Genomic DNA, 114,506 nt, shown 5'->3' with positions numbered 1-114,506 from the left:
CTCGCCGCGGTACGTCCGCACGCCGACACCGAGTGGCCGCCCGTTGGCGGCCCGCAGCGCCCAGCCGAGGCAGCGGTCCCCCGCCGGTACCACCAGCAGCCGGGGCCCGCGCCGCTCAGCGGCCATCGGCACGTCTCAACCGCACGGTGGACTCCGGGAGTTCGCGTGGGGGCTGCTTGGAGAGCAGCACCACGAACCGCCGGAAGGCGTTCTGGCAGGTCGCGTACCGCTCGTACGCACGGCTCGAACGCACCTCGGGCAGGGCGCGCGAGCCCGGGACGACCCAGATCCAGCCGATGCCCTCCCGTACGTGGGTGATCCGTGCGGTGAGCTCGGCCGCCGCGATGCGCAGCCCGTCGAAGCCCCGCTCGGCCTCGCCCGCCGTCTCGAACGCGGCCGGGGTGATCGCGACCACCCGTCCGTTGGGCGCCTTCAGTTGCCAGCGGTAGCGCCCGTCCGCCGCCCGTTCGGCGCGGAACCCCCCTCGACTTGCCCCTGCTGCGGTGTGACCGCGGCCGGCAGCGTTCACTGCCCCCTCCGTCCGGTTGCCCTCCGGATTCCCCTCCGAGCGGAGCAAAGCTATGTGTGCACACGGAGGCCCCGAAAGCCCAGAACGTTCACAACTTGCTGTGTTGGTCGGGAAGTTCTCTCTCGTTTAACTTTCACCGGATCGGGCCGGAGGAAGGCCGGTGGCAGGCCGGAGCGCTCAGAGGCGGGCCGTCCAGCGCACCATCGTCCCCTTGCGGTACGGCCCGCTCTCGTGCCAGGCGTCGCCCCCGAGCGCCTCGGCCCGCCGGGTGAGGTTGAGCAGGCCGCTGCGCCGTCCGCCCTCCGGGATGCCCACGCCGTCGTCCGTCACGGTGAGCAGCACGCCGGGCCGCCCGCCCTGGTCCAGCGACTCCGGGTCGCCGCCCACCGGCCGGCCGTCCTCGTCCAAGTGGGCGGTCGCGTCGATCTCCACACCGACCCGGGAGGCGCGCGCGTGCCGGGCCGTGTTGGAGAGCATCTCGCGCAGCGCAGCCAGTAGTTGACGGCCGGTCTTCTCGCCGACCAGGCTCTCCACCGGCCCGACGAAGCTCACCGAGGGCTTGAAGCCGAGCGCGGCCGCGGCCTGGCTGGCCTCCCGCAGCACCCGGGTGCGCAGGGTGTCCGGCGCGTCGCCGTGGTTGTCGTGCTGGAGCGCGTAGATCGTGGTGCGGACCTCCTGGATGGTGGCGTCCAGCTCGTCCACGGCCTTGCCGATGCCGACCTTCACCTCCGGGACGACGGCCCGCCGGGCGGCGCTCTCCAGCATCATCCCGGTGGCGAACAGCCGCTGGATCACCAGGTCGTGCAGGTCGCGGGCGATCCGGTCGCGGTCCTGGAAGACGGCCAGCCGCTGCTGGTCGCGCTGGCCCTCGGCGAGCCGCAGGGCGAGCGCGGCCTGCGAGGCGAAGGTCTCGGCGAGCTGCTTCTCGGTGTCGGTGAACGGCACCGCGCCGGTGGGGCGCCAGACGCAGAGCCCGCCGAGCACCCGCCCCGCGGCGACCATCGGCACGGCCATGGACGGGCCGAAGCGGCGGGCCAGCCGGATCACCACGGTCGGATCGCTGGACATGTCGTCCAGGTAGACGCTCTCCCCCGCGAGCAGCCGCGCCGCGAAGCTCTCCCTGGGCAGCAGCTCGCCGCGGACGAACTCGGCCAGCTCACCGGAGGCGTGCGCGACCCTCATCTGCCCGTCGCCCTCCGGGCCGGTCGGCAGCAGGATCATGCCGAGGGCGGCGTCCGCCAGCTCCCGGACCTGCTCGGCCGCGACGGTCAGCGCCGTCTCGGCCTGCTCGGCGGAGAGCAGGGCGGTGGTGACGGCGGCGGCGCCGGCGATCCAGCGTTCGCGGCGGCGGCCCTCCTCGTACAGCCGGGAGTTCTCGATGGCCACGCCGGCCGCCGCGGCGAGGGCGTGCACCACCTGCTCGTCCTCGGGGGTGAAGGCGCCGCCGCCCTTCTTCTCGGTGAGGTAGAGGTTGCCGAACACCTCGGCGCGGACCCGGATCGGCACGCCCAGGAAGGTCTTCATGCACGGGTGGTGCGGGGGGAAGCCGGTGGAGCGCGGGTCGGCGCCCAGGTCGGTCAGCCGCAGCGGCTCGGGGCGGTCGATGAGCGCGCCGAGGATGCCCCGGCCGGCCGGCAGCTCGCCGATCTCGGCGGCGGTGTCGTCGTCGACCCCGACGTGGATGAAGTCGGCCAGGCCGGTGCCGCCGGGGGCGATCACGCCGAGCGCCGCGTACCGGGCGTCGACCAGTTCAGCCGCGCCCAGGGCGATCCGGTGCAGGGTGGCGTGCAGGTCCAGCCCGGCCCCGATCGAGACCACCGCCTCCAGCAGCCGCTGCATCCGGTCGGTGACGGCGGCGGCCGACTGCAGGCGCTCGGCGACCTCGGTGACCAGCGTGTCCAGCCCGAGCGAGGCGATCTCGGGCACCCGATGGGGTGTCGGCTCGGCAGTGGCCTCGGGAAGGTCCGGCGTGGGGTCCATGGAGAAAGCCTAGTTTGTACGCTTTTCAGTCGAAGGGGGGCGCGACCGGGGCCGCCCTCAGCGCCCCACCGGCTCCAGCAGCCCGTCCGCCTCCCGCTCCCGCCGCCACATCGCGTGCAGCCGCCCGTCCGGGTCCGCGACCAGCTCCGACCAGCGGCCCCGCTCGGCCACCCGCCCGCCGTCCAGCACCAGCACCTCGTCCACCGTGGTGTCGTCCAGCCCGGCCAGCCGGTGGGTGATCAGCACGGTGCTGCGGCCCGCGGTGGCGGCCAGCAGGTCGGCGGTCAGCGCGTCCGCGGTGGGCAGGTCGAGGTGCTCGGCCGGCTCGTCCAGGACCAGCACCGGGAAGTCCGCGAGCAGCGCCCGGGCGAGCGCCAGCCGCTGGCGCTGGCCGCCGGAGAGCCGGGCGCCGTGCTCGCCGACCATGGTGTCCAGGCCGTCCGGCAGCCCCTCGGTCCACTCCAGCAGCCGGGCGGCGGCCAGCGCGGCGCGCAGCTCCTCCTCCCCGGCGTCCGGCCGGGCCAGCCGCAGGTTCTCCCGCAGCGAGCTGTCGAAGACGTGGGCGTCCTGGGCGCAGAGCCCGATCACCCGGCGGACGGACTCCCCCGCCAGCGCCCGGCCGTCCACCGCCCCCGGGCCGTCGGCGGCGAACCGCACCGTCCCGGCGCTCGGCTCCAGGAAGCGCAGCAGCGCCTGGGCGAGGGTGGTCTTGCCGGAGCCGGACGGGCCGACCACGGCGATCCGGCGGCCCGCCGCGAGGTCGAGGTCCACCCCGACCAGGGCGTCCGCCGACTGCCCGGGGTGCCGTACGGTCAGGCCGCGCACCGCGACGGGCAGCGGCCGCCCGGGCAGCGCCACCGGTTCGGCGGGCTCGGCGACGGGCTCCGGAGCGTCCAGCACCTCGTCCAGCCGGGCCCGCGCGGCGCGGCTGCGCTGGCGCGCCTGGACGGCGAGCGGCATCCCGGTGACGGCCTCGAAGGCGGCCAGCGGGGTCAGCACCACCACGGCCAGGCAGACCGGCGCCAGCTGTCCGTCGCGCACCCCCTGGACGCCGACGGCGGCCGCGGCGGCCACGGTCAGCCCGGTGAGCAGGGTGATCAGCCCGGTGCCGAGCGCCGTGGTGGCGGCCGAGCGGGCGGCCAGCCCGGTCAGCGCGGCGTCGGCGGTGCGGACGGCGGCCAGCCGGGCGGGCAGCGCGCCGGCCACGGTGAGCTCGGCGGTGCCGGTGAAGGCGTCCACCACGGCGGTGGCCAGCCGTCCGCGCGCCGGGGCCTGGCGCCGCTCGGCGCCGGCCGACCAGCGGGCGGCCAGCGCGGGCACCAGCACACCCGCGAGCAGCAGCCCGAGCCCGAGCACCAGCCCGGCGGCGGGCAGGAAGGCGGCCGTCGCCGCCGTCGCCGCCAGCGCGACCAGGCCGGCCACCGCGGCCGGCAGCCGCCAGCGCAGGTAGTGGTCCTGGATCGCGTCCACGTCGGCGACCAGCCGGGAGAGCAGGTCCCCGCGCCGGAAGGCGGGCAGCCCGGCCGGGGCCAGCGCACTCAGCCGCCGGTAGACGGCGGCCCGCAGGGTGCCGAGGGTGCGCAGCACCGCGTCGTGCGAGACCAGCCGCTCGGCGTAGCGGAAGACGCTGCGGCCGATGCCGAAGGCCCGCACGGACGTGACGGCCATCATCAGGTACAGCACCGGCGGCATCTCGGAGGCCCGGGAGATCAGGTAGCCGGAGGTGGCCATCAGGGCGACGGCACAGCCGAGGGCGAGCGCGCCGAGCAGGATCGACAGCGCCAGCCGGGGGGTGCTGCCGCCCTCGGCGGCGGGCTCGTCGGCGGGAGCGGGGGCCTCCGGGGCGGGGGTGGGCCCGCCGCTGTGGGCGAGCGGGGCGACCGGCGCGGCGGCCGGGAGGGCGGGCGGTCCCGCCAGCCGGACCCGCCGGTCCGCGACGGCCAGCAGGGCCGGCCGGTGGGCGACCACCAGCACGGTGCGCGAGGGGTCGGCGGCCAGCGCCCGGACGGCGTCCACCACGGCCGCCTCCGAGGCGCCGTCCAGGTTGGCGGTCGGCTCGTCCAGCAGCACCAGCGGCCGGTCGTCGGCGAGCAGCACCCGGGCGAGCGCGAGGCGCTGGCGCTGCCCGGCGGAGAGCCCGGCGCCGTCCTCCCCCAGGCAGGCCGCCAGGTCGGTCACGAAGTCGAGCGCGTGCGCGGCCCGCAGCGCCGCCCAGAGCTGCCCGTCGGTGGCCTCCGGCCGGTAGAGCCGCAGGTTCTCGGCGACCGTCCCGGCGAACAGGTGGGGGTGCTGCGGCACCCAGGCGATCTGCCGCCGCCAGCTCGCCGGCTCCAGGTCGGCCAGGTCGTGGGTGCGGCCGTCGGCACCGGTGATCCGGACGGTGCCCGCCGAGGGGGCGGTGAGGCCGAGCAGCACGGCCAGCAGGGTCGACTTGCCGGCGCCGCTGGGGCCGGTGAGCGCGGTGCTGGAGCCCGGCGGGAGGGTCAGTGCGGCGTCGTCCAGGGCGGGCTCGGTGCGCCCGGGGTGCCGGACGGTCAGGCCCTCGGCGGCGATCACGGCACCCGCGAGGTCCGGTGCCGGGCGGGTGCCGGCGGCCGGCAGCGGGGTCTCCAGCACCCGGAACAGCTCGTCGGCGGCGGTCAGCCCCTCGACGCTGGAGTGGTAGAGCGCGCCGACCTGGCGGATCGGGAAGTAGACCTCGGGGGCGAGCACCAGGATCAGCAGCCCGGTCTCCAGGTCGAGCGTGCCGTCGACCAGCCGGAAGCCGACGGTGACGGCGACCAGCGCGACGGACAGGGTGGAGAGCAGCTCCAGGGTGAAGGAGGAGACGAAGGCGATCCGCAGGGTGCGCAGGGTGGCCCGGCGGTAGTCGGCGGTGATCCGGGCGATGGTGGCCGCCTGGGCGCGCGCCCGGTTGAACACCTTGAGGGTGGGCAGCCCGGCGACCACGTCCAGGAAGTGGTGGGAGAGCCGGGAGAGGGTGTTCCACTGCCGGTCCATCCGGGACTGGGTGGCCATCCCGATCAGCACCATGAACAGCGGGATCAGCGGCAGCGTCCCGGCGATGACCGCGGCCGAGGTGAAGTCGGCGCCGACGATCCGCAGCAGCACGATCACCGGGACGACCACGGCCAGCGCCAGCTGCGGCAGGTAGCGGGCGAAGTAGTCGTCCAGGGCGTCGATGCCGCGGGTGGCGAGGGTGGTGAGTTCGCCGGTGCGCCGGCCCGCCAGGTAGGACGGGCCCAGCGCGGTGGCGTGGTCGAGCAGCCGGCGCCGCAGGGTGGACTTCACCCGGGCGACGGACCGGTGGGCGGTGAGTTCGGTGAGCCAGCCGACCAGCCCGCGCCCGACCGCCGTCAGGGCGAGCAGCAGCAGCGGTGTGGTCAGCTCGCCGAGCGTCGCCCCGCGCTGGAAGGCGCGGACGACGATCTCGGCGACCAGACTCGCCTGGGCGACCACCAGGGCCGCGCCGACCGCGCCGAGCAGCACGGATCCGGCGAGGAAGGCCCGGGTGGTGCGGGCGTACCCGAGGAGTCGGGGGTCGACCGGCTTCATCGCGTCAGCCCTGGTCGAGCCGGGTGGCCGGGTCGTGCCCGGGGATGTGCTGGACGCCGATCCGCTTGCGGAACACCCAGTACGTCCAGCCCTGGTAGAGCAGCACCAGCGGGGTGAAGACCGCCGCCACCACGGTCATCACCTTCAGCGTGTACGGCGAGGACGCCGCGTTGCTGACGGTCAGGCTCCACTCGGGGTTGAGGGTGGAGGGCATGACGTCCGGGAAGAGCGCCAGGAAGAGCATCGCGACCGCGGCCACGATGGTCAGCCCGGAGAACGTGAACGCCCAGCCGTCGCGCCGCAGTCGGTTGGCCGCGAGGGCGCCGAGCAGGGCCAGCACCGCGACGGCCGCCGCGGCCAGGCTGCGGCCGTTGCCGTGGTCGAGCTGGGTCCAGCCCAGGAAGGCCAGGGCCAGCACGGCGGTGGCGAGGCCGGACCACAGCGCGGCCGTCCGCGCCCGGTCGCTGATCCCGCCGACGGTCTTGAGCGCGGCGAACACCGAGCCGTGGAAGGTGAACAGGGCGAGCGTCACCAGGCCGCCGAGCAGCGCGTACGGGTTCAGCAGGTCCCAGAGGGTGCCCGTGTAGTTCTTCCGGGCGTCGATGTCCACGCCGCGCACGATGTTGGCGAAGGCCACGCCCCAGAGGAAGGCCGGGAGCAGGGAGGTCCAGAAGATGGCCTCCTCCCAGTTCCGCTGCCAGCGCTCGCCGTCGCGCTTGTGCCGGTACTCGAAGGCCACGCCGCGGATGATCAGGCAGACCAGGATGGCCAGCAGCGGGATGTAGAAGCCGCTGAAGAGCGTCGCGTACCAGTCCGGGAAGGCCGCGAAGGTGGCGCCGCCGGCGGTCAGCAGCCAGACCTCGTTGCCGTCCCAGACCGGGCCGATGGTGTTGATCAGCACCCGCCGCTCGGTGGTGTTGCGGGCCAGTGCCTTGGTCAGCACGCCGATCCCGAAGTCGAAGCCCTCCAGGAAGAAGTAGCCGATCCACAGGACCGCGATCAGCACGAACCAGACGTCGTGGAGTTGCATGTCAGATCCTCAGTTCCCCGGTGGTCCCGGCGCCTCAGTAGGCGAAGGCGAGCGGCTTGTCGGCGTCCTCGTCCGAGGACGGTCCGCGCAACGACGGGTCCGTGGCGGGCGGCTGCTCGGTCACCACCGGGCCGGCCTTGGCGTACTTGACCAGCAGCCGGACCTCGATGACCGCCAGGACCGCGTACAGCGCGGTGAAGGTGCACAGCGCCCCGATCTGGGTGCCGACGCCGACGTTGGGGGAGACGGCGCTGGCCGTGGTCATCAGCCCGAAGACGGCCCAGGGCTGGCGGCCCATCTCGGTGAAGATCCAGCCGAAGCTGTTGGCGATCAGCGGGAAGCCCATGGTCAGGATGCCGATCCGCCAGCTCCACTTGGTCAGCAGCGGCCCCAGTTCGCGCGTGGGGGTGAGCATCAGCCGGGGCACCTCGGTCTCGCCGGTGCGGAACTCCGGGCGCAGGAAGAGCTTCTTCCGGGTGGTCCACAGGCCGATCAGGCCGGCCACGAAGGAGGTCATCCCGAAGCCGATCATGAGGCGGAAGCCCCAGTAGGTGACGAAGATGCTCGGGATGTAGTCCCGGGGGTTGCCGCCGTGCTGGGCGGCCTCGGCGGCGGCGGTGTCGTTGATGCCGGGGACGGACGAGCTGAAGTCGTTGTGGGCGAGGAAGGAGAGCACCCCGGGTATCTCCAGGGCGACCGAGTTGTGGCCCTTGCCGACGTCGCCGACCGCGAAGACCGAGAACGGCGCCGGCGACTGGGTCTCCCAGAGCGCCTCGGCGGCGGCCATCTTCATCGGCTGCTGCTCGAACATGACCTTGCCCAGGGTGTCGCCGCTGAGCGCGGTGCCAGCGCCGAAGACCACCGCGAGCACCAGGCCGAGCCGCAGCGAGGTGCGCATCGCGGCGGTCTTCTTCGGGTCGGCGGTCTCCGGCTTGCGCTTGGCCTTCCAGAGGTGGAAGGAGGCGATGCCGACGACGAAGGCCGCACCGGTGAGGAAGGCGGCGGTCAGGGTGTGGAAGACGACCACGAGGGTGGTGTTCTGGAACAGCACCCGGACGACGTCGGTCAGCTGGGCCTTGCCGGTGGCCGGTTCGATCGCGTAGCCGACGGGGTGCTGCATCCAGGAGTTGGCGGCCAGGATGAAGTAGGCCGAGAGCACGGTGCCCAGCGCGACCATCCACATGCAGGCACAGTGGATCTTCCGGGGCAGCTTGTCCCAGCCGAAGATCCACAGGCCGATGAAGGTGGACTCGAAGAAGAAGGCGATCAGCGCCTCCATCGCGAGCGGGGCGCCGAAGACGTCACCGACGAAGCGGGAGTAGTCGGACCAGTTCATGCCGAACTGGAACTCCTGGACGATCCCGGTGACGACGCCCATCGCGATGTTGATCAGGAAGAGCTTCCCCCAGAACTTGGTGGCGTGGAAGTACTTCTCCTTGTTCGTCCGCACCCAGGCGGTCTCCAGGCCGGCCACGATCGCGGCCAGGCTGATCGTGAGCGGGACGAAGAGGAAGTGGTAGACGGTGGTGACGCCGAATTGCCAGCGCGCGATGGTCTCGTGAGCGATTGCCAGTTCCACGTCGCCCTCTCTCCCAACCTGCCCGCGTGAGGACGGGCATCTTCCGGACAAACTTCACCTGTAGCCGTAGACCGTTGCGTACCCACGCAAGCTTGTCCGCTTGTGAACGTGAACACGTTCACAAGGAGCAGTATCCCCCATCCTTACGGAGGAATCGCAGGTGGGGTGGGGTTCGGAGTGCTGTGTGATGCGTCACGGTCCGCGGAGCGGTGCGGACAGTCTGCGGATCCGCCCCGGTCGGGGGCAACGAACGACCGGGCGCACGGCCGGGCGTTGTTGGCCGAACCGGCGCTTGACAGCCGCGCGGGCCGGTCGCCCCGGACCGGCCCGCGTGCTAACGGCCCGTCCTCAGGCCCGTCCTCAGGCGCGGCCGAGCAGCTCGGTGCCCGGGGCGGAGCCGGCGCGGGCCGTGAAGAACCCGGTGAACCCCGCGAGGAACTCCTCCCGGGTGATCCGGCCGTCCCCGTCGGCGTCCAGCCGGCGGAAACCGTGCGACAGCTCCGCCGGGTGCACCCGGGCCCCGCCGAACAGCGCCCGGTACTCGTCGAACTCCAGGAAGCCGCTGCCGTCGGCGTCGGCCGCGGCGAACAGCGCCCGCAGCGCCGGGAGCAGCCCCCGCTCCAGGTAGGCCTCGTCCCGGTCGCAGCCGGCCAGGGTGGCCGCCACGAACTCCTCCTGGCTCACCCTGCCGTCCCCGTCGGCGTCCATCACCGCGCGCAGCTGCTCCCACCAGCTGTCGAAGGCCTCGTACACCCGGGCCTCGCCGGCCTCGTCCAGCTCCAGCTGCCAGCAGACGTTGTGCGCCATCGCGCGCAGGTCGTGCACCGTGACGAAGCCGTCGCCGGTCTGGTCCAGCACCTCGCGGAAGAACCGGTCCAGCCGGGGGCCGCGGCCGTCCCGCTCCGGCCGGCGGAACCTCGGCCGGGACGGCTCCGGGGAGCGGTAGCGCAGCCGCTCCGGCAGCCGGGGCACGACGGCGCCGGCGCCGCGGTGCAGCACGGCGGACAGCAGCGCGGCCCGCCGGGTGCGGACCAGCCCGAACCGCTCCCGCACCACCGGGGGCAGGTCCGCCACCGTCAGCGCGCGGATCGTCCGGGCGACCACCAGCCGCACCACCCGCCAGCCCGCGTCGCCGAGGAAGCGGAGCCGGCGCGGCCGGGGCGCCTCGCGCAGCAGGTCGTCCAGCAGGTAGCGGGCCGCCTCGGTGAACTCCAGCCGCTCCCGCGCGTACCGGGCGAAGTAGGCCGGCAACTCCCCCGCCGTGCCCGGGAGTGCGCCCTCGGGAAGCCCGAAGGCGGCGACCACCCCGCGGAACTCCGCGTACGCCGCCTCCAGTTGCCCGGCGTCGTACGGGTCCCCGCCCAGCCTGCGCATGGCGACCACGCACTCGAAGAGCGTCAGCAGCACCCACGCCCTGGTGCCCGCGTCCCGGGCGTCGTACGGCCGCCCGTCCGGCCCCGTCCCCCGGATCCGCTTGTGCGCCCGCTCCAGCCGGGCGACCTCCCGGCGCAGCGTCTCCGCGTCCTGGTAGAACAGCCGCCGCCCGCTGCCCAGCGTGTGCTCCACCCGCCGCCACGGGTGCGCCCGGTACGTCGAGTGCTCGACCATCCCGGCCGACACCACCGGATCGGCCGCCTGCAGCACCAACAGCCGCCAGGCGACCAGCAGGATCCGCCACTGGGACAGGTCCCGCCTGAACGACGCCGGGCGCTCAGCCACGGCGCCCGCCGGTGGCGCGCGGACCGGTCACGATCCCCTCGGCGGGCCCCTCGGGGACCACGGCCTCGCTCATGCGGACACCCCACTTCCCGTTCGGTGTCGTCGGCTCGCGCGATTCCGCACGAGCGACGACCGAACGGTCGCACACGACCGGGGCGACGGGCGGGCGAACGGCTTCCGGTTCACCCGATCGGGGAGGGCGGCCCCGGGAGCGGCCGGTCAGCGCTGGCGGGGGAGCTCGACGCGGAAGGTGGCGCCCTCGCCGGGGGCGGTGCGCAGGGTGAGGGTGCCGCCGTGGGCCCGGGTGAGGGCGGTGGCGATGGCGAGCCCGAGGCCGGCCCCGCCGCCGTTGTCGCGGCTGCGGGAGGCGTCGGCCCGGAAGAAGCGGTCGAAGACCCGCTGGGCCTGCTCCTCGGTGAGGCCGGGGCCGGAGTCGGCGACCTCCAGCAGGCAGATGCCGCCGGGGCCGGCCCCCACGCCGATCCGGACGGGGGTGCCGGCCGGGGTGTGCTTGACGGCGTTGCCGACCAGGTTGGTGACCACCTGCCGCAGCCGCGCCTCGTCGCCGACGACGGGTGCGGCGCCGGGCGCGCCGGTGCCGCCCGGGCCGGTGAGCGCGACGGGGCGGCTCGGGTCGAGGGCGGTGAGGTCGTGCAGCGCGTCGGCGGCGAGGGTGCGCAGGTCCATCGGGGCGAGGTCGAGCGGGCGCTCCTCGTCCAGCCGGGCGAGCACCAGCAGGTCCTCGACCAGGGCGCCCATCCGGTCGGCCTCGCTCTCGATCCGGGTCATGGTCCGCTTGACGTCGGCCTCGGTGGGCAGCGCGCCCATCCGGTACAGCTCGGCGAAGCCGCGGATGCCGGCCAACGGGGTGCGCAGCTCGTGCGAGGCGTCCGCGACGAAGCGCCGCATCCGGGCCTCGGACTCGGCGCGGGCCGCGAAGGCCGCCTCGATCTGGGTGAGCATCCCGTTGAGCGCGGTCGACAGCCGGCCGACCTCGGTGCCCGGGGAGAGCTCCGGCATCCGGTGGGACAGCTCGCCGGCCGCGATCCGTTCGGCGCCCGCCTCGATCCGGCGCAGCGGCCGCAGCCCGGCCCGTACCGCGAAGAAGCCGAGGGCGGCGATCAGCACCAGGACGCCGCCGCCGATGGCCAGGAAGGAGGTGCTCAGCTTGCCGATGGTGGCGTCGATGTCCTCGCGGGAGACGGCCACCATGACGTGGCTCGGGGTGACCTCCGGCGAGGCGTACGCGCTGGGGCCGGGGGCCTGTCCGCGGGGCGGCTGGAGCGGCAGCACCAGGACCCGCCAGCTGTGCCGGCCGCGCTGGTCGGGCAGGTCGAAGGGGACGTCGGGGGCGGTCCGGGCCGGGTCCAGCCCGGCCAGCTGGGGCGCCGGGTCGCTGTCCGAGACGGGCTGGCGCATCACGGCCTGGACCTTGCCGTCCGAGGAGAGGTACTGCACCAGGTACTGGCTGGGCAGGCTGACCTTCCGGGCGGTGACGGCGGGCCGCCCGGCGGCCTGCGCGGTCAGCTGGCTCGGGGGCTTGCGGGAGAGCGGCAGCCCGTACCGCTGGAGCTGCTCGTCCAGCTGCTGCACCAGCTGGCTCCGCACGGTGCCGAGCACGAAGGTGTCGCTGACCGCGAGCCCGGTGGCGACCAGCGCGAGGACGAGCACCAGCAGCCGGACGCGCAGCGACAGCCGGGAGGAGAACCGGGCGGACACGGGCGGGCCGGTCAGCCCTGCGGGGGGCGGCGCAGGACGTAGCCGATGCCGCGCACGGTGTGGATCAGCTTGGGGCCGTGCGTCGGGCCGGAGTCGAGCTTGCGGCGCAGGTAGGAGATGTACGACTCGACGATGGAGAGGTCCCCGCCGAAGTCGTAGGCCCAGACGTGGTCGAGGATCTGCGACTTGGAGACCACCCGGCCGACGTTGGCCATCAGGTAGTGCAGCAGCTTGAACTCGGTCGGGGAGAGCGAGACCGGGGCGCCGCCCCGGGTGACCTCGTGGGCGACCGGGTCGAGGCTGAGGTCGGCGACGACCAGCCGGCCGTCCTCGGCGGGCCCGCCGGCCCGGCGCAGGATGGCGCGGATCCGGGCGATCAGCTCCTCCAGGCTGAACGGCTTGGTGACGTAGTCGTCGGCGCCGGCGGCCAGGCCCTGCACCTTGTCGCCGACGCCGTCCTTGGCGGTGAGGAAGAGCACCGGCAGGTGGTCGCCGGGGTGGCCGTGGGCCGGCCCGGCTATCTGTCCGCGGCTGGTGCGCTCGCGCAGCCTCTCCACGACGGTGAAGCCGTCGAGGTCGGGGAGCATCACGTCGAGCACGACCAGGTCCGGGCGCTCGGCGGCGACGAGTTCGAGCGCCTCGGTGCCGGTGGCGGCGGAGGCGACGCGGAAGCCGGAGAAGCGCAGCGAGGCGGAGAGCAGTTCGCGGATGTTGGGCTCGTCGTCCACGACGAGCAGGAACGCTTCGCCCTGGCCCCCGGCCGCCGTGGGGCCGCCTGGTGTGGTGACAGTGCCTTGCACGGGGCTTTCGCCTCCCGGTCGGACGATGACGTTCAGCATGAGGCTAGCCCCCGGAGGCTATGCGGCATGGATGAATGTTGGATTAACACCTTATCGGTCGGTTTCTGGGCGCCCGGCGCCCAGCGGCGGGGTGGGTGGTGTGCGCACGGGCGTGAACACGACGGCCGGGGAGCGCGCGCTGCGCCATGCGCCGTGCCGGCTGCGCCGCACTCCTCCATGGCACTCCGGACCCGACCGGCCGGCCGCACCGCCGGGCGCCCCGGCACCGCGGACCGGCCCCGGCTCTTCCGGTTTTCCGCCTGCTATGATTTACCCCGAGGCGAAGGCAGTGCTTTCGAGCAATTGCCCGGCCCGATCATTTCGGTGGTCATAGCGAGAGGGAAACGCCCGGCTCCATTCCGAACCCGGAAGCTAAGCCTTTCAGCGCCGATGGTACTGCAGGGGGGACCCTGTGGGAGAGTAGGACGCCGCCGAATTCTTCTTACGGCCCCTGCCGTGTCCGACAGTGACACGGCAGGGGCTTTTTCCGTTTTTCCGCCGCCGCCCCCCTCCGTCCGTCATATGAGACGCCGAGTCCCGGAAGAGGCACTTTGCGGGCATCCGAGAGGATGACGGACGCCGAAACGGACTTGCGTCTCGCTACCTGAGACTGCAATATCATGCTATGGACAACACTAGCGGCGTCGGCGTTCTCGACAAGGCCGCTCTGGTGCTCAGCGCACTGGAGTCGGGCCCCGCCACGCTGGCGGGGCTGGTCGCCGCCACCGGTCTGGCGCGCCCCACCGCCCACAGACTCGCCGTCGCACTCGAACACCACCGCCTGGTCACCCGTGACATGCAGGGCCGCTTCATCCTCGGCCCCCGCCTGTCCGAGCTCTCCGCCGCCGCCGGCGAGGACCGACTGCTCGCCACCGCGGGCCCCGTCCTCACCCACCTGCGCGACGTCACCGGAGAGAGCGCGCAGCTCTACCGCCGTCAGGGCGAGATGCGCATCTGCGTCGCCGCCGCCGAACGACTCTCCGGCCTGCGCGACACCGTCCCGGTCGGCAGCACCCTGCCGATGAAGGCCGGCTCCGCCGCCCAGGTCCTGCTGGCCTGGGAGGAGCCCGAGCGCCTCCACCGAGGCCTCCAGGGCGCCCGCTTCACCGCCACCGCGCTCAGCGGCGTCCGCCGTCGCGGCTGGGCCCAGTCCATCGGCGAGCGGGAGCCGGGCGTCGCGTCCGTCTCCGCTCCCGTCCGCGGGCCCTCCAACCGCGTGGTGGCCGCCGTCTCCGTCTCCGGCCCCATCGAGCGGCTGACCCGTCACCCGGGCCGCCTGCACGCCCAGGCCATCATCGAAGCCGCCAACCGGCTCACCGAAGCCCTCCGCCGCAGCTGACGGGGGTACGGCCGGAAGGGCCGCGACCGGGGACGACCTCCTCCGGCGCGGCCCTTCGGCGTTCGGGCCTCCCGCGCGTTCCGGGGCTGCCCGCACTTCCGCGCTTTCCGTCCGGCGGTTCCGGGACGCGGATTTCCCGGGCCCTTCCCCGGGACGGAAAACCCCGGGCCGGAATGCGCCGCACCGGAATGCGCCCGCCCGGAATGCGCCGGATGGGAATGCGCCGGATGGGAATGCAGCGGGCCGCCGGGCATGCCCCCGGCCGGAATGCCCCCGGCCGGCATTTCCCGGGCGGAGCGCCACCCGCCCGGATTCACCTCCGCCCGCGAAGGCGCCGGCCTACGGTTCCAGCCGGTGCGGGCCCCGGAAGAGGAACGTGGCCTCACGGATCGACGGCAGGCCCAGGGCGAGCATCAGCAGCCGGCCGAGCCCCAGGCCGAACCCGCCGTGCGGCGGGGTGCCGTAGCGGAAGCAGTCGAGGTACCCGGAGAGCGGGCCGGTGTCCATGCCCTTCTCCCGGGCCTGGGCGACGAGGCGGTCGTACCGGTGTTCGCGCTGGGCGCCGGTGGTGATCTCCACGCCCTTCCACAGCAGGTCGAAGGACTCGGTGACGCTCGGGTCGTCCTCCGGCCGCAGGTGGTAGAACGGCCGCACCGAGGCCGGGAACCGGGTGACGAAGACGAACTCGTGCCCGGTCTCCTCGGCGACCAGGGCGGACAGCGCCCGCTCGCCCTCGGGGTCGAGGTCCTCCCTGACGCCCTGCGGGTCCCAGCCGGTGGCCCGGAGCGCGGCCAGTGCCCCGGCCATGGTGATCCGGGGGAAGGGCAGCGCCGGGACGACCACCTCCGTACCGAAGTGCTCGGCGACCGCCGCTCCGTGGCGCTCGGCGACGGCGGCCAGGACGCGGTGCAGCATCCGCTCCTCGAAGGCCATCACGTCCTCGACCCCGTCGACCCAGGCGATCTCGGCGTCCACCCCGGTGAACTCGGTGGCGTGCCGGGAGGTGAAGGACGGCTCGGCCCGGAACACCGGCCCGATCTCGAAGACCCGGTCGATGCCCCCGGCGATGGCCATCTGCTTGTAGAACTGCGGGGACTGGGCGAGGTAGGCGGTGCGGCCGAAGTAGCCGACCTCGAACACCTCGGCGCCCGACTCGGAGGCCGTCCCCATCAGCTTGGGCGTGTGCAGCTCGGTGAAGCCCTCCTCGGCCGTCACCTCGCGCATCGCCCGCTCGACGGTCGTCTGGACGTCGAAGACCAGGTGCCGGGAGGGGCGCCGGATGTCGAGGAACCGCCAGTCCAGCCGTTGGTCGATCCCCGTGCGCTCGTCGATCGGCAGCTTCGGCTCGGCCGGCGAGACGACCTCCACCCGGGTCGGGACGATCTCCAGACCGCCGAGCCTGACCTGCGGGGCGGCCACCACCCGGCCGGTGATCCTGACGGCGGACTCGACCGTCACGCCGTCGAAGGCGGCCTCGATGGCGTCGCCCTGCCCACCGCGCGGGTGGGTGACCTGCACGAGGCCGGTGTGGTCGCGGACCAGGACGAACTGGATGCGCCGCTGGAGCCGGAGCGTGTCGACCCACCCGTGGACGGTGACCGTCTCTCCGAGGCGTGCGGGCAGCTCTGCGACAAGGGTGCGCGTCATGACAGGGAACTCCCCGGCTGTGCGGGCGCGTTGGTCGCGCCACGTCGACGGGCGGTAGACGGCCGCCCTGGGCTCGTTCACCGTAGTCGATCAAGCCCGGGGGAGTCGCCCGGTTTTCCGCCCGCCGACGGGGCCCCGGGGAGCGGGCCCCGGCGGCCGCCGGGGCGGGCCCGTCAGTGCAGCCGGTCCTGCCAGTCGGCGGGGACCTTCCCGGCGGGGCCCGGGGTCGGCTGGTCGACCGGGTGGGCCGTGGGCGGTGCCAGCGGCGGGCCCTCGTAGTACGCGCCGGTCTCCAGGTTCCAGAACCAGTCCTCGCCGGGCTCGAAGCTGACCAGGAACGGGTGGCCGGCCTCGCGGGCGTGCCGGGTGGCGTGCCGGCCGGGCGAGGAGTCGCAGCAGCCGATGTGGCCGCAGGCCGCGCAGCGCCGCAGGTGGAACCACCAGCCGCCGCCGGCCAGGCACTCCGCGCAGCCGTCGCCGCTGGGCACCGCGGTGGGGTCGATTCCCGGGATCGGCTCGCCGGTCATACCTGCCTCCTCGGCTGGGCGGTCCGTCCCCACCAGCCTGGCCCGGCGGCGCGGGTGCTGCCAGTCCGGGGGCGTGGAGGGACCGCGGGGCGGGTTCGTCCTACCCTGGACCGCAGGGGGCTCGGGGCACCACCGGCACCAGCCCACGGAGTCGCCATGGCCACCACGAAATGGTTCTTCGAGCCCAGCCACACCGGGGCGGAGTTCCGGGCCCGGCACATGATGGTCACCTACGTGCGCGGCCAGCTCAAGAACGTGCACGGCTCCCTGGAGGTCGACCCGGACGCCCCGGAGCGGGCCAGGGTCGAGGCGGCCGTCGACGCGACCCAGGTGTACACCGGCTCGCCCGAGCGGGACGCGCACCTGCGCAGCGCCGACTTCTTCGACGTCGAGCACCACCCGACCTGGCACTTCGTCGGATCACGGGTCCACCGGGTGAGCGCGAGCGGCTTCGAGGTCACGGGGCGGCTCACCATCCGCGGCGTGACCCGCCCGGTCACCTTCGACGTGAGCTACCTGGGCCAGTGGGACACCCCGTGGTGGGAGGACGGACGCGACCTGGGCCCCCGGCGGCGGGCCGGGTTCACCGCTCGCACCCGGATCAACCGCCAGGACTTCGGCGTGAGTTGGAACGACGTGGTGGACCGCGGCGGCACGGTGGTCGGCGACCTGGTGGACGTCACGGTGGATGTCGAGGCCGTCCTGGAGAGCGCCCCGGAGCAGGGCGGCACAGGCTGACCACCGACCCCCGGACGCCGCGGCCGGCGGACCCCACGAATGGCCCGATCGCCCCACCCGTGTCGTTCGACTGCCGTATGATATGCCAACCTTGTTGATCCGAGGGGGAGTTGACGATGGACGACACGATCGCCGCCGGAATGAACGCGCTGGTCACCCTCATGGTGAACGCCGGCTGGAGCACGATCCGGGACCGGGTCCAGGCGATCCTGTCGAGGCACCGGGCGGTGGACCGGGTCGAGGAGGACACCGAACTGGAGCAGCTCCGCGCGGCCCTGCCGCTGCCGGACGGCGGGGAGGGCTTCTCGGAGGAGGACCAGCGGCGGATCCTCGGGCTCTGGCGGATCGGCGACGCCGCCCCGGACCTCCAGCGGCTGGCCGAGGCGCTGACGGAGAAGGACACCAACACCACCACCATCGTCAACAACGGGAAGATGGTCAACCACAGCGGCAGCGGCGACCAGCACATCACCTTCTGACCCTCCGCCCATGGCCGCGAACCCCCCGCCGGGGCCCGGGGGCCTCCCCTCCGAACCGCCCCGGCCCTCCCACGACACCACCATCCACACCGCCGGCCAGACGGCCAGCCACAGCGGCAGCGGGAACCAGAACATCTGGGTGGTGCCCCCGCGCCCGAAACCGGGGCCGAAGGCGGTGCCGGTGCTGCTGGTGCTCCTGCTGGCGGTGGGGGCGGCGCTCACGGCGGCGGCCGTCCTGCGGCCCCGGCCGCCGGGCCCCGTCCTGATCCGGGACGTCCAGCAGAACCAGTCCATGACCACCGGCACCGGTCCGGCCCTGATCACCCTGGAGGTCCCGGCCCGGCACCCGCCGGCGGCCCTCCTGATCGGCCTGCGCGACACCAGCCCGGCCACCAACTGCGTGCCGGGCAGCCGGCTCAGTGCCCACGACTCGGCCGGGGGGTCCCTGGACGTCCGGAAGGAGGCCGAGGAGTTCCGGGTCACGCTCCCCCGCGGCTCGGGGAGGGTCACCGTCCTGGCGACCGTCGAGAACGACGACCCCGGGTGCCGGCTGAACCTCTCCGCCACGGTGGCGTGAGACTCCGGCGACCCATCCGATCCCATCCACCTGGGGGACGCGTGCACACACTCGTCAACGGCACGGGCCGGCGCCTCGTCCTGTGCGCCCTGGCCGCGACGGCCCTGCTGGCCGGCTGCGACGGCGGGGGCCGCACCGCCCCGCCGCAGCCCGCCGCCACGACGTCGGCGACGCAGCAGGCGTGGCTCGGCAGCCACGTGAACATCGGGGTGAAGAACGACCAGCCCGGCCTCAACCAGAAGGACAACTACCACAACAGCGGGTTCGACTACGACCTGGCGATGTACCTGGGCAAGAAGATGGGCTTCACCCCGAACCTCGTCGACGTCCCCTCGGACCAGCGTGAGGAGAAGCTGAAGAACGGGGACGTGCAGTTCGTCATCGCCTCCTACTCGATCACGCCGGAGCGCAAGGCCCAGGTGGACTTCGCCGGCCCCTACCTGAAGACCTCGCAGGCGCTGCTCGTCCGCGCGGGGGAGACGAGGTTCACCAAGCCCGGGGACGTCGCGAAGAAGCACATCTGCACCGCGACGGGCTCCACCTCCGCGGCCGGCATGGCCTCCACCGCCCTCCCGACCCCGGACACCCTGCTGGCCGGCTCCCTCTACTCCCGCGCGGACTTCTCCACCTGCGTGGACGACCTGCGCAAGGGCGACCAGCAGGCGGACGCCGTCTACACCGACGCCGCGGTCCTCTACGGGTTCACCCAGCTCTTCCCCGGCCAGCTGAAGGTCCTGCCCCTCACCTTCGGGTCGATCAACTACTACGGAATCGGCATCCAGAAAGGCCACCGGGACGTCTGTCGGCAAGTGGTGCAACACCTGAAGGCGTTCCTCCGGGAGGAATGGATGCAGCGGTTCCACGACAATCTCCCCAGCATCGAGGACGCCCTCCCCGGCCGCTTCGCCAACGAGTACCGGCCCGACGGGAACACCGAGGTGGACCAGTACTCCAGCTGCAGCTGAGCACCCGCCCGTCCGCAGGCCCCGGCCCGCGCCCGGCCGGTGGGAACCGGTCGCCCCGGCCGTGCAACGTTTCGCCCCCCGCGCGGCATCCAACGGGTGGGACCCGGCGCAGGGAGGGGAGGCACCGGCGGGGCGGACCGGACCGGAGGGGATTTCCGATTCGGGCCCGCGCTCTCAGTTCGTATGCGACTTGACTTGTCAGGGGCGACTTCCGAAAGCTGTTGCACAGCCGTGACAGCCGCGCCGGAAAAGCCGTTCGACCAGGGACTTCCAAGGGTTAGCATTCCGGAATGGAATCGAACGTCCCCTCGATATGGAGTTCCTCGGAGGAAGCGGGCCCCCGGCCGTCCCGCAGGGCCCCGCTCCGGCTGGCCCGCCTCGGTGCGACCTTCCTGGGGGTGAGCGTCGTGTCCGGTGTGCTGCTGGCCGGGCTCGCGCTACCCGTCGCTGGCGGCATCGGACTGACGGCCAAGAACACGGCGGAGGGGTTCGAGGACGTCCCCTCCGACTTCAAGACCCCACCGCTCACCCAGGCCACCCAGATCTTCGACGCCAAGGGCGGCCTGATCGCCAAGGTCTACGAGCGCGACCGCACCGTCATCCCCGCCGACCAGATGTCGCCGTTCATGCGGCACGCCCAGGTGGACATCGAGGACGCCCGCTTCTACGAGCACGGCGCCGTCGACCTCAAGGGCGTGCTGCGGGCCATCAGCAAGAACGCCGAGAGCGGCACCACCGCGCAGGGCGCCTCCACGCTGACCCAGCAGTACGTGAAGAACGTCAACGTGGAGAAGGCCGGGGACGACCGGGACGCCGTCCTGGAGGCCCAGCGCAAGACCCTGGGCCGCAAGATCCAGGAGCTGAAGGTCGCCGTCAAGCTGGAGGAGGAGGTGCCCAAGGAGCAGATCCTCACCAACTACCTCAACATCACGTACTACGGGAACGGCGCCTACGGCGTGGAGGCCGCCTCCCAGCGCTACTTCGGCAAGAGCAACAAGGACCTGACCGTCGCCGAGGCGGCGATGCTCGCCGGGCTGGTCCAGAACCCGTCCCAGTACGACCCGGTGCGCTACCCCGACGCCACGGTCAAGCGGCGCAACGTCGTGGTCGACAAGATGCTCGAGAACAAGCACATCACCCCCGAGCAGGCCCAGGAGGCCAAGGCCGCCCCGCTCGGCCTCAACTTCAGGGCCCCGCAGAACGGCTGCATCACCGCCCAGGCCGGCATGGGCTTCTTCTGCGACTACGTCCGCCACGTGGTCAAGCAGGACCCGGTGTTCGGCCAGAGCGCCGAGGAGCGCAAGAAGGTCTGGAACACCGGCGGCCTGAACATCTACACCACGCTGGACCCGGACAAGCAGGCCGCCGCCCAGAACGCGGTGAGCAGCAACGTGCGCGTCACCGACAGCGTCTCCGCCGCCGTCTCGATGGTCGAGCCCGGCACCGGCAAGATCCTCGCCATGGCCCAGACCCGCCCCTACGGCCTCCAGGAGGAGAAGAACCAGACCGTCGTCAACCTCAACGTCGACGCGGCGATGGGCGGCGGCAACGGCTTCCAGCCCGGCTCCACCTTCAAGCCGGTCGTCGCGGCCGCGGCGCTGGAGGCCGGTGTCCCGGCGACCCAGGAGTACTCGTCCCCGAACAAGCTCGAGTACCCGACGATGAAGACCTGCGAGGGGACCTGGAAGAACGAGGCCCGGCCGAAGACGGTCGTGCCCAACGAGTCCGCGAGCGAGAAGGGCCCGTACCAGCTGAAGCAGGCGATGGCGCTCTCGGTCAACACCTACTTCGTCCAGATGGAGCAGGAGATCGGCCTCTGCGCGGTCAAGCAGATGGCCAACAAGCTGGGCATCAGCACCAAGGCCAGCGGCAAGCCCCTGGAGGAGGTCCCCGCGATGGCCCTGGGCGTCGAGGAGATGAGCCCGCTGACCATGGCGAACGTCTACGCGACCTTCGCCGCCCAGGGCACCCACTGTGCGCCGGTCGCCATCGACCGGATCACCACCGTGGAGGGCAAGGACGTCCCCGTCCCGGCCGGCCACTGCGAGAAGGTGTTCTCCGACTCGACGGCGCGGGCGCTGAACACCGTCCTCAACGGCGTCACCGAGAACAACGGCACCGGCGCGGCGCTCAGCCTGGAGGACAACCGGCAGATCGCCGGGAAGACGGGCACCTCGGACCGCAAGCGGGCCGCCTGGTTCAACGGCTACACCCCGCAGCTCGCCACCGCCGTCTGGCTCGGCGGCCCCAAGGGCGGCGTCGAGATGCGCAACATCACCATCAACGGCAAGTACCGCACCGAGGTGTTCGGCGCCGACGGCCCCGGCCCGATCTGGCGCGACGCCATGAACCAGGCCCTGCGCGGCACCCCCAAGCAGTCCCTGCCGATGGCCGACATCCCCGACCCGGCCCCCCGGACCACCCCGGGCAGCACCGGCGCCGCCACCGCCCCGCCCGCCACCCCGGGCGGCCCGGCCACCGCCGGCGCACCCGACCCCGCGCAGCCCTGACGGCGCTTTCCCCGCACGCCGCCCCGCCGGGCTCCCGCTCGGCGGGGCGGCGCCGTCTCCCGGGCCGGTCAACCCGCCTCGGCGAAGGCGGACTTCAGGGCCGCGGTACGGGTGAGGACGGCGACGGCGACGAGGGGGAGCGCGGAGAGGCCCTGGAGCACCGCGTACCAGAGCGGGCAGAGGCCGGGGATCGCGTCGACCGCGATGACGGCCACCGGCAGCACGGTGGCCAGGGTGCGCAAGCGGTCGAAGGGCCGGTACGAGCCGGCGGCGGCGCGGGTGGCCAGGTGGTGGAGGAAGCAGGCGAGCGCGGGGAGGAGCACGCCGCGGATCCACATGAACGGCGTCGCGGTGTGCCCGGCGGCCGCCGTCGCCGCGACGGTGCCGAGGACGACGGCGCCGCCCGCGCCGAAGAGCAGGACGCACCGCTTCACCGTGGTGAAGTCGGCCCGGCCGGTCGTGGTCGCCATGGTTCTTCCCCCTCCGAGTCGTTGTGGGAACGACGCTACGCAGCGGACGGGCGGCCGGGTATGGGCCCGGCCCCACGATCGGGTGGGGCTGGACCCACCCCCCGCCGACCTGCGGGTCCACGGGGGAAATCGAGCGGCGCGGGCTCCTCGTGATGGCTAGGGTGGCCCGATGACACCGGTCAAGAAGTTCCAGGTCACCTTCGACTGCGCCTCGCCCGAGCGCGTCGGCCGCTTCTGGTGCGCGGCCCTGGGGTACGTCCCGCCGTCCGTGCCCGAGGGGTTCGACACCTGGGAGGACTACCAGCGCTCGCTGCCGGCCGAGAAGCGCGACTCGTGGTTCGCCGCCAGCGACCCGACGGGGGCCGGCCCGCGCATGTACTTCCAGCGCGTTCCCGAGGGCAAGGTGGTCAAGAACCGGCTGCACCTCGACGTGCGGGCGGGCACCGGCCTGGTGGGCGCGGAGCGCGTGGCGGCCCTGGAGGCCGAGTGCGCCCGGCTGGTCGCGCTGGGCGCGACCCGGGGGGAGCTGCTGGTCGCCGACGAGGAGAACGAGTCGTGCCTCGGGATGCAGGACGTCGAGGGCAACGAGTTCTGCCTCGACTGACGGCCCCCGCCCGGAGGCGCCCGGCGAGCGTGCGGAGGCCCTCGCCCGGTAGCCGGGCGAGGGCCTCGCGGTCGTCCGGCGGTTCCGGGTCAGCCGCCGGACGGGTTCCTGGGGGCGCCGCCACCGGCGCCGCCGAAGCCGCCCGCCGCCGCGCCGCCCTCGACGAGCTGGCCCGCGGTGTAGCCGCCGTCGGCGTCGGGGGTGCCGACGACGGTCACGCTCTGGCCGGGCTGGAGGTCCCCGACCTTGCCCTCCCTGTTGAGCTGGACCTTCGTCGCGTCGCCGGTGGTGACCTTGACGGTGTTGCCGTTGCTGTCCGTCAGGTACACCGTGGTGCCGTCGACGGCTTTGACGGTGCCCCGGGCGAAGCCGGCCTGGCCCTGGCCGCCCTGGCCCGGCTGGCCCTGGCCCCCTCGGCGGGAGCCGCCCTGCCCGTAGCCGCCGGTCGGCGCGGCCACGGCCGGCCGGGCGGAGGACTTCCCGCTCCCCGTGGACCCGTGGTCCTGCTGGTACCAGACCCCTCCCGAGAACGCCCCCGTGGCGATCACGCCGCCCGCCAGCACCAGGCTGAGCCAGGGCAGCTTCCGCCGGGGCGGCGCGGCCAGTTCGGCGCGCACGTCCCGGGCGTCCGGCGCGGTGGCGAGGAGGGCGAGCTGCTCGGCCGGGGTAGCGGCCTCGGTCGTGGCGACCGTCGCGATCTCTTTGCTCATGACAGTGGAGTCCTACTCGTGCCGGAGGGCGTCGATCGGCCGCAGCGAGGCGGCCCGGTTGGCGGGGTAGCTGCCGAAGAACAGCCCGATGGCGACGGCGATGGCGAAGGCGCCGAGCACCGACGCGGGGATCACCACCGGGCGGATGCCGACGATGCTGACGTGTGAGCCGGCGATCCCGGCCGCCACGCCCAGCCCGGCGCCGATCACCGACAGCAGGGTCGACTCGGTGAGGAACTGCCCGAGGATCACCGCGCGCGGTGCGCCGAGCGCCTTGCGGATGCCGATCTCGCGGGTCCGCTCGGTGACCGTCACCAGCATGATGTTGGTGATCCCGATCCCCCCGACCAGCAACGAGATCGCCGCCACCGCGCCGAGCAGCACGGTGAAGGTCTTCGTGGTGCTCTCCCTCGCCGTGAGCAGCGAGGACTGGCTGGTGATCCGGAAGTCCGCCTTCGCCGGGTCGGCGATCGCGTGCGTCCCGAGCAGGACGCGGGTGATCTCGGACTGGGCCTGGGCGGTGGTGTCCGCGGACGAGGCCTGCACCAGGATCTGGTTGACGGAACCGAAGCCGGTGAAGGCGTTCTGCACCGTCGGCAGCGGGGCGATCACCACGTCGTCCGGGTCGGTGAAGCCGCTGCCGCCCTTCGCCCGGAGCACCCCGACCACGGTGAACGGCGTGCCGCCGAGGACGACCGACCGGCCGACCGGGTCCTCGGTGTCGAAGAGCTGCCTGGCCGTCGTCGCGCCGAGCACCGCGACCTTGCGCGAGGCGAGCACGTCGTCGTCGGTGAAGTACTCGCCGCGGGCGACCTTCTGGTTGGCGGTCTCGAAGTACGACGGGTAGGTGCCGACGATCGAGCCCGGGCTGTACGAGACGTTCCCGTACAGGGCCGTCCCGCTGGTGGTGACCACCGGGGCGACGGACCGGATCGCCCCGGCGTCCGGGTCGCTCGCCAGCGCCTTGGCGTCGGCGACCGTGAGCTTCTTGACGGCGGAGGTGGCTCGGGTGCCGCCGTTCGCCGAACCGGCGCTGACGGTGAGGGAGTTGGTGCCGAGCGAGGTGATCGACTCCTTGACCGCCACCGAGGAGCCGTTGCCGACCGCCAGCAGCAGGATCACCGAGGCCACACCGATCAGCACCCCGAGCATGGTGAGCGCCGAGCGCACCTTGTTGGCGGCCAGGCCGCCGACCGCGAAGCGGAGCGTCTGCCAGAGGATCACGCCGGCACCTCCGCGACCGCTGTCCCCGCGTCCGCCGCCTCCAGGAAGGGCGGCGGGCCCTCCACCGGGGCCTGCCGCAGGTCGCTCACGATCTGCCCGTCAACCAGCCGCAGCACCCGCTTGGCGTGCCGCGCGACCTCGTCCTCGTGGGTGATCAGCACGACCGTGCGGCCGGTGGCGTTGAGCCCGTCGATCAGGGCCAGCACCTCCTGCGTCGAGCGGCTGTCGAGGTTGCCGGTCGGCTCGTCGGCGAGCAGCATCGCGGGCGCCGTCACCAGCGCCCGGGCCACCGCGACGCGCTGCTGCTGGCCGCCGGAGAGCTCGTTGGGCTTGTGGCCGGAGCGCTCGGCGAGCCCGACGAGCGACAGCGCGGCCAGCGCCCGGCGGCGCCGCTCGGCGGTGCGCACGCCCGCGTAGGCGAGCGGCAGCTCGACCTGGGCCAGGGCGGTGGTGCGGGGCACCAGGTTGAAGGACTGGAAGACGAAACCGATCTTGCGGTTGCGGACCAGGGCGAGCTGCTGCTCGTCGAGGTGGCCGACGTCGGTGCCGTCCAGCAGGTAGCGGCCGGAGGTCGGGACGTCCAGGCAGCCGAGGATGTTCATCAGGGTGGACTTGCCGGAGCCGGAGCTGCCCATCACGGCGACGTAGTCGCCCTGTTCGATGTCCAGGCTGACGCCCTGCGGCCCGCCGGTCTCCGGGTCGCAGGGGCCGCGCAGTGCGTGCACGGTGGCGTCGCCGTGCCCGTACGCCTTGGTGAGCCGGCGGATCCGGATCACCGGGACGGGGTGCGCGGGGACGCGCTTGTCGATGACGTGGCGCATGAGCCGTCTCAGCCCCTGCCGCCGCGCCCGGCGCCGCCGCCGGTGCCGGTGCCCGGGAAGACCCCGCCGCCGGCGCCGCCGCCGTTCCGGTTGCCACCGAGGCCCGGGAAGGAGGCGTTCGGGAAACCGTTGCCGCCGCTGGTGGTGGGGATCTCGACCGTGTCGCCCTCCTTCAGTCCGGAGACCACCTGCACGGTGCTGTCGCCCTCGACCCCGACCCCGACGGTGACCCGCTCGGTGGCGCCGTCCGACCGCAGCAGGGTCGCGGTGCGCGAGGTGCCGGTGCCGGACAGGGCGGAGGTGGGCAGCGAGAGCGCGTGGTCGGCCTCGCCGGTGATCACCTGGACGGTGGCGCTGAGGCCGGTGCGCAGCGCGCTGGTGTCCCCGGAGAGCTGGAGGGTGGCCGCGTACTGGACGGCGGCGGAGCCGGCCGCGCCGCCGGAGCCGCTGCCACCGCCGCTGGGCAGCGAACTGACCGACAGCACGGTCGCGTTGAGCTTGGTGTCGGACTGGGCGTTCAGGGTGACGGTGGCCGCCTCGCCCTTCTTCAGCTTGAGCGAGTCGAGCTCGGAGAAGTTGGCGGTGACCTGCATCCCGGTCGGGTTGGTGAGCACGATGAAGCCGCTCGGGGCGGCCGTCGGACTCGCGGACGTGCCGGTGGACTTGCCGCTGGCGGAGGCGCCGGATCCGGTGGCCCCGACGGTGTCGCCGACCTTGCCGGAGACGGAGGCGACGGTGCCGTCCACCGAGGCGGTCAGGGTGGTCCCGGCCAGCGCCGCCTGGGCGTTGGCGAGGGTGGTCTGCGCGGTGGTGACCTGCTGCTGGGCCTGGGCCACCGCCGCCTCGTCGACCTTGGTGGTGGTGACGGTGGTGGTCTGCGGGGCGGGCGTACTGCTCCCGCCCGCCCCGCGGCCGCCGGCTCCGCCGCCCGCCCCGGCGCCGGAGGTGGCGGAGGTGGCGGGGGTGCCGGCGGAGGCGGCGCCCGGCAGCGGCTCGGTGGTCGTGGTGGTGACCCCGGCCTGGGCCTTGGCCAGGTTGGCCTGGGCCGTGGTGAGGGCCGCCTGGGCCGCGTCCACCTGCTGCTGGGCGGCCGTGGTGTCGACGGTGGCGAGCACCTGGCCCTTCTTCACCACGTCCCCGACCGCGACCTTGACCTCGGTGAGCCGGCCGCCGGTGGCGAAGTCCTGGGCGGCGTCGGTCGGTGAGACCAGGGTGCCGGTTCCGGACACGGTGGCCAGGACGGTCCCCTTGGACACCGTCGCGGTACGGGCCGCGGGCCTGGCGGCGGCCGGGCCGGAGCTGCCGTTGACCGTGGCGTACACCAGGGCCGCGCCGCCCAGCAGGGCCGCGCCGAGCGCGGAGTTGACGAGGACGGCGCCTCGCCGCCGTGGGAGCACCTTCATGCCGGACAGCTTCCCGGGGAGCTCTTGCGTCGCCCTGGGCGCGGACTGGGAGAAGACTGACCGGCCGGATCCGGGCATTGCGGGCAGAACACCCCTCCCGCGCGGGCGCCTTGGCCGCCCCGTGGGCGGCCGTTGGCCGAACTCCCAGCGGGCTCCCAGCGATCTCCAGGCATCCGGCAGGACGTTCCGAGGGCGTTCTCAGACGGCGGCGCGGGAAGTGCGGCGCGGGAAGTGCGGCGCGGGGGCGCCGCGCCGAAGGAGCGGCGCGGGTGCGCGGACTCCGGCCGACACAGGTGCGCGGAACGCCGCAGGGGCGCACCGGAGGACCGGCACGCCCCTGCGATCACCCGCGGAGCAGGACGTCAGAGCGACTTGCGGAAGGCCTCCGCCACCGACAGGAAGATCGAGTTGCCCTCGGCCTCGCCGATCGACACCCGCACGCCCTCCGGGAACGGCCGCACGACCACGCCGGCCTCGGCGCACGCGGCGGCGAACTCCGCCGAGCGCTCACCGAGCCACAGCCAGACGAAGTTGGCCTGCGAGTCCGGGATCTCCCAGCCCTGGGCGCGCAGCCCGGCCACCACCCGGGTGCGCTCCGCGACCAGCGCCTCCACCCGCTCCAGCAGCGCCTCCTCGGAGCGCAGCGAGGCGACGGCCGCGTCCTGGGCGAGCCGGCTCACGCCGAACGGGGTGGCGACCTTGCGCAGCGCGGCCGCGACCGGCTCGTGCGCGATCGCGAAGCCGACCCGCAGGCCCGCCAGGCCGTACGCCTTGGAGAAGGTGCGCAGCACGCAGACGTTCGGGCGGTCCCGGTAGAGGTCGATGCCGTTGGGCACCTCGGGGTCGCGGATGAACTCGATGTAGGCCTCGTCCACCACGACCAGGACGTCGCTCGGGACGGCGTCCAGGAAGCGCTCCAGCTCGGCGCGGTGGATCACGTTGCCGGTGGGGTTGTTGGGGTTGCAGACGAAGACCAGCCGGGTGTTCGGGGTGACGGCGGCGAGCATCGCGTCCAGGTCGTGGTCGCCGTTCGGCTTGAGCGGCACCGGGACGGGCGTGGCCCCGGCGACCGTGGCGACGATCGGGTACGCCTCGAAGGAGCGCCAGGCGAAGACCACCTCGTCGCCCGGGCCGGCCGTGACGAGCACCAGCGACTGGGCGATGCCGACCGAGCCGGTGCCGGTGGCGATGTGCTCGACGGGCACCCCGAAGCGCTCGGCGAGCACCGAGGTCAGCTCGGTGACGCCCATGTCCGGGTAGCGGTTGAACGAGCCGGCCGCCTTGACCGCGGTCTCCAGCACGCCGGGCAGCGGCTCGTAGGGGTTCTCGTTCGAGGACAGCTTGTAGGCGTCGGCGCCGGCCGGCTTGCCGGGCTTGTACGCGGGGATGCCGTCGAGGGTCGGCCGCAGCCGCGGGCCCTGCGCTGACGTACCACTGCTCACGGTCGTACTCCGTTTCCAGTTGCGGAACTCTCCGGTGCGCTCGCCCGCCACGGACGGGTTCGCCTCCGTGCCCGGACCTCGTGACGCGCCCGGACCAACCCGGTCGGGTGCCTTGCACGATACCGACCGCCCTCACCCGTAGGAGTGAGATGCCCGGTCGGGCTACAGGCGCAGATCAGCCATTCTGCCCCGTTCCTTTGGCACATGTCAGAGGTAAGAGGCCTGCTTTCAGGCGGGTATCGAAGGGGCGCACCCCGGCTCACTCATGGAGAAACGTATCTCCGCAGGCTCCCGATGCGCCGGTCACAGACCCTTGTCAGGAGCCATACGATCGGTCCGCCATGACAGCAGCAGCCAACCAGAGCGGTCGGCGTCCCACCACCTCACGGCGTCTGGAGCGGGCCGGCATCCGGGATGTGGCAGCAGCCGCCGGAGTGTCGATCACCACTGTCTCCGATGCGCTGAACGGGAAGGGCCGCCTGCCCGACGAGACCCGCAGCCGGGTGCGCGAGGTCGCCGAGCGCCTCGGCTACCGCCCCTCCGCGGCCGCCCGCACCCTGCGCACCGGACGGTCCGGCCTGATCGGGCTGACCGTCACGACCTACGGTGAAGAGCCGTTCACCTTCACCGAGTTCGCGTACTTCGCCGAGATGGCCCGGGCCGCCACCAGCGCCGCCCTGGGCCGCGGCTACGCGCTGGTGGTGCTGCCCGCCTCCTCCCGCCACGACGTCTGGGGCAACATCGCCCTGGACGGCACCGTGGTGATCGACCCGCCCGACCAGGACCCCCTGGTGAGCGAGCTGTACCGGTCCGGCGTGCCGGTGGTCAGCGACGGCAAGCCCGGCAACTGCCCGGTCACCGCCTGGGTCGACAACGACCACGAGGCCGCCGTGCTCGGCATCCTCGACCACCTCTCCGAGGCCGGCGCCCGCCGGATCGGCCTGCTCACCGGCACCAGCACCGACACCTACACCCGGCTCTCCACCGAGGCCTACCTCGGCTGGTGCGCCAAGGTCGGGCAGGAGCCGGTGTACGAGACCTACCCGGCGCACGACCCGGCCGCCGGCGCCGTCGCCGCCGACCGGCTGCTCGCCCGCCCCGACCGGCCGGACGCCGTCTACGGGCTCTTCGACCCCAACGGCACCGACCTGCTGGCCGCCGCCCGCCGCTACGGCCTGCGGGTGCCGGACGACCTGCTGCTGGTCTGCTGCAGCGAGAGCGACGTGTACGCCGCCACCGAGCCGCCGATCACCACGCTCTCGCTCAAGCCGCGCAAGATCGGCACCACCGTGGTCAACCTGCTCATCGACGCGATCGAGGGAGTGGACTCCGGGACGGGCGTGGACATCGCCCGGCTGTTCCCGCCCCGCTTCCGCACCGCCGGCACCGGGCCGCCCCCGGGCACCCTGATGCCGACCGAGCTGATCGTCCGCGCCTCCTCGCAGCGCCGGAGCCCGCGCACCACCGTGAGCCCGCCCCGGCCCCCGGGCGAGGTGTAGACCACCTCGCCGCAGCAGCCCCGAGGCCGGGAAGCGGTGCCCGGCCGGAGCTGACGAGACCGTACCGAGCCGGGACAAAACGGACCTTGTGGGACCGCCCGGCTGACGCTCCGGAGGATTGGATACCCACCAGGTGACGACGCCGGGAGAGTGGTCTTCCTATGATGGGCGAATGACTCCCGAGGACCGCTTCCCCGGGCCTGAGCACCCCCACTCAGGCCTCCGCCACCAGCCGGACCTCGATGTGCTGCCGTACGGCACCTATTACGAACCCGACCCCGCCACCGGCTACCCCGCCGCCCCCTACGACGGCGGCGAGGCCTACGACGGGGAGACCTACAGCGGCTACGGCGGAGCCCGCTACCTGGAACAGCACTGGCCCGCCGACGGCCAGGGCCACACCGTGCACGCCCAGGGCATCGGCCTGGACCACGGCCCCGCCTTCTCGGAGCAGGGGCACCAGGGACACCAGGGGCACCAGGCGCAGGGCGGCTACGAGGAGGGCACCGGGTACGAGGACGGTGCCGGGTACGAGGACGCGGGCGGGTACGAGGACGCGGGCGGGTACGACGAAGCCTCCGGGTACGAGGACGCCGCCGGCTACGCCGGGAGTCAGGAGCAGGGCGGCTACGACGGCCAGGAGCAGGGCGGCTACGAGCCAACCCTGCCCGACCAGCCCTCCCCGGCGCTGCGGCTCGACGGCCGCGACGACCCGCCGACCATCGAGCTCGGCCCGCCGCTGCCCGACCCCGCCGCGCCGACCTACCCGTACCCGGCCCCCGGCCCCGGCGAGCCCCCCGGCCCGGTCTACGTGGTCGGCGACGTGCACGGCTACCTGGAGGAGCTGCGCGCCGCGCTGCACGGCCAGGGCCTGATCGACGCCGAGGGCCACTGGTCGGCCGGCCGCGCCCGCATCTGGTTCCTCGGCGACTTCACCGACCGCGGCCCCGACGGCATCGGCGTCATCGACCTGGTCATGCAGCTGGCCGCCGAGGCCGCCGCGGCCGGCGGCTACTGCCGCGCCCTCATGGGCAACCACGAACTGCTCTTCCTCGGCGCCGCCAAGTACGGCGACGAGCCCGTCCAGTCCACCGCCGGCACCGCCTCCTTCCTCGCCGCCTGGCGGCTCAACGGCGGCCAGCAGAGCGACCTGGACCGGCTGGAGGCGCACCACATCAGCTGGCTCTCCCGGCTGCCCGCGATCGCGCTGGAGGACGGCCACCTGCTGCTGCACTCCGACACCACCGCGTACCTGGAGTACGGCGAGTCCATCCCCGACGTCAACGACGCCGTGCACGGCCTGCTCGCCGACGGCAGCGTGGACGACTGGTGGGACTGCTTCCGCCGCTTCACCAAGCGGTTCGCCTTCCGCGGCGACGCCGGCCCGATGGCCGTGCACGAGCTGCTGGACACCTACGGCGGCAGCCGGATCGTGCACGGACACAGCCCCATCCCGTACCTCACCGGCGCAGTGCACAACGACGACGGCCAGCCGCCGCACATCCCCGGGCCGTACGTGTACGCGGACGACCTCGCGGTGGCGATGGACGGCGGCGTCACCATGGAGGGGCGGCTGCTGGTCGCCCGGCTGCCCATCGACTGACCGGCCGTCGGCTTCCAACCACCCGCGCACGGGGAACAGTTGTTCCCGGCGCCCGGGCCGTCGCACGCGCGCGTCCGGGGGCGCGAAATTCCGGAAACCGACTGTCAGCCCGGGCGCGGCCGCCCCTACCATGAGGCACACCACACCCGGCCGCCCGTCCGGCGGCCCGCCTCCGCGCCCGTTTCGGCGCCCTGAGGGCCGCGCGCCCCCGGGGCGCAGCGATCGGGGTCCGCACGAACGGGGTCCCCATGTCCAACCCCCCGCCCCTGCTCGCCGAGGACCGCCCCGAGTACGAGCGGCTCCTCGCGGAAGCCCTGCGCGACCGCACCGTCCTCGCCGCCCTGCGCGCACCCGGCGCGCTCACCACCGCCGAGCTGCGCCTGCGCGCCCTGCGCGACGCCGACCGGGTCAACGCCGCGGCCGCCACCGAGTACACCCACTACACCCGGCTGCGCGACAGCCTGCACAGCACGCCCCCGCCGCCGCCCGGCGGCGAGCCCGCGAACCCCGGGCTGCTCGCCCAGCTGCGCACCGGGGGCGGCAGCGGCGCCGGGCTGTTCCCCGTCCTCACCGTGCTCACCCCGATCCTGGCCTGGGCCGCCGCGCTGTTCCTGCTGCTGGTCGGCTACCTGCTGCGCGCCGTCGGCCCGGACGTCGCGCTGGCCCGCTCCCTCGTCACGGCCGGCTGGGTGGCGCTCGCCGCCGGGGTCGCCGCGATGGCCATCGGCCTCGTCGGCCTGCTGCTCACCGCCCTGCGCGACGGCGCCGCCGCGACGCCGGCCGGCACCGACCCGGAGCTCGCCGCCGAACTGGGCGACGCCCACGGCGAGTGGCGCGCCGCACTGCGCGAGCACGGCCTCGTCCCGTACCTGCTCGCGGCACTGCCGCCGGTGCCGGGTACGGCCGCCGCCCGGGCCGAGCACGACGGCCCCGACGCCACCAGCCCGGACTTCACCCCGCCCGACTTCACCGGCCCCGGCTACAGCCCGCCCGCCTTCACCAGCCCGGGGGCCGACGGACCGACCGGCCCCGGGGGCCGGGCTCCGCACTCCTCCGCCCCCACCCCGCCCGGCTTCACCGGCCCCGGGTACACCTCACCCGACTTCACCGGCCCCGACGACGTCGACCACACCGAACTCCACCCCCACCTCCCCCACCCCGCCACCCCCACCCGACCCGGATACACCTCACCCGACTTCACCGGCCCCGACGACGTCGGCTGAGCCGGCCGTCCCCGCGCCGGCCGTCCCCGCGCCGGATGTCCCACCCCGGCCGTCCCCGCACCGGCCGCGCGGCTCAGAAGCCGGTGGGCAGGCGCGGCGTGTACGGGGCCTCCAGGGCCGCCGCCTCGGCGTCGGTGAGCCGCAGGCCCAGGGCGGCCGCCGCGTCGTCCAGGTGGCCCGGGCGGGCGGCGCCCACGACCGGGCCGGCCACCACCGGATTGCGCAGCACCCAGGCCGGCGCGACCTGCGTCATCGGCACGCCCCGGGCCTCGGCGACGCGCTGGACGGCTTCCACGATCGGGCGGTCGACGTCCGCTAAGAACCGTCCGGCCACCGGGTCCCCGGCCGAGCGGACGGTCTGCCGCCCGTACGGCCGGGCCAGCCGGCCCGAGGCCGGCGGGCACCAGACCAGGCCGGCCACCCCCTGGTCGGCCAGGAACGGGAACATCTCCCGCTCCTCCTGCCGCTGCACCAGGCTGTACTGGTGCCGCATCGACACGAACCGCGGGCCGCCCGCCACGGCCGCGGCGTGCCGCAGCCGGGCGAACAGCCAGGCCACATCGAGGAGACGCCGACGTACCGACGTCGCCCCGCTCGCCGGCCCCGAGTTCACCCGCCGGCTCGGCAACCACCTCGTCCCCCGCCGCGGCCCGCTGCGCCTGCGCCACCCGGACGGGCCCGAACTCCGCTTCCACCGCGCGACCCTGGAGTTCCCCGAGGACTCCCAGCAGCTCCTCGTCCTGCTCCCGGCCGACGCCGCGACCGCCTCCCACCTCGACCGCCTGCTCAGCGCCCCGGCACCCCGCCTGCGCGCGACCTCCTGACGGCACCCGGCCCGCCGGCGTGCCCCGGGGCGGACCCGGGCGACCGTAGGGCTGCCGGGTATTGATCACGCCCGCGGCCTGGAGCATTGTGGAGACCGTCCGCAGCAGTCGCCCCGCGGCCGTCGTCCCGGCCGTCGTCCCAGCAGTCGTCCCCAGCCCCGGAACGGAGCCGGTCCCCATGCGCGTCAAGGCCTTCGACCACCTCGTCCTCAACGTCGCCGACGTCGAGCGCTCGCTCGCCTTCTACTCGGGCCTGCTGGGCCTGACCCCCGTACGGGTCGAGGAGTGGCGGGCCGGCCGGGTGTCGTTCCCGTCCGTGCGGATCACCCCCGAGACCATCATCGACCTGGTCCACGGCCCCCGGCACGAGTCCAACGTCGACCACATCTGCCTCACCGTCGAGCCCCTCGACTGGCAGGAGGTCATCGACGCCGGCACCTTCACCGTCCTCGAAGGCCCCGTCCCCCGCTTCGGCGCCCGCGGCACCGCGACCTCCGTCTACGTCCGGGACCCGGACGGCAACACGGTCGAGCTCCGCTGGTACCCCGAGGACGCCGAGGCCCCCGAGGACTGAGCGGCTGCCGGGCCCGGGCCCGGGCCCGGCAGCCCCCTTACGCCCCCCGCACCGGTCAGGCCCGCCCGGCGAGGTGCTCGACCAGCCGGTCGAAGCTGGAGTTCAGCCCCGCCTCGGCCTCCGGCCCACGGAACATCTCCGGCACGTCGACCTGGTGCAGCACCACCTGGGTGCGCCCCTCGCCGAGCTCGGTGAAGGTGAGGCTGGACCGCATCCCGGTGCCCTCCTCCAGCAGCGCGAAGGACTCCCCCGCCCGGAACTCGGTGATCTCCGCCTTCAGCGGGTACCGCTCACCGGTCGCGTCGATCACCATGGTGCTGTCGTAGCGCCCGCCCTGCTTCGCCTCGATCGTCACCGTCTCCACCGGCACGTGGGTGCCGACCGGCCCCCAGAAGCGCACGAACTGCTCCGGCTCGAAGTACGCCTCGAACGCCGCGGCGGGCGTCCCCGGCAGCTCGCGGGTGATGGTCAGCTCGCCCAGGTTCTCGGTCATCTCGGTCTCTCCTGCGTGGTCGCGTGATCGCTTGCACAGGGGTAGACCGGAGCCGCCCCGAGAACTCATCGCTCCCCGGAAGGTTTTCCGACGAACTCGCCGCCGACCCCGCCGGACCCCTCGCCGGCTCAGCTCGCGCCTCGCCTGGGTACCGCTGTCGGCTGCGCCGGAACGTCGCGGACGTAGCCGCCACCCAGCGGTGGAGTCGAGCTCGGAAACACGGCAGGGCGCCGCTCCCGGAGGCCGTCGGCCTCGGAGAGCGGCGCCCGTCGTCAGACCGCGTCGGCCCGTCAGTCGGCCAGCGGCAGGTACACCCGGTTGCCCCGGGCGGCGAACTCGGCGGACTTCTCCGCCATGCCCGCCAGGGCCTCGGCGTCGAACTCCGTCGCCACCGCCGTCGACCCGTCGCCGTGCTCGTCCCTGATCTTCTGGGAGATCTTCATCGAGCAGAACTTCGGGCCGCACATGGAGCAGAAGTGCGCGGTCTTGGCGGGCTCGGCGGGGAGGGTCTCGTCGTGGAAGGCGCGGGCCGTCTCCGGGTCGAGGGCCAGGTTGAACTGGTCCTCCCAGCGGAACTCGAAGCGGGCGTCCGAGAGGGCGTCGTCCCAGGCCTGGGCGCCGGGGTGGCCCTTGGCCAGGTCGGCGGCGTGGGCGGCGATCTTGTAGGTGATCACGCCGGTCTTGACGTCGTCCCGGTTGGGCAGGCCCAGGTGCTCCTTGGGGGTCACGTAGCAGAGCATCGCGGTGCCCCACCAGGCGATCATCGCGGCGCCGATGCCCGAGGTGATGTGGTCGTAGCCGGGGGCGACGTCGGTGGTGAGGGGGCCGAGGGTGTAGAACGGCGCCTCGTCGCAGATCTCCTTCTGGAGATCCATGTTCTCCTTGATCTTGTTCATCGGGACGTGGCCCGGGCCCTCGATCATCACCTGGACGTCCCGCTCGCGGGCGATCCGGCCGAGCTCGCCGAGGGTCTTCAGCTCGGCGAACTGCGCCTCGTCGTTGGCGTCCGCGATCGAGCCCGGGCGCAGGCCGTCGCCGAGCGAGAAGGTGACGTCGTAGGCGGCGAGGATGGAACAGAGCTCCTCGAAGTTGGTGTAGAGGAAGTTCTCCCGGTGGTGGGCCAGGCACCAGGCCGCCATGATCGAGCCGCCGCGCGAGACGATGCCGGTCTTGCGGCGCGCGGTGAGCGGGACGTAGGGCAGCAGCACACCGGCGTGGACGGTCATGTAGTCGACGCCCTGCTCGCACTGCTCGACGACGGTGTCCCGGTAGACCTCCCAGCTCAGCTCCTCCGCCTTGCCGTCCACCTTCTCCAGCGCCTGGTAGAGCGGCACGGTGCCGATCGGCACCGGGGAGTTGCGCAGGATCCACTCGCGGGTGGTGTGGATGTTGCGGCCGGTGGAGAGGTCCATGACGGTGTCGGCGCCCCAGCGGGTCGCCCAGGTCATCTTCTCCACCTCTTCCTCGATCGAGGAGGTGACGGCCGAGTTGCCGATGTTGGCGTTGATCTTCACCAGGAAGTTGGTGCCGATGATCGCCGGCTCCACCTCCGGGTGGTTCACGTTGACCGGGATGACGGCCCGGCCGCGGGCCACCTCGGCCCGCACGTACTCCGGCGCGAGGCCCTCGCGCAGCGCCACGAACTCCATCTCCGGCGTCACCACGCCCCGCTTGGCGTAGGCGAGTTGGGTGACGGCCACCCCGCCGCGGCCGCGCAGCGGGCGGCGCGGACGGCCGGGGAAGACGGCGTCCAGGTTGCGCAGGTTCCCGCCGCGCGGCGAGGTGTGCTTGATCCCGTCGTCCTCGGGGCGCGGCTCACGGCCGTCGTACTCCTCGACGTCGCCGCGCTGGCGGATCCAGGCGTCGCGCAGCGGCGGCAGGCCGCGCCGCACGTCGGGCTCGTAGGACGGGTCGGTGTACGGACCGGAGGTGTCGTACAGCGGGACGGTCCGGCCGTTGGTGAGCTGCACCTCGCGGTACGGGACGCGCAGGTCGGGACGCGATCCCTCGCGGTGGGCCTTGCGCCAGGCCGGGGCCGGGTAGCCGGTGCGCTCGCTGCTGGGGGCGCCCTGGGCAGACTGCGGCTGTGCTTCGAACGTGGTCATCTGACCTCTACTCCCTACGCCGGCATTACCCGGTCAGGTTCCTGCGGTCGACGCAGCTGTCGGTCCGTCCGTCGACGTCCCGGTCAGCGTCCTCTCAGCCCGGTGCTCCGAGCTCCCGCGTCGCAGGCGGTGTTGCCTGCACACGACGTCCAACACCGTAGCGAGCGGATCGCCGCTGGTCCAGAGCGCACCACCGCCCGGTGAGGGGCGTTCCGACGGGGCCCCGGTGGCCGGAAGCGTCCGCAGGCGCCCCCATCATGCTCACGAATGCTCCGCAGGCACTCCACCAGGGCACGCACGGCCCGTCCGTGCCGGCGGCCGGGCCGGGATGTCGGGGCTCTGACGATCTTTGGGGGAATCACTCCGTGCGCGTCCGTCACGCGGCCGGCCTCAGCGCCGCCGTAGTCTCCGCCGTGGTCGGCCTGCCGCTGCCCGCGGTGGCGGCCGAACCGGCCGCCGTCCTGTACGTCGAGGGCTCCAACAGCGCCTGTGCGAACGGCGGTCCGGGCACCACCGTCCCGGTCAGCGCGGACGGCTACTTCGACATCGCCAACCACGCCGGTACCACCGACGTCATCGCCGACCTCTTCGGCTACTACCGCAACCAGTAGCGGAGCCCGTCGCAGAACGCCCGAGGCCCGGCTCCCCCTCGCGGGGGCCCTCAGGGCGGCGTTACGGGGCGGTCGGTCAGCTCCTGGCGGCCTTCTTCACCAGGACCACCACGGCGGCCGCGATGCCGACCACCACCAGCAGCTTGATCACGATCGAGAGCAGTGCGCCGACGACGCCGAACACGAACGCGACGATGTTCCAGGCCAGCACCAGGACCAGCACCGGGATGACGATGTTGCGCACCCAGGAGGGCAGCGACTTCCAGAGCTCAGCCATGTCGGTTCCTCTTCTCCCCTCGGGTCGGCCGCCGTCCGGTGCCGCATCCCGCTTGCTTTCGGTGCTTCGATCGTACGGTGGCGCGAGTGCCGGAACGAGGCCCGACGGCCCGGAGAGAACCCCGAGATCCCCCCGACCCGCACCCCCCGGGTGGCCCCCGAGAATTCCTCCGCCGGCAGCGCAACCCCCGGCCCCGCGAAGCGTCCAACTAGTGCCGGGACCACGCCCTCCCGGCACCGTCGAACAGGGGGGAACCTGACCATGCGGGCCAGAACAGCCATGTCCACAGCCGCTCTCGCGGTGGTCCACCTCGCCGTCGCGGCCCTGGCCGCCGTCCCCGCCTCCGCCGCTCCGGCCGCGGCTCCAGGCACCGCTCCACTCACCGCCCCGACCACCGCCCCAACCGCCGCCGCCGCTGCCGGCGCCCTCACCGCACCGGCGGGATTCGTCGGGATGGCCCCGAAGCGGATCCTGGACACCCGCGACGGCTACCAGGTCCCGGTGGACCGCACCGCCCGGCCGCTGCAGGCGGGCCGCTACTTCTCGACCCCGATCGCCACCGGCTGCCACAGCCACCCCCCGCAGGAGTGCTACGGCGTCGTCCCGGCCGATGCCACCGCCGTGGTGGTGAACGTGACCGTGACCGACCCGACCGCCGACAGCTACGTGACGCTCAGCGCCACCCCCGGCGCGTCGGGCACCAAGCCGGCCACCTCCAGCGTCAACTTCAGGCCCGGCCAGACCGTCTCGAACCTGGTCACGGTCGCCACCGGGCCGATCGAACGCTTCGTCCCGTGGCTCACCCTCTACAACAACGCGGGCACCGCCCACGTGGTGCTCGACGTGGTCGGCTACTACCGGACGGCGGCGACCGACCGGTACGCCCCGGTGGCCCCCACCCGGATCGCCGACAGCCGCAGCGACGGCACCGGCCGGCTCGGCGGCGACGCGGTGCGCAGCTACCAGGTCACCAGCCCCGAGCTGGGGACCGCGGACGCCACCGCGGTGGTCCTCAACGTGACCACGACGGACGGCTCGTGGGACAGCTTCGTGACCGCGTACCCGACCGGCACGACGCGGCCCGCCAACGGCTCGAACGTCAACTTCCCGGCGGGCTCGACGGTCGCCAACCGCGTCGTGGTGCCGGTCGGCGCGGACGGGCGGATCGACCTCTACAACCACGCCGGCTGGGTGCACGTCATCATCGACGTGGTCGGCTACTACGGGCCCTCCGGCACCGGCCTGTTCAGCGCGCTGAAGACGCCGGTGCGGGCCTTCGACTCCCGGACCGGCTTCGGGGACGGGGTGCCGGCCTGGGCGACCGGGCAGATCCAGGCCGTCCCCGCGGACGGCTCGGTGCCGAACGCCGTGGGCGTCGAGACGAACGTGACGGCCACCGACGTCCACGCGGACGGCCACCTCACCGTCTTCCCCGGGCCGGGCAAGGCGCCGAACACCTCCACCGTCAACGTCGCACCGGGACGCACCACCGCCAACTCGGCGACCACGGCCGTGACTTCGGGTGGAACGTACTCGGTCTACAACCACGGGTACTGGCTGCACCTCATCGCCGACGTGAACGGCTACTACGTCACCGGCTGACCGGGCACCCGTCCGTCGTCCGGGGCGGCCCGGACGACGGACGGACCCGCCGGACGACGGACGGGCCCGCCGGCGCGGCTCAGACCGGCCAGCGCTCGCCGCGCCAGGCGGCGTCCCAGAACATCCACTCGTAGCGCGAGGTGGTCACGAAGTGCCCGACCACCTTGCGGCGTTCGGCCGCGGACAGCTCCGCACCCAGCCGGTCGGTGAGCGCCAGCACCCGGCGGACCACCGACTGGAACGACTCGTCGCCGTAGGTGGAGATCCACTTGGCGTACAGCGGGTCGGGCGAGCCCTGGGCGAGCAGCGCCTCGCCGACCCGGGCGTAGATCCAGTAGCAGGGCAGCACCGCGCCGACCGCCTCGGCGAAGGAGCCGCCGTAGACGGTGGCCAGCAGGTAGCTGGTGTACGCCCGGGTGGTGGGCAGCACCGGCTCCGCGGCGGCCTCCTCGGCGCTGCCGCCGAAGGCGGTCAGGAACTCGGCGTGCATGCCCTGCTCGGCGGCCAGCGCACCGACCGCGTCGTCGGCGAAGGCCCGGACGTCCTCCTCCCCGGGCGCCTTCGCGGCGCAGACGGCGAGCGCGCGGGCGTAGTCGCGCAGGTAGTGCGAGTCCTGGACGACGAAGTGCCGGAAGGCCTCGCGCGGCAGGGTGCCGTCGGTGAGCCCGGCCAGGAAGGGGTGGGCGAGGATCTCGGCGTACACCGGCTCGATGGCCGCCCAGAGTTCTTCGGTCAGCGTCTTGGTGCTCATGGCCCGACCCTAACCGCCGGCCCCCTCGGCCTTGGCCCCGCTCGGCCTTGGCCTCCTCGGTCCCTTGGCCCCGCCCGGCCCGCCGGCCCGCTCAGTCCTCCGGCGGGGAGAACACCACCAGCACCCGCAGCTCCTCGGTGACGTGGTGGAAGCGGTGCGGGGTGCCCGCCGGGACGTACACCACGGTGCCGCGCCCCACCGTCGCGGTCTCGGCGCCGACCGTCAGCTCGGCCCGGCCGCTGATCACCTGGTAGATCTCGTCCTGGCCGTGCGCGGTCTGGGTGTCGGTGTCGCCGGGGGCGAGCGCGTACAGCCCCGCGGACATCCGCGGTTCGCGCAGGAACCGCAGGTACGCGCCGTCGTTGGCCGCCCGTTCGGCGTCCAGTTCGTCCAGCCGGAAGAGCTTCACCGCCGCCGTCCTCCCTCGTGCTCGTGCCCGGTCCGCGGCCCGGCCGTCCACCTCCCGGACCAGGGGCATTCAACACCACCCCGCCGTGTGGTGGTTCCGCCGGGACGGGGGTTCCTGCCAGGCTTGGGCGGCATGAAGGGTTTCGTCATCAAGACACTGATCAACGCGGCGGCCATCTGGGTCGCCGCCTGGATCGTCAGCGGCATCCAACTCGCCCAGGGCAAGGCCGACTGGCAGCACAAGGCGCTGACGGTGCTCGGCGTCGCCGTCGTCTTCGGCGTGGTGAACTGGCTGATCAAGCCGGTGGTCAAGCTGTTCTCGTTCCCCCTGTTCATCCTCACGCTGGGACTGATCACCTTCGTGATCAACGCCCTGATGCTCCTGCTCACCTCCTGGGCCTCCGGGAAGCTGAGCCTGGACTTCCACGTGACCAACTTCGGTTCCGCGCTGCTCGGTTCACTGATCATCAGCCTGGTCGCATGGGGCCTGCACCTGGCCCTGGACGACGACTGACCGGTGCGGGGCGGACGGCCGGAAGGGGCCCGCACCCGGGTGGTTCCACCGGGTACGGGCCCCTTCGCGGTTGCGGTGCGGCCGGGTCCGCCGGCCGCTCACCCGGCGTTCTCACGCCCCTTGAGCAGGTCGGCGAGCTGGGCGTCGATGTCCCAGCCGGTGAGCTCCTGGCCCATCGGCACCAGCCGGTCGGTGCGCGCCAGGAAGGCGATCAGCGGCGCGGACGAGGCGCACAGCAGGGCGTCCCCGTCCGGGGAGTGCAGCACGATGCGGACCTCCGAGAGCTCCTCGCCGACCGGGCGGATGTGCACGTCGCCCTCGCCCGCCGGTCCGCTGATCCCGTCGAGCAGCAGTTCCCGCGCGAAGTACCAGGTGACCGGCGCGTCGCCGGGCAGGTGGAAGGTGAACCGGACGGCGTACGGATCGGTCGCCTCGTACGCCAGGTCCACCGGGATGCGGAAGGAGAGCTCGTGCGAGACCACGAGGTTCATCACCAGGTGTCCCTGGACTGTGCTGTGCTGCATGGCGCCAGTACCTCTCGTTCTGCCCGCGCCGGCGGTTTCGCTCGGTCCGATGGCGCCGGACATGTTTTCGACGGTTTTTGTGACGGTTTATGCAACCAATCCACGTTCGATCATCATCGTCCACGTTTGGGGATGTAGTGGACAAGGCGTGCTTTTTCAAATGGTGAACGAGCCGGAGCAGGTCCAGACCAAGTCGTGTCAGAGCATGAACGACGGCCCCATCGCCCCGACCCCGCGCAGCAGTTGGCCCGCCGCCGAGGCCAGCCGGTCGGCGTGCTCGACCGGCAGCGACAGCGCCATGGTGGCGACCACCGGGCCGATGGTGATCGGGACGGCGGCGCAGACCGTGCCGAGCGCGTACTCCTGCCGCTCCAGCACGGGCATGGTCGGCCGCAGCGAGGCGAGCCGGCGCAGCACGGCGGCCTCGCCGGTGACGGTGGAGGGGGTGAGCCCGGTCGGCGGGTGGCGGGCGAGGTGGTCCCGGCGCTCCTCCTCGGGCAGCTGGCCGAGCAGGCACTGGCCGATGGCGTGCGCGTGGGCGGTGGCCCGGAAGTCCGCCCAGGGCTCGACGGCGGGCCGGGCCGGGTCCTCGACCACGTCCACCACGTGGACCTCGCCGTCCCGGTAGAGCGCGAAGTAGACGGCCGCGCCGAGCTCGTCCCGTAAGCACTGCATCCGCGCCCGCAGGTCCGGGCCGCCGGGCCGGGCCCGCGAGCGGGCCAGCGCGTCGAGCGCCTCGCCGTGGAAGAAGCGCCCCTCGGAGCGGCGCAGGTAGCCTTCGTGGGCCAGGGTGCGCAGCAGGTGGTAGGCGGTGCCGAGGGGCAGGTCGGCGGCCCGGGCCAGCTGCTTGGCGCTCGCCCCGTGGCGGAAGCCCCCGACGGCCTCCAGCAGCCGCAGCGCCCGCTGGACGGAGCCGATCAGGGTGGGCCCGCGGTCCGCCGGGCCCCGCCGCGGCGCGGGGCCTGCGGGCTCCGGCCGAAGGGGGAACGGCCGTGCCTGCCGGTAGGACGCCTCCTGGTACCGCGTCTCCTCGTACGACTGCACCGTCTCGAACGGTTGTGCGATCCGATCCATGCCACCCAACCCCCAGACCGAGTCCCTGGTACAGGTCCGTGCCCAGTACGGGCATGCGGAACGAAGCCTCCCGTTTGCCCGATGGCTGCTCATTGCAGCACAGCGGAGCCCCGAACGGACGCACCCGCCCGGGTCGGCGTTTCGACCCGGTCCCGGTGCGTTTCGCCCCGTTCCCCGGGTTTCGCCCCCCGCCCGGCGCGGGAGACTCCCGCACAACGCGCCAGCCCCGGAGGTGGCCATGGACCCCGAGAACCCCACTCCGCCACCGCGCCCGGTCGTCAAGCGCACCGCGCGGGCGATCCTGCTGGAACTGGACCCGGACGACCCGTCCGGCCCGGCCTGCCTCGTCCTGATCCGGCGGGTCCGGCCGGGCTCGCCGCACCCGTACTGGATCACCCCCGGCGGCGGGGTCGAGCCCGAGGACCGCACGGTGGTCGAGGCGCTGCACCGCGAGGTGGACGAGGAGCTCGGCGGCAAGGTCGTGGACGTGGTGCCGGCCTTCGTCGACACCGTCAGCCACACCCACCACGACGACGGCACCCCGCTCCACCCGCACGGGGTCAAGGTGCAGCACTTCTTCGTCTGCCGGCTCGCCTCGATGGACCTCAGCCGGCGGCACGGGCCCGAGGTGACGGACCCCAACGGCGAGTACGAGGTGGTCCGGCTGCCGTTCACCCGCGAGGGCGTCACCTCGGTCAACGTCGTGCCGCCCCGGCTGCGGGCGTACCTGGCGGCCAACATCGAGGGCATCCGCGCCCTCCTCGCCCCCGACCTCGGCTGATCACGCGGCGGCCGGGTCGCCGACCGGGTCGTGCCGGATCCGCTCGGCCGGGACGCCGGCGCGCAGCAGCACCCCGACGGCCCGCCGCACCATCGCGGGCGGCCCGCTGAGCACCGCCTCGCGGCCGGCCCACGGGCCGAACCGTCCCATTACCTCCGGCAGTTCACCGGTCAGCGGGACGCCGTCCGACAGGCCCGCGGCCGGACGGGCCGACCCCCCGGACAGCACGGGCCGGACCGTCAGCCACGGGTGCCGCCCGGCGAGCTCGCGCAGGCCCGCCAGCTCGTACAGCTCCTCGGCGCGGCGGGCCCCGTAGAACACCTCGATCCTGCGGCCGGGCGCGCCGTACGCGGCGGCCTCCTCGACCAGGGCGCGGACCGGTGCGATGCCGGTGCCGCCGCCGACGCAGAGCAGGTCCGGTCCGGCGGCGTGGTCGACGGTCATCGAGCCGGCCGCCGGGCCCAGCCGCAGCACGTCGCCGGGCGCGGCCCGGTGGACCAGCGCGTTGCTCACCCAGCCCGCCTGGACGGCCTTGACGTGGAAGACCAGCAGCCCGTCCGGCCGCGGCGCACCCGCGAAGGAGTAGTGCCGCCAGACCCGCGGCCACCAGGGCGTCTCCAGCGCGGCGTACTGCCCGGCCCGGAACGGGTACGCCTGGTCCGGCCGGACGGTGACCACCGCGACGTCCCGGGTGCGGCGCTCGTGCCGGACGATCTCGCCCTGCCACCAGGCCGGCGAGGTGCGGGCGTCCTCCGCGGCGGCCTCGATCACGGCCGAGGAGATCATCCGGTAGGCGCGGCGCCAGGCCGCCTCGGCCTCGGCGCCCCAGCTCCCGCCCGCGTACCGGGCCAGCGTCCCCACCAGGCACTCCTCCACCGAGGCGGCGTGCCCGGCCGACGCCCCGTACCGGCGGTGGCTCCGGCCGAGCCCGGCCAGGGTGGCGCGCAGGGCGGCCGGCCGGTCGAGCTCGTCCACCACGGCCAGCAGGGTGCGGAACAGCCGGTCGCGGTCGCCGTCCATGGCGGCGGGGAAGCAGGGGCGCAGCTCGGGGTGGCGCAGGAAGAGCAGCGCGAAGAAGTGCGCGGTGGCCCGGTCGGCGACCGGCCGGAGGACGGCGAGGCCGGCCCGGACCAGCGCGACCTCCCGGGCGGTGAGCGGCCGCCGGTCGGCGGGCCGGTCCGGCCCGGCGCCGGGGAGCGCGGCGGGCGGCTGCCCGGCGGGCGCCCGCACGCCCCAGGCCTCGCTCCACCGGTCGCCCGGGCCGGCCCGGTGGGGGCCGGGCCCGTCGGCGGGCAGCGGCCGGAAGGCGCTGCCCGGCCCCGGCGCGGCGACGGACGGCGGGTACCCCGGCACGGCGGGCGGGTACCCCGGAGCGGCCGGCACCCCCGGCCGGACCGGCTCCAGCAGCGGCACCGGCGGCAACACCGCCGTCGGCGCCTCCGCCTCGGCCCGCGGCGGCAGGTCGTACGGCAGCTCGGGCTGCCCCGGAGGCGTCGGCGGCAGGTCGTACGGCAGCTCGGGCTGCCCCGGAGGCGCCGGCGGCAGGACGGCCACCTGCCGCGAGGGGCCCGCCTCGGACGGGCGCTGCGACAGGCCCGGGACGGAGGCGACCCCCGCCGAGCCGTGCCCGGTGCGGACCAGGACGGTTCCGCGGGACTTCACCGCTACGTTTCGAGTACCCAAGAGAATCGTTTCGCCTCCGGCCGGCCTGCACCACCCGCGCCGGACCCGGCTTGTCCCTGCCGGCGCCAAGGCAGCGTGGCACGACCGGAGGCCCCGCCCGACGAATCACGCGAAGCCCGGACATCCGGGCCCGGAACGCGCTACTCTCCCCCACCCGTCGTCGCCCTGGGTACCCGGAGGAACACCCAGGGCGACGCGTACCCGGCGCCCGACGGCCGCGCTCAGAGCTGCCGCAGCAGCATCCCCGGCTGCTCGACGCAGTCCGCGACGAACCGCAGGAAGCCGCCCGCCGTCCCGCCGTCGCAGACCCGGTGGTCGAAGGTGAACGACAGCTGGGTCACCTCGCGGACCGCCAACTCCCCGTCGTGCACCCAGGGTTTGGCGACGATCCGGCCGACACCGAGCATCGCCGCCTCCGGGTGGTTGAGGATCGGGGTGGAGCCGTCCACCCCGAACACCCCGTAGTTGTTCAAGGTGAAGGTACCGCCGGTCAGTTCGGCCGGGGTGAGCGCGCCGCTGCGTGCCGCCTGCGTCAACCGGCCCAGTTCCTCGCCGAGTTGCTCCGTGCTGCGGCTCTGCGCGTCCCGCACCACCGGGACGACCAGTCCGCGCTCGCCCTGGGCGGCGAAGCCCAGGTGCACCGCCGGGTGCCGGAGGATGCCCGAACCGTCCTCGGTGACCGAGGAGTTGAGCTCCGGGAAGCGGGCCAGCGCGACCGTGCAGATCCGTGCCAGCAGCGCCAGGACGCTCACCTTCGGCCCCGGGGCGGCGTTCAGCTGCCGGCGCAGTGCCATGAGTCCGGTGGCGTCCGCATCCACCCAGCAGGTCGCCGCCGGGATCTCCCGGTGGCTGCGGCCCAGCTTCTCGGCCACCGCCTTGCGCAGCCCGCGCAACGGGACCACGCCGTCCGCCGCGACGGGCCCGGCGGGCGCCGGAGCGGTGGCCGCCCTGGCCGCGACCGCCCGTTCGACGTCCGCCCGCATGATCAGCCCGTCCGGGCCGCTGCCGACGAGCGCGGCCAGGTCGACCCCCTGCTCCCGGGCCAGCCGCCGCACCAGCGGCGAGATCACCGGCACCACCGCGGGCCCGGCCGGCACCGCCGGAGCCTGCGCGACGGCCACCGCAGCCGCCCCCGAACCCGAACCGGCGCCGCCGCCCGCGCCGGCACCGACCCGGCGCCGCCGCCCGCCCCGACCCGGCTCGACGACCCCGAACCCGACCAGCGGCCGCTCCGCCCCGGCCGCCGCGGGGGCCGCGGCCACACCCGGCTCGACCGGCCCCTGCGGGCCGCTCCCCGCCTCCGGCGCCGCGACCGCGACCGTCACCAGCGGCGCGCCCACGGCGATCTCCTCGCCCACCTCGCCGTACCGCGCGGTGACCACCCCGCCGTACGGGCAGGGCACCTCCACCACGGCCTTGGCCGTCTCCACCTCCACCACCGGCTGGTCGACCGCGATCACCTCGCCGACCTCGACCATCCAGCGCACCACCTCCGCCCCGGTGAGCCCCTCACCGAGGTCGGGCAGCCGGAACTCCCGCACGACGGGCATCATCCTCGGTCCTCCCACTGGAGCCGCGCGACCGCGTCCAGGATCCGGTCCACCCCGGGCAGGTGGTGGTGCTCCAGCATCGGCGGCGGGTACGGGACGTCGAAGCCGGTCACCCGCAGCACGGGCGCGGCCAGGTGGTGGAAGCAGCGCTCGGTGACCCGGGCGGCGATCTCCGCGCCGGTGCCGCCGAAGCCGGTCGACTCGTGCACCACCACGGCCCGGCCGAGCGAGCGCACCACCCGGCAGACCGTCTCGTCGTCGAACGGCACCAGGGTGCGCAGGTCCAGCACCGCGAGGTCCCAGCCCTCGGCCTGCGCCGCCTCCGCCGCCGCCAGGCAGACCGGCAGCGAGGGGCCGTAGGTGACCAGCACCGCGGAGGTGCCGGAGCGCCGCAGCACCGCCCGGCCGATCGGCTCGACCGGCACCTGCGGGTCGAACTCGGCCTTGCCCCAGTAGAGCCGCTTGGGCTCCAGGAAGACCACCGGGTCGTCGGAGGCGATCGAGGCGCGCAGCAGCCCGTACGCGTCGGCCACCGTCCCCGGGGTGACCACGTGCAGGCCCGGCGTCCCGGCGTAGTACGCCTCCGAGGCGTCGCTGTGGTGCTCGACCCCGCCGATGCCGCCGCCGTACGGGATGCGGACGGTGATCGGCAGCGGGAGCCGGCCCGCCGTGCGGTTGCGCATCTTGGCGACGTGCGAGAACAGCTGCTCCAGCGCCGGGTAGGCGAAGGCGTCGAACTGCATCTCGACCACCGGGCGCAGCCCGTACATCGCCATGCCGATCGCGGTGCCGAGGATGCCCGCCTCGGCCAGCGGGGTGTCCAGGCAGCGGTCGGGGCCGAACTCCGCGGTGAGCCCGTCGGTGATCCGGAAGACGCCGCCGAGCGCGCCGACGTCCTCGCCCAGCACGTGCACCGCCGGGTCCTCGCGCATGGCGTCCCGCAGCGCGGAGTTGAGCGCCTGGGCCATGCTCGACGCACGGGGTGCGGTCGCCGTCGTCACTGCTCCGCCACCTCCGCCTCGGCGGCCAGCTCTGCGGCCAACTGTGCTGCCTGCTCGCGCAGTTGGGGCGTCGGTTCGGCGTAGACGTGGGCGAACAGCGACATCGGGTCCAGCTCCGGGTCGGCGTGGAACTCCGCCCGCATCCGGGCCGCCAGCGCCTCCGCCTCGTCGGCCGCCTCCCGCACCGACCGTTCGTCCAGCAGGCCGAGCCCGCGCAGCGCCCGCTCCATCAGCAGGACCGGGTCGTGCTCGCGCCAGGCGGCCACCTCGGGCTCGGTGCGGTAGCGGGTGGCGTCGTCGGCGTTGGTGTGGGCGTCGATCCGGTAGGTCAGCGCCTCGACCAGGGTCGGGCCGCCGCCGCTGCGGGCCCGCTCCACCGCCTCGGTCAGCACCGCGTGCACGGCGGGCGCGTCGTTGCCGTCCACCAGCCGGCCCGGCATGCCGTAGCCGACGGCCTTGTGGGCCAGGCTCGGCGCGGCGGACTGCGCGCTCAGCGGCACGGAGATCGCGTAGCCGTTGTTCTGCACCAGGAAGACCACCGGGGCGCCGAGGACGGCCGCGAAGTTCAGCGCCTCGTGGAAGTCGCCCTCGCTGGTGCCGCCGTCGCCGAGCATCGCCAGCGCGACCACCGGCTCGCCGCGCAGCCGGGCGGCGTGCGCCAGCCCGACGGCGTGCGGGGCCTGAGTGGCGAGCGGGGTGCAGAGCGGGGCGGTGCGGGTGGCCCGCGGGTCGTAGCCGGTGTGGGCGCTGCCGCGCAGCAGGGTCAGCGCCTCCAGCGGGTCGACGCCCCGGGAGACCACGGCGAGGGTGTCGCGGTAGCTGGGGAACAGCCAGTCCTGCCCGCCCAGCACCAGCGCGGCGGCCACCTGGCAGGCCTCCTGGCCGGTGGAGGCCGGGTAGACGGCGAGCCGGCCCTGCTTGGTCAGGGTGGTGGCCTGCTGGTTGTACCGGCGGCCGACGACCAGGCGGCGGTACAGCTCGCGCAGCAGGGCGGGGTCGTACTTCTCCAGCGCGGGGGTGCCGAGCAGCCGGACGGGGGAGAGGTCCGGGAGGAGGGGTGCCGGGTCGGTGCGCGGGGCGGTGGCGCCGGGCAGCCAGCCGGGCACGCCCGTGTGGTGTCTGTGGTCGAGAACGGTCATCTCGGGGCACCTCCAGGGGTGGCGGGGGCTCCCTACCGATTGTTCGGTCGTCTGTTCATCTTGACCAGAAGCGTGACAAGGTGGTGGACATTCGGCCTGTTCGGCGGTCGACTGGTGGCAGTGCGTCCAATCGGTGGGGGTGGGGGGTCATGTCGGCTGAACAGATGTCCAGACTCGACCGGGTCGACCGGTCGATCCTGCGGCTGCTGCAGCAGGACGGTCGCGCCTCCATCCGCTCGGTGGCCGAGCGGGTGCACGTGTCCCGGGCCAACGCGTACGCCCGGATCTCCAGGATGGTCGAGGACGGCATCATCCGCGGCTTCACCGCCAGGGTTGACCACGAACGGGCCGGTCAGGCCGCGTCCGCGTACATCACCCTGAAGATCGTCCAGAACTCCTGGCGGACGGTGCGCGAGCAGCTGCTGGAGCTGCCCGGGGTGGCGCACATCGCGCTGGTCGGCGGGGACTTCGACGTGCTGCTGCTGGTGCACACCGCCGACAACCAGGCCCTGCGCGAGCTGGTGCTGGGCAGCATCCAGTCCATCCCCCAGGTGCTCGGCACCCGCACCATGCTGGTCTTCGAGGAGACCGACCAGGTCCCGCCGCTCTGACGGCCGGCCGCGAACGAGCCCCGAGCCGACGGGCGGCCGCCGGGCGGCCGCCGGGCGGGCGGCTCAGCGCGCCCGCAGCCCGTCGAAGGCCAGGTGGACCACCGCGTCCGCGACCCCGTCGGCGGCCTTGAGCCCCGGCCGGTACCACTCCACGATCGAGTTGATCATCCCGAACAGCAGCCGGGTCGCCAGCCGCGGCTCCACGTCCGCGCGCAGCGCGCCGTCCGCGACCGCCGCCCGCAGCAGCTCCGCGACCTGGTGGTCGAAGTCCCGCCGGCGCTCCAGCGCCCACTGCTCGGTGGCCGTGTTGCCGCGCACCCGCAGCAGCAGCGTCACGTACGGCAGCTCCTCCAGCAGCACCTCGGCGGTGCGCCGCACCACGTGCTCCAGCCGCTCCACCGCCGGGCCCTCGACCGCACCGGGCTCGGCCAGGATGCCGAACAGCCCGTCCAGCGCCCGCCCGACCGCCAGCCGCAGCAGCTCCTCCTTGCCGCGCACGTGGTGGTAGATGGAGGACTTGGAGATCCCGGCCGCCCGGGACAGGTCCTCCATCGAGGTCCCGTCGTAGCCGCGCTCGTTGAACACGTCGACGGTCACCGCGAGCAGTGACTCCACGGTGTAGGCGGTGCGCGTGGTGTGATCGGCCATCCTCCGAGTATCCCCGGCCGCCCCCGCGGGCACGCGATCGGGTCGGATTGGTCCACACCAACACCGGGACGGGGGAGGGGGCAGGCCCTAGACTCTCCGGACGATCCGTCCACGTCCAGAGCACTGGGGCCCACGGCTGATGAACGCAATACCGGCAGTCGCCTCCGACACGCCCGAGCAGCGCAGCGACGGACCGGAGCGCTCCGCGCCGACCTGGCAGGAGCGCGGCCGCGCCCTGGTGGTCCGCTTCGGGCCGGCCGTGTGGTGCTACGCGGTGCTGAAGCTGGTCGGCTTCACCGTCTTCATGAAGCTGCTCTCCTTCGCCGGCGACTACGCGAAGAAGCCCGCCCGGTTCGGCGGCGGCGCCAACCCCTGGGACGTGCTGGCCACCTGGGACGGCTGGTGGTACCAGCAGGTGGCGCAGTTCGGCTACCACCCGGCGCTCGTCCCGATCCCCAACGGCCCGATCGGCTACACCCTCGAACAGAACTCGGCCGCCTTCTTCCCGCTCTACCCGGGTCTGATGCGGCTGGTCTCGGAGGGCACCGGCCTCGGCCTGTACGGCGCCGGGATGCTGGTCTCCGTGGTCTCCTCGCTGGTCGCCGCGGCCGGCATCCACGCCGTGGTGGAGCGGCTGACCGGGGACGCGCGCACGGGCGTGATCGCGGCCGGGCTGTGGGCGGTCGTCCCGGGTTCGGGTGCCGAGTGGGCCGTCTACTCGGACTCGCTGTTCGTCGCGCTGGCCGCCTGGGCCTGCTACTGCGTGATGGCCAAGCAGTGGATCGCGGCCGGGGTGATCACCCTGGTCGCCGGGCTCAACCGGCCCACCTCCGCGGCCCTGATCGGAGCCGTCGGCCTGGCCGCGATCGTCGAGCTGTACCGCCGGGAGAGCGGCGTCCTGCGCCCGCTGGTCGCGATGGTGCTGGCCCCGGTCGGCCTGCTCGGCTACGTCGGCTGGGTGGGCTGGCGGACCGGCGAGTGGGGCGGCTACTTCCGGATCCAGCAGGACGCCTGGATGCACTACTTCGACTGGGGCCAGGGCACCTGGCACGCGATCCGCGGGGTGATGCTGGGCCGCCAGGACTACCCCTACGGCTTCCCGGTGCCGGACCTCCTCGCCACCCTGATCGTGTTCAGCCTGCCGGTGCTGATCGTGCTGCTGTTCCGGCTGCGCCCGCCGCTGGTGCTGACCGCCTACACGCTGGCGACGATCGTCTCGGTGCTCGGCAGCCTCGGGATCTTCGGCAACGTCTCGCGCTACCTGATGCCCGTATTCCCGCTGTTCATCGCCCTGGCGGTGGCGATGCGCAAGCTCAGCCTGCCGGTGCTGGCCACCGTCCTGGGCACCGGGGCGATCGCCTCCGGCTGGTACGCCGGGTACGTCCTCTTCGAGCTCGGCGTGCCGTAGACCCGGACCGTCCGAGCCCACGGGGGCGCGTCCGCTGCGGACGCGCCCCCTGCGCGTTCCCGGGGGATTGCCCCGCTGCACCCTCTTGAGCCGACCGATCGTTCGGTTACTCTGTGACGTGTCCCGTCCTGCTTTCCGAGGCCCTCCGAGGAGCGCACAGATGTCCGCAGCGGTCACCCACCCCGTCGTCAGCGAGCTGGTCGAGCGCCACCAGGCCACCCTCGACGCCGCGCTCGCCGCCGCCGCGAAGCGCGACTACTGGTCGCCCTACCCCGAGTTCCCGAAGGCGTACGGCGAGAGCGCCCCGGCGGACGGCAAGGCCGCCTTCGACGCCCTGCTCGGCAAGCCCTTCGCCCTGCCGGGCCACCCCACCGACGGCGACCAGGTCGGCGGCGAGGCCTCCCCGTACGGCCTGGAGCTGGGCATCACCTACCCGCACGCCGGCCCGGACGCGCTGATCGCCGCGCTCACCGCCGCCCGGCCCGGCTGGGCCGCCGCGAGCCCGCTGGAGCGCGCCGCCGTCTGCCTGGAGGTCCTGCACCGGATCAACGCCCGCTCCCACGAGTTCGCCCACGCCGTCATGCACACCACCGGCCAGGCCTACGGCATGGCCTTCCAGGCCGGCGGCCCGCACGCCCAGGACCGCGGCCTGGAGGCCGTCGCCTACGCGTACGCCGAGCAGACCCGGCTGCCCCGGCAGGCCGGCTGGACCAAGCCCCAGGGCAAGCGCGACCCGCTGGTGATGACCAAGGAGTTCACCGTCGTCCCGCGCGGCCTCGCCCTGCTGATCGGCTGCAACACCTTCCCGACCTGGAACGGCTACCCGGGCCTGTTCGCGTCGCTGGCCACCGGCAACCCGGTGCTGGTCAAGCCGCACCCGCGGGCGGTGCTGCCGCTCGCGCTGACCGTGCGGACCGCCCGCGAGGTGCTCGCCGAGGCCGGCTTCGACCCCGACGTGGTCGTCCTGGCCGCCGAGCACGAGGGCGGCACCGTCGCCGCGACCCTCGCCGTCCGCCCCGAGGTCAAGCTGATCGACTACACCGGCTCCACCGCCTTCGGCGACTGGCTGGAGGAGCACGCCAAGCAGGCGCAGGTGTACACCGAGAAGGCCGGCGTCAACGCGGTGGTGATCGACTCCACCGACGACTACAAGGGCATGCTGGGCAACCTCGCCTTCGCGCTCTCGCTCTACAGCGGCCAGATGTGCACCACCCCGCAGAACGTGCTGATCCCGCGCGGCGGCATCGCCACCGACCAGGGCGACAAGTCCTACGACGAGGTGGTCGGCGACCTCGCCGCCGCCATCGAGGGCCTGCTCGCCGACGACGCCCGCGCCGCCGCGATCCTCGGCGCCGTGGTCAACCCCGGCGTGCTCCAGCGCTCGGCCGCCGCGGCCGGCGGCGAGTACGGCGAACTCGCCCTCGCCCCGCGGGCGGTGGCCTCGCCGGACTTCCCCGGCGCGACGCTGCGCACCCCGGCACTGGTCAGGCTGGACGCCGACAAGCCGGACGACCGCGCGGTCCTCCGCAGCGAGTGCTTCGGCCCGGTCTCCTTCGCCGTCGCCGTCGAATCCACCGCCGACGCGGTCGAGTTGCTGCGCACCACGGTCCGGGACAAGGGCGCCATGACCGCCTCCGGCTACACCACCTCGCCCGAGGTGGAGGCGCTGCTGGTCGAGGCCGCGCTGGACGCCGGCGTCTCGCTCTCGCTCAACCTGACCGGCGGGGTCTACCCCAACCAGACCGCCGCCTTCTCCGACCTGCACGGCACCGGGGCCAACCCGGCCGCCAACGCGGCCTACTGCGACGGCGCGTTCGTCGCCAACCGGTTCCGGACGGTGGAGATCCGCCGGCACGCCTGAGCCGCTCCGGCCCCCGCCCGAGCCGCTCCGGGATCCCCGCGGGGCCCGGTGGCGGGAACCGCCGGGGCCGGCGGCCAGCGCCGCCCGGTCCCGGCGGCCGTCGGCCCCAGCCGGGACCCGGCGGTTCACAGCTCCGACGGCGCCCGCGATGATGGAGGCTGGGAGAACGCCGGGAACGGCGTCCGACCGCCCTCCGAGGAACGGGAGCTGAACACATGGCCGTGAAGCCGACGACCGAAACCGACGTCCTGATCGTCGGCGCCGGACCGACCGGACTGCTGCTGGCGGGCGACCTCGCCGCCGCCGGCGTCGGCGTCACCGTGCTGGAGAAGCGGGCCGCCCAGTCCGACCTCACCCGGGCCTTCGCGGTGCACGCCCGCAGCCTGGAGCTGCTCGACGCCCGGGGCCTGGCCGAGGAGCTGATCGCCACCGGCCGCCCGCTCTCCGAGCTGCGGATGTTCGACCGCTTCGGCGTCGACCTCGCCGCGCTGCCCACCCGCTTCCCGTTCGTCCTCGTCACCCCGCAGTACAACGTCGAACGGCTGCTGCTGGAGCGCGCCGAGAAGGCCGGGGCCACCGTGCTGCGCGGCGCCGAGGTCACCGGGCTGCGCCAGGACGCCGAGGGCGTGACGCTGGAGACCGGGGACGGCACCGCCCACCGCGCCGCGTACGCGGTCGGCACCGACGGCGTCCACTCCACCGTCCGCGACCTGCTCGGCATCCCCTTCCCCGGGGAGTCGGTGGTCGACTCGGTGCTGCTGGCCGACGTCCGGCTGGAGCGCGAGCCCGCCCGGGCGATCACCGTCGGCGCCAACCAGGCCGGCTTCGCCTTCCTCGCCCCGTTCGGCGACGGCTGGTTCCGGATCATCGCCTGGGACCGCGAGGAGCGCCACCCGGACGGCACCGCCCCCTCCGCCGAGCAGCTCACCGCCCTCAGCCGGGCCATCCTCGGCGAGGACTTCGGCGTGCAGGAGGTCCGCTGGAGCTCCACCTTCCACAGCGACGAGCGGCAGGCCCCCAACTACCGATCCGGCCGGGTCTTCCTGGCCGGCGACGCCGCCCACTGCCACTCCCCGGCGGGCGGCCAGGGCATGAACACCGGCCTCCAGGACGCCGCCAACCTCTCCTGGAAGCTCGCCGCGGCGCTCCGGGGCCACGCCACCGGCGCCCTGCTGGACACCTACCAGACCGAGCGGCACCCGGTCGGCAGGACGGTGCTGCGCACCTCCGGCGCGCTGATCCGGCTGGCGCTCGCCGAGTCCGCCCCCACCCGGGCCCTGCGCGGGGCGCTCACCGCGCTGGGGAGCCACCTCGACCCGGTCACCGAGCGCGGGGCCCGGCTGGTCTCCGGCATCGGCATCTCCTACCCCGCGCCCAAGGACGCCCACCCGCAGGTCGGCAAGCGCGTCCCGGACCTCCGGCTGACCGCCCTGAGCCGGCCCGTGGAGGGCGCCCCGGCCGCCCCCGAGCGGCTCTACGAGGCGCTGCGCGCCGGGAAGTTCGTGCTGGTCAGCAATGACGAGCTGGCCGCCGCCGAGCCCTGGGCCGACCGCATGGTCTCCGCCGCCCCGGCCGACCCGCACGGCAAGCTGCGCGACACCGTCCTGCTGATCCGCCCGGACGGCTACGTCGCCTGGGGCGCCGTCGACCCCGGCCAGGGCGAACTGCGCGCCGCGCTCACCGACTGGCTCGGCGCCCCGGCCTGACCGCCCCCGGGCGGGTGCGCGGCCCCGCGCGCCCGCCCGTCGGTCCGTCCGCCCGTCAGCCCCGGGCCTTCACGTAGTGCCGCGCCGCCTTCGCCCGGTTCCCGCACACCGCCATCCGGCACCAGCGCCGCCGCCCGTTCTGCGAGGCGTCGAAGAAGTGCAGGATGCACGCCTCGTGCGCGCACTGCCGGATCCGGTGGGCCCCCTGTCCGAGCAGCGCGAGGAGTCCGTCCGCCACCAGCCAGGGCGCCAGCCACTCCGGCCGGTCGGTCTCGACCCGGTCCTCGGCCCCGCCCTCCGCCGCCGTCCGCCGGATCCGCCCGTGCGCCAGCACCTCGTCCAGCCCGTTCCGCGCCGCGGTGCCCAACCCGCCCCGCTCGCGGGCGTCCCGGGCGGCCAGCAGGACCGCCTCACGGGTGCGCAGGATCGCCGCCAGGCCGGCCTCGTCGGCCGTGCAGCGTGCGCCGAGCCCGGCGGAGGAGAGCCAGATCCCGTACCCCTCGACGCCGGTGAGCAGGTCGTTGACGGGCGTTCCGGACCAGCGCGTGTTGAGCAGGTCCAGCGCGAGCGGCTCGCCGATCAGCGGTCGCGGGTCCCTCGGGTCCGGCTGTGCGTCAGTCATCGCCCTCCCTCGGCTCGGCCCGATTCTACGTCCGCCTCCGCGGCCCCGCAGTGGTCTGGACCGACACCGGACCGACCGTCATTCACTGTATGAAACCGCCGAGTTTCCATCCCTCCACAGTTGACTGTTTTTTAGCAACGAATTGCCCGGCCATGAGCCACTTCGCACACGGGTTCTGTCATGTTCGAGCCAGCGTTCTGGACCCCCCGGAACGCCTGGCCCCTTGCCGGCCCCCACAGCCGGCCGGAGGAGGATCCGTTGCGCCCCCGCTCCCTTGCCCTCGCCGCGGCGATAGCCGTGCTGCCGCTGACCGCCGTCTCGCTCGGTGTCTCCACCGCGCAGGCCGCCACGCCCAACGCCGCCCCGCGCGTCGCCCTGCCGAACACCGTGAACCCGGCGGTGGCCCACTCGGAGAAGAAGGGCGACGTCCCGGCCGAGCAGCAGATCTCGGTGTCCGTCAGCCTGAAGCTGCGCAACACCGACGCGCTGGACCGCTTCCTCACCGCCGTGACCACCCCGGGCACCCCGGAGTACGGCCACTACCTGACGCCGGAGCAGTTCACCGCGCAGTTCGGCCCGACCCAGGCCGCCGTCGACCAGGTCCGGACGTACCTGGCCCAGCAGGGGCTGACCGTCGGCGAGGTGAGCGCCAACCGCCAGGCGGTCGCCGCCCACGGCACCGCCGCGCAGGTCTCCCGGGCCTTCGGCACGCACGAGAGCTCGTACCTCGACCCGCAGCTCCAGCGCGCCTTCTTCGCCAACGACGCCGCCGCCTCGATCCCGTCCGACCTCGCCGCCGTCGTCCAGGGCGTCAGCGGCCTGGACAACCACGCGGTGCGCAGGAACCGCCTGGTCACGCCCGGCGCCGTCACCCCGAACACCGCGAGCGCCTCCCCGAGCGGCATGGCCCCGGCCCAGTACACCGGCGCGTACAACCTCAACAAGACCGGCGCGGACGGCACCGGCACCACGGTCGCGCTGTGGGAGTTCGACGGCTACCAGTCCTCGAACCTGACCACCTACGACGCGCAGTACGGCCTGTCCGGCCCGGCCGTCTCCACCGTCTCGGTGGACGGCGCCAACTACGACTCCGCCCCCGGCCAGGGCCAGGGCGAGGTCGAGCTGGACAGCGAGATCGTCCGCGGCGTGGCGCCGAAGGCCACCCAGCTGGTCTACGAGGCGCCCAACAGCGACCAGGGCGAGATCGACATGGCCAACAAGATCGTGACGGACAACCGGGTCTCGGTGGTCTCGATCTCCTGGGGCTCCTGCGAGCCGGACACCACCGCCGCCTCGATGACCGCGGTCGACAACGCCTTCAAGCAGGCCGCCGCCCAGGGCATCTCGATCTTCTCCGCCTCCGGCGACGACGGCTCCCGCGACTGCACCCGCTCCACCAGCGGCTCGACCGTCAAGGCCGTCGACTTCCCGGCCTCCAGCCCGCACCAGACCGGCGTCGGCGGCACCAACCTCAAGGTCACCAGCGGCAACGCCTACTCCTCGGAGAGCGCCTGGAGCACCGCCGGCGGCGGCGTCTCCACCGTGTTCGCCAAGCCGAGCTGGCAGACCGGCACCGGCGTCAGCGGCACCATGCGCACCGTCCCGGACGTCTCCTCCAACGCCGACCCGGCCAGCGGCTTCGCGATCTACACCGCGGGCGCCTGGCAGGTCTACGGCGGCACCAGCGCGGCCGCGCCGCTCTGGGCCGGCTACGCGGCCCAGTTCAACCAGAAGGCCAAGGCGGCCGGCCAGGCCGCCCTGGGCGAGGCGAACCCGCGGCTGTACCCGGTGGCCACCGGCAGCGGCTACGGCAGCACCTTCCACGACGTGACCACCGGCGCCAACCAGGACTTCTCCGCCAAGACCGGCTACGACCAGGTCACCGGCTGGGGCTCCCCGGTCGCCGACGCGCTGACCACCGCCCTGCTCGGCGGCTCCACCACCCCGCCGTCCGGCGGCTGCACCGCCGCCCAGCTGGTGGCCAACGGCGGCTTCGAGACCGGCACCGCCTCGCCGTGGACCGCCTCCAGCGGCGTGGTCGACAACAGCTCCTCCCAGCCGGCCCACTCGGGCAGCTGGAAGGCCTGGCTGAACGGCTACGGCTCCGCCCACACCGACACCATGGCGCAGACCGTCTCGATCCCGGCCGGCTGCACCTCCGCCAAGCTGACCTTCTGGCTGCACGTCGACACCGCGGAGACCGGCACCACCGCGTACGACAAGCTGACCGTCCAGGCCAACAGCACCACGCTGGCGACCTACTCCAACGTCGACGCCGCCGCGGGCTACGTCCAGCGCACCCTGGACCTGACCTCCTTCGCCGGCCAGACCGTGACCGTCAAGTTCACCGGCACCGAGGACTCCTCGCTGCAGACCAGCTTCGTGATCGACGACGTCGCGCTGAACGTCGGCTGACCACCGGCCTCGGCCACCACCGCACCACCGGACCCCCGCCGGGGCGGAGCCGTCAGGGCCCGCCCCGGCGGTGTCCGTCCCGGGCCCCGACGGGCGGCGCGCCGGGCCCGCCGGGGCGCGGGCCGACGCCCCGTGTTTCCGGACTGTTTCACGATCGACAACCCTTCGGTCCACCCGCCGTGACCACTGTCATACGCACGACTGATGACGTAGCCTCTCGACCGTGCATAGGGTTCCCCAAAGCTCGGTGAAGCAGCTGGCGGCGCGCCCCGGCGCCGATCCGGCCCCACCGAACTCACCTGGTGGGGAGGGTCACCGCATGGCCGCACAGCAACCTCAGGACGCCGCGCGGCTGCGGCTGGTCGGGTCGCACACGGAGCGCCCCGGGCCGCCTCCCGCCGTCCCCGCACCAGCCCCGGGCCGGCTCGCCCCGGTCGGCGGCTTCGCCGACACCCTGCACCTGGCCATCGAGGCCAGCGGCCTCAGCCTGGACCGCATCCGCGCCGCGCTCGCCGGACGCGGCGTCAGGGTCAGCGTCACCACCCTGAGCTACTGGCGGCGCGGCCGCAGCCAGCCCGAGCGGGCCAGCTCGCTGCGCGCCGTCCACCTGCTGGAGGAACTGCTCGGCCTGCCGCACAGCGCGCTGTCCTCGCTGCTCGGCCCGCCGCGCCCGCGCGGCCGCTGGGCCGCCGCCGCCAACACCTGCCACCTCGGGCTGGAGGACGTCTGGCCGGGCGAGCAGGAGATCGCCAACATCTTCGCCGAGCTGGACGCCCCGCCGGCCGGCGAGCTGGAGCGGCTGAGCATCCACGACTCCTACTACGTGGACGCCGAGCGGCGCGGCAACCTGCTGCGGATGCGCCAGGTGGTGCGCGCCACCGTCGGCGGCGTCGGCCGCTGCCTGGTGGTGCACATGGCCGACGAGGAGGCGGCCGGCTGCCCGGAGATCACCTCGGTGCGGCACGGCCGGCTGGGCCGGGTGCGCCGCCGCCCGGAGGCCGGGCTGACCGTCGCCGAGCTGATGCTGGACCGCCCGCTCGGGCTCGGCGACAGCACGGTCTTCGAGTACGAGGTGGAGATCCCGCCCGGCGGCCCGACCATGGAGTACAGCCGCCGCTTCGCCACCCCGGTGCGCGAGTACGTGCTCCAGGTGCACTTCGACCCGGCGGCCGTCCCGGCGCACTGCGAGCGCTACGACCGCGAGCCGGGGGCCGACGTCGACCACCGCCGCGAGCAGCTCTGGATCGGCGCCTCGGCCAGCGCCCACGTCCTGGCCCCGGACCAGCAGCCCGGCCACATCGGCATCCGCTGGGAGTGGGCGTAGGCCCCCTCCGCCCCGAAAGCCCCGTCCGCTCCGTACACCCCGAAGGCCCCGCCCGACCCGAACCGGTCCGGCGGGGCCTTCGCGCTGCCACCGGAAGTCCTGACCCCTTGGGCTCCTCGTACTGGTTGACGCTGCATCATCTAACTCCTACTCTCGTGAGTACCGGTTAGGAAGTAGCTCCGCCGGACACCGAAGCCCCGGGAGTGACCAGGCATGTCCAGCACCACCCAGCTCCGCACCCTGCAGACCGGCCACGTGGGCCTGAACGTCACCGACCTGGCCCGCTCGATCGACTTCTACCGCGCCGTGTTCGGACTCGACGTCACCGCCGAGGGCACCGACCCGGAGCGCCGCTACGCCCTGCTCGGCCGCGACGGCCGCCTGGTGGTGACGCTCTGGGAGCAGAGCACCGGCAGCTTCGCCACCACCGGGCCCGGGCTGCACCACCTCTCCTTCGAGGTCGAGAGCCTCGACGAGGTCCGCGCCACCGAGCAGCTGCTGCGCGGACTCGGCGCCGGCTTCGCCTACGACGGCGTCGTCCCGCACAGCGAGGGCTCGGCCTCCGGCGGCATCTTCTTCACCGACCCGGACGGCATCCGGCTGGAGGTCTACACCCGCACCGGCGTCGACGGGACGGGCGCCGCCGCCCCCACCGCCGCCGCCCCGACCTGCGGCTTCTTCTAGGCCGCGCCGTGGAGGAGCCGACGGTGCCCGCCACCGGCACCCCCTACCACTCCGGCGAGCGGGCCGCCCAGGCCAGGGCCGGCCGCACCGAGCGGGCCGACCACGCCGGCCGGGCGATCCGCAGCACCGTCCCGGAGGTCGCCGCCCGCTTCCTGGCCGAGCGCCGGATGCTGGTCGTCGGCGCCGCCGACCGGGACGGCCGGGTCTGGGCCACCCAGCTGGCCGGCCCGGCCGGCTTCCTCTCGGCCCCGGACGAACGCACCATGGCCGTCGCCGCCCTCCCGGCCGCCGCCGACCCACTGGCCGGGGCGCTGGCCCGCCCGGCCCGGGTCGGCACCATCGCGCTGGACCCGGCCGGCCGGCGCCGGATGCGGCTCAACGGCCGCTCCGTCCCGGACGGCCGGGGCGGGCTGCTGGTGCACGCCGAGCAGGTGGTCGCCAACTGCCCCCGGTACATCCGGCGCCGCACCCCGACGGACCGCCCCGCCGCCGGCCCGCCCCGTGCGGTCGCCGCCGGCCGGGCGCTGACCACCGCCCAGCGCCTCACGGCCGCCACCGCGGACACCTTCTTCATCGCCAGCACCGGCCCGGACGGCAGCGTGGACGCCTCCCACCGCGGCGGCCCGCCCGGCTTCCTGGAAGCGGTGGCGCCGGACCGGCTGCGCTGGCCGGAGTACCCGGGCAACAGCATGTTCCTGACGCTCGGGAACCTGGAGCTGGACCCGCGGGCCGGCCTGCTGCTGCCGGACTGGGAGACCGGTGGGGCGCTGCTCGTCACCGGTGAGGCCCGTATCGACTGGACCGAGGAGGCCCGGCGGGGCGTCCCGGACGCCGAGCGGATGGTCGAACTGGTTGTCACCGGCGTGCTGGAGCTGGCCGACGCCACCCCGCTGACCTGGACCGGCCAGGAGTCCGCTTGCACGGACCCGTACTGACCCCGCCTCACCTCAAACGACGCGCGTCTCACCCGTTCGGCCTAACCCACCGTGACGCATCCCGTCCCTTTTGGGACTTTGGTCCGGATAACACGCGGATCAGGCCAGGGAAGGCCACTCCTGCCCCGTCGTCAGACGGGTGCCGGAAGACCGCAGGAAAGAGGCGGAGCATGACCCTGACCGACCCCCTGTCCCCGCTCATGGAGTTCGACGAGGTCGAGCCGGCGGAGGACTGCATATGCGGGGGCTGCAACTCCCGCCGCCGTGCGCGACTGCACGCCGCGCCGGTCCACGAGGGGGGACACGCCGCCGCCCGCAGCGTCCGCCGCCGGGCCGCCGTGCTGGTGGCCGCCGTGGGCACCGCGATCGGTGGCGGGGCGGCCGCCGCCGGCTCCGCCTCCGCGGCCCCCGCGCCCGGCCCCACCCCGGGCGGCAGCAGCACCGGGGCGCAGTCGCCGACCCCGCAGGGCGAGGTCAGCGGCCTCTACGGACAGGCGCCGGGGGCCCGTGCCTTCGCCGCCCCGCGCCTCGCCACGGCGCCGCCCACCCGGGCCCAGATCATCCAGCGCGCCCAGAGCTGGGTCGACCAGGGCGTGCCGTACAGCATGAGCCGCTACTGGTCGGACGGCTACCGGCAGGACTGCTCCGGCTTCGTCTCGATGGCCTGGGGCCTGGGCAGCAGCCAGACCACCTGGACGCTGCCCGACTTCGCCGAGCGGATCACCAAGAGCGACCTCCAGCCCGGCGACATCCTCATCTACAACAACCCGGCCAGCCCGCAGTCCGGCTCGCACGTGACGATCTTCGGCGGCTGGGCCGACTCCTCCCGCACCAAGTACGTCGCCTACGAGCAGACCGGGCCCTCCGCCAAGAAGCGCTCCACCCCGTACGCGTACTGGAACAACTCCGGCTCCTACGTCCCGTACCGCTACACCGGCCTGTCCTCCGGCAGCAACGACGGCGGCGGCAGCAGCTCCTCGACGGCCTTCCCCGGCGCCGACAAGTTCGGCCCCGGCGCCAACAACGCGTACGTCACCAGGCTCGGCCAGATGCTGGTGCAGCGCGGCGGCTCCGCGTACTACTCCGAGGGCCCGGGCCCGCGCTGGACGGAGAGCGACCGCAAGGCCACCCAGGCCTTCCAGCAGGCCCAGGGCTGGCGCGGCAGCGAGGCCGACGGCATCCCCGGCAAGGCCACCTGGGACTACCTGGTCAACAACAGGGGCCGCAGCATCGGCGGGGGCGGCGCCCCGCTGCCGCCTCCGCCGCCGCCCGCCACCGCGGGCTTCCCCGGCGCCGGGTACTTCGGCCCTGGGCAGAACAACGACCACGTCCGCAGGCTCGGCGAGCAGCTGGTGCGCAAGGGCTTCGGCCGCTTCTACGGCGTCGGTCCCGGCCCGCGCTGGACGGAGAGCGACCGCAGGGCCGTCCAGGCCTTCCAGCAGGCCCAGGGCTGGCGCGGCAGCGAGGCCGACGGCTACCCGGGCCCCGACACCTGGCGCCGGCTGTTCTCCTGACGCCCCGGCCCGACGTCCGCGCCTGACGTCCCCGCCCGACACCCGCCGAGGCGCGGCACCCGCCCGGGTACCGCGCCTCAGCGCCGGCCCGACATCCAGTGGAACAGCCCCATCGCGACGCTGGTCGCCAGGTTGAAGCTGGAGACCCCGGGCCGCATCGGCACCGCCACCAACCGGTCGGCGCGCGCCCTGAGCTCCGCCGACACCCCGTGCCGCTCCGTCCCGAAGGCGAGCAGCGCGTCGTCCGGGAAGGGCACGTCCCGGATGTCCGCGCCCTCCGGGTCCAGCACGTACAGCGGCCCCTCCGGCAGCCGGTCCGGGGCCAGCCGCTCGACGGCCGTGGCGAAGTGCAGCCCGGCGCTCCCGCGCAGCACGTTCGGGTGCCACGGGTCCAGGTCCCCGGTGGTCACCACCCCGGTGGCGCCGAACCCCGCCGCCAGCCGGACCACCGCCCCGACGTTCCCCAGGTTGCGCGGATTCTCCAGCACCACCACCGGCGCCCGCCGCGGCCGCCGCCCCAGCACCGCCCGGTTCGCCCCTGCTCCGGGCCGCACCGCCAGCGCGGCCACCCCGGTCGGGTGCACCCGCGGCACCAGCCCGCGCAGCACCGCCTCCGGCACCTCCACCACGAGCCCCTCCAGCGCCGGCACCACGTCCGGCGCCAGCTCCTGCGCCAGGGCCAGCACCGCCGCCCGGTCGGTGGTCCGCACGGCCCGCACCTCGCCCCCGAACCGCAACGCGTGCTTCACCGCGTGGAACCCGTCCAGCAGCACCGCGCCCGGCTCCCGCCCGGCCGCCCGCCACTCCCGCACCAGCTCGTCCTCGTCCATGGCCGCCACTCTGCCACCCGCTGCGGCCCGGCTCCCCCGGCCGCTCCCCGCCGGGGGAGCACCGCCCGCCTCAGCGCGGGGGCAGGAAGGGGGCCGGCGGCGGGCCGGGGTGCAGCGGGGCCGGCGGCCCGCCGGCCTCCCGGGGGCCGCCCTCCCCGGAGGACCCCCGCAGGGCCCGCTCCAGGTCCCGCAGCGCCTGCCCCACCAGCCGCGTCCCCGACCGCACCACGTCCCGCTGCACCCCCGCCGGCGCCGCCGCCAGCTCCTCCTCCAACCGCGTCTGCGCCGCCCGCACCGCCTCGAACTCCACCGGCTGCCCGGTCAGCAGCGCGGCCGCCGCGAGCGCCGTGGCCAGCCGCAGCTCCTCCGCGTACTCCGCCGTCCCCGGCACCGGCTCGGCGTCCGCCCCCGGCAGGTGGGCCTCCAGCAGCACGGCCGCCCGCCCGAGCGCCCCGACCGCCGCCCGGGCCCGGTCGATCTGGCGCCGGCTCACCCCGGCCAACCCGGACGCGTGCCGCCCCGGCTCGGCGTCGGCCCGCTGCATCGCCTGGAGCAGCTCGGAGCGCGCCTCCCGCGAGTCCAGCAGCGCGCTGCGCACCACCCGCCCGCGCGGCTCCGCCGGCTCCTCGTAGCAGGCCACCACCGCCGCCGCGTACCGCCCGGCCGCCGCCAGCCACTCGGCGAGCCGCTCGCCGAGCCTGGCCGTCTGCCAGGTCGGGAACAGCGCGTACGTGACGAGCGCGATCGACCCGCCGAGCAGCGTGAGCCCCACCCGCTCGACGGCCGTCACCAGCGGATCGCCCTCCTGGAGCCCGAGCAGGAACACCACGTAGGTGGAGATCCCGACCGTGGTGAGCGCGTACCCCGTCCGGAACGCCAGGTACGACCCGCCGATGCAGACCACCGCCAGCGCGGCCAGCACCCACTGCCCGGGGTGGGCGAGCTGCACCACCAGCGTCGAGACGGCGACCCCGACCACCGTCCCGGCCAGCCGGGCGACGCCCCGGCTGTAGGTTTGCGCGAAGTCCGGCCGCATCACCATCGCGGCGGTCATCGGCGCCCAGTACCCGTGGTGGAACCCGGCGAGCCGGGCCAGCAGGTAGGCGACGGTGACCACCCCGGCGAGCCGGACGGCGTGCTGGAAGATCGCCGAGCGCGGCTGGAGCTGGCGCCGGACGGCCCGCGCCGCGACCGGCAGCATCCGGGCGATGGTGGGCTTGTGCAGCGCCCCGCCGGCCCCGACCACCGGCGTGGTGATGGTGTCCTCGTCGTTGCGGTCCAGGGTGTCCGCGGCCTTGCGCAGCAGTCCGCCGAGCCGCCGGGCCGAGCGCCGGGCGGCGCCCTGCAGCCGCGGGCCGTCGTCCGAGCCGACCAGGGTGAGCGAGGGCGCGGAGCGCGGCAGCCGGACCGGGTCACCGGTGCGGACCGCCCGGGCCAGGGCGTCCATGACCTCGGCGGAGGCCGCCAGCACCTCCCGGGCGCGGTCCCGCCCAGGCCCCTCCTCGGGGGCGCCCACCCGGGGGTCGGCGAGGGCCGCGAGGGTGGGCCGGATGCGCTCGGCGACGCCGCGCAGGCCGCGCAGCTCGGGCGGCCGGTGGCGGTCCTGCCAGGGCGTGAGGGCGGCCGCGTGGCGGGCCGTCATGAACGGCTCCGGGTCCAGGTGCGCGGTCGGGTCCTGCCGCAACCGCCGAGCGTAGTCGGCGAGTTCGGCGTAGGTGTCGGCGAGTGCCTCGCGCTGGGCGGTCCAGCTGCCGATCGGCCAGACGGTGATGACGACGGCCTGGACGACCCCGCCGAGGGCGGCGACCAGCCCGTGGCCGAGCGCGGCGACGGTGCTGACCGGGAGCTGGACCACGATCAGCATCACCGAGACGGTGTTGGTGGCGACCACCCCGGCGGTGGGCCCGATCGCCCAGGCCAGCCCGGCACCGAAGGCCCACACCGCGAGCAGCACCGGGAACAGCCCGGGGACGCCGGCGGCGAGGTAGCCGAGGAAGGTGCTGATGCCGAGTCCGGCCCCGGCCGCGACGGCCAGGCTCGCCCGGGGGCGGAAGCTGCGCTGGAAGGTGGCCGCGCCGGCGATGAACGCGCCCATCGCGGCCGAGGTGCCGAGCGCGACCCCGCCGAGCGCCAGGGTCGGGAAGAGCACCAGCGCCACCGCGACCGCCCCGCGCAGCGCCCGCTTGGGGTCGGTCAGCGCCCGGTCCAGGGTGAGCCCGGTCCGCGCGGTGTCACGAAGGGCGGCGAACCAGGACATAGCGACATCCTAGACAGGAGTCCTCCGTCGGGCCCGGCTCAGCCGCGCCGCCGCCCACAGCAGTGCCCCGGTCGGCAGGAAGACGGCGTCCGCCGCGATCATCGCGAGCGAGAACACCGGCAGCCCGAGCACCACCGCGATCCCCGCGTGCTCCAGCACCATCACGCCCAGCAGGACGTTCTTGACCCGCCGGTTGAGCAGCGCGAACGGGAACGCCACCTGGAGGACCACGGTGCCGTACGAGACCAGGAAGACCGGCAGCAGCGCCGAGCCGACCAGTGCGGACAGCCCCGGCCAGGGGGTGAAGTAGTCCAGGTGCAGCGGGTAGTACAGCGCGGTGCCGTCCTGCCAGCGCGAGCCCTGCACCTTGTACCAGCCGGCCGTGGCGTAGATCAGCACCACCTCGACGGCGATCACCAGCATCGCGCAGTTGTGCACCATGTTCGCCAGCGCGTCGAGCACCGCCCGCGGCTCGCCGTCCGGCCGCAGCCGGCCGAGCACCCACCAGAGCCCGGCCACCGCCCACAGCCCCCAGAACAGCGGCGACCAGCCGGCGTACGGGAAGGCCCGGTCGGTCCAGGTCAGGCTGTCGCCCGCGAAGCCGCCCCACTGGCAGGCCGCCAGGACGCCCCCGAGCACCGCCCAGAGCACCACCCCCGCCCGCCCGCTCCGGGGCCGCCGGGCGTCCAGCGACCACACCTCGGCGCAGCGGGTGAAGACCAGGTAGACCGCCATCAGGTGGACGACGTTGTCACCGCCGTCGCCCAGGAAGACGTCGCGGTTCTGCAGGGACAGCACGGTGACCAGGAACAGCACCGTGCTCGCCCTGGTCCGCCAGCCCAGCAGCACGGCCAGGGCGGCCAGCACCGCCAGGTGGTACACCAGCTCGGACCAGAGCCGGCCGCCGAACCAGGGCAGCACGGTGAACGCCCCGTTGTCGGCCAGCAGCCGCTCGGCCAGGTCCGCCGACCAGGGGGAGCGGTCGCCGTACAGCACCCGGCGGTGGGGCCACTCGCGCAGCAGGTGGGCCAGCCAGACCAGCCCGAAGCCGATCCGCACCGCCGCGGCCTGGTGGCGGCCGAGCGCCCGCCCGGTGAAGGCCTCCACCGCCCGCCCGAGCGGCGCCCGCGGCCCGCGCCCGGCCCGGGCCCCACCGGCCCCGGCCTGCCCCGGCGGCGCCGCCGCCGCCCCGGGCGGCTCGACCCGCGCCGTCGCCTCGCTCATCCGAGCAGCCCCCGGTAGTCCTCGTCCGCGACCGGCCACCACGGCAGCTCCCGCACCCGGGGCGCCGGCGGCGCGGGCTCCCCGGCCCAGGACGGCGGCGCGACGGTGGCCGCGGTCGAGCGGAACTGGATCTCCAGCACCCGCTCGCCGTCCGCCTCCCGGCCGATCCGCTGCAGGGCGATCCGCTTGAGGTACTGCTCGGCGAGCCGGCCGCGCGGCGAGGCCGGGGCCTCGTCCTGCGGGTCGTGCGAGCCGTCGTAGAAGTCCCAGGCCCGGCGCAGCAGGTTCTGCTCGACGTGGCTGGGCGCCGGGTTGCCCCGTATCGCGGCGATGTCCTGGGCGGTCAGGCCGATCCAGTCGTGGGTGCGGGTGGCCCCGCCGGGCGCGACGGTGCGGACCCGTACGTCCACGGTCACGTTCTGCTGGAGCGGGTCGGGCGCGAACAGCTTCCAGTTCTGCTCGAACTCCGGGTACACCACGCCGTCGAGCTCGTCCCGGTACTGCCGGGACACCGGGTTGGCGGGCGCCACGTGCAGGAACACCGCGGCGAGGAACAGCCCGGTGCCGCCGGCCAGCACCACCCCGGCGAAACCGAGGACCAGCTGCGCCGGCCGGGACCACGCCCGCCCGGCGGCCGGTCGGTCCGTCGTCTCGGTCATGGCCTCCCCGCCCGGTCGGCGGGCGCCACCGGCCCGGTGCCGGCGCGCTCGCGCGCGCCCATCCTGCCCCACGGGGGTGCCCCCGGCGGCCCGTCAGAGGACGAAGGCCTCCTGGCCGGTGCTGCTCACCATCGGACGGCCCGCGTCCTGCCAGGCGTACATCCCGCCGTCCACGTTCACCGCGTCCCGCCCCTGCTGCACCAGGTACTGGACGACCTGCGCGGAGCGGCCGCCGACCCGGCAGAGCACGTACAGCTTCCCGTCCGGCAGCTCGCCGAGCCGGGCGATCACCTCACCGATCGGGATGTGCAGCGCGCCGTCCACGTGGCCGGCGTCCCACTCGTCCTGCTCGCGCACGTCCAGCAGGACGGCGTCGGCGGGCACGGCGGCGGCGTCGGCGGAGGGGATCTGCGGGAACATCGTGTGGCTCTCCTGGGATTCGCTGGGGTGCGTGCCATTGTCGCCCACCGGCGCCGCGGCGGGGGCACCGCGGGCCGGTCCGTCCGCCGGGGCCGGGCCGCCGAGCAGCCGCTCCAGCTCGGCCTGCCGCTGCGCGGCCTTGGCCAGCAGCTCCTCGGCGAGCTGCTCCAGCAGCCGGTCCGGGTCCTGCGGGGCGAGGGCGAGCAGCTGGCCCATCGGGGTCTGCTCCAGCCGGACCTGCTCCGCGGCGGTCTCGGCGATCTTCGCGGTCAACCAGTCCAGCCGGCGGCGCAGCCAGTCCGAGCGGTCCGGGGCGTCGACGGCGGGCGCGGCCTCCGGAGCGGTGGACCACTCGGCGGCCAGCGCCTCCAGTGCGGCCGCGTCCCCGTAGGCGTAGGCCTCGTTGACCCGGGCCAGGAAGGCGGCCCGGCGCCGCTGCTCGGCCGGCTCGGTGGTCAGGTCGGGGTGGGCGCGGCGGACCAGCTCGCGGTAGATCCGCTGGGCCTCCCGGCCGGGCCGCACCCGCTGCGGCGCGGCGGGCGGCGGGGCCGGCTCGCCATCCTGGCCGGACTGCTCCCGCACCGAGTCGAACAGCGCGTCCAGGTCGGGCAGTTCCTCGACCTGCCGGCGCGCCTCGGCGGCCCGGCGCAGGTCCTCCGGCCGGCCGGTGCGGGCCGCCACGGCCTCGGCGACCAGCGCGTCCAGCTCGTCCAGCCGGGTGTAGAGCGGGCCGAGCAGCTGGTGGTGGATCAGCGCGAAGTTGTCGATCTCCACGCGCAGCGTCTGCACGTCGACGTCCATGCTGAGCCAGGCCAGCTCGGCGGCGGCGACCCGCTCCTCCAGTGCCTGCTGCTCCGGGTCCGTCCAGCGGGCGGGGCTCTGCGCGCTCACTTCTCGCCTCTGTCTCGTCCGGCCTGCTGCGTCCTGCGGTCCACCCGTACGGGCGGTCCGGCCTGCCACCCTACCGCCGTGCGGCGGGGCCCCGTCCGGGTGAACCGGGGGTACCGACCGGCGTGCGGAGCACGACACGCAACCGATCCTGAGGAATCTCCCCGTTTCGGTGTCGAGCCCGGCCCGGTCCGTGCTTCGCTGGTATCCGCACAGCGTGTCTTCCTCCGGAGAGACGGCCGCCCCGCGCGCGGCGGCCAGGCGGGAGCAGAGCGGATCCATGGTGGCCGAGTCCAACTCCACACCGCGGCCGGCGGGCGACGGGACCGCGCCGGGCGACCACCCGACGGGTGTGGCCGCCCTGGTCCGGCTCGCCCCCGTCCTGGTCGACCGGGCCGGGCGGATCGCGTACTGGGGGCGGGCCGCCGAGGAGCTGTTCGGCCACCGCGCCGAGGTCGCCCACGACCGCCCGGCCTCCGGCCTGCTGCCCGCCCTGGACTCCCGGATGCTCGAACGCTGCTCGGTGCGCCGCCCCTGCGACGCCTTCGACACCCTCGCCGAGCGGACCGCCGACGGCCGCCCCTGGGCGGGCCGACTGACCGTCACCGACCGCGAGGAGCACCAGCGCGACGTGCTCTGGTGGGCCTACCCGCTGCCCGGCCCGTCCGGCGGCCTGCTGGCCCTGGCCGCCGACGCCCGCCCGCTGCGCTCCGCCGGGCCGCGGCTCGCGCTCGGCGAGCGGCTGCTCCCCTTCGCCACCGCGCCCGGTGTCCGGGGCGGCTTCCACGCCCTGGCCCCGGCGCTCGCCCCGGCCGGCCCGGTGCCCGAGCCGCTCGCCCGGCTGCTGCCCGCCGCCCGCCGAGCGGCCCTGCTGGCCGCGCTGGAGCACGGCGGCCTGCCCGCCCTGCGGCTGGACCCGGCCACCGTGCTGCCGGTGCTGCCCGCCGACGCCCCCACCGGTACGGCGCAGGCGGCCGCCGGGCTCGGCCGCCGCTATCCGACGCCCCAGCAGCGCGCCGCCCGGGTCGGCCCGCCGCCGCAGCCCGAGCAGGGCGCCCCCGGCCGCCGGCCGCCCGGCCCGCTGCCCGTCCAGCGCGAGGCCGCCGAGCCCGCCGTCCCCTCCCCCGCCCGGCCGGTGGCCGCGGTCGGCGGCGGCGCGCCCACGGGCCCGTCCGTCCCGTCCCCCTTCTGCGGGCGGGAGGTGCCCCCGCCCGCCGCGGGAGCCGTCGAACCGCCCGCCGACGGCCGTCCGCCGCGCGGCGCCGCCCGCCGGGCCCCGACCGCCGCCGTCCCGGTCCCCGCCCCGGCCGGCGGCGAGGGCCCGGCCGGCGGCCGGCTCGGCCCCTTCCTCACCAACGGGCAGGCCGGCGAGCAGCTGGCCCTGCTGAACGAGGTCGGCGGCAAGGTCGGCACCACGCTGGACCTCGGCTTCACCGCCCACGAGCTGTGCCAGGTGCTGGTCCCCCGGGTCGCCGACTTCGCCTGCGTGGACCTGGTGGACGGGCTGATCGCGGACTCCGAGCTGCCGGCCGCCCGCCCGGACGACGCCACCATGCTGCGCCGGGTCGCCCTGGTCCACAACGAGGGCGGCGGCGCCTGGGACCACGTGCTCTCCGAGGGCTCGCTGGTCAGCATGCCCCGCCGCACCCCGCCCGGGATGGCCCTCCAGCTCAACCAGCCGGTGCTGGTCCCGGTGGTCAGCCCGGACGTCGCGGTCGACTACGCGATCGCGCTCGGCGGCGCCCGGCTGGCCCCGGTGGTCACCGGCCGCTCGATGCTGGTCGTCCCGCTGTCCGCCCGCGGCACCGTCCTGGGCATCCTCAAGCTGCTCCGGCTGCCGGACCGCGCCCCCTTCGACGAGAGCGACGCGGCGACCCTCAAGGAGCTGGCCGTCCGCGCCGCGCTCTCGCTGGACAACGCCCGGCTGCACCGCGCCGAGGCCAGGGTCGCCACCACCCTGCAGCGCTCGATGATCCCGACCCGGCCGCCGCAGATCCCCGGCGTGCAGATCGCCCACCGCTACCTGCCCGGCGACCCCAAGGCCGAGGTCGGCGGCGACTGGTTCGACGCGATCCAGCTGCCCGGCAGCCGGGTCGCCCTGGTGGTCGGCGACGTGATGGGCCACGGCCTGCACTCGGCGGCCGCGATGGGCCGCTTCCGCACCGCCGTGCAGACCCTCGCCGCCCTGGACCTGCCGCCCGGCCAGCTGCTGCGCCACCTGGACAACCTGGCCCACAAGCTGGGCGACGACCACCTCGCGACCTGCCTGTACGCGGTGTACGACCCGATCAACCGGACCTGCGAGCTGGCCAGCGCCGGCCACGTGCCGCCCGTCCTGGTGCACCCCGACGGCAGCGGCGAGCTTTTGGAGATCCCGGCCGGCGCGCCGATCGGCGTCGGCGGGGTGCCGTTCGTCGCCAAGACCATCGACGTCTCGGACGGCTCGATGCTGGTGCTCTGCACCGACGGCCTGGTCGAGGTCCGGGGCGGGGACATAGGAGCCGGCCTGGCCGCGCTCTGCGGCAACCTGATCGACCCCCGGCAGAGCCCCGAGCAGGCCTGCGACGTGGTGCTGCGGCGGCTGCACTCGGACGACCGCAAGGACGACGTCGCCCTGCTGGTGGCCCGCTTCGACGGCGTCGCCCCGTCCGAGGTGGCCACCTGGGACCTCAGGGTGGACCACCGCGAGGTCGGCCGGGCCCGCTCGCTGGTCCGCGAGCAGCTGGCCGGCTGGCACCTGGAGGCGCTCAGCGACACCACCGAACTGCTGGTCAGCGAGCTGGTGACGAACGCCGTCCGGGTCGCCCGGGACACCGTGAAGCTCCAGCTGATCCGGGTGGACAAGCTGCTGGTCGAGGTCAGCGACGACAACCACAACCTGCCCTCGCTGGAGCCCGCCGAGCAGCTCGGCGAGACCGGCCGCGGCCTCACCCTGGTCACCAAGCTCGCCGAACGCTGGGGCACCGCCCGCAAGGCGGTGGGCAAGGTCGTCTGGTTCGAGCTCCCGCTCCCGCGCGCCTGACGGCCCGCGCAACGCCAGGGCCAGAGAAACGCCGGGGCCAGGGGAGCGCCGGGATCAGGGGATGACGGCCCCCGCCGAGCGGCGCCGCCGGGCCTCCACCGCGACCTCCCGCGAGGCGGCCGCGGCCACCGAGGCGGCGGCGCCGACCCCGGCCAGCACCCTCGGCCAGAAGTCCCCGAAGACCTCGACCGAGACGGCGATCAGCAGCGCGGTGACCACCGCGACGACGTGCTCCAGACCGGCCAGGTTCGGCAGCACGACCGCCTCGCCGATCATCACCGCGACCACCAGCCCGCCGGTGAACCAGGCCCGGCAGCGGAACGCGATGCAGATCGCCAGCGCCACCACCGCGGCCGAGGGCCCGGTGTCCCGCACGTAGGCGACCCACTTCGGGAAGCCGAACACGTGGTGCGGCCCGATCGCCACGCCGAACCGGGCGAACAGCGTGCCCGCCAGGGTGCAGGCGTAGGCGACCAGCAGCGTCATCCGGCGGCCGAGCACGATCTCGGCGATCGCGAAGACCACGAACACCTGGGCCAGCGCCCCCCAGACCGGAAGGTCCAGCGCCGGCACGTACAGGGAGAGCGGGGTCCGCAGCAGCGAGACCTCCAGCGGCAGCGCCGCCCGCACCACCCCGATGTTGTTCACGAAACGCTCGCCGCCCGGCAGGTGCTGGACGACGCTGAACAGCAGGATCAGAAACGTCGCCACGGTGGCCAGCGGAACCGCGGCGAACTTCTTCCGCACCAGTGCGTCCCGGACCGTCGCGTACAACGTTCCCCACTCGGCGACAGCGGCCGAACCGGCGATTGCCAGCGGCCCCTTTCGCACGCCCCCCGCGTGGGTCCTGTGCATCACAACCGATTCTCCGAATCCCCGAACTCTCGTCTACTCCACATTAGAAGCCTCTTGACAAAGCCACATCGGCACGGATGTGGAGCCGGGTCATCCTCTGGGGGGAGGCAATACCCCCATCGGCCCCCCATTTCGACCGGCCGGTCCCCTCCGCCCCCCGACGGAGGGCTACCCCTTCCCGTCCCGGGCCGCCGCCGGGAGCCGGGGCGCCACCACGGCGGTCCGGGCGTGCCGGCGACGGAACAGGGCGGGCAGGCTCGGCGCGACGATGAATCCCTCGGCGCGCGCGCTCGCGATGCCGATCCGCGGAATCTCGCTGCTCTTCTCGAAGAGCAGGTAACGCGGTTCCCAGATCGGCCGGTACTTGGCATTCGCGCGGTACAGCGACTCGATCTGCCACCAGCGCGAGAAGAATCCCAGGATCGATCGCCACAACCGCAGCACCGGTCCGGCGCCGAGGCGCGAACCGCGCTCGAAGACCGAGCGGAACATCGCGAAGTTCAGCGACACCCGCTTCAGCCCGACCTCGTCGGCGCGCTGCAGCAGCTCGATGACCATGAATTCCATCAGGCCGTTCTCGGTGTCCCGGGCCCGGCGCATCAGGTCCAGCGAGAGCCCGTCCGGGCCCCACGGCACGAAGCTCAGCAGCGCCTTGAGCTCGCCCTCCCCGTCGTGGCACTCCAGCATCACGCAGCGGCCGTCGCCCGGGTCCCCGAGCCGGCCGAGCGCCATCGAGAAGCCGCGCTCGGTCGCCCCGTCGCGCCACTCGTCGGCCTTCGCCACCAGCTCGGCCATCTCCGTCTCCGAGATGGCCTCGTGGCGGCGGATCCGCACGGTGTACCCGGCCCGCTTGACCCGGTTGTAGGCCTGCCGGACCACCCGCATCGCGCGGCCGTCCAGCGAGAACTCGTCCAGCTCGACGATCGCCTCGTCGCCCAGCTCCAGCGCGTCCAGCCCGTGCCGGGCGTAGATCACCCCGGCCTCCTCGGAGGCGCCCATCACGGCCGGCGCCCAGGCGTGCTCGCGGGCCTCGGACAGCCAGGCGTCGATCGCGCCCGGCCAGGCCTCCGGGTCGCCGATCGGGTCGCCGGAGGCGAGCGAGACGCCGCCGATCACCCGGTAGGTGACCGCCGCCTTGCCGCTGGGGGAGAAGACCACCGCCTTGTCCCGGCGCAGCGCGAAGTAGCCGAGCGAGTCCCGCTCGCCCTGCTTGTCCAGCAGGCCGCGCAGCTTCGCCTCGTCCTCGACGGTCAGCAGCTCCTTGCCGCGCGGGCTGCGGAAGGCCACGTACAGCACCAGCAGGAACAGCACCGCGCCCATCGCGTTGATCGCGGCGTTCACCCAGGTCGGCGCCGCGATCACCGAGCGCAGGTGCTCGGACGGGGTGATCGTGATCATCCGGCCGACCGAGTACCGGAACAGGTCCCAGAACCCGGCGCCGGACAGCTCGTTGGTCAGCCAGACCAGCAGCGCGCCGACCGCACCGCCGAACGCCAGCCCGCCGACGAAGGTGGCCGCCGCCGTCTTCGGGTTGGAGCTGTCCCCCTTGGACGTGAACTCCTTGCGCCCGATCAGCAGCGCCAGCACGAACAGGCAGGTCAGGACGGTGGAGACGTAGTTGAGCGGGTGCCGGTTGAAGCGCTCGTCCGGCACCACCATGGCCGCCAGGTAGAGCAGCGAGAACATCCCGCCGAGCGCCGTGTTGAAGATCCACGCGGCCCGCTTGCGGCGCCGCATCGCGATCGCGAGGAAGACCGACAGCACCGCGCTGGCCAGGCCGGCGGTCATCAGGTACGGGGTGAAGTACTCGCCCTCGTTGTGCTCGTAGACCTGGTCCCGGAAGGGCACCAGCAGGACCGTCGCCACGTTCAGCAGCGCGATCAGCCGCAGGTACCAGACGGAGGCCGCGGCAGCCCTCGGCCGCCAGCGGTCGAGCGCCCCTTCGGGCCGGGGCCCCTGGGAGGTGGCGGACGGCTCCGACTTCACAGTGGACGACACAGCTCAATTCCAAACGATCAGATGGTGGGGCGCATCCGCAACGGCCCGGCGCCGGGCGCCCGCTCGGGCCCGACGGACTGACCGGTGACCCGCCCGACCACCCGGATCGAGAAGCGGCCGGAAAAGGGTCAGCCAACTCCATGGTTCCTCACGGAACCTGAGAATCGCGTGAACCGGGTAGCGGATTCCGACCCCCGCCGAACGGCGGGGGTCCCCGCCGCCGAACGTTCGGCACCCCGCCCCCGCTGCCCCTACTCTCGAAACGACCCACGCGGACCGCCCCGACCCGGCCGCCCGAACCGAGGAGGCACCATCACCACCACCCGCGTGCTGATCGTCGACGACGAGATCCTGGTCCGCTCGGGCCTCGGCCTGATCGTCGGCTCCGCCGCCGACCTGGAGGTGGTCGGCGACTGCTCCGGCGGGCAGGCCGAGGAACACGTCCAGCGGCTGCGCCCGCACGTGGTGCTGCTCGACATCCGGATGCCCGACCTCGACGGCATCTCGGTGCTGCGCCGCCTGCGCGCCCTGCCCGACCCGCCCGCCGTGGCGATGCTCACCACCTTCGACACCGACGAGTACATCGGCACCGCGCTGCGGGCCGGCGCGGCCGGCTTCCTGCTCAAGGACACCGCCCCGGAGCAGCTGGTGCACGCCGTGCGGGTGCTCGCGGCCGGCGGCAACATCCTCTCCCCGACCGTCACCCGCACCGTGATCGGCGGCTACGTGGACGGCGGCGGCCCGGACGCCGAGGCCACCGCGCTCGCCCGCACCCTCACCGGCCGCGAGCTCGACGTGCTCTCGCTGCTCGGCGAGGGCCTGTCCAACGCCGAGATCGCCGACCGGCTCTTCCTGGGCACCGGCACCGTCAAGGACCACATCAGCGCCATCCTCGGCAAGCTCGGCGCCGCCAACCGCGTCCAGGCCGCCGTGCTGGCCCACCGGGCCGGCCTGGTCCGGCCCAAGCCCGGCGACGGGGCATGACGACCGCGGACCAACTGCCCTCCGGACGGCTGCCGGCCTGGTGCACCGCCCCCTGGCTGATGGTGCTGCTGCCCGTCCTGTACTCCCTGCTGGACGCGGCCCTGGTGGCCCGGGAGGCCGCCTGGTGGCAGGTGGCGCTGTCCACGCTGGCCGCCGTCGCCCTGTTCCTGCGCCGCCGCTTCCCGGTGACGGCGCTGCTGCTGACCATGCCGGGCAGCTGGGTGGACGAGATCTGGCTGGCCCCGATCACGGCCGTCTACTCGGTGGCCGCCGAACGCCAGCGCCCCCGGGTGGTGGTCCCCTGCGGCATCCTGTTCGCCCTGGTCGAGTTCTTCCACTGGCCGCTGCCGGTGGACGTCCTCGACCTCAGCCGCGCCACCGCGCTGGACGCCATCCAGGCCGTGATGCTGGCCGCCGGGCCGGCCGCCACCGGCCTGCTCGCCCGGACCCGCCGGGAGCTGGCCGCCCGGCTGGACGAGCTGACCCGCGGCCAGGAGCGGGAGAGCCGGCTGCTGGCCGAGCGGGTGCTGATCAGCGAGCGCGGCCGGCTGGCCCGGGAGATGCACGACGTGGTCTCGCACCAGGTCAGCCTGATCAGCATCCAGGCGGGCGCGCTCCAGGTGAGCAGCTCCGACCCGGCCGCCGTGACCGCCGCCCGCACCATCCGCGAACTGTCCGTACGGACCCTGGACGAACTGCGGCAGATGGTCGGGGTGCTGCGCGGCACCAGCGGGCTGCCGGACGCCCCGCTGGCCCCCCAGCCGCGGCTGGCCGACCTGCCCCGGCTGATCGGGCAGAGCGGCCTGGCCGCCGACACCGAGCTCGTCCCGGGGGACCGCCCGTGGCCGGAGGCGGTCGAGCGGGCCGCCTACCGCACCGTCCAGGAGGCGCTCACCAACATCACCAAGTACGCCCCGGAGGCGGCGGTGCACGTGCGGGTCCGGGCGAAGGGCCGCCGACTGCGGGTCGAGGTCCGCAACGAGGCGCCGCCGGTGCGTCCGGCCGAGACCCTGCCGGGCGGCGGCCACGGCCTGGTCGGCCTGCGCGAGCGCGCCCAGCTGCTGGGCGGCACCCTGACCGCGGGGCCGACGCCGGACGGCGGCTTCGAGGTCCGCGCCGAACTCCCGGCCGACCGCGGCTGATCCGCCCGCCCCGGCCGTCGGGGCCGGGCCGCGGGGGAGAACGAGAAAGCCCCGCAGATCCGTAGATCTGCGGGGCTTCGCTGTGCGCGAGGGGGGAGTTGAACCCCCACGCCCTTTCGGGCACTGGAACCTGAATCCAGCGCGTCTGCCTATTCCGCCACCCGCGCATGGGTGTTGTCCTCGTTGCCGGCCGATCTTCCGAACCGCTCGGTACCATCGGTACTTCGCACTTCCTGGACCGGCCTCCCTTCCGGGCGGCCCTTCCGACGTGGAAAACATTAGCACGACCCCGGGGGCTGCTCCGAATCCGTTGTCCGGGGCGGCCGACGGCATCCGAACCGATGCCCGACGAACGCCCGTACGGCTGTCGGAAGGGCGCTCCGACGGGCACGCCTGGCGTGCCGTGCCCGACATGCGTCACCCTGTGTGTCCGAGCCCACCCCCGGGCACCACACGGTCCGGGAACCGTACGGAAGGGCCCGGCGTGGATACGATCAGTACGGAAGTACCGCAAGTAGGAGGCGCGACCGGGTCCCGGGCGGGATCCGGCCGGCAGGCAGGCGAACGAACCCTGGAAGGGGGTGCCCCATGGGAGTGCTGAAGAAGTTCGAGCAGCGGCTCGAGGGTCTCGTCAACGGCACCTTCGCCAAGGTGTTCAAGTCCGAGGTCCAGCCCGTGGAGATCGCCGGGGCGCTGCAGCGCGAGTGCGACAACAACGCGAGCATCTGGAACCGCGACCGCACCGTCGTGCCGAACGACTTCATCGTCGAGCTGAGCCCGCACGACCACGAGCGGCTCAGCCCCTACTCCGGACAGCTCGGCACCGAACTGGCCGGCATGGTCCGCGAGTACGCGGAGGCCCAGCGGTACACCTTCATGGGCCCGCTCCAGGTGAACCTGGAGAAGGCCGACGACCTGGACACCGGGCTGTACCGGGTGCGCAGCCGCACCCTCGCCGCCGAGGAGCCCCCGCAGCAGCAGTACGCGCCGCCGCAGCCCGGCTACGACCGGCCGCCGGCCGCTCCGGCGCCCGGCGCACCGTGGCAGCAGACCGGCGCCGGCCAGTACGGCGCGCCCCCGCCGCCGGCCGCGCCCCCCGCGATGCCCCCCGGTCCGCCCGCACCCGCGGGCGGCAACGTCCGCGCCTTCCCGGGCGCCGGCCACGGCGGTGCCGGGATGCGCCGCTGGGTCGAGGTGAACGGCGCCCGGCACCAGATCACCGGCTCGGCCTGCGTGCTCGGCCGCTCCACCGAGGCGGACGTGCGGATCGACGACCCCGGGGTCTCCCGCAAGCACGCCGAGATCCGGCCCGGCACCCCTTCGATGGTGCTCGACCTGGGGTCCACCAACGGCATCGTGGTGGACGGACAGCACACCCAGCGCGCTACGCTCCGCGACGGCTCGCGAATCGTCGTGGGCTCCACCACCATCGTCTACCGGCAGGTCGAAGGGTAGTGTCCGAATTGTTCGCGCGCCTCGCTCACCGACTGGCGGGACGGTCATGTCAGAACTGACCCTCACGGTCATGCGGCTGGGCTTCCTGGCCGTGCTGTGGCTGTTCGTCATCGTCGCGATCCAGGTGATCCGCAGCGACCTGTTCGGCACCAAGGTGAACCCGCGCTCCTCCCGCCGCGGCTCGAACGCCGCGACGGCCGGCGGCGGCTCGGCCACCGCGACCGCCGCACGCGCCGCGGCACCGGCCCAGAGCGGCCCGGCGGCCGGCCAGACCCAGGGCGGCGGGGGGCGCCGCCGCGGCGGCCCGACCCAGCTCGTCGTGGTCCAGGGCTCGCTGGCCGGGACGACGGTGGCGCTCCAGGGCCAGACCATCACGCTCGGCCGCGCGCACGACTCCACCATCGTGCTGGACGACGACTACGCGTCCTCCCGGCATGCCAGGATCTATCCGGATCAGACTGGGCAGTGGACGGTCGAGGATCTAGGCTCCACCAACGGCACCTATCTGGACCGGCAGCGCCTGACCGCGCCCACCCCGCTCCAGCCGGGCATGCCGATCCGTATCGGCAGGACCGTCATCGAACTGCGGAAGTAGTAGCGCATGAGGGACAGCATCCCGTCCATGACCCAGAGGGGGGCACAGGTCGCATGACCCTGGTGCTGCGCTTCGCCGCCGGCTCCCACAAGGGACTGATCCGGGAGGGGAACGAGGACTCCGGCTACGCCGGGCCGCGGCTGCTGGCCGTGGCCGACGGCATGGGCGGTGCCGCGGCCGGCGAGGTCGCTTCCTCCGAGGTGCTCGGCTCGATCGTCCGGCTGGACGAGGACGTGCCGGGCGCCGACCTGCTGACCCTGCTGGGCGACGCCGTCCAGGGCGCCAACGACCGCCTCCGGCAGATGGTCGAGGAGGACCCGCAGCTGGAGGGCATGGGCTGCACCCTGACCGCCATGCTGTGGACGGGCCAGCGGATGGGCCTGGTGCACGTCGGCGACTCCCGCGCCTACCTGCTGCGCGACGGCTCCCTGGTGCAGATCACCCAGGACCACACCTGGGTGCAGCGCCTGGTCGACGAGGGCCGGATCACGCCCGAGGAGGCCGAGACCCACCCGCAGCGCTCGCTGCTGATGCGGGCGCTGGACGGCCGCGGCCAGGTCGAGCCCGACCTGTCGATCCGCGAGGTCAGGGCCGGCGACCGCTACCTGATCTGCTCCGACGGCCTCTCCGGCCCGGTCAGCCACCAGACCCTCCAGGACACCCTGGGCAGCTACTACTCGCCCGAGCAGACCGTGCAGGAGCTGATCCAGCTCGCGCTGCGCGGCGGCGGCCCGGACAACATCACCTGCATCGTGGCGGACGTCATCGACGTCGGCGCCACGGACACCATGAGCGGCCAGTTCAACGACGTCCCGGTGGTGGTCGGCGCGGTCGCCGACGCCCCGCCGTCCTCGGCCGCCGCCGACCGTTCGATCGCCGACACCCCGGCCGGCCGCGCCGCCGGCCTCGGCCGCGGCCCGCAGGGCGCCTTCGGCCCGGCCGAGGGCTACCCGGAGCAGGGCGGCTTCGGCCCCGCCGAGGGCTACGAGGGCGAGTACGCCTCCGGCGAGCCGTCGGTGTACGGCGCCGAGGGGATCGACGGGGAGCGCCCCGCGAAGCGCCGCCGCAAGGGCCTGACGGTCTCGCTGGCCGTCCTGGTCACGCTCGGCCTGCTCGGCGGCGCCGGCTGGTTCGGCTACCAGTGGACCCAGGACCAGTACTACGTCGGCGCCCAGGACGACCACGTCGCGATCTACCAGGGCATCAACCAGAACCTGGCCGGGCTGAGCCTGTCCTCGGTGCACTCCTCGTACAGCCGGATCCAGCTGAAGTGGCTGCCCGAGGACCAGCAGGCGCACGTGCGCAAGACCATCTCGGTCGGCAGCATGAAGGACGCCCAGTCGACGGTCAACGAGCTGGACGGCTGGGTCCAGCTCTGCCAGAAGGTCTCGAAGGCGACCACCCCGGTCACCCCGCCGGCCACCCAGGCGACCCAGGCCGCGTACCAGGCGACGCCCACCCCGACCGAGAAGAACCGCGGCCCGGCCGCGGCGACGCCGTCCGCCGGGCCCTCCACCGCACCGACCACCCCGGCGGCGCCCGTACCGGCACCGACCGCCACCCCTCCGGCGGCGGGCGCGCAGGGCGACCAGCCTCCACTGACCGACGAGGAACTCAGCCGGGCCAACTCCTGCCCGAAGCAGTGACTCCCGTGATCCGACACAGGGCCTGTCTCGGCGGGCTTGCCGGCCGTCTGGGAGCGGTCACCACGTGAGCAGCTACGACCTGAGCCAGGAACCCACCCGGTCCGGCCGGCGGCGGGCGGCGGCCGAACGCGCCGCCCCCCGCCGTCGGGACACCACCACGATCTCCCCGCAGGAGACTCCCAACCGGCGCAACACCGAGCTGGCCCTGCTGGTCTTCGCGGTGCTGCTGCCGGTCCTCGCCTACGCCAACGTCGGCCTGGCGATGGACGGCAGGCTGCCCACCGGCATGCTCGGCTACGGGCTCGGCATGGGCGCCCTGGCCGTCGTCGCGCACCTGCTGGTGCGCCGCTTCGCGCCGTACGCGGACCCGCTGATGCTGCCGATCGCCACCCTGCTCAACGGGCTCGGGGTGGTGATGATCTGGCGGCTCGACAAGGCGGGCAAGCTGCTGCGCGGCAACTACCCGGCGGCCGAGAACCAGCTGATGTGGTCGGGCCTCGGGATCGCCGGCTTCATCGCGGTCATGGTGCTGCTGAAGGACCACCGGGTGCTCCAGCGCTTCACCTACATCTCGATGGTGGTGGCGCTCGTCCTGCTCGCCGCACCGGCCTTCTTCCCGTCCCGGGCGGAGGACTTCGGCGCCAAGATCTGGATCCGGCTGGGCAGCTTCTCCATCCAGCCGGGCGAGTTCGCCAAGATCGTCCTCACGGTGTTCTTCGCCGGCTACCTGATGGTCAAGCGGGACGCCCTGGCCCTGGCCAGCCGCCGGTTCATGGGCCTGTACCTGCCGCGCGGCCGCGACCTCGGCCCGATCATCGTGATCTGGCTGCTCAGCCTGCTGATCCTGATCTTCGAGAACGACCTGGGCACGTCCTTCCTGTTCTTCGGCCTGTTCGTGGTGATGCTCTACGTCGCCACCGAGCGGACCAGCTGGATCCTGTTCGGCCTGCTGATGTCGGTCGGCGGCGCGGTCGCGGTCGCCTCGACCGCCAGCCACGTCAAGGTCCGCATCGACGCCTGGCTCCACCCGATGGCCGCCTTCAGCGCCAACCCGCCGAAGGGCGCCACCGAGCAGATCGGCCAGTCGCTGATGGCGCTCGGCTCCGGCGGGGTCACCGGCTCCGGGCTGGGCCAGGGCCGCTCCTGGCTGATCGCCTTCGCCGCCAAGAGCGACTTCATCCTGGGCTCCTTCGGCGAGGAGCTCGGGCTGACCGGCCTGATGGCGATCTTCCTGCTGTACGCGCTGCTGGTGCAGCGCGGCCTGCGCACCGCGCTCGCCGCCCGGGACCCGTTCGGCAAGCTGTTCGCCGTCGGCCTCTCCTCGGCGATGGCGATCCAGGTGTTCGTCGTGGCCGGCGGTGTCACCGGGCTGATCCCGCTCACCGGTATGACCATGCCGTTCCTCGCCCAGGGCGGTTCGTCCGTGGTCGCCAACTGGGCGCTGGTCGCGATCCTGCTGAAGATCAGCGACAGCGCCCGCCGCCCCGGGGCCGAACCGGCCCCGGCCGCCACCGAGGGCCAGGGAGGACCCGCCCGATGAACAAGCCGATCCGCCGGGTCTCGATCTTCTGCCTCGTCCTGATCCTGGCCCTGATGGTGCGCACCAACTGGGTGCAGGGCGTCCAGGCCGAGTCCTGGGCGACCAACAAGAACAACAAGCGCCAGCTGTACGACCGCTACGCCCACCCGCGCGGCAACATCATCGTCAGCGGCCAGCCGGTCACCAAGTCGGACTTCGTCGACGGGCTGCGCTACAAGTACAAGCGCTCCTGGGTCGACGGCCCGATGTACGCCCCGGTGACCGGCTACTCCTCCCAGGCCTACGGCTCCAACCAGCTGGAGAACCTGGAGGACGGCATCCTCTCCGGGACGGACGACCGGCTGTTCTTCCGCAACACCCTGGACATGCTGACCGGCGAGCAGAAGCGCGGCGGCGACGTCGTCACCACCATCAACGCCAAGGTCCAGAAGGCGGCCTTCGACGCGATGGGCAACAAGAAGGGCGCGGTGGTCGCCCTCGACCCGAAGACCGGTGCGATCCTCGGGCTGGTCTCCACCCCGTCGTACGACCCCGGCACCTTCGCCGGCGGCGAGGCCGCCGACACCAAGGCCTGGACGGACCTCAACGCGGACCCGAACAAGCCGATGCTCAACCGGGCGCTGAAGGAGACCTATCCGCCCGGCTCGACGTTCAAGCTGGTCACCGCGACCGCGGCGTTCGAGAACGGCCGGTACCAGAGCATCGACGACGCCACCGAGACGCCCGAGCCCTACGTCCTGCCCGGCACGACCACCCAGCTGAAGAACGAGAGCCCGAACGAGCGCTGCGAGAACGCGACCGTCAAGTCCGGCATGGACCAGTCCTGCAACACGGTCTTCGCCAAGATGGGCGCGGACCTCGGCAAGGAGCGGATGCGGGCGCAGGCCGAGAAGTTCGGCTTCAACAGCACCATCGACACCCCGGTCCGCTCCGAGAAGAGCGTCTTCCCGGACAGCCCGAGCCTGGACGGCACCGCCCAGGACTCGATCGGCCAGCACGACACCCGCGCCACCCCGCTCCAGATGGCCATGGTCGCGGCGGCGATCGCCAACAACGGCAGCCTGATGCAGCCGTACCTGGTCGACCAGGAGCGCTCGGCCACCCTGACCACCGTCTCCAAGCACACCGAGAAGCAGTTCTCCCAGGCGATGAGCCCGGCCACCGCGCAGAAGATGCAGGACCTGATGGTCTCGGTGGTCGAGAACGGCACCGGCAAGAACGCCCAGATCCCCGGCCTCCAGGTCGGCGGCAAGACGGGCACCGCGCAGCACGGCGAGGACAACGCCGGGCTGCCGTTCGCCTGGTTCACCTCCTGGGCCAAGACCCCGGACGGCCAGTCGGTCGCGGTCGCGGTGGTCGTCGAGGACGGTTCGCAGAACCGCGACGGCATCAGCGGCGGCCGGCTCGCGGCCCCGATCGCCAAGGCGGTGATGCAGGCCGCACTCGGCAAGTAGGAGCGCGGATCCGGGTGAGGGGAACGTCACGATCGACAGTCCCGTCCGGATACCGGTCTGGTATCGGCCGACGGCTGACTCCGGTCCGCTGCGGTCCGACCGGTAGCGTATCCGCCAGCAGCGGGTGTGCCCGTTGCCGCCCGCGAGGCACCGCACGGCCCGGCCGGAGAACCGGTCGCGGACCGCGCGGCGTCACCCAGAGCGTGCGGGGACACCTACGTCACAACCTCACCGGCGGGTGAGGGAGAGGGTCGGAACTATGGAAGAGCCTCGTCGCCTCGGCGGCAGGTACGAGCTCGGCGGCGTCCTCGGACGCGGCGGCATGGCCGAGGTGTACCTCGCCCATGACACCCGACTCGGCCGCTCCGTCGCAGTGAAGACGCTCCGGGCCGACATGGCCAGGGATCCGTCGTTCCAGGCCCGCTTCCGCCGCGAGGCGCAGTCGGCGGCGTCCCTGAACCACCCCGCCATCGTCGCCGTGTACGACACCGGCGAGGACTACATCGACGGCATCTCCATCCCGTACATCGTGATGGAGTACGTCGAGGGGTCCACCCTGCGCGAGCTGCTGCACTCCGGCCGCCGGCTGCTGCCCGAGCGCGCGCTGGAGATGACCATCGGCATCCTCCAGGCCCTGGAGTACTCGCACCGGGCCGGCATCGTGCACCGCGACATCAAGCCGGCCAACGTGATGCTGACCCGGCAGGGCAACGTCAAGGTCATGGACTTCGGCATCGCCCGTGCGATGGGTGACGCCGGAATGACCATGACGCAGACCTCGGCCGTCATCGGCACCGCCCAGTACCTCTCCCCCGAGCAGGCCAAGGGCGAGCAGGTCGACGCCCGCTCCGACCTGTACTCCACCGGCTGCCTGCTCTACGAGCTGCTGACCGTCCGCCCGCCGTTCGTCGGCGACTCGCCGGTCGCGGTGGCGTACCAGCACGTCCGGGAGGAGCCGCAGCCGCCGTCCGTCTTCGACCCCGAGGTGCGCCCCGAGGTCGACGCGATCGTGCTGAAGGCGCTCGCCAAGGAGCGCGACTACCGCTACCAGACCGCCGACGAGATGCGCGACGACATCGAGCGCTTCCTCGACGGCCTGCCGGTGGCCGCCGCCCAGCAGGCCGCGTACGGCATGGGCCCGGCCGGCTACGGCTACGACCAGAACGGCTACCCGCAGCAGCACGACCCGTACGGCCAGACCAACGTGCTGCCGCAGCAGCCCGGCGGCGGCCCGACCACCGTCCTGCCGCAGGCCGCCGGGCAGCCCGGCTACGGGCAGCAGGGCGGCTACCAGGACGACGGCTACGGCCAGGGCTACGCCGGTGCCGCGGGCGGCGGCAACGACGGCTACGAGGACGGCTACGGCCGCGGCGGGGGCCGCCGGGGCGAGGACCCGCCGAAGAAGAGCAACACCTCCTGGATCGTGCTGGCGGTGGCCGCCGTGCTGGTCCTGGTCGGCACCTTCTTCGTCGCCCAGGCGATGTTCGGCAGCAAGGGCGACAAGGAGCCCGCGAAGGTCGCCGCGCCGAACCTGGTCGGCAAGACGCTCGCGGAGGCCAGGACGGCCGCCGCCGGCTCCGGGCCCAAGCTCGTGGTGACCGAGGGCGACAAGATCGCCTGCCCGGACACCAACGTCAAGAAGGACCAGGTCTGCACCCAGAACCCGGCGCCGGGCACCCAGGTCGTCGAGACCTCCACCATCACGGTGCAGGTCTCCTCCGGCCCGGCCAAGGCGCAGGTCCCGAGCGTGGTCGGCAAGCCCAAGGACCAGGCCACCAAGGCGCTCGCCGACCTCGGCTTCACCAACGTCACCACCGAGTACAAGGACGACGACAACGCCGCGCAGGACACCGTGACCGCCCAGGACCCGGCGGCCAACGCGGCCGTCGACCCGAGCACCCCGGTCAAGCTGACGGTGTCGCAGGGCAAGACGAAGGTGTCCGTCCCGAACGTGGTCGGCTCCCAGAAGGAGGACGCCACGGCGACCCTCCAGGGCCTCGGCTTCCAGGTGGACGCCTCGAAGACCGTGCCCGCCCCCGACCCGAGCAAGGTCAACACCGTCGCCTCGCAGTCGGTCCCGGCCAACACCAAGGCCCCGGCCAACACCAAGATCACGCTGACCGTCTACAAGGCGCAGGACAAGCCGCAGGTCCCGCCGCTGCAGAACGTCAAGCTGGGCGACGCCGGGACGCAGCTCCAGAAGCTCGGCCTGACCTACGTCGTGGTCAGCGGTCCCTCGGACCCGAACGCGACCGTGCAGCAGAGCAACCCGCCGGCCGGCACCCAGGTCGACCCGAACACCCAGATCCAGCTCTACACCAAGGCGGCCGAGCCGACCAAAGGGGGCGACCCCACCACCACACCCCCCAAAGGGGACCACTAAGCCTCCGGTATTCCCCTGGTTCGGCTGACCGGGGGGACGAGCAGCACGGAGCACGCCCGAGGGCCCGCCGCAGCGGTTGCGGCGGGCCCTCGGGCGTCTTCCGGTCCTCCCCCCACCCCCGGCGCCTCCCCGGGGCCCGGAGCGGGCGTCAGGGGCGCCGCAGCTCCGGCGGCGGGGTGCGCTGGGCGTCCATCTCGTCCACCCGCACCAGGCTGCCCCAGACGGCCATCCGGTAGCGCGAGGTGTACACCGGGGTGCAGGTGGTCAGGGTGATGTAGCGGCCGGGCCCGGTGTACCCGGAGCGGGCCGGGACGGGCGCCACGATGCCGGTGTCGTACTTGGAGGTCTCGGCGAGGGTGTTGTCGACCTTGTAGACGTACCACTTGTCCCGGGTCTCGACCACGACCGCGTCGCCCCGGTGCACGGCGTCCAGGTCGTGGAACCTGGCACCGTGGCCGTCCCGGTGGGCGGCCAGCGCGAAGTTGCCCTGCTCGTCCCACGGCATCGCCGCCCTGTACGGCTGCTCGTAGACGCCCGCGACACCGTCGTCCAGGACGTCGGTGGAGGTGCCCATCCGGATCAGCACCTGGTAGTCCCGGCCCATCGCCGGGACGTGCAGGAAGCCGACGTCCTCCCCGGCCGCGAACTGCCACGGCGCGGGCGCGGCACCGGGGGTCGCCGGGGCCCCGGACGCACCGGGGGCCGGTGCCGTGCCGGTCGGCGCCGGGGAGCCGGCCTGCGGGCCCGCGGCCCAGCTGCTGCGCAGCCGGTCGCCGGCCGCCGAGGCCGCGGCGTCCGCCTGCACGTTGGTCCACCAGAGGGAGTACGCCACGAACAGGCCGAGCACCAGGCCCAGGGTGATCAGCAGCTCCCCGAACACCCCGAGCGCGGCCAGCGCCCGGCTCCGGCCCTGCCCGGCCCGCGGCTCGGGCGGGGGGAGGGCCTCCTGCCCCGGTACGGCCGACTGCGCGGTCTCGTCCTGCATCTGCGGTGCTCCCCCTCCGGGCCGGACGGCCGGGCGGCTACCCGCCCGTGATCGCGGCCGGCTTGCCCTGGGCACGCGGCCGTTCCTCGATCATCTTGCCAAAGACGATGAGACGGAACTTGGAGGTGAACTCCGGGGTGCAGGTGGTCAGGGTGATGTAGCGGCCCGGACCGGCGTACCCGGCCCCGTTCGGCACCGGCTTGATCACGCTCACGTTGTTCGGGGAGGTCTCCGGGATGCCCCCGGTGACCTCGTAGGTGTAGTAGCCGGCCGCGGTCTCCACCACGATCTTGTCGCCCTTGCCGAGCTCGTTGATGTACCGGAACGGCTCGCCGTGGGTGTTCCGGTGCGCGGCCAGCGCGAAGTTGCCCGCCTTGTCGCCCGGCATCCCGGTCCCGGCGTAGTGGCCGACCAGGCCCTTGTCGAGCACCGCCGACTTCGAGGTGCCCTCGGCGATCGGGAACTTCAGCCCCAGCTTGGGCAGGTAGATGATGGCGAAGCCCTTGTTGGGCTCGAACACCTCGGGCTGGGGCGGGGCCGGGGCCGGCTGGCCCGGCGTGACCGGCGGGGGAGCCGCGTCGAACTGCTGCTCCAGCTGGTTGCGGGCGCCGTCGGCGGCCGCGTCGGCCTGCACGTTGGTCCACCAGAGCTGGTACGCGACGAAGAGCAGCATCACCACGCCGAGCGTGATGCAGAGTTCGCCCACCCCCCGGGCTGCCACCACCAGCACGGACTCCTTCGGGCGCACCCGCCCCGCGGCCCGGCCGGCCGCCCGGCGCCGGCCGCTGCCGGAGCGCAGCGAGGTGCGGCCCTGGGCGGCGCGGCGGCGCTCGGCCCGGCCGCCGGTGGGGGCCGGTTCGGCGGCCGGCGCACCGAGGTCGAGGGGCAGCCGCAGCTGGAGGGTCTGGTCGGGCAGCCAGGGGTACTCGGGCCCGTCCACCAGGGGCTCCTGGGCCTGCTCGTACACGCCCCAGGCGTCCTCGGGCACGGTCTGCACCGGCCGGCCGCCGTACTGCTGCACGGTGCCGTACGGATCCGCCTCCGGCTGGAAGCGCCCGTCCGGACGCAGCGCGGTCACGCCGGTCAGCCCCGGCCGATCACCGGGGCGAGCCCGGCCGACCGGTCGACGGCCTGCGGGTAGCCGCACTCCGCGAGCCAGTTGGCGAGCATCCGGTGGCCGCCCTCGGTGAGCACCGACTCGGGGTGGAACTGCACGCCCTCGACCGGAAGTTCGCGGTGGCGCAGGCCCATGACCACGCCGCTCCCGGTGCGCGCGGTGACCACCAGTTCGGCCGGCACGGTGGCCGGCTCGACGGCGAGCGAGTGGTAGCGGGTCGCCGTCAGCGGCGACGGCAGGCCCGCGAAGACCCCGCCGTCCTCGTGTTCGACCGGCGAGGTCTTGCCGTGCAGCAGTTCGGGCGCCCGGCCGACCACCGCGCCGTAGGCGGCCGCGATCGACTGGAGGCCCAGGCAGACGCCGAAGACCGGCAGCCCGATCCGGGCGCAGTGGTGCACCATCTCGATGCAGACCCCGGCCTCCTCGGGGGCTCCGGGCCCGGGGGAGAGCAGCACCCCGTCGAAGCCCTCCTCGCCGGAGCGGCGGACGGCGTGCTCGACGGTCACCTCGTCGTTGCGCACCACCTCGCAGGTGGCACCGAGCTGGTACAGGTACTGGACCAGGTTGAAGACGAAGCTGTCGTAGTTGTCCACCACCAGGATGCGGGGCGGAGTGGTCGGCCGGGTCGTCATGCGCGCGTGGTCTCCGTGGGGTGCGGTGCGTGAGGGGGGTGCCGGGCCCGCCGGCTCAGCCGGTCGCGGCGCCGTCGCCGCCGTCCACTGTGACGTCGCCGAAGGGGAGCAGCGGTTCCGCCCACGGGAAGACGTAGGTGAAGAGGAGGTAGACGGCCCCCACGACGAGGAGCAGCGAGATGACGGCGCGGACGAGGGTGTTCCCCGGGAGGTGACGCCAGATCCAGCCGTACATGGTGCTCCCTCGACGTAGCGGACTGGGTTAAAGAGTAGACCCGCCGTGTGCGGCCGCGGGGCCGGTCCGCTACTGCTGCCCGCCCGCCGAGCGCAGCTCGGTGGTGCCGGAGTAGCCGGGCAGGGTCAGCTCGCCGCTCTCCTGGACCTTCCAGCCCAGTCCGTACGCCTGGACGTACTGGAGGTAGTTGCGGACCGTCGGGTCCGCCTCGACCGCCGAGCGCAGGGCGTCGGTCCGGCCGACCGCCCTGACCACGTACGGCGGGGAGTAGACCCGGCCCTGGAGCAGCAGGGTGTTGCCGACGCAGCGGACGGCGCTGGTGGAGATCAGCCGCTGGTCCATCACCTGCACGCCCTCGGCACCGCCCCGCCACAGCGCGTTGACCACGGCCTGGATGTCCTGCTGGTGGATGACCAGGTCGTTGACGCCGGGCTCGGGCACCCCGGGGATGCGCGCGGTGGCGTTCGGCGGGGCGTCGTTGAGGGTGACGGTCAGTCCGCCGCCCTGGAGCGGCTCCAGCGCGGCGCCGGAGCGCAGGCCGTCCAACTGGGCGGCGTCGGCGGGGTTGCGGCCCTGCTGCACGGTGAGCTGCTGGGCGCGGTCCTGGAGCTCGGCGAGCTGGGACTGCGCCAGCTGGTTCTGCGCGCTGCGCTGGCGGACCACGTCGCCCAGGCTGAGCAGCGAGTTGTCGGTCCGCAGGTCGGTGCCGCGGGCGGTCTGCGCGCTGATGTAGAAGAGCAGGCCGGCGAGCGCGAAGACGGCGCAGGTCAGGGCACGCCCGACAATTCGGGTGCCGGAGGGGCGGGTACGGGCCGACTCTGGGGGAATCGACAAATTAGTCACCGTACCCTTATCTCCTCAAGACCCGCCGAGCCACTACGCTAACGGACGCCGGTGGCACGTGGCGGAGCGGTCCCAGGACCTCCTCCACCGCCGACCGCGGCCGATTCCACCCGCTGCACCCCGCGCGGTCTCACAGCGCATCGACAGGAGAGCTCCTCGTGCCGAAGTCTCGACTCCGCAAGAAGTCCGACTACACCCCGCCGACGACGGCCGCGGTGAAGATCAGTTCGGGCCGCGGCTGGGTCGCGCCGCTGATGCTCGCGCTGTTCCTGGTCGGCCTGGTGTGGATCGTCACCTACTACGTGACCAGCGGCAGCTACCCGGTCGAGGGCTGGCGGAACTGGAACATCCTGGTGGGCTTCGGCTTCATCGCCGCGGGGTTCGGCGTCTCCACCCAGTGGAAGTGACGGCCCGCCCGTCCTGAGGCTCGGCTCCGAGCCCCTCTCCGCCGTTCCGGGCGCCTCCTGCCGGGACGGCGGTCCGGCGTGCCCGGAACCGGAAGCGGGCGGGAGTCCGGTGGGTTATCCCCACGATCGGACTGTCGGGCTTATCCACATGGTTATCCACACTGGGGAAAAGTCTTCCCGCCCTGTGGATAACTCCGCCGCCCCTGGCCGTCCACAGCTGTGCACGACCTCCCGGGAACGAGGAAACCGCACAGCAGGACACGCGTAGAACAGCAGTCCACAACCGGCCCGCCGCACAGCCTGTGCACAACCCCGCACCCGCTGTGGACAACCGCCCGGACGGTCACGCCCCGTACAGGGCCGTCCCGGCCAGCAGCATCGCCGTCTCGACCACCACCGCACCGGCCACCGCGAGCCCCTGGACCAGCCCGCGGCGCTCGCGCGGGGCGAACATCAGCCCGGCCGCCGTCAGCGAGCCGAGCACCAGCCCGCCGACGTGCGCCCGCCAGTCGATGCCCGGGCGGGAGAAGGTGACGATCAGGTTGAACACCAGGAAGGCCATCGCCGGGCCGAGCGGGCCCCGGTTGCGCAGCTGGAGCACGATCGTGGCGCCGATCAGTCCGAAGACCGCCCCGGAGGCTCCCACCGAGTTCATCCAGTCGCCCGCCACCAGGAAGGCGAAGGTGCTGCCGCCCAGGCCGGAGAGCAGGTAGAGGGCCAGGAAGCGCAGCCGGCCGAGCGCCTGCTCCAGCGCCGGGCCGAGCCAGTACAGCACCAGCATGTTCGTCCCGACGTGCCACCACTCCAGGTGCAGGAAGGTGGCGGTCAGCAGCCGGTACCACTGGTGCGGGCCGTCGGCGATGCCCGCCGGGCCGCCGAGGATGTCCCGGCCGGCGCTGAACAGCGACCAGGTCTGGCCCAGCCGCGGGGCGAGGACGTAGGCCGCCAGCACCCAGACCAGGACGTTGAGCCCGATCAGGACCCGGGTGACCAGCCCGCCGTCGGCGACCAGCGCCCCGCCGAACCGGGTGGTCGCCTGCCGGGAGCCCGCGTGGCCGTCGCCCACGCACTCGGGGCACTGGAAGCCCACCGAGGCGGCCACCATGCACTGCGGGCAGATCGGCCGCTCGCACCGGGTGCAGGAGATCCCGGTGGGGGTCCGCGGGTGCCGGTAGCAGCCGGGCGGGCCGGCCTCCGGGGACCGGTCGGCCGCCGACCGCGGTTCGTCCGGGAGCATCAGCGGTGTCCCCTTCCCCTACACGACCTCCGAAGCCGCCAGCCTACTGCCGTGCCCCCCGCTCCCGGGCCCGCTCCCCCACCCTCCCCGTCCGCCCCGACCGCCCCGCAGGCCCCGCGTACGGCCCACCCGACATGCCTCCGGACAAATCACCATGCATGATCAGCATTCAGGTGGATATGTGCGTAAAGGACGCCACCGAGGAGGAGAGACCCGTGAGCTTTTCGGATTCGGCCCGAGAGACGGCCACCAGGACCCGGGACACCGCCGCGCAGTTCGCGGACGGCGCCAAGCAGCGCCTCGGCCCCGCCTTGGACGCCTTCGGTCCGAAGGCCGCCCAAGCCGCCCAGAACCTCCGGGGGCAGTACGAGAAGCACGTCGCCCCCCAGTTCGGGCAGGCCTTCGCCAGTCTGCCGCCGGAGGCCCAGGAGAACGCCCTGAAGGCCCTCCACCGGGCCCAGGAGGCCGCCCTGGCGGCCCGGCTGTCGGCCGCCCGGGCAGCGGACCAGGCACGGGCCACCGTCGGCCCCAGGGTCACCCAGGCGGTCGAGGAGGCCCGGGCCACCGTCGTTCCGGCCGCCCAGGAGGCCCAGGCCCGCGGCGCCGCCGCGCTGACCGCCCTCCAGGGCAACGTCAGCTCCGCCGAGATCAGCGAGCTGGCGGCCCGCAACGCCCGGAAGGCGCACCGCAACCGGCTGTCCACCGGCCTGGCGGTGGCCGGGCTGCTGGCGATCGGCGGCGGCGTCGTGGCCTGGCAGTGGTGGCGCCGGCACAGCAACCCGGAGTGGCTGGTCGAGCCCCCGGCCCCGCAGGAGGCCCGGCCGGCCGGCGCGCACGCCGCCTCCGCCCCGCTGAACGGCTCCGGCCCGGACATCACCGCCGAGCCGACCGACGGCTCCCCGGCCCCCGGGGACGGCCCCGCCTCCGAGGACGGGCCCGGGACGGACTGACCGGACGCCGACGCCCGCAAACGCCGATCGGCCGCGACCAGGATCCTGGTCGCGGCCGATCGGCTACTGCTGCGGACTGTGGAGCATAGGAGACTCGAACTCCTGACATCTGCCTTGCAAAGGCAGCGCTCTACCAACTGAGCTAATGCCCCTCGACGGCACCGCGCGCGTGCCGACGGGCCCTAGCGTACCGGGTTCCGGCGCGATTCCCAGCGCCGTCCCCCCGGAACGGTGCCGTTCCACGGGGACGGCCGGTCCGGTCCCTCGACCGGGCCGGCCGGCCCGGGAGGCGCCGACGGGCGCCTCCGGAGTTCGTCGATCGTCAGACCGCCGGGGGCTCAGCGACCGGCCGGGACCGGGTCGGTGGCCTCGGTCCACAGGTCCTGCTCGGCGCGGTCCGCCTGGACCTGACGGTAGACAAAGAAGCCGCCGAGGGCGACCAGGGCGACCAGGAGAAGCTTCTTCACCGCGGGACCTCGTCCTTCTTGCGTTGGTGGACTCAAGAGCCGGATCCGGCCGGACTGACCGGGCCGACGAGTCCAGTTGTGTTTCGAGCGCGAACGGGCAGTCGGGTGCCGGACCGCCCTTGCGGCCGATGATACACACCGGTGTCCCAATCGTGACCAGCCGCCGGTGCGGCCAACCCGGCGGTCCGGTCCCAGGATTGACGCCGCACCTCCTGGCGGGCGCCCCGGCCGCGCCCGGGCCCGCCGCGCGCGCCCCCGGAGCGGCTCCGGCCCGTCGGCCGAGGGGAGGGCCGGGGGAGGACCGCGGGGAGCCCGCGGCGGGAAACGCGAAGGGCCCGGAGTGGATCACTCCGGGCCCTTCGGGGAGGTGGGCCTAACAGGACTTGAACCTGTGGCCTCTTCCTTATCAGGGAAGCGCTCTAACCGTCTGAGCTATAGGCCCTCACCGAGAGGAGATCGTACCGGATCGCGGCCGCCCCGCGGCCCCGGCCGATCCCGACACGAGTCGAAGGGCCCGGAGTGGATCACTCCGGGCCCTTCGCGGTGGTGGGCCTAACAGGACTTGAACCTGTGGCCTCTTCCTTATCAGGGAAGCGCTCTAACCGTCTGAGCTATAGGCCCTTGCCGCACTGAAAGATTAGCGGACCGACGGCCGATCCCCCAAATCCGGGTCGGCCGGGGCCGTGGCGGCACCCCCCGCGACCAGCCGCGGGGCGTCGGCGGCCGGGCGCAGCAGCCACTCCTCGCGGGTCGGCGGCAGGCCCGCGGCGCCCTCCTCAGTGCTGCGGACGGCGAGGACCTGGTTGATCCCGATCCGGTTCTGCTCGAAGGCGAGCGCGGAGGCCGCCATGTACAGCCGCCAGACCCTGGCCCGGCCGCGGCCGACCAGCCGGACCGCCTCCGTCCAGTGCGCCTCCAGGTTGGCCACCCACTCGCGCAGGGTCAGCCCGTAGTGCTCGCGCAGCGACTCGACGTCCCGGACCTCGAAGCCGGCCTCCTCCAGCCGGGCCACCGTGGACCCGATCGGGGAGAGCTCGCCGTCCGGGAAGACGTAGCGGTCGATGAAGGGGCTGGTGCGGTGCCGCTCGCCGGGGAGGTCGGGGCGGCGGGCGATCTGGTGGTTGAGCAGCCGGCCGCCGGGCACCAGCAGCCGGTACAGGCCGTCGGCGTAGACCCGGTACTGCTCGGAGCCGACGTGCTCGGCCATCCCGACGCTGGAGATCGCGTCGAAGGGCCCGTCGTCGACCTCCCGGTAGTCCTGGAGCCGGACCTCCACCCGGTCGGACAGCCCGGCCTCCTCCACCCGGGTGCGGGCCAGCGCGACCTGCTCGCGGGAGAGCGAGACGCCGACCGCGGTGACCCCGTGGTGCTCCGCCGCGTGCAGCAGCAGCGAGCCCCAGCCGCAGCCGACGTCCAGCAGGCGCATCCCGGGGCGCAGGCCGAGCTTGCGGCAGATCAGGTCGAGCTTGGCCTCCTGGGCGGCCTCCAGGCTCTTGGCCTCGGGCGTCCAGTAGGCGCACGAGTAGACCATCGAGGAGCCCAGCACCATCCGGTAGAAGTCGTTCCCGACGTCGTAGTGGTGGCTGATGGCCGCGCGGTCCCGGCCCCGGCTGTGCAGCCGCCCGGAGGACCGGCGGACCTCCTCGCGGGGCGGCTCCGGCTCGGGGCCGACCGCCCCGGCCCGCAGCGCGGCGGCGAGCACCCGGCGGCCCTTGGCGCCGAGGACGTCGCGCGGACCGAGCGTCCGGGTGCGGACCTCGGGCCGCTCGGCGAAGCGGGCGACGACGGAGAGCGTCTCGTAGAGGTCGGTGCCGGGGGCGAGTTCGAGGTCCCCCGCGACGTAGGCCCGGGCCAGGCCCAGCTCGTCCGGCCGCCAGACCAGCCGGCGCAGCGCCCGGCGGTTGCGCAGGACCACGGCGGGGGCGCCCGGCGGGCCGGCCACGCTGCCGTCCCAGGCCTGGACCCGCAGCGGCACCGGGACCCCCAACAGCCCTTCCAGGGCCTCGACCAGTTGACCTGCGAGCTTCGCCACCGCGCGCCTCCGTCCAGTCGTCCTGCGGACACCTCAGCTGACCCGGTCGGGCGGACCGGGGGCGGCCTGCGGCGCTCCCGGACACGGGACGGGCGGCACCCAGCTAATCCCACCGCGGCCGCCCGGTTTCCGGGTGGCACGCCGCGGGCGGCCGGCTGTCACCCGAAACGCCGACGGACCCCACGGCTGCAAACAGCCTGTGGGGCCCGGGCATTCCGTCCTCGGACGGCGAGCTGAGCGGACGTCAGGATCCGGCCACCGGAGCGGACCGGTCTCAGTCCTCCTCGGCCAGGGTGAGCTCGACGCCGCCGGTGAAGCCGGCCGCCGCGTTGTAGATGAACGCGGAGAGCGTGGACAGCGCGGTCAGCAGGACGACGTCGACCACGGCGATCAACGTGGTGAAGGTCATCACCTTGCCGAAGCCGACGTAGTCCATCAGGTTGAGGCCGCCGCTGCTGTCCGAGCCGGTGACGTCCTTGAGGGTCTTGGTCAGCGAGTCGAAGACGCCGAGCGAGTCCAGCGTCATCCACAGCACGGCCGCGGCCACGATGATGATGATGCCGACGGCCAGCGACAGCAGGAAGCTGACCTTCATCACGGACCACGGGTCGACCTTGGTCACCCGCAGCCGGGCCTTGCGGGTCCGGCCGAGGCCGGCCCCGCCGGGCGCAGGGGCTGCCGCGGGGCGGCGCGCCGCTCCGGCGGCGGGGGTGCCGCCGGCCGGGGTCCCGCCGGGCGGGGTGATCCCCCCGGTCCGGGTGCCCCGGGCCGGGGTCGGCTGCCCCTTGGCGTACGTGGTCGGCTGCGAGAACCCGCCCGCACCGGGGGCCTGACTGCCCTGCGCGGCGGGGGCCTGCCCGCCGTAGGTCGCGCCGCCCTGGCCCGCTCCGCCGACCGGTGGCATCAGCGAGGTGGACGCGGCCGAGTGCTCGTTCGGCGGCTGCGGGACGCCGTACGAACCCCCGCCCTGCGCGCCCGGACGGCCGCCGGAGGTTCCTCCCGCAGCACCCGTGGCTCCACTCACCTGGTCCTCCCGCACTTCCCACCAGGACGGCGGCGCCGCCCTGCCTCGTCACTCGTCATCCAGCGCCCGGCGGGATTGCCCGGAACTGGTCGGCGTCCGGTGCCGCCGCGTCCACTGCCTGGACGCGGCGGCACCGGTCTGCGGTTTCGGCTCAGGCCTCGACGTCTCCGTCGACCGCCGTCGCCGCACCCTCGGCCGTCTCGGTGGACTCGGTACCCGCCACCTCGTCCTCCGCCGTCTCCTCGTCCTCGGCCTCCGCGTTGCGGGCCATGCCCACGACCGCGTCGCGCTTGCCGAGGTTGATCAGTTGGACGCCCATGGTGTCACGTCCGGTTTCACGAACCTCGGAAACCCTCGTGCGGATCACCCCGCCCGAGAGGGTGATCGCCATGATCTCGTCGGATTCGTCGACCACGAGCGCGCCGACCAGCGAGCCCCGGCCCTCGACGATCTTCGCCGCCTTGGTGCCGTAGCCGCCGCGCCCCTGGACACGGTACTCGTCCACGCCGGTTCGCTTGGCGTACCCGCCGTCAGTGGCGGTGAAGACATACGTACCCGGACGGACGACGTTCATCGAGAGCAGTTCGTCGTCCTCGCGGAAGGCCATGCCCTTGACGCCCGAGGTGGCACGGCCGGTGGGGCGCAGGGCGTCGTCGGTCGCGGTGAAGCGGATCGACTGGGCCTTCCGGGAGACCAGCAGCAGGTCGTCCTCGGCGGAGACCAGTTCGGCGCCGATCAGCTCGTCGTCCCGGCCCTCCTCGTCCTGGCGCAGGTTGATCGCGATCAGGCCGCCGGAGCGCGGCGAGTCGTAGTCCTTGAGCGGGGACTTCTTCACCAGGCCGGCCCGGGTGGCGAGGACCAGGTACGGCTTGTCCTCGTACGTCCGGACGGCCATCACCTGGGCGATGTGCTCGTCCGGCTGGAAGGCCAGCAGGTTGGCGACGTGCTGGCCGCGGGCGTCGCGCCCGGCGTCGGGCAGCTCGTAGCCCTTGGCCCGGTAGACCCGGCCCTTGTTGGTGAAGAACAGGATCCAGTTGTGGGTCGTCGTCACGAAGAAGTGGTCGACGATGTCGTCCTGCTTCAGCTGGGCGCCGCGCACGCCCTTGCCGCCGCGCTTCTGCGAGCGGTAGAGGTCGGAGCGGGTCCGCTTGACGTAGCCGCCACGGGTGATCGTGACGACGATGTCCTCCTCGGCGATGAGGTCCTCGATGGAGAGGTCGCCGTCGGAGGGGATGAGCGTGGAGCGCCGGTCGTCGCCGTACTTCTCGACGAGCGCGGTGAGCTCCTCGGAGATGATCCCCCGCTGGCGGACCGGTGAGGCCAGGATCGTGTTGTACTCGTCGATCTTGCGCTGGAGCTCGTCGTGCTCGTCGGTGATCCGCTGGCGCTCCAGGGCGGCCAGCCGGCGCAGCTGCATCTCCAGGATGGCGTTGGCCTGGAGCTCGTCGATGTCGAGCAGGCCCATCAGGCCGGTGCGGGCGGCGTCGGCGCTGGCCGAGGCCCGGATCAGCGCGATGACCTCGTCGATCAGGTCCAGGGCCTTGAGCAGCGCGCGCAGGATGTGGGCGCGCTCCTCGGCCTTGCGCAGCCGGAAGGTGGTGCGCCGGACGATGACCTCGACCTGGTGGTTGACCCAGTGCCGGATGAAGGCGTCGAGCGAGAGCGTGCGCGGCACGCCGTCGACCAGGGCCAGCATGTTGGCACCGAAGTTGGTCTGCAGCTCGGTGTGCTTGTACAGGTTGTTCAGCACGACCTTGGCGACCGCGTCGCGCTTGAGCACGACCACCAGACGGGTGCCGGTGCGGGACGAGGACTCGTCCCGGACGTCGGCGATGCCGGCGATCTTGCCGTCCTTGACCAGGTCGGCGATCTTCAGCGCGAGGTTGTCCGGGTTGACCTGGTACGGCAGCTCGGTGATCACCAGGCACTGGCGGCCCTGGATCTCCTCGACCTCGACCACCGCGCGCATGGTGACCGAGCCGCGGCCGGTGCGGTAGTAGTCGTCGATGCCGCGGCGGCCGACGATCAGCGCGCCGGTCGGGAAGTCGGGGCCCTTGATCCGCTCGACCAGGGCCTCCAGCAGCTCCTCCGCGGAGGCCTCCGGGTGCTCCAGGTACCAGAGCGCGCCGGAGGCGACCTCGCGCAGGTTGTGCGGCGGGATGTTGGTGGCCATGCCGACCGCGATGCCGGTGGCACCGTTGACCAGCAGGTTGGGGAAGCGCGCGGGCAGGACGGTGGGCTCCTGCGAACGGCCGTCGTAGTTGGCCGCGAAGTCGACGGTCTCCTCGTCGATGTCGCGCATCATCTCCATGGCGAGCGGCATCATCTTGCACTCGGTGTAGCGCATGGCCGCGGCCGGGTCGTTGCCCGGGGAGCCGAAGTTGCCGTTGCCGTCCACCAGCGGCATCCGCATCGACCACGGCTGGGCCAGGCGGACCACGGTGTCGTAGATCGAGGTGTCACCGTGCGGGTGGTAGTTGCCCATGACGTCGCCGACGACGCGGGCGCACTTGTAGTAGCCCTTCTCGGGGCGGTACCCGCCGTCGTACATCGCGTAGAGCACCCGGCGGTGCACCGGCTTGAGGCCGTCGCGGACCTCGGGCAGCGCGCGGCTGACGATCACGCTCATCGCGTAGTCGAGGTACGAGCGCTGCATCTCGGTCTCGAGCTCGACCGGCTCGATCCGCATCGTCGCCTGGGCGGTGGCCTCGGGGGCCTCGGGGGTCTCGGGCTGTTCGCCGTCGGGACGGTTGTCGTCGACCACTGGTGGTCAGTTTCCTTTCACGCGGACTGGAACGTGCGGGGCCTGGGGTGCAGGCGTCACACGTCCAGGAAGCGGACGTCCTTGGCGTTGCGCTGGATGAAGGAGCGGCGGGCCTCGACGTCCTCGCCCATCAGCACGGAGAACAGCTCGTCCGCACGGGCGGCGTCCTCCAGGGTGACCTGGAGCAGCAGGCGGTGCTCGGCGTCCATCGTGGTGACCCGCAGCTCCTCGGCGTTCATCTCGCCGAGACCCTTGAAGCGCTGGATCGCGTCGTCCTTGGGCAGCCGGCGCCCGGCCTCCACCCCGGCGGCGACCAGGGCGTCGCGCTCGCGGTCGGAGTAGGCGTACTCGAAGTCGTCCTTGCCCCACTTGATCTTGTACAGCGGCGGCATGGCGAGGTAGACGTACCCGGCCTCGACCAGCGGCCGCATGAAGCGGAACAGCAGGGTCAGCAGCAGGGTGCGGATGTGCTGTCCGTCGACGTCGGCGTCGGCCATCAGGACGATCTTGTGGTACCGCAGCTTGGACTCGTCGTAGTCCTCCTGGATGCCGCAGCCGAACGCCGAGATCAGCGCCTGGACCTCGGTGTTCTGGAGGACCTTGTCGATCCGGGCCTTCTCGACGTTCAGGATCTTGCCGCGGATCGGCAGGATGGCCTGGGTGCGCGGGTCGCGGCCCTGCTTGGCCGAGCCGCCGGCGGAGTCACCCTCGACGATGAAGATCTCGCACTCGGAGGGGTCCTTGGACTGGCAGTCCGAGAGCTTGCCCGGCAGCGAGGCGGACTCCAGCAGGCCCTTGCGGCGGGTCAGGTCGCGGGCCTTGCGGGCGGCGACGCGCGCGGTGGCGGCCTGGATGGACTTGCGGATGATGTCCGCGGCCTCGTTGGGGTTGCGGTCCAGCCAGTCGTTGAGGTGCTCGTGGACGACCTTCTGGACGAAGGTCTTGGCCTCGGTGTTGCCGAGCTTGTCCTTGGTCTGGCCCTCGAACTGGGGCTCGCCGAGCTTGACCGAGATGATCGCGGTCAGGCCCTCGCGGATGTCCTCGCCGGAGAGGTTGTCGTCCTTCTCCCGGAGCAGCTTCTTGTCCCGCGCGTAGCGGTTGACCAGGCCGGTCAGCGCCGCGCGGAAGCCCTCCTCGTGGGTGCCGCCGCCGTGGGTGTGGATGGTGTTGGCGAAGCTGTAGACCCCCTCGGTGTAGGAGGAGTTCCACTGCATCGCGATCTCCACCGAGATCGCCTTGTCCTTGTCCTCCGCCTCGAAGTCGATCACCGAGGGGTGGACGACCTCGCCCTTGCGGGAGTTGAGGTGGGCGACGAAGTCGGCGATGCCGCCGTCGTACTTGTACGTGACGGAGAGCGGCCGGCCCTCCTCGTCCGCGTGCTCCGGGCGCTCGTCGGTCAGCGAGATGGACAGGCCCTTGTTGAGGAAGGCCATCTCCTGGAAGCGGCGGGAGAGCGTCTCGAAGGAGTAGACGGTGGTCTCGAAGATGTCCGCGTCGGCCCAGAAGGTCACCGTGGTGCCGGTGCGGTCGGTCTCCGCGCCCTTCACCAGGGGGGCGGTCGGGGCGCCCATCTTGTAGTCCTGGGTCCAGACGTGGCCGTCCTTGTGGATCTCCACGGAGAGCCTGGTGGACAGCGCGTTGACCACGGAGACGCCGACGCCGTGCAGACCGCCGGAGACGGCGTAGCCGCCGCCGCCGAACTTGCCGCCGGCGTGCAGGACGGTGAGCACGACCTCGACGGCCGGCTTGTCCTGGCCCGGGACGATGTCCACCGGGATGCCTCGGCCGTTGTCGACGACGCGGATCGCGCCGTCGGCCATGATCGTGACGTCGATGGTGTCGGCGTACCCGGCCATCGCCTCGTCGACGGAGTTGTCCACGACCTCCTGCACCAGGTGGTGCAGGCCGCGCTCGCCCGTCGAACCGATGTACATGCCGGGGCGCTTGCGGACGGCGTCGAGGCCTTCCAGCACCTGGATGTTGCTACCGGTGTAGGAAGCCTGGTCGGACTGGTCTGGGGTCTGGCTGGGGTTGCCGGAATCGGCCACGAAGCGCCCTCTCTGGCACAGCACGGGCCGCATGCCCACCCCGTGCGGGCGGGCGTGCGACCACAGCGTTTCGACTCGGTTGCCACTAGCAACAGTGTTTGGCTCTCAGTCTACCGGTACGACTGACAGAGATGGGCGTTTGGCAGCCCTTGAGGGCAGATATGCCGCCCTGAATCCCCTCGGCACGAGTCCCGATACTCGCCCGGGGGGCCCAGGGCGCCTGGAAGGGCTGTCAGGGGTTCCGGAAGATCGCCATCCGATCCGCGCCCGGCCGGCCTCCGACGTCCCGGTCAGCCCCAGGTGTCGCCCGGCCCCTTGCTGCCCGGCGCGCGCAGCCGGCCGTAGCCGCGGGCGGGGGCCGCAGGGCCGAGCACCTTGATGGTGCGGACCGTCCCGTGCCCCAGCTCGTGGTTCAGACGGGCCACCAACTGCCGTGCCAGCCAGCGGAGTTGGGTGGCCCAGGCGGTGGAGTCGCACTGCACGGTGAGCACTGCGGCGGCCTCGTCGTAGGAGGAGGGGTGGCAGTGCGCGGCGATGTCCGGGCCGACGATCTGCGGCCAGCGGCCCATCACCCCGCCGACGGCGGCCGAGGACTCCCAGCCCCGCTCGGTCAGCAGCCGGTTGAGCGCCGCGCCCAGCGGGACCGGGTCGCGGCCGTCCGAGCGGGCCCCGCTGCGCAGGCCGTGCCGCTTCGCCTCGCGCTTCTCCCGGACCTGCTCGCCGCGCTGGCGGGCCTGGGCGCGGGCCGCCCGCAGCGCGGAACGGGCGAGGTCGGCGCCGGTCGGCCCACCGCCGCCCTGGGGGGAGTTCTCCGCCGGCTCGCTCACGGCGATCTCCTTTCCCCAGGCTGTGGACAACGCTGAGCGATCCAGCGTACGGGAGGGTGCGGGCTGCCGCTCCGGCGGTCGGCCGGGCGTTGATCCGGGCGTTGATCCGGGCGTCGGTGGCGGGCCCGGGCTCAGGCGTCGATGCGGCGCACCGCGCCGTCGGAGACCGCGAACCGGGCCCCGGCCAGGGCCTTCGGCACGTCCTCGGCGACGGCCGCGGTGACCAGCACCTGCTCGCCGCCGGCCACCAGCTCGGCCAGCCGGTCCCGCCGGGCGGCGTCCAGCTCGGCGAACACGTCGTCCAGGACCAGCACCGGCTCGCCGCCGTCGGCACGCAGCAGCTCGTACGAGGCCAGCCGCAGCGCCAGCGCGTACGACCAGGACTCGCCGTGGCTGGCGTAGCCCTTGGCGGGCAGCGGGCCGAGCTTGAGCACCAGCTCGTCGCGGTGCGGGCCGACCAGGGTGACGCCGCGCTCGACCTCCTGCTTGCGCACCGCCCGCAGCGCGTCCAGCAGCTGCTCCTCGGCCTGCTCGCGGCTGGTCGGCAGCTCGCCCTCGAAGGAGCTGCGGTACTCCAGTGAGGTCTCGCCCCCGGCGGGCGCCAGCTGGGCGTACGCGGCCGTCACCAGCGGCTGGAGGGCGGCCACCAACTGGATCCGGAAGGCCGTCAACTCGGCTCCCGCGCGGGCCAGATGGCCGTCCCAGACCTCAAGGGTGGAGAGGTCAGCGCCCTTGCCGCCGCCGGCCCGGCGGGCCATCGCGGCGGTCTTCAGCAGGGCGTTGCGCTGCTTGAGCACCCGCTCGTAGTCCTGCCGGACCCCGGCCAACCGGGGGGCCCGGGCGGTCAGCAGCTCGTCCAGGAAGCGCCGCCGCTCGCCCGGGTCTCCCTTGACCAGGCTGAGGTCCTCGGGGGCGAACAGCACGGTGCGCAGCAGGCCCAGCACGTCCCGCGGACGGACGTTGTCGGAGCGGTTGATCCGGGCCCGGTTGGCCTTGCCCGGGGTGATCTCCAGTTCGATCAGGGTGGAGCGGCCGCGGTCCACCACCGAGGTGCGGACCACCGCGCGCTCGGCGCCCAGCCGGACCAGCGGGGCGTCGGTGGCGACCCGGTGGCTGCCCAGGGTGGCGACGTAGCCGACCGCCTCGACCAGGTTGGTCTTGCCCTGGCCGTTGGGCCCCACGAAGGCGGTCACGCCCGGGTCGAGGGGGACCTCGGCCCGGGCGTACGACCGGAAGTCGGCGAGCGACAGATGCGCGACGTGCATGGCTGTGGACTGCGCCCGCCTTCTTGGGGAGGACCTGCTGGTTACTTGGACTCGACCGCGTGGCCGCCGAACTGGTTGCGCAGCGCGGCGATCATCTTCATCTGCGGGGAGTCGTCCTGGCGGGAGGCGAAGCGGGCGAACAGCGAGGCGGTGATCGCCGGCAGCGGCACCGCGTGGTCGATCGCGGCCTCGACCGTCCAGCGGCCCTCGCCGGAGTCGGCGGCCCAGCCGCGCAGCTTGGCCAGGTGCTCGTCCTCGTCCAGGGCGCGGACGGCGAGGTCCAGCAGCCAGGAGCGGATGACGGTGCCCTCCTGCCAGCTGCGGAAGACCTCGCGCACGTCGGTGACCTCGGGGGCGGCCTCCAGCAGCTCCCAGCCCTCGGCGAAGGCCTGCATCATGGCGTACTCGATGCCGTTGTGGACCATCTTGGCGAAGTGGCCGGCGCCCACCGCGCCCGCGTGCACCGAGCCGAAGTCGCCCTCGGGCTTGAGGGCGTCGAAGACCGGCTGGACCTTGGCGACGTGCTCGGCGTCGCCGCCGTACATCAGCGCGTAGCCGTTCTCCAGGCCCCAGACGCCGCCCGAGACGCCGCAGTCCACGAAGCCGATGCCCTTGGCGGCCAGCGCCTCGGCGTGCTTGACGTCGTCGGTCCAGCGGGAGTTCCCGCCGTCGACCACCACGTCGCCGGGCGAGAGCAGCTCGGCGAGCTCGTCGACGGTCGCCTGGGTGGCGGCGCCCGCCGGGACCATGACCCAGACCACGCGCGGGCCCTGGAGCCGGGCGACGAGCTCCTGGAGGCTGTCGACGTCGGAGACGTCCGGGTTGCGGTCGTAACCGATGACGGTGTGGCCGGCGCGGCGGATCCGCTCGCGCATGTTGCCGCCCATCTTGCCGAGACCGATGAGGCCGAGCTCCATGACCAAGTCCTTACCTGTGGTGACGTGCCTGCCGGCGGCGCCGTTGCCGCACTCCCCGAGCCTACGCGCTGGAGCGGCTCCGGCCCCCTGCGGCCGGGGCCGGGCGGGGGAGACGTCCACAGGCTGTGCACAGCGGGTGTGCACAGCCTGTGGACGCGGGCGCGGGCCCGGTCAGCCGGAGAGGCGGACCGGCATGATCAGGTACTGGTAGGCCTTGTCCTCCTCGGCGTCCACCGAGACCTTGCCGCTGAGCAGCGCGGGCTTGGTCGGGGTGGTGAAGCTGAGCTGGGCGAAGGGGGAGTCGATGGCCTTGAGGCCCTCCTCCAGGTAGCCCGGGTTGAAGGCGATCGAGATGGCGTCGCCCTCCAGGGAGGCCTCGATCCGCTCGGTCGCCTGGGCGTCGTCGCCCGAGCCGGCCTCCAGCGTCAGCACGCCCTCCTCGAAGTTGAGGCGGACCGGGGTGTTGCGCTCGGCGACCAGCGAGACGCGCTTGAGCGCCTCCAGGAAGGGCTGGGTCTGGATCGCGGCGACGGCGTTGAACTCGGTCGGGAAGAGGCTGCGGAACTTGGGGAACTCGCCCTCCAGCAGCCGGGTGGTGGTCCGGCGGCCGGCGCCCTCGAAGCCGATCAGGCCCTCGCCCGCGCCGCCCGAGGACAGCGCGATGGAGACGTTGTCGCCGCTGCCCAGGGACTTGGCGATGTCCTGGAGCGTCTTGGCCGGGACCAGCGCGACGGCGGAGATGTCCGCCTGCTCGGGCTTCCACAGCAGCTCGCGGACGGCGAAGCGGTAGCGGTCGGTGGCGGCCAGGGTGATCCGGTCGCCCTCGATCTCGACCCGCACGCCGGTGAGCACCGGCAGGGTGTCGTCCCGGCCGGCGGCGACGGCGGCCTGGCTGACGGCGGAGGCGAAGACGTCGCCGGAGACGGTGCCGGTGGCGGTCGGCATCTGGGGGAGTGCGGGGTACTCGTCCACCGGGAGGGTGGGGAGGGTGAACCGCGAGCTGCCGCAGACCACGCTGACCCGCTGGCCGTCGGTGGAGATCTCCACCGGCCGGTTGGGGAGGTTGCGGGAGATGTCGTTGAGCAGGCGGCCGGAGACCAGGACGGTGCCGGCCTCCTCGACGTCCGCCTCCAGCTCGACCCGGGCCGAGACCTCGTAGTCGAAGCCGGACAGGGCCAGGCTGCCCTCCTGCGCGGTCAGCAGCAGGCCGGCCAGCACCGGCACCGGCGGCCGTGCCGGGAGGCTGCGGGCAGCCCAGGCCACCGCCTCCGCGAGGACGTCACGCTCCACCCGGAACTTCACCGGTAACCGCCTCCTGGATCGAGCGCTCCCGCTCGCACTCTGGTTCGTCTGGTCTTGATCGTCGGTTGGGCTGTCCGCCGAGCTCGCTCACTCCGCTTCCAGTCGCAAGGACAGTCTGACGTACTCCGCCGACAGACGGGGCAGACGGGCGGAGGCGACTCGAACGGTTGTCGCGGACCGGTTGTCCACAGATTCGGGGCCCACCCACTTGGAAAGCAGGTCAGGGGTCTCAATGTGTAGTGGTAGTAGTAGGGCCTGTGGAAACCGTGGATAACCCCGTTTCCGCAGGTCAGACCCCGGATTTTGTCCACAGGGACTGTGGACCGGGACTGTGGACGGACAGGGCCCGCTGTGGACAGCCGAGCGTTACCCACAGGGCACGCAGGGTATCCACAGGTTATCCCCAGGGCCGTCCCCAGATCCGGGCCCGGTTATCCACGGGCGCCGGTCAACTTTTCGTGACGCCTTTCACACCAGGGTATGAACGCCAGTCCACGGTTGTCGAACTGTGGATCACGCTGTGGACAACCTGGGGACAACCGCCCCTCCCCTGGGGACAACCGGTGGACAACCCGGACGGCCCACTGCCGGGGCGTCAGTTGTCCACACCCTGTGGACAACGGTTGTGCACAAGTCCACAGGCACCTGACCTGCGCGGAAGAGCGTAGCGGCGACCGGCCTGTGGACGAATTCTGGATAACTCCGCACTCCCCACCCTGTGGACGGTGGAGAAGGGGCCGGTCCTGTGGACAACGGCCTTGCGCGCCCCGGGTTTTCGAATCACCGGTCAGTTGTTCGGCGCGGGCTGTGGACTGGCGGTCCGTCCGTCGACGGCATCCCTGCCCAGCCGGAGCCCGGTGCACACCTGTGGACGCGCGGAAAGGACGTCAGGATGGCTCCTGACGCCCTTTCCGTCGTGCCGTGCGGCCGGCTAGCTCTTGATGCGGTTGGTGAGTTCGGTGACCTGGTTGTAGATCGAGCGCCGCTCGGCCATCAGCGAGCGGATCTTGCGGTCCGCGTGCATCACCGTGGTGTGGTCGCGGCCGCCGAACTGCGCGCCGATCTTCGGCAGCGAGAGGTCGGTGAGCTCGCGGCAGAGGTACATCGCGATCTGCCGGGCCGTCACCAGCACCCGGCTGCGCGAGGAGCCGCACAGGTCGTCCACGCCCAGGCCGAAGTAGGCGGCGGTCTGCTGCATGATGACCTGCGCGGTGATCTCCGGGCCGGCGTCCTCGTCCCCGCCCGGGATCAGGTCCTTGAGGACGATCCCGGCGAGTTCGAGGTCCACCGGGGCCCGGTTGAGGTTGGCGAAGGCCGTCACCCGGATCAGCGCGCCCTCCAGCTCCCGGATGTTGCGGGTGATCCTGGAGGCGATGAACTCCAACACGTCGGCGGGAGCGTTCAGTTGTTCCTGGATCGCCTTCTTGCGCAGGATCGCGATCCGGGTCTCCAGCTCCGGCGGGGTGACGTCGGTGATCAGGCCCCACTCGAAGCGGTTGCGCAGCCGGTCCTCCAGCGTGGTCAGCAGCTTGGGCGGCCGGTCCGAGGAGAGGACGATCTGCTTGTTCGCGTTGTGCAGGGTGTTGAAGGTGTGGAAGAACTCCTCCTGCGTGGACTCCTTGCTCGCGAGGAACTGGACGTCGTCCACGAGCAGGATGTCCATGTCCCGGTAGCGGCGGCGGAAGGTGTCCGCCTTGCCGTCCCGGATCGAGTTGATGAACTCGTTGGTGAACTCCTCCGAGGACACGTAGCGCACCCGGGTGCCCGGGAAGAGGCTGCGCGAGTAGTGCCCGATGGCGTGCAGCAGGTGGGTCTTGCCCAGCCCGGACTCGCCGTAGATGAAGAGCGGGTTGTACGCCTTGGCCGGGGCCTCGGCGACGGCCACCGCCGCCGCGTGCGCGAAGCGGTTGCTGGCGCCGATGACGAAGGTGTCGAACAGGTACTTGGGGTTCAGCCGGGCGGCCGGCTCGTCCTTGCGGGAGCCGCCGGCCGGCGGGGCACCGGGCGGGGCGGGCACCCCGGGCACACCGGGACGCTCGGCGGAGCGCTCCGGGGCGGCCTTCTCCGCCGGGCGGCCGCCGGTGGGGCGGGAGCCGCCGGCCCGGCGGCCGGCGCCGGTGCGCGGCTGCTCGTTCGGGCCGGGGCCGTAGGCGCCGCCGAAGAGGTCGCCCTGGGTGGTCGCGGGCGGGCCGGGGACGGGCCGCGGCGCCGGGCGGGGCGCGGGCTCCTCGGGATCGCGGTAGGCGGGCTGCTGCTCCTGGTAGCCCTGCCAGCCGGGGCCGCCGCCGGCGCCGCCGTACGCGGCCTGGCGCTGCTCGTAGCCGCCGGGGTCGTAGCGGGGGCGCTCGTAGTCCTGCCCGTACGCCTGGTCCTGCCCGTACGGCTGCTGGTAGCCCTGGCCGCCGTAGTCGGGGGCCTCCTCCTCGGCCGGGCCCGGGTAGGGCTCGGCGGGGGCCTGGGGGCCGGGCGCGGGGGTGGTGGGCACCGCGTTGGCGTCGACCATCACGGCGATCCGGACCGGGCGGCTGAGCTCACGGCTGAGGGCCTCGGTCAGCTGCGGCAGCAGCCGGCCCTCCAGCACCTGCTTGGCCCGCTCGTTCGGGGTCGCCAGCAGGGCGGTGTCGTGCATCATCCACATCGGCTGGGTGCGCTGCACCCACTGTTTATCCATCTCCCCGACATCGGGGTCGCTGACCAGCCGCTCGACGACCCTGGCCCAGACCGGGACGAGGTCGCTGTTGACATCAGCCACTGGTGCACGCTTTCCAAGAACAAACCAGACAAGTTCTGCAACGGTAGTCAGCGAACAGGGCGGGATCAAGTCGTTGTCCACAGGCTGTGGGCAAGGGGGTCCGCCACGGGCTGGTTTGACCCTCGCGCCCCGTCCCGCGTACCGTAACCAGGTCGAGTTGTCGATGGCCGCTGCCGCATGTCCGCGGGTCCACCCGCTCCATAAGGCGCGCAGCACGGGCGCCGTGGATTGCCTCAGACCCCAGCCGAACTGGGGCGATGGGTTGGATTTCCGAAATCAGGGGAGATCACGCGGACGCACGGTGACGGCCAAGCGACCCCCCGTCATCCTACGATTCACCTCAGGAGCCCCCGAGTGAGCAAGCGCACCTTCCAGCCGAACAACCGTCGTCGCGCGAAGACCCACGGCTTCCGGCTGCGGATGCGTACCCGCGCCGGCCGCGCCATCCTGGCCGCCCGCCGTGGCAAGGGCCGCGCCAGCCTGTCCGCCTGATCCGCGCCAGAGTCTGTTGTGCTGCCCTCCGAGAATCGGCTGCGGCGGCGCCAGGACTTCGCGACCGCGGTGAAACGCGGTCGCCGGGCCGGCCGGCCCCTTCTGGTCGTCCATCTCAGCAGAGACGGTGACCCGCAGGGGCAGACCGACCGGACCAGCGACTCCCGCCCGCACGTCGCCGAGGGGACTCCTTCGGCGCGTGCGGGTTTCGTCGTGAGCAAGGCCGTTGGCCCGGCGGTCGTCCGCAACCTGGTCAAGCGCCGGTTGCGCCACCTCGTTCGTGATCGTCTGTCCAGGCTGCCCGCCGGTAGCCTGATAGTGGTGCGTGCGCTGCCCCAGGCCGCTACCGCCCCGTACCAGGACCTCGAACGTGACCTGGACGCGGCACTCAAGCGGTTGCTGAGGACGGAGCCCGCCGCGACGGCGCCGACGGGAGCAGGGCGATGAAGTACCTGCTGATGGGTCTGATCAGGGTCTACCAGTGGACCATCAGCCCACTGCTCGGTCCGGTCTGCCGCTACTACCCGTCCTGCTCGCACTACGGCTACGAGGCCGTGAAGGTGCACGGGGCGGTCAAGGGCGGCGGGCTGACCGCGTGGCGCATCCTGCGCTGCAATCCGTGGACGCCCGGCGGGGTCGATCACGTCCCGCCGCGCAAGCATCCGGTGTGGCACCGGCGGTTGCGAGACTGGCTGCAGAGCCGGTCCGCCACCGGAGAACCGGTGACCGCCACCCCCGCCGGTCCGGACCCCGAGGGCCCGGCGACCATTGGCCCCGTGCGGCCAATCCACCTGTCCAAGGAGCCTGACCGGTGACCTTCTCCTTCCTGAATCCCCTGTACACAGCGGTGTCCTGGATCATCGTCCAGTTCCACTCGCTGTACAGCCACATCTTCAGCCCGGACGGTGGCTGGGCCTGGGGTCTCGCCATCGCCTCGATGGTGGTCGTCATCCGGATCTGCCTGATCCCGCTCTTCGTGAAGCAGATCAAGGCGACCCGGGCCATGCAGGCGATCCAGCCGAAGATGAAGGCCATCCAGGAGCGCTACAAGAACGACCGGCAGCGCCAGTCGGAAGAGATGATGAAGCTGTACAAGGAGGCGGGTACCAACCCGTTCTCCAGCTGCCTTCCCATCATCGTCCAGGCGCCGTTCTTCACCGCCCTCTACGGTGTGCTCGCCCAGGTCGCCAAGGGCCACGACATCGGCGTCATCCACGGCGACCTGCTGGTGAGCGCCGGCAAGGCGCACATCTTCGGCGCCCCGCTCTCGGCGACCTTCGTCGGCAGCAGCGAGACCAGTGTCAAGATCGTCACCGCCGTGATGATCATCCTGATGTCGCTGTCGCAGTTCGTCACCCAGCGCCAGCTGATGACCAAGAACGTCGACCTCACGGTGAAGACGCCGTTCATGCAGCAGCAGAAGATGCTGATGTACGTCTTCCCGATCATGTTCGCCGTGATGGGCATCAACTTCCCGGTCGGTGTCCTGGTCTACTGGCTGACCACCAACGTCTGGTCGATGGGCCAGCAGCTGATCGTCATCCACAACAACCCGACCCCGGGCAGCAAGGCCTTCCAGGAGCGCCAGGAGCGCCTGAAGAAGGCCGGCCGGCTGCGTCCGGACGGCACGGAGATCAAGGGCGCGCTCTGGGGGATGCTGCCCCCGTCCAAGGCGGCCGTCAGCGAGGCGGCCAGCGCCGCCGCGGTGGTCGAGGAGCCGGTGCAGGCGCGCCGCCAGCAGCCGCGCCGACAGACCAAGGCCCAGCGCCAGCAGGGCGCCCCCGGGCAGCCGTCCGGCGAGCCGAGCAAGGACGCCCCGGCCGAGGAGAGCGCCGAGACCGCTCCGGCGGAGGGCCCCCAGACCGACGCCGCTGCCAAGCCGGCCGCCGCCAAGCAGACCGCGGCGAAGCCCGCCGGTACCAGGCAGGGAACCCGGCAGCAGCCGAAGCGCGGTGGCGGCCAGCGGCCGAAGAAGAAGTCCTGACCGGCCCCCCGCCCGTTGTGACTGCCGCGAAGAGCTTCGTCCCCGGCCCGACACACGGGCCCATCTCCGAAGGAGTCCATCAGTGACGGAAGGCACCACCTCCGCCGTCGAGACCGAGGCCGCCGCCAGCGCCGACGAGAGCCTCATCTCCCGCCTGGAGCAGGAGGGCGACATCGCGGCGGACTACCTGGAGGGTCTGCTCGACATCGCGGACCTCGACGGTGACATCGACATGGACGTCGAGGGCGACCGCGCCCTGGTCTCCATCGTCAGTGACGGCAACGACCGCGCGCTGCAGCGCCTGGTCGGCCAGGACGGCGAGGTGCTGGAGGCGCTCCAGGAGCTGACCCGGTTGGCTGTCCACCGGGAGACCGGTGAGCGCAGCCGCCTCATGCTGGACATTGCCGGCTTCCGGGCCCGCAAGCGCGAGGAGCTGGCGGCCCTCGGTGCCAAGGCCGTCGAGCAGGCCAAGAGCAGCGGTGAGCAGGTCAAGCTGCGGCCGATGACGCCCTTCGAGCGCAAGGTCGTCCACGACGCGGTCGCCGCGGCCGGGCTGCGCAGCGAGTCCGAGGGCGAAGAGCCCCAGCGGTGCGTGGTCGTGCTGCCGGTCTGAGGCCGACAGGTCGACGACCGGCCGCCACGGCGGCCGGAGGGCTTCACCGGACGCGACCCCGTCCGCCTCGTGCGGGCGGGGTCGTCGTCCCTTCTGGGATGTTTCACGTGAAACAGTGCGTTGAGCGGGTCGGTGGATCCGGGGATCGGAGAGGTCGAGATGGACACGGAGAACGCGGCTGCCGGCCGGCCGGGGGCGGACGTGGACCCGGCCGCTGAGGGGCGGGCCACCGAGCTGGAACGGCCGGCCGAGGCGCCGGCCGCCGCGCGGCAGGTCTTCGGTGAGCGCTACGGGGCCGCGGTCCGGTACACCGAGCTGCTGGCCACCGCGGGCGTGCAGCGCGGGCTGATCGGGCCCCGCGAGGTGCCCCGGCTCTGGGACCGCCACGTGCTGAACTGCGCGGTGCTGGCCGAGCTGCTGCCCTCCGGCATCACCCTGTGCGACGTCGGCTCCGGGGCCGGCCTGCCGGGCATCCCGGTGGCGCTGGCCCGTCCGGACGTCTCGGTGACGCTGCTGGAGCCGCTGCTGCGCCGGACCACCTTCCTGGAGGAGGTCGTCCGGGAGCTGGAGCTGGACAACGTCACGGTGCTGCGCGGCCGCGCGGAGGAGATGGTCGGCAAGCTCGCGGTGGACGTGGTGACCGCCCGGGCGGTGGCGCCGCTGGACCGGCTGGCCGGCTGGGGCATGCCGCTGCTGCGTCCGCACGGGCAGATGCTGGCGCTCAAGGGCGACAGCGCGGAGCAGGAACTGGCCGACTCCCGGGCCGGGCTGGCCAAGCTGGGCGCGGTCGAGTCGAGCGTCATCGCGGTCGGCGAGGGCACCCTGGAGACCTCGACCCGGGTGATCCAGGTGAAGGCGGGGGAGAGCCCCGGCGGTGTGAAGGCGGCCACCCGGCGCGCCAAGGCGGCCCGGGCGGGCCGATCCGCGAACGCCCGCAACGGCGAGCGCGGCCGGAGCGGGCGGCGCCGCACCCGCTGACCGCGGGTGACGCCGGACACGCGCCGGTGACGGGCGGACGGACCTCCTGCGGGGGAGGGTCGTCCGCCCGTCGTCGTTCAGGTGACGCCCCGGCCGACGACGGGACACCGGAGTGTCGCAACGTCAGATATCCGGCATAGCGGGCATGGTGTTTCACGTGAAACGTCGCTCCTTGCTCTCGGGCATCCTCCGCCGTGACCGGGCGGCGACTGTTGCCGCTCCGGTTTCACGTGAAACACTGACCTCCATGCAGGACTCGGAGACCGTCGACCAGATCGATGACACGCCCATCGCGCGGGCTGCCCAGGCTGCGGTTCAGGCGATCGGCCGTGCGGGTGAGGGCCTGCCCCGACCCGCCGCCACCCGGGTGATCGTGGTCGCCAACCAGAAGGGTGGGGTGGGCAAGACCACCACCACCGTGAACATGGCCGCCTCGCTCGCCATGCACGGCCTGCGCGTCCTGGTCGTCGACCTCGACCCGCAGGGCAACGCCTCCACGGCGCTCGGCATCGACCACCACGCCGAGGTGCCGTCCGTCTACGACGTCCTGGTGGAGGGCAAGCCGCTCGCCGACGTGGTGCAGCCGGTGCGCGACGTCGAGGGGCTGTTCTGCGTCCCCGCCACCATCGACCTGGCCGGCGCCGAGATCGAGCTGGTCTCCCTGGTGGCCCGGGAGAGCCGGCTCCAGCGCGCCATCGCCGCGTACGAGCAGCCGCTCGACTACATCCTGATCGACTGTCCGCCCTCGCTGGGCCTGCTGACGGTCAACGCCCTGGTCGCCGGCCAGGAGGTGATGATCCCGATCCAGTGCGAGTACTACGCGTTGGAGGGCCTCGGCCAGCTGCTGCGCAACGTCGAGCTGGTGCGCGCGCACCTCAACCCCGCGCTGCACGTGTCGACCATCCTGCTCACCATGTACGACGCCCGGACCAGGCTGGCCGCCCAGGTCGCCGAGGAGGTCCGGACCCACTTCCACCGAGAGGTGCTGAGCACGGCGATCCCGCGCTCCGTGCGCATCTCGGAGGCGCCCAGCTACGGGCAGACGGTCCTCACCTACGACCCGGGCTCGACCGGGGCGCTCTCCTACCTGGAGGCCGCCCGTGAGCTCGCGCTGCGTGCGGTGGGCCAGGGCGGCTCGCTGGTGGGGCAGCAGCGGGACGGCCAGCAGGGGCACGGAGCCCCGGTGGCACAGCACGGTACGACGGAGGGTCATCAGTGAGTGCTCGCAGGGTTGGTCTGGGCCGAGGGCTGGAGGCGCTGATCCGCCCCGCCGCGCCGGTGGACGGCGGGGCGGAGGCGAAGACCGCGGCAGCCGCGCCGGTACCGGCCCCGGTGGCGCCGCTGCCGGGCGGCCGCGGCACCGTGGCGGCCCGGGCGGCCGCTGAGAAGCGGGCGGAGCAGGCCCAGCCGGCCGGCGCCTACTTCGCGGAGCTGCCGCTGGACGCGATCACCCCCAACCCGCGCCAGCCGCGCGAGGTCTTCGACGAGGACAAGCTGGCCGAGCTGGTCACCTCCATCAAGGAGGTCGGTCTGCTCCAGCCGATCGTGGTGCGCCAGGTCGGCGCGGACGGCTTCGAGCTGATCATGGGCGAGCGCCGCTGGCGCGCCTCCCGGGAGGCCGGGCTGGAGCGGATCCCGGCGATCGTCCGGGCCACCGAGGACGACAAGCTGCTGCTGGACGCCCTCCTGGAGAACCTGCACCGCGCCGAGCTGAACCCGGTGGAGGAGGCCGCCGCCTACGACCAGCTGCTGCGGGACTTCTCCTGCACCCACGAGGAGCTGGCCGACCGGATCGGCCGCTCGCGGACGCACGTCTCCAACACCCTGCGGCTGATGAAGCTCCCGTCCTCGGTCCAGTTCCGGCTGGTGGCCGGGACGTTGACGGCCGGGCACGCCCGGGCGCTGCTCGGCCTGTCCGACCCGGAACAGCAGGAGCGGCTGGCCGCGCGGGTGATCGCCGAGGGCCTCACCGTGCGCAACGTCGAGGAACTCGTCGTCCTGATGCGCTCGGAGGAGCCGGAGAAGCCCCGGCGCCAGGCGCCCAAGGCGGGCAAGCTGAACTCCCCGGCCTTCAACGACCTGGCGAGCCGGCTGTCGGACCGCTTCGACACCCGGGTCAAGGTCGAGGTCTCCCAGCGCGGCGGCAAGCTGGGCAAGGGCAAAGTCGTGCTGGAGTTCGGCTCGGTGGAGGACCTGAACCGGATCCTGGACAGCATGGCTCCGGGCGAGGACGGTCTGCGGCTGTCGCAGGGCTGAGCCGGACCGGTCGACCGAGGGCGAGGGCCCGATGGGTGCGTGTTCCACGTGAGCGCTGTTTCACGTGAAACATGCACCCATCGGCGTTCATGGGGGAATGCTCGACCTGAGAGGGAGGGAGGAGGTGCGGCCATGGGACGGCGGATCGTGCCGCTGACGCTGGACAACCTCGGGGACCTGCCGACCGGCTGCCGCTCCTGCGTGTTCTGGGAGCTGGACCCGGTCAGTGCGAAGGAGGCGGTGGAGTCGGGCAAGCCGGAGCTGGAGAAGGAGGGGTGGATCTCCACGGTGCTGCTGGAGTGGGGCTCCTGCGGCCGGATCGTGTACGTGGACGAGCGGCCCGCGGGCTTCGTGCTGTACGCGCCGCCCGCCTACGTGCCCCGCTCGCAGTCCTTCCCGACCAGCCCGGTCTCGCCGGACGCCGTCCAGCTGATGGTCAGCCGGGTGCTGCCCGGCTACCAGGGCCAGGGGCTCGGCCGGGTGCTGGTGCAGACCGCGGCCAAGGACCTGATCGGGCGCGGGGTGCGGGCGATCGAGGCCTTCGGTTCGGCCGGGCGGGTGGCGACCGGTTGCGTGCTGCCGGCCGACCACCTGCTCGCGGTCGGCTTCAAGACCGTCCGTCCGCACGGCCGCTACCCGCGGCTGCGGTTGGAGGCA

The 114,506-nt window shown here is 73.5% G+C and carries 98 protein-coding genes, 4 tRNA genes, 1 rRNA gene and 1 riboswitch (2 of these 104 only partly in view); of the genes, 45 read left to right on the top strand and 58 right to left on the bottom strand.

The window, feature by feature from the left end; translation table 11 throughout:
- From ACH5AR_RS08540 to ACH5AR_RS08500, 9 genes are all read right to left on the bottom strand, one after another.
- Positions 1–126 carry the start of a hypothetical protein gene (locus tag ACH5AR_RS08540; RefSeq protein ID WP_396300598.1) on the bottom strand. Its footprint begins 279 nt before the window's first position, so 126 of the gene's 405 nt are visible here — the first part of the coding sequence; its start codon is at positions 124–126; its stop codon lies off the left edge, out of view.
- A complete protein-coding gene (locus tag ACH5AR_RS08535; RefSeq protein WP_396300597.1) occupies positions 116–529 on the bottom strand; it encodes a hypothetical protein in 414 nt (137 codons plus the stop codon). Before ACH5AR_RS08535 ends, ACH5AR_RS08540 begins: the two co-directional genes overlap by 11 nt.
- A 177-nt stretch (positions 530–706) precedes the next feature.
- Entirely contained in the window at positions 707–2,509 is a 1,803-nt protein-coding gene (locus ACH5AR_RS08530) for a GAF domain-containing protein (RefSeq protein WP_396300596.1), read from the bottom strand.
- 57 nt (positions 2,510–2,566) lie between these two features.
- Positions 2,567–6,064 (bottom strand): thiol reductant ABC exporter subunit CydD, encoded by a 3,498-nt coding sequence (gene cydD / locus ACH5AR_RS08525; RefSeq protein ID WP_396300595.1) that lies wholly within the window; start codon positions 6,062–6,064, stop codon positions 2,567–2,569.
- 4 nt (positions 6,065–6,068) lie between these two features.
- Positions 6,069–7,094, bottom strand: a complete 1,026-nt coding sequence (cydB, locus tag ACH5AR_RS08520) for a cytochrome d ubiquinol oxidase subunit II (protein WP_396300594.1) — start codon at positions 7,092–7,094, stop codon at positions 6,069–6,071.
- 34 nt (positions 7,095–7,128) lie between these two features.
- Positions 7,129–8,673 (bottom strand): cytochrome ubiquinol oxidase subunit I, encoded by a 1,545-nt coding sequence (locus ACH5AR_RS08515; protein WP_396300593.1) that lies wholly within the window; start codon positions 8,671–8,673, stop codon positions 7,129–7,131.
- 360 nt (positions 8,674–9,033) lie between these two features.
- Positions 9,034–10,392 carry an oxygenase MpaB family protein gene (locus ACH5AR_RS08510; RefSeq protein ID WP_396300592.1) on the bottom strand — a complete coding sequence of 453 codons (1,359 nt, stop codon included), beginning with the start codon at positions 10,390–10,392 and terminating at the stop codon, positions 9,034–9,036.
- A gap of 219 nt (positions 10,393–10,611) precedes the next feature.
- Positions 10,612–12,111 carry a sensor histidine kinase gene (locus tag ACH5AR_RS08505; RefSeq protein WP_396300591.1) on the bottom strand — a complete coding sequence of 500 codons (1,500 nt, stop codon included), beginning with the start codon at positions 12,109–12,111 and terminating at the stop codon, positions 10,612–10,614.
- A gap of 11 nt (positions 12,112–12,122) precedes the next feature.
- Entirely contained in the window at positions 12,123–12,911 is a 789-nt protein-coding gene (locus ACH5AR_RS08500) for a response regulator transcription factor (RefSeq protein ID WP_396300590.1), read from the bottom strand.
- A gap of 359 nt (positions 12,912–13,270) precedes the next feature.
- Between ACH5AR_RS08500 and rrf the strand changes: the two genes are divergently transcribed.
- Together rrf and ACH5AR_RS08490 are read left to right on the top strand one after the other, a co-directional pair.
- Positions 13,271–13,387 (top strand): 5S ribosomal RNA (gene rrf, locus ACH5AR_RS08495).
- Between the two features lie 188 nt (positions 13,388–13,575).
- Positions 13,576–14,289 carry an IclR family transcriptional regulator gene (locus tag ACH5AR_RS08490; RefSeq protein WP_030246527.1) on the top strand — a complete coding sequence of 238 codons (714 nt, stop codon included), beginning with the start codon at positions 13,576–13,578 and terminating at the stop codon, positions 14,287–14,289.
- A gap of 339 nt (positions 14,290–14,628) precedes the next feature.
- On the opposite strand, the gene aspS is transcribed toward ACH5AR_RS08490, so the two are convergent.
- Both aspS and ACH5AR_RS08480 read right to left on the bottom strand, forming a co-directional pair.
- Positions 14,629–15,936: an aspartate--tRNA(Asn) ligase gene (gene aspS / locus ACH5AR_RS08485; RefSeq protein ID WP_396300589.1), complete on the bottom strand. Its 1,308-nt coding sequence runs from the start codon at positions 15,934–15,936 to the stop codon at positions 14,629–14,631.
- 173 nt (positions 15,937–16,109) lie between these two features.
- Complete coding sequence (locus ACH5AR_RS08480; RefSeq protein ID WP_396300588.1) at positions 16,110–16,463, bottom strand: UBP-type zinc finger domain-containing protein; 354 nt, start codon at positions 16,461–16,463, stop codon at positions 16,110–16,112.
- Between the two features lie 156 nt (positions 16,464–16,619).
- On the opposite strand from ACH5AR_RS08480, the gene ACH5AR_RS08475 reads away from it, so the two are divergent.
- From ACH5AR_RS08475 to ACH5AR_RS08455, 5 genes are all read left to right on the top strand, one after another.
- The gene (locus ACH5AR_RS08475) at positions 16,620–17,201 is read left to right on the top strand and encodes a YceI family protein (RefSeq protein WP_396300587.1); all 582 of its coding nucleotides are present in this window, start codon (positions 16,620–16,622) and stop codon (positions 17,199–17,201) included.
- 116 nt (positions 17,202–17,317) lie between these two features.
- A complete protein-coding gene (locus ACH5AR_RS08470; RefSeq protein ID WP_396300586.1) occupies positions 17,318–17,680 on the top strand; it encodes a hypothetical protein in 363 nt (120 codons plus the stop codon).
- Between the two features lie 10 nt (positions 17,681–17,690).
- On the top strand, positions 17,691–18,257 hold the full coding sequence (locus tag ACH5AR_RS08465; RefSeq protein ID WP_396300585.1) for a hypothetical protein: 567 nt from the start codon (positions 17,691–17,693) through the stop codon (positions 18,255–18,257).
- A gap of 41 nt (positions 18,258–18,298) precedes the next feature.
- Entirely contained in the window at positions 18,299–19,222 is a 924-nt protein-coding gene (locus ACH5AR_RS08460; RefSeq protein ID WP_396300584.1) for a transporter substrate-binding domain-containing protein, read from the top strand.
- Between the two features lie 398 nt (positions 19,223–19,620).
- Positions 19,621–21,732 carry a transglycosylase domain-containing protein gene (locus tag ACH5AR_RS08455; RefSeq protein WP_396300583.1) on the top strand — a complete coding sequence of 704 codons (2,112 nt, stop codon included), beginning with the start codon at positions 19,621–19,623 and terminating at the stop codon, positions 21,730–21,732.
- Positions 21,733–21,800: 68 nt separating this feature from the next.
- On the opposite strand, the gene ACH5AR_RS08450 is transcribed toward ACH5AR_RS08455, so the two are convergent.
- Complete coding sequence (locus tag ACH5AR_RS08450) at positions 21,801–22,202, bottom strand: hypothetical protein (protein ID WP_396300582.1); 402 nt, start codon at positions 22,200–22,202, stop codon at positions 21,801–21,803.
- 169 nt (positions 22,203–22,371) lie between these two features.
- Here ACH5AR_RS08450 and ACH5AR_RS08445 point away from each other — a divergent pair, with 169 nt between their 5' ends.
- Entirely contained in the window at positions 22,372–22,806 is a 435-nt protein-coding gene (locus ACH5AR_RS08445; RefSeq protein ID WP_396300581.1) for a VOC family protein, read from the top strand.
- A gap of 89 nt (positions 22,807–22,895) precedes the next feature.
- Here ACH5AR_RS08445 and ACH5AR_RS08440 read toward each other — a convergent pair whose 3' ends face one another.
- The 5 genes from ACH5AR_RS08440 to hisC form a co-directional block, all read right to left on the bottom strand.
- Positions 22,896–23,516 carry a hypothetical protein gene (locus ACH5AR_RS08440; protein WP_396300580.1) on the bottom strand — a complete coding sequence of 207 codons (621 nt, stop codon included), beginning with the start codon at positions 23,514–23,516 and terminating at the stop codon, positions 22,896–22,898.
- A gap of 12 nt (positions 23,517–23,528) precedes the next feature.
- Positions 23,529–24,740 (bottom strand): ABC transporter permease, encoded by a 1,212-nt coding sequence (locus ACH5AR_RS08435; RefSeq protein ID WP_396300579.1) that lies wholly within the window; start codon positions 24,738–24,740, stop codon positions 23,529–23,531.
- Positions 24,737–25,561 carry an ABC transporter ATP-binding protein gene (locus ACH5AR_RS08430; RefSeq protein ID WP_396300578.1) on the bottom strand — a complete coding sequence of 275 codons (825 nt, stop codon included), beginning with the start codon at positions 25,559–25,561 and terminating at the stop codon, positions 24,737–24,739. The genes ACH5AR_RS08435 and ACH5AR_RS08430 overlap by 4 nt, the downstream gene beginning before the upstream one ends.
- Positions 25,562–25,569: 8 nt before the next feature.
- Positions 25,570–26,964: an efflux RND transporter periplasmic adaptor subunit gene (locus ACH5AR_RS08425; protein ID WP_396300577.1), complete on the bottom strand. Its 1,395-nt coding sequence runs from the start codon at positions 26,962–26,964 to the stop codon at positions 25,570–25,572.
- 362 nt (positions 26,965–27,326) lie between these two features.
- Positions 27,327–28,406: a histidinol-phosphate transaminase gene (gene hisC / locus ACH5AR_RS08420; RefSeq protein WP_396300576.1), complete on the bottom strand. Its 1,080-nt coding sequence runs from the start codon at positions 28,404–28,406 to the stop codon at positions 27,327–27,329.
- A gap of 341 nt (positions 28,407–28,747) precedes the next feature.
- Here hisC and ACH5AR_RS08415 point away from each other — a divergent pair, with 341 nt between their 5' ends.
- The 3 genes from ACH5AR_RS08415 to ACH5AR_RS08405 all read left to right on the top strand — a co-directional run bounded on the left by ACH5AR_RS08415 (position 28,748) and on the right by ACH5AR_RS08405 (position 32,731).
- Positions 28,748–29,905: a LacI family DNA-binding transcriptional regulator gene (locus ACH5AR_RS08415; RefSeq protein WP_355262119.1), complete on the top strand. Its 1,158-nt coding sequence runs from the start codon at positions 28,748–28,750 to the stop codon at positions 29,903–29,905.
- A gap of 172 nt (positions 29,906–30,077) precedes the next feature.
- On the top strand, positions 30,078–31,508 hold the full coding sequence (locus ACH5AR_RS08410) for a metallophosphoesterase (protein ID WP_396300575.1): 1,431 nt from the start codon (positions 30,078–30,080) through the stop codon (positions 31,506–31,508).
- Positions 31,509–31,756: 248 nt separating this feature from the next.
- Positions 31,757–32,731 carry a hypothetical protein gene (locus ACH5AR_RS08405; RefSeq protein ID WP_396300574.1) on the top strand — a complete coding sequence of 325 codons (975 nt, stop codon included), beginning with the start codon at positions 31,757–31,759 and terminating at the stop codon, positions 32,729–32,731.
- A gap of 73 nt (positions 32,732–32,804) precedes the next feature.
- Here the strand turns inward: ACH5AR_RS08405 and ACH5AR_RS08400 are convergent, their stop codons facing one another.
- Positions 32,805–33,290, bottom strand: a complete 486-nt coding sequence (locus tag ACH5AR_RS08400) for an aldo/keto reductase (protein ID WP_396300573.1) — start codon at positions 33,288–33,290, stop codon at positions 32,805–32,807.
- A gap of 443 nt (positions 33,291–33,733) precedes the next feature.
- Between ACH5AR_RS08400 and ACH5AR_RS08395 the strand changes: the two genes are divergently transcribed.
- On the top strand, positions 33,734–34,129 hold the full coding sequence (locus tag ACH5AR_RS08395) for a VOC family protein (protein ID WP_396300572.1): 396 nt from the start codon (positions 33,734–33,736) through the stop codon (positions 34,127–34,129).
- 55 nt (positions 34,130–34,184) lie between these two features.
- On the opposite strand, the gene ACH5AR_RS08390 is transcribed toward ACH5AR_RS08395, so the two are convergent.
- The gene (locus ACH5AR_RS08390) at positions 34,185–34,622 is read right to left on the bottom strand and encodes an SRPBCC domain-containing protein (RefSeq protein ID WP_396300571.1); all 438 of its coding nucleotides are present in this window, start codon (positions 34,620–34,622) and stop codon (positions 34,185–34,187) included.
- A gap of 290 nt (positions 34,623–34,912) precedes the next feature.
- Entirely contained in the window at positions 34,913–36,727 is a 1,815-nt protein-coding gene (gene thiC / locus ACH5AR_RS08385; protein WP_396300570.1) for a phosphomethylpyrimidine synthase ThiC, read from the bottom strand.
- A riboswitch (TPP riboswitch) is annotated at positions 36,722–36,856 on the bottom strand. Its footprint overlaps the gene before it by 6 nt.
- A 236-nt stretch (positions 36,857–37,092) precedes the next feature.
- On the opposite strand from thiC, the gene ACH5AR_RS08380 reads away from it, so the two are divergent.
- Positions 37,093–37,338, top strand: a complete 246-nt coding sequence (locus ACH5AR_RS08380; protein ID WP_396300569.1) for a hypothetical protein — start codon at positions 37,093–37,095, stop codon at positions 37,336–37,338.
- A gap of 76 nt (positions 37,339–37,414) precedes the next feature.
- On the opposite strand, the gene ACH5AR_RS08375 is transcribed toward ACH5AR_RS08380, so the two are convergent.
- Complete coding sequence (locus ACH5AR_RS08375) at positions 37,415–37,615, bottom strand: DUF5326 family protein (RefSeq protein ID WP_396300568.1); 201 nt, start codon at positions 37,613–37,615, stop codon at positions 37,415–37,417.
- Positions 37,616–37,894: 279 nt separating this feature from the next.
- Between ACH5AR_RS08375 and ACH5AR_RS08370 the strand changes: the two genes are divergently transcribed.
- On the top strand, positions 37,895–39,217 hold the full coding sequence (locus ACH5AR_RS08370; protein ID WP_396300567.1) for a hypothetical protein: 1,323 nt from the start codon (positions 37,895–37,897) through the stop codon (positions 39,215–39,217).
- A 79-nt stretch (positions 39,218–39,296) separates the two neighbouring features.
- Here ACH5AR_RS08370 and tenA read toward each other — a convergent pair whose 3' ends face one another.
- On the bottom strand, positions 39,297–39,968 hold the full coding sequence (gene tenA, locus ACH5AR_RS08365; RefSeq protein ID WP_396300566.1) for a thiaminase II: 672 nt from the start codon (positions 39,966–39,968) through the stop codon (positions 39,297–39,299).
- A gap of 91 nt (positions 39,969–40,059) precedes the next feature.
- Positions 40,060–40,377: a cupin domain-containing protein gene (locus ACH5AR_RS08360; RefSeq protein ID WP_396300565.1), complete on the bottom strand. Its 318-nt coding sequence runs from the start codon at positions 40,375–40,377 to the stop codon at positions 40,060–40,062.
- 132 nt (positions 40,378–40,509) lie between these two features.
- On the opposite strand from ACH5AR_RS08360, the gene ACH5AR_RS08355 reads away from it, so the two are divergent.
- Positions 40,510–40,890 carry a phage holin family protein gene (locus ACH5AR_RS08355; RefSeq protein ID WP_396300564.1) on the top strand — a complete coding sequence of 127 codons (381 nt, stop codon included), beginning with the start codon at positions 40,510–40,512 and terminating at the stop codon, positions 40,888–40,890.
- Between the two features lie 98 nt (positions 40,891–40,988).
- On the opposite strand, the gene ACH5AR_RS08350 is transcribed toward ACH5AR_RS08355, so the two are convergent.
- A complete protein-coding gene (locus tag ACH5AR_RS08350; protein ID WP_396300563.1) occupies positions 40,989–41,414 on the bottom strand; it encodes an SsgA family sporulation/cell division regulator in 426 nt (141 codons plus the stop codon).
- A gap of 198 nt (positions 41,415–41,612) precedes the next feature.
- Positions 41,613–42,488 (bottom strand): IclR family transcriptional regulator, encoded by an 876-nt coding sequence (locus ACH5AR_RS08345; protein WP_396300562.1) that lies wholly within the window; start codon positions 42,486–42,488, stop codon positions 41,613–41,615.
- 238 nt (positions 42,489–42,726) lie between these two features.
- Here ACH5AR_RS08345 and ACH5AR_RS08340 point away from each other — a divergent pair, with 238 nt between their 5' ends.
- Positions 42,727–43,269, top strand: a complete 543-nt coding sequence (locus tag ACH5AR_RS08340) for an NUDIX domain-containing protein (RefSeq protein WP_396300561.1) — start codon at positions 42,727–42,729, stop codon at positions 43,267–43,269.
- Here ACH5AR_RS08340 and ACH5AR_RS08335 read toward each other — a convergent pair whose 3' ends face one another.
- From ACH5AR_RS08335 to pdhA, 4 genes are all read right to left on the bottom strand, one after another.
- Positions 43,270–44,931, bottom strand: coding sequence for a globin domain-containing protein (locus ACH5AR_RS08335; RefSeq protein WP_396300560.1), 1,662 nt, complete (start codon positions 44,929–44,931; stop codon positions 43,270–43,272).
- Between the two features lie 242 nt (positions 44,932–45,173).
- Entirely contained in the window at positions 45,174–46,502 is a 1,329-nt protein-coding gene (locus ACH5AR_RS08330) for a dihydrolipoamide acetyltransferase family protein (RefSeq protein WP_396300734.1), read from the bottom strand.
- The gene (locus ACH5AR_RS08325; RefSeq protein ID WP_396300733.1) at positions 46,502–47,470 is read right to left on the bottom strand and encodes an alpha-ketoacid dehydrogenase subunit beta; all 969 of its coding nucleotides are present in this window, start codon (positions 47,468–47,470) and stop codon (positions 46,502–46,504) included. Before ACH5AR_RS08325 ends, ACH5AR_RS08330 begins: the two co-directional genes overlap by 1 nt.
- A 29-nt stretch (positions 47,471–47,499) precedes the next feature.
- On the bottom strand, positions 47,500–48,642 hold the full coding sequence (gene pdhA, locus ACH5AR_RS08320) for a pyruvate dehydrogenase (acetyl-transferring) E1 component subunit alpha (RefSeq protein WP_396300559.1): 1,143 nt from the start codon (positions 48,640–48,642) through the stop codon (positions 47,500–47,502).
- Between the two features lie 149 nt (positions 48,643–48,791).
- Here pdhA and ACH5AR_RS08315 point away from each other — a divergent pair, with 149 nt between their 5' ends.
- Positions 48,792–49,253, top strand: coding sequence for an Lrp/AsnC family transcriptional regulator (locus ACH5AR_RS08315; protein WP_396300558.1), 462 nt, complete (start codon positions 48,792–48,794; stop codon positions 49,251–49,253).
- Between the two features lie 63 nt (positions 49,254–49,316).
- Here the strand turns inward: ACH5AR_RS08315 and ACH5AR_RS08310 are convergent, their stop codons facing one another.
- The gene (locus ACH5AR_RS08310) at positions 49,317–49,901 is read right to left on the bottom strand and encodes a TetR/AcrR family transcriptional regulator (protein ID WP_396300557.1); all 585 of its coding nucleotides are present in this window, start codon (positions 49,899–49,901) and stop codon (positions 49,317–49,319) included.
- 139 nt (positions 49,902–50,040) lie between these two features.
- Here ACH5AR_RS08310 and ACH5AR_RS08305 point away from each other — a divergent pair, with 139 nt between their 5' ends.
- The 3 genes from ACH5AR_RS08305 to ACH5AR_RS08295 all read left to right on the top strand — a co-directional run bounded on the left by ACH5AR_RS08305 (position 50,041) and on the right by ACH5AR_RS08295 (position 54,876).
- Positions 50,041–51,309, top strand: a complete 1,269-nt coding sequence (locus tag ACH5AR_RS08305) for a hypothetical protein (protein ID WP_396300556.1) — start codon at positions 50,041–50,043, stop codon at positions 51,307–51,309.
- Positions 51,310–51,469: 160 nt separating this feature from the next.
- Positions 51,470–53,170, top strand: a complete 1,701-nt coding sequence (gene paaN / locus ACH5AR_RS08300) for a phenylacetic acid degradation protein PaaN (RefSeq protein ID WP_396300555.1) — start codon at positions 51,470–51,472, stop codon at positions 53,168–53,170.
- A gap of 215 nt (positions 53,171–53,385) precedes the next feature.
- Positions 53,386–54,876 (top strand): FAD-dependent monooxygenase, encoded by a 1,491-nt coding sequence (locus tag ACH5AR_RS08295; protein ID WP_396300554.1) that lies wholly within the window; start codon positions 53,386–53,388, stop codon positions 54,874–54,876.
- A 55-nt stretch (positions 54,877–54,931) separates the two neighbouring features.
- Here ACH5AR_RS08295 and ACH5AR_RS08290 read toward each other — a convergent pair whose 3' ends face one another.
- On the bottom strand, positions 54,932–55,498 hold the full coding sequence (locus ACH5AR_RS08290) for a CGNR zinc finger domain-containing protein (protein ID WP_396300553.1): 567 nt from the start codon (positions 55,496–55,498) through the stop codon (positions 54,932–54,934).
- A 258-nt stretch (positions 55,499–55,756) separates the two neighbouring features.
- Between ACH5AR_RS08290 and ACH5AR_RS08285 the strand changes: the two genes are divergently transcribed.
- From ACH5AR_RS08285 to ACH5AR_RS08265, 5 genes are all read left to right on the top strand, one after another.
- Entirely contained in the window at positions 55,757–57,913 is a 2,157-nt protein-coding gene (locus tag ACH5AR_RS08285) for a protease pro-enzyme activation domain-containing protein (RefSeq protein WP_396300552.1), read from the top strand.
- A 319-nt stretch (positions 57,914–58,232) separates the two neighbouring features.
- The gene (locus tag ACH5AR_RS08280) at positions 58,233–59,237 is read left to right on the top strand and encodes an XRE family transcriptional regulator (protein ID WP_396300551.1); all 1,005 of its coding nucleotides are present in this window, start codon (positions 58,233–58,235) and stop codon (positions 59,235–59,237) included.
- Between the two features lie 213 nt (positions 59,238–59,450).
- Positions 59,451–59,921 carry a VOC family protein gene (locus ACH5AR_RS08275; RefSeq protein WP_396300550.1) on the top strand — a complete coding sequence of 157 codons (471 nt, stop codon included), beginning with the start codon at positions 59,451–59,453 and terminating at the stop codon, positions 59,919–59,921.
- A gap of 23 nt (positions 59,922–59,944) precedes the next feature.
- On the top strand, positions 59,945–60,856 hold the full coding sequence (locus ACH5AR_RS08270; protein WP_396300549.1) for a pyridoxamine 5'-phosphate oxidase family protein: 912 nt from the start codon (positions 59,945–59,947) through the stop codon (positions 60,854–60,856).
- Positions 60,857–61,026: 170 nt separating this feature from the next.
- Entirely contained in the window at positions 61,027–62,370 is a 1,344-nt protein-coding gene (locus ACH5AR_RS08265; protein ID WP_396300548.1) for a peptidoglycan-binding protein, read from the top strand.
- Positions 62,371–62,447: 77 nt separating this feature from the next.
- On the opposite strand, the gene ACH5AR_RS08260 is transcribed toward ACH5AR_RS08265, so the two are convergent.
- The 5 genes from ACH5AR_RS08260 to ACH5AR_RS08240 all read right to left on the bottom strand — a co-directional run bounded on the left by ACH5AR_RS08260 (position 62,448) and on the right by ACH5AR_RS08240 (position 68,651).
- Positions 62,448–63,200 carry a TrmH family RNA methyltransferase gene (locus tag ACH5AR_RS08260; RefSeq protein ID WP_396300547.1) on the bottom strand — a complete coding sequence of 251 codons (753 nt, stop codon included), beginning with the start codon at positions 63,198–63,200 and terminating at the stop codon, positions 62,448–62,450.
- Between the two features lie 70 nt (positions 63,201–63,270).
- The gene (locus ACH5AR_RS08255) at positions 63,271–65,457 is read right to left on the bottom strand and encodes an FUSC family protein (protein WP_396300546.1); all 2,187 of its coding nucleotides are present in this window, start codon (positions 65,455–65,457) and stop codon (positions 63,271–63,273) included.
- A 9-nt stretch (positions 65,458–65,466) separates the two neighbouring features.
- A complete protein-coding gene (locus ACH5AR_RS08250) occupies positions 65,467–66,681 on the bottom strand; it encodes an HTTM domain-containing protein (protein ID WP_396300545.1) in 1,215 nt (404 codons plus the stop codon).
- The gene (locus tag ACH5AR_RS08245; protein WP_396300544.1) at positions 66,678–67,340 is read right to left on the bottom strand and encodes a DUF5819 family protein; all 663 of its coding nucleotides are present in this window, start codon (positions 67,338–67,340) and stop codon (positions 66,678–66,680) included. The genes ACH5AR_RS08250 and ACH5AR_RS08245 overlap by 4 nt, the downstream gene beginning before the upstream one ends.
- Positions 67,341–67,433: 93 nt before the next feature.
- Positions 67,434–68,651: a rhodanese-like domain-containing protein gene (locus tag ACH5AR_RS08240; protein ID WP_396300543.1), complete on the bottom strand. Its 1,218-nt coding sequence runs from the start codon at positions 68,649–68,651 to the stop codon at positions 67,434–67,436.
- 214 nt (positions 68,652–68,865) lie between these two features.
- Here ACH5AR_RS08240 and ACH5AR_RS08235 point away from each other — a divergent pair, with 214 nt between their 5' ends.
- Positions 68,866–71,670, top strand: a complete 2,805-nt coding sequence (locus ACH5AR_RS08235) for a SpoIIE family protein phosphatase (RefSeq protein WP_396300542.1) — start codon at positions 68,866–68,868, stop codon at positions 71,668–71,670.
- Positions 71,671–71,724: 54 nt separating this feature from the next.
- Here the strand turns inward: ACH5AR_RS08235 and ACH5AR_RS08230 are convergent, their stop codons facing one another.
- A complete protein-coding gene (locus tag ACH5AR_RS08230) occupies positions 71,725–72,417 on the bottom strand; it encodes a hypothetical protein (RefSeq protein ID WP_396300541.1) in 693 nt (230 codons plus the stop codon).
- Between the two features lie 276 nt (positions 72,418–72,693).
- Complete coding sequence (locus ACH5AR_RS08225) at positions 72,694–74,523, bottom strand: phosphatidylglycerol lysyltransferase domain-containing protein (RefSeq protein WP_396300540.1); 1,830 nt, start codon at positions 74,521–74,523, stop codon at positions 72,694–72,696.
- Between the two features lie 330 nt (positions 74,524–74,853).
- Between ACH5AR_RS08225 and ACH5AR_RS08220 the strand changes: the two genes are divergently transcribed.
- Together ACH5AR_RS08220 and ACH5AR_RS08215 are read left to right on the top strand one after the other, a co-directional pair.
- On the top strand, positions 74,854–75,507 hold the full coding sequence (locus tag ACH5AR_RS08220) for a response regulator transcription factor (protein ID WP_224283230.1): 654 nt from the start codon (positions 74,854–74,856) through the stop codon (positions 75,505–75,507).
- Positions 75,504–76,649, top strand: coding sequence for a sensor histidine kinase (locus tag ACH5AR_RS08215; RefSeq protein ID WP_396300539.1), 1,146 nt, complete (start codon positions 75,504–75,506; stop codon positions 76,647–76,649). The genes ACH5AR_RS08220 and ACH5AR_RS08215 overlap by 4 nt, the downstream gene beginning before the upstream one ends.
- Positions 76,650–76,732: 83 nt before the next feature.
- Here the strand turns inward: ACH5AR_RS08215 and ACH5AR_RS08210 are convergent.
- Positions 76,733–76,816, bottom strand: a tRNA-Leu gene (locus ACH5AR_RS08210).
- 421 nt (positions 76,817–77,237) lie between these two features.
- On the opposite strand from ACH5AR_RS08210, the gene ACH5AR_RS08205 reads away from it, so the two are divergent.
- The 6 genes from ACH5AR_RS08205 to pknB all read left to right on the top strand — a co-directional run bounded on the left by ACH5AR_RS08205 (position 77,238) and on the right by pknB (position 85,722).
- Complete coding sequence (locus tag ACH5AR_RS08205) at positions 77,238–78,104, top strand: FhaA domain-containing protein (RefSeq protein WP_396300538.1); 867 nt, start codon at positions 77,238–77,240, stop codon at positions 78,102–78,104.
- 46 nt (positions 78,105–78,150) lie between these two features.
- Positions 78,151–78,699, top strand: coding sequence for an FHA domain-containing protein (locus tag ACH5AR_RS08200; RefSeq protein WP_396300537.1), 549 nt, complete (start codon positions 78,151–78,153; stop codon positions 78,697–78,699).
- A 53-nt stretch (positions 78,700–78,752) separates the two neighbouring features.
- A complete protein-coding gene (locus ACH5AR_RS08195; RefSeq protein ID WP_396300536.1) occupies positions 78,753–80,345 on the top strand; it encodes a PP2C family protein-serine/threonine phosphatase in 1,593 nt (530 codons plus the stop codon).
- Positions 80,346–80,505: 160 nt separating this feature from the next.
- Positions 80,506–81,885, top strand: coding sequence for an FtsW/RodA/SpoVE family cell cycle protein (locus tag ACH5AR_RS08190; protein WP_396300732.1), 1,380 nt, complete (start codon positions 80,506–80,508; stop codon positions 81,883–81,885).
- On the top strand, positions 81,882–83,339 hold the full coding sequence (locus ACH5AR_RS08185; protein WP_396300535.1) for a peptidoglycan D,D-transpeptidase FtsI family protein: 1,458 nt from the start codon (positions 81,882–81,884) through the stop codon (positions 83,337–83,339). The genes ACH5AR_RS08190 and ACH5AR_RS08185 overlap by 4 nt, the downstream gene beginning before the upstream one ends.
- 259 nt (positions 83,340–83,598) lie before the next feature.
- Positions 83,599–85,722, top strand: a complete 2,124-nt coding sequence (gene pknB, locus ACH5AR_RS08180; protein WP_396300534.1) for a Stk1 family PASTA domain-containing Ser/Thr kinase — start codon at positions 83,599–83,601, stop codon at positions 85,720–85,722.
- 148 nt (positions 85,723–85,870) lie between these two features.
- Here the strand turns inward: pknB and ACH5AR_RS08175 are convergent, their stop codons facing one another.
- From ACH5AR_RS08175 to ACH5AR_RS08155, 5 genes are all read right to left on the bottom strand, one after another.
- Positions 85,871–86,707 (bottom strand): class E sortase, encoded by an 837-nt coding sequence (locus ACH5AR_RS08175; RefSeq protein WP_396300533.1) that lies wholly within the window; start codon positions 86,705–86,707, stop codon positions 85,871–85,873.
- A gap of 37 nt (positions 86,708–86,744) precedes the next feature.
- Entirely contained in the window at positions 86,745–87,785 is a 1,041-nt protein-coding gene (locus tag ACH5AR_RS08170; protein WP_396300532.1) for a class E sortase, read from the bottom strand.
- A 5-nt stretch (positions 87,786–87,790) separates the two neighbouring features.
- Positions 87,791–88,456, bottom strand: coding sequence for an aminodeoxychorismate/anthranilate synthase component II (locus ACH5AR_RS08165; RefSeq protein WP_396300531.1), 666 nt, complete (start codon positions 88,454–88,456; stop codon positions 87,791–87,793).
- A gap of 55 nt (positions 88,457–88,511) precedes the next feature.
- Positions 88,512–88,691: a hypothetical protein gene (locus ACH5AR_RS08160; protein ID WP_396300530.1), complete on the bottom strand. Its 180-nt coding sequence runs from the start codon at positions 88,689–88,691 to the stop codon at positions 88,512–88,514.
- 69 nt (positions 88,692–88,760) lie between these two features.
- On the bottom strand, positions 88,761–89,525 hold the full coding sequence (locus ACH5AR_RS08155; RefSeq protein WP_396300529.1) for a DUF881 domain-containing protein: 765 nt from the start codon (positions 89,523–89,525) through the stop codon (positions 88,761–88,763).
- A 167-nt stretch (positions 89,526–89,692) separates the two neighbouring features.
- On the opposite strand from ACH5AR_RS08155, the gene crgA reads away from it, so the two are divergent.
- Positions 89,693–89,941 (top strand): cell division protein CrgA, encoded by a 249-nt coding sequence (crgA, locus tag ACH5AR_RS08150; protein WP_396300528.1) that lies wholly within the window; start codon positions 89,693–89,695, stop codon positions 89,939–89,941.
- 343 nt (positions 89,942–90,284) lie between these two features.
- Here the strand turns inward: crgA and ACH5AR_RS08145 are convergent, their stop codons facing one another.
- Positions 90,285–91,178, bottom strand: coding sequence for a rhomboid family intramembrane serine protease (locus ACH5AR_RS08145; RefSeq protein ID WP_396300527.1), 894 nt, complete (start codon positions 91,176–91,178; stop codon positions 90,285–90,287).
- 215 nt (positions 91,179–91,393) lie between these two features.
- Between ACH5AR_RS08145 and ACH5AR_RS08140 the strand changes: the two genes are divergently transcribed.
- Entirely contained in the window at positions 91,394–92,128 is a 735-nt protein-coding gene (locus ACH5AR_RS08140; protein WP_396300526.1) for a DUF5324 family protein, read from the top strand.
- A 79-nt stretch (positions 92,129–92,207) separates the two neighbouring features.
- Here the strand turns inward: ACH5AR_RS08140 and ACH5AR_RS08135 are convergent.
- The 13 genes from ACH5AR_RS08135 to dnaA form a co-directional block, all read right to left on the bottom strand.
- Positions 92,208–92,280, bottom strand: a tRNA-Ala gene (locus tag ACH5AR_RS08135).
- 186 nt (positions 92,281–92,466) lie between these two features.
- Complete coding sequence (locus ACH5AR_RS08130; RefSeq protein WP_014137031.1) at positions 92,467–92,595, bottom strand: DLW-39 family protein; 129 nt, start codon at positions 92,593–92,595, stop codon at positions 92,467–92,469.
- A gap of 368 nt (positions 92,596–92,963) precedes the next feature.
- Positions 92,964–93,037 (bottom strand) — tRNA-Ile (locus ACH5AR_RS08125).
- Between the two features lie 102 nt (positions 93,038–93,139).
- A tRNA-Ile gene (locus ACH5AR_RS08120) sits at positions 93,140–93,216 on the bottom strand.
- A 16-nt stretch (positions 93,217–93,232) separates the two neighbouring features.
- A complete protein-coding gene (locus tag ACH5AR_RS08115) occupies positions 93,233–94,627 on the bottom strand; it encodes a class I SAM-dependent methyltransferase (protein WP_396300525.1) in 1,395 nt (464 codons plus the stop codon).
- 274 nt (positions 94,628–94,901) lie between these two features.
- Positions 94,902–95,651, bottom strand: coding sequence for a DUF3566 domain-containing protein (locus ACH5AR_RS08110; RefSeq protein WP_396300524.1), 750 nt, complete (start codon positions 95,649–95,651; stop codon positions 94,902–94,904).
- A 151-nt stretch (positions 95,652–95,802) separates the two neighbouring features.
- Complete coding sequence (gene gyrA, locus ACH5AR_RS08105) at positions 95,803–98,340, bottom strand: DNA gyrase subunit A (protein ID WP_396300731.1); 2,538 nt, start codon at positions 98,338–98,340, stop codon at positions 95,803–95,805.
- Between the two features lie 131 nt (positions 98,341–98,471).
- On the bottom strand, positions 98,472–100,487 hold the full coding sequence (gene gyrB, locus ACH5AR_RS08100) for a DNA topoisomerase (ATP-hydrolyzing) subunit B (protein ID WP_396300523.1): 2,016 nt from the start codon (positions 100,485–100,487) through the stop codon (positions 98,472–98,474).
- A gap of 266 nt (positions 100,488–100,753) precedes the next feature.
- Positions 100,754–101,290: a DUF721 domain-containing protein gene (locus ACH5AR_RS08095; RefSeq protein WP_396300522.1), complete on the bottom strand. Its 537-nt coding sequence runs from the start codon at positions 101,288–101,290 to the stop codon at positions 100,754–100,756.
- A 131-nt stretch (positions 101,291–101,421) separates the two neighbouring features.
- Positions 101,422–102,555 carry a DNA replication/repair protein RecF gene (gene recF, locus ACH5AR_RS08090; protein WP_396300521.1) on the bottom strand — a complete coding sequence of 378 codons (1,134 nt, stop codon included), beginning with the start codon at positions 102,553–102,555 and terminating at the stop codon, positions 101,422–101,424.
- 41 nt (positions 102,556–102,596) lie between these two features.
- A complete protein-coding gene (gene gnd, locus ACH5AR_RS08085; RefSeq protein ID WP_396300520.1) occupies positions 102,597–103,472 on the bottom strand; it encodes a phosphogluconate dehydrogenase (NAD(+)-dependent, decarboxylating) in 876 nt (291 codons plus the stop codon).
- Positions 103,473–103,643: 171 nt separating this feature from the next.
- The gene (gene dnaN, locus ACH5AR_RS08080) at positions 103,644–104,774 is read right to left on the bottom strand and encodes a DNA polymerase III subunit beta (RefSeq protein WP_396300519.1); all 1,131 of its coding nucleotides are present in this window, start codon (positions 104,772–104,774) and stop codon (positions 103,644–103,646) included.
- A 931-nt stretch (positions 104,775–105,705) separates the two neighbouring features.
- Positions 105,706–107,526, bottom strand: coding sequence for a chromosomal replication initiator protein DnaA (dnaA, locus tag ACH5AR_RS08075; protein WP_396300518.1), 1,821 nt, complete (start codon positions 107,524–107,526; stop codon positions 105,706–105,708).
- A 354-nt stretch (positions 107,527–107,880) separates the two neighbouring features.
- On the opposite strand from dnaA, the gene rpmH reads away from it, so the two are divergent.
- The 9 genes from rpmH to ACH5AR_RS08030 form a co-directional block, all read left to right on the top strand.
- A complete protein-coding gene (gene rpmH / locus ACH5AR_RS08070; RefSeq protein ID WP_030059672.1) occupies positions 107,881–108,018 on the top strand; it encodes a 50S ribosomal protein L34 in 138 nt (45 codons plus the stop codon).
- Between the two features lie 18 nt (positions 108,019–108,036).
- On the top strand, positions 108,037–108,465 hold the full coding sequence (gene rnpA, locus ACH5AR_RS08065) for a ribonuclease P protein component (protein ID WP_396300517.1): 429 nt from the start codon (positions 108,037–108,039) through the stop codon (positions 108,463–108,465).
- Positions 108,462–108,833, top strand: a complete 372-nt coding sequence (gene yidD, locus ACH5AR_RS08060) for a membrane protein insertion efficiency factor YidD (RefSeq protein WP_396300516.1) — start codon at positions 108,462–108,464, stop codon at positions 108,831–108,833. Before rnpA ends, yidD begins: the two co-directional genes overlap by 4 nt.
- Complete coding sequence (yidC, locus tag ACH5AR_RS08055) at positions 108,830–110,002, top strand: membrane protein insertase YidC (protein ID WP_396300515.1); 1,173 nt, start codon at positions 108,830–108,832, stop codon at positions 110,000–110,002. The genes yidD and yidC overlap by 4 nt, the downstream gene beginning before the upstream one ends.
- A gap of 82 nt (positions 110,003–110,084) precedes the next feature.
- On the top strand, positions 110,085–110,615 hold the full coding sequence (locus tag ACH5AR_RS08050; RefSeq protein WP_396300514.1) for a protein jag: 531 nt from the start codon (positions 110,085–110,087) through the stop codon (positions 110,613–110,615).
- A gap of 159 nt (positions 110,616–110,774) precedes the next feature.
- Entirely contained in the window at positions 110,775–111,593 is an 819-nt protein-coding gene (rsmG, locus tag ACH5AR_RS08045) for a 16S rRNA (guanine(527)-N(7))-methyltransferase RsmG (protein ID WP_396300513.1), read from the top strand.
- 274 nt (positions 111,594–111,867) lie between these two features.
- Positions 111,868–112,812 carry a ParA family protein gene (locus tag ACH5AR_RS08040; RefSeq protein ID WP_396300730.1) on the top strand — a complete coding sequence of 315 codons (945 nt, stop codon included), beginning with the start codon at positions 111,868–111,870 and terminating at the stop codon, positions 112,810–112,812.
- Positions 112,809–113,849: a ParB/RepB/Spo0J family partition protein gene (locus ACH5AR_RS08035; protein ID WP_396300512.1), complete on the top strand. Its 1,041-nt coding sequence runs from the start codon at positions 112,809–112,811 to the stop codon at positions 113,847–113,849. Before ACH5AR_RS08040 ends, ACH5AR_RS08035 begins: the two co-directional genes overlap by 4 nt.
- Positions 113,850–113,981: 132 nt before the next feature.
- Positions 113,982–114,506: the 5' portion of a GNAT family N-acetyltransferase gene (locus ACH5AR_RS08030; protein WP_396300511.1), read on the top strand. The gene runs 93 nt beyond the window's last position; 525 of the gene's 618 nt are visible here — the first part of the coding sequence; it begins with the start codon at positions 113,982–113,984; the stop codon falls past the right edge of the window.

This window comes from Kitasatospora sp. NPDC018619, assembly GCF_044391605.1.
Taxonomy (GTDB): domain Bacteria; phylum Actinomycetota; class Actinomycetes; order Streptomycetales; family Streptomycetaceae; genus Kitasatospora.
Note: the sequence above shows the minus strand (reverse complement) of the source record. Positions and strands in the feature narration are given on the sequence as shown.

What these genes read in the sequence shown, in the direction of transcription:
- ACH5AR_RS08530 (WP_396300596.1), bottom strand. Translation starts at nt 2,509, where the DNA reads ATGGACCCCACGCCGGACCTTCCCGAGGCCACTGCCGAGCCGACACCC.
- cydD (WP_396300595.1), bottom strand. Translation starts at nt 6,064, where the DNA reads ATGAAGCCGGTCGACCCCCGACTCCTCGGGTACGCCCGCACCACCCGG.
- cydB (WP_396300594.1), bottom strand. Translation starts at nt 7,094, where the DNA reads ATGCAACTCCACGACGTCTGGTTCGTGCTGATCGCGGTCCTGTGGATC.
- ACH5AR_RS08490 (WP_030246527.1), top strand. Translation starts at nt 13,576, where the DNA reads ATGGACAACACTAGCGGCGTCGGCGTTCTCGACAAGGCCGCTCTGGTG.
- aspS (WP_396300589.1), bottom strand. Translation starts at nt 15,936, where the DNA reads ATGACGCGCACCCTTGTCGCAGAGCTGCCCGCACGCCTCGGAGAGACG.
- ACH5AR_RS08480 (WP_396300588.1), bottom strand. Translation starts at nt 16,463, where the DNA reads ATGACCGGCGAGCCGATCCCGGGAATCGACCCCACCGCGGTGCCCAGC.
- ACH5AR_RS08475 (WP_396300587.1), top strand. Translation starts at nt 16,620, where the DNA reads ATGGCCACCACGAAATGGTTCTTCGAGCCCAGCCACACCGGGGCGGAG.
- ACH5AR_RS08470 (WP_396300586.1), top strand. Translation starts at nt 17,318, where the DNA reads ATGGACGACACGATCGCCGCCGGAATGAACGCGCTGGTCACCCTCATG.
- ACH5AR_RS08465 (WP_396300585.1), top strand. Translation starts at nt 17,691, where the DNA reads ATGGCCGCGAACCCCCCGCCGGGGCCCGGGGGCCTCCCCTCCGAACCG.
- ACH5AR_RS08450 (WP_396300582.1), bottom strand. Translation starts at nt 22,202, where the DNA reads ATGGCGACCACGACCGGCCGGGCCGACTTCACCACGGTGAAGCGGTGC.
- ACH5AR_RS08445 (WP_396300581.1), top strand. Translation starts at nt 22,372, where the DNA reads ATGACACCGGTCAAGAAGTTCCAGGTCACCTTCGACTGCGCCTCGCCC.
- ACH5AR_RS08440 (WP_396300580.1), bottom strand. Translation starts at nt 23,516, where the DNA reads ATGAGCAAAGAGATCGCGACGGTCGCCACGACCGAGGCCGCTACCCCG.
- ACH5AR_RS08430 (WP_396300578.1), bottom strand. Translation starts at nt 25,561, where the DNA reads ATGCGCCACGTCATCGACAAGCGCGTCCCCGCGCACCCCGTCCCGGTG.
- ACH5AR_RS08425 (WP_396300577.1), bottom strand. Translation starts at nt 26,964, where the DNA reads ATGAAGGTGCTCCCACGGCGGCGAGGCGCCGTCCTCGTCAACTCCGCG.
- ACH5AR_RS08415 (WP_355262119.1), top strand. Translation starts at nt 28,748, where the DNA reads ATGACAGCAGCAGCCAACCAGAGCGGTCGGCGTCCCACCACCTCACGG.
- ACH5AR_RS08410 (WP_396300575.1), top strand. Translation starts at nt 30,078, where the DNA reads ATGACTCCCGAGGACCGCTTCCCCGGGCCTGAGCACCCCCACTCAGGC.
- ACH5AR_RS08405 (WP_396300574.1), top strand. Translation starts at nt 31,757, where the DNA reads ATGTCCAACCCCCCGCCCCTGCTCGCCGAGGACCGCCCCGAGTACGAG.
- ACH5AR_RS08395 (WP_396300572.1), top strand. Translation starts at nt 33,734, where the DNA reads ATGCGCGTCAAGGCCTTCGACCACCTCGTCCTCAACGTCGCCGACGTC.
- ACH5AR_RS08390 (WP_396300571.1), bottom strand. Translation starts at nt 34,622, where the DNA reads ATGACCGAGAACCTGGGCGAGCTGACCATCACCCGCGAGCTGCCGGGG.
- thiC (WP_396300570.1), bottom strand. Translation starts at nt 36,727, where the DNA reads ATGACCACGTTCGAAGCACAGCCGCAGTCTGCCCAGGGCGCCCCCAGC.
- ACH5AR_RS08375 (WP_396300568.1), bottom strand. Translation starts at nt 37,615, where the DNA reads ATGGCTGAGCTCTGGAAGTCGCTGCCCTCCTGGGTGCGCAACATCGTC.
- ACH5AR_RS08370 (WP_396300567.1), top strand. Translation starts at nt 37,895, where the DNA reads ATGTCCACAGCCGCTCTCGCGGTGGTCCACCTCGCCGTCGCGGCCCTG.
- tenA (WP_396300566.1), bottom strand. Translation starts at nt 39,968, where the DNA reads ATGAGCACCAAGACGCTGACCGAAGAACTCTGGGCGGCCATCGAGCCG.
- ACH5AR_RS08355 (WP_396300564.1), top strand. Translation starts at nt 40,510, where the DNA reads ATGAAGGGTTTCGTCATCAAGACACTGATCAACGCGGCGGCCATCTGG.
- ACH5AR_RS08350 (WP_396300563.1), bottom strand. Translation starts at nt 41,414, where the DNA reads ATGCAGCACAGCACAGTCCAGGGACACCTGGTGATGAACCTCGTGGTC.
- ACH5AR_RS08345 (WP_396300562.1), bottom strand. Translation starts at nt 42,488, where the DNA reads ATGGATCGGATCGCACAACCGTTCGAGACGGTGCAGTCGTACGAGGAG.
- ACH5AR_RS08340 (WP_396300561.1), top strand. Translation starts at nt 42,727, where the DNA reads ATGGACCCCGAGAACCCCACTCCGCCACCGCGCCCGGTCGTCAAGCGC.
- ACH5AR_RS08330 (WP_396300734.1), bottom strand. Translation starts at nt 46,502, where the DNA reads ATGCCCGTCGTGCGGGAGTTCCGGCTGCCCGACCTCGGTGAGGGGCTC.
- ACH5AR_RS08325 (WP_396300733.1), bottom strand. Translation starts at nt 47,470, where the DNA reads ATGGCCCAGGCGCTCAACTCCGCGCTGCGGGACGCCATGCGCGAGGAC.
- pdhA (WP_396300559.1), bottom strand. Translation starts at nt 48,642, where the DNA reads ATGACCGTTCTCGACCACAGACACCACACGGGCGTGCCCGGCTGGCTG.
- ACH5AR_RS08315 (WP_396300558.1), top strand. Translation starts at nt 48,792, where the DNA reads ATGTCGGCTGAACAGATGTCCAGACTCGACCGGGTCGACCGGTCGATC.
- ACH5AR_RS08310 (WP_396300557.1), bottom strand. Translation starts at nt 49,901, where the DNA reads ATGGCCGATCACACCACGCGCACCGCCTACACCGTGGAGTCACTGCTC.
- ACH5AR_RS08305 (WP_396300556.1), top strand. Translation starts at nt 50,041, where the DNA reads ATGAACGCAATACCGGCAGTCGCCTCCGACACGCCCGAGCAGCGCAGC.
- paaN (WP_396300555.1), top strand. Translation starts at nt 51,470, where the DNA reads ATGTCCGCAGCGGTCACCCACCCCGTCGTCAGCGAGCTGGTCGAGCGC.
- ACH5AR_RS08295 (WP_396300554.1), top strand. Translation starts at nt 53,386, where the DNA reads ATGGCCGTGAAGCCGACGACCGAAACCGACGTCCTGATCGTCGGCGCC.
- ACH5AR_RS08290 (WP_396300553.1), bottom strand. Translation starts at nt 55,498, where the DNA reads ATGACTGACGCACAGCCGGACCCGAGGGACCCGCGACCGCTGATCGGC.
- ACH5AR_RS08280 (WP_396300551.1), top strand. Translation starts at nt 58,233, where the DNA reads ATGGCCGCACAGCAACCTCAGGACGCCGCGCGGCTGCGGCTGGTCGGG.
- ACH5AR_RS08275 (WP_396300550.1), top strand. Translation starts at nt 59,451, where the DNA reads ATGTCCAGCACCACCCAGCTCCGCACCCTGCAGACCGGCCACGTGGGC.
- ACH5AR_RS08265 (WP_396300548.1), top strand. Translation starts at nt 61,027, where the DNA reads ATGACCCTGACCGACCCCCTGTCCCCGCTCATGGAGTTCGACGAGGTC.
- ACH5AR_RS08260 (WP_396300547.1), bottom strand. Translation starts at nt 63,200, where the DNA reads ATGGACGAGGACGAGCTGGTGCGGGAGTGGCGGGCGGCCGGGCGGGAG.
- ACH5AR_RS08255 (WP_396300546.1), bottom strand. Translation starts at nt 65,457, where the DNA reads ATGTCCTGGTTCGCCGCCCTTCGTGACACCGCGCGGACCGGGCTCACC.
- ACH5AR_RS08250 (WP_396300545.1), bottom strand. Translation starts at nt 66,681, where the DNA reads ATGAGCGAGGCGACGGCGCGGGTCGAGCCGCCCGGGGCGGCGGCGGCG.
- ACH5AR_RS08245 (WP_396300544.1), bottom strand. Translation starts at nt 67,340, where the DNA reads ATGACCGAGACGACGGACCGACCGGCCGCCGGGCGGGCGTGGTCCCGG.
- ACH5AR_RS08215 (WP_396300539.1), top strand. Translation starts at nt 75,504, where the DNA reads ATGACGACCGCGGACCAACTGCCCTCCGGACGGCTGCCGGCCTGGTGC.
- ACH5AR_RS08205 (WP_396300538.1), top strand. Translation starts at nt 77,238, where the DNA reads ATGGGAGTGCTGAAGAAGTTCGAGCAGCGGCTCGAGGGTCTCGTCAAC.
- ACH5AR_RS08200 (WP_396300537.1), top strand. Translation starts at nt 78,151, where the DNA reads ATGTCAGAACTGACCCTCACGGTCATGCGGCTGGGCTTCCTGGCCGTG.
- ACH5AR_RS08195 (WP_396300536.1), top strand. Translation starts at nt 78,753, where the DNA reads ATGACCCTGGTGCTGCGCTTCGCCGCCGGCTCCCACAAGGGACTGATC.
- ACH5AR_RS08185 (WP_396300535.1), top strand. Translation starts at nt 81,882, where the DNA reads ATGAACAAGCCGATCCGCCGGGTCTCGATCTTCTGCCTCGTCCTGATC.
- pknB (WP_396300534.1), top strand. Translation starts at nt 83,599, where the DNA reads ATGGAAGAGCCTCGTCGCCTCGGCGGCAGGTACGAGCTCGGCGGCGTC.
- ACH5AR_RS08175 (WP_396300533.1), bottom strand. Translation starts at nt 86,707, where the DNA reads ATGCAGGACGAGACCGCGCAGTCGGCCGTACCGGGGCAGGAGGCCCTC.
- ACH5AR_RS08165 (WP_396300531.1), bottom strand. Translation starts at nt 88,456, where the DNA reads ATGACGACCCGGCCGACCACTCCGCCCCGCATCCTGGTGGTGGACAAC.
- ACH5AR_RS08160 (WP_396300530.1), bottom strand. Translation starts at nt 88,691, where the DNA reads ATGTACGGCTGGATCTGGCGTCACCTCCCGGGGAACACCCTCGTCCGC.
- ACH5AR_RS08145 (WP_396300527.1), bottom strand. Translation starts at nt 91,178, where the DNA reads ATGCTCCCGGACGAACCGCGGTCGGCGGCCGACCGGTCCCCGGAGGCC.
- gyrA (WP_396300731.1), bottom strand. Translation starts at nt 98,340, where the DNA reads ATGCGGATCGAGCCGGTCGAGCTCGAGACCGAGATGCAGCGCTCGTAC.
- recF (WP_396300521.1), bottom strand. Translation starts at nt 102,555, where the DNA reads ATGCACGTCGCGCATCTGTCGCTCGCCGACTTCCGGTCGTACGCCCGG.
- gnd (WP_396300520.1), bottom strand. Translation starts at nt 103,472, where the DNA reads ATGGAGCTCGGCCTCATCGGTCTCGGCAAGATGGGCGGCAACATGCGC.
- yidD (WP_396300516.1), top strand. Translation starts at nt 108,462, where the DNA reads ATGAAGTACCTGCTGATGGGTCTGATCAGGGTCTACCAGTGGACCATC.
- rsmG (WP_396300513.1), top strand. Translation starts at nt 110,775, where the DNA reads ATGGACACGGAGAACGCGGCTGCCGGCCGGCCGGGGGCGGACGTGGAC.